We start from the raw sequence: 114,975 nt of genomic DNA, 5'->3' as shown, positions 1-114,975 counted from the left end.
GGCGCATCCGCCGCCAGCGACGGCGACAGGCTTCCGGTTGTCGCCAGCTTCTCCATCCTCGCCGATCTGGTCCGCCAGGTCGGCGGCGGGCGGGTGGAGGTCACCGCGCTGGTCGGTCCGGGCGGCGACGCGCATGTCTTCTCTCCGGCGCCGGCCGACGCGAAGCGCATCGCCGCCGCCCGGCTGATCGTCACCAACGGCCTCGCCCTCGAAGGCTGGCTGCCGCGCCTCATCAGCGCCTCGGGCGCGAAAGCTCCGGTCATCGTCGCCAGCAAGGGCGTCAACGCCGCCCACCTTGACGAAAACGCTCCTGGCCACGTCCATGACGCCGCGCCAGACCACAGCCATGGACACGGCCATGGCGGCCTCGATCCGCACGCCTGGCAGGATGTGACCAATGTCAAAACCTATGTGCGCAATATCCGCGATGGCCTGATCGCCGTCGATCCCGCCGGCCGCGAGGTCTATGAAAGCAACGCCGCCGCTTATCTCGCCCGGCTGGATGAGCTGGACGCGGACATCCGCCGCCGCATGGCGACGATCCCGGCCGACCGCCGGCGCATTATCACCACCCATGACGCCTTCGGCTATTTCGGCCGCGCCTATGGCCTTGGGCTGATCGCGCCGCAGGGCCTCTCCACCGACACCGAAGCCTCCGCCGCTGACGTCGCCCGGGTGGTGCGCCAGATCCGCGCCGAAAAAGCCCCGGCGGTGTTTCTGGAAAACATCGCCGATCCCCGCCTGATGGCGCGCATCGCCCGCGAAACCGGCGTCAGGGTCGGCGGCCAGCTTTACACCGACTCCCTGTCGCCCGCCGATGGCCCCGCCCCCAGCTACATCGCCATGATGCGCAGCAATGTCGCGACCCTGGAGAAAGCGCTGGCGCCCTGAGCGAGCAACAGAGCTGTCAAGGCAGGGCCTCATCGACAATGGCGGAAATGCCTTTCCGGGCTGCCCGGTCGGCGGCGCGGCCAGCTTTTGGCGCACTGCCAGGCAAGGGCCAGACAGCGTCCCGAAGCTTCTCATCACCCTCCAGAATCCCGGCGACATGAGGCGCGTCAGCCGGCGCCATGTAGAGCCTGACGATATCCTGACCCCGGACCGGCGCCTGGGTGAAACGAACTTCGCCAGCGGAAAAGACCACCTCCGGCGGCTGTTTTAAACCAACCCATATCGTCGGCGCGTCGCGCGTATCGAAATCGAAGCGCAGCGCCTGCGCCAGCCCGGAAGCGGCGTAGTCGTCGCAACTGACGACGAGTGGCAGTCTGGTCTTCAGGTTTCCAGACGCTGTCAGACTGTCGGGAGGCCGGACCGGCGGCCCGAGAAACTGGTAAACGCGCTCGCTGTCGGCCGGGTCGAGAAAGCCCCATCTGCGCAGGCCTTCGAGCATGGGCGCATCGATGGCCATGAGGTACGCGCTGCCATCTTCCCGGAACCCCGCTTCATCTGCCCGGAGTGTCCGCCATTCGTGCCGACGCGACGCCGATCCGGACGTCGCCTCCCCTGTGTAGCCCCTCATTGGCGCCTCCCTCGACGCCAGTGTTGGCGACGACGCCCGGCCGCGCCACCGAAAGCAAAGGTCGTGCGTCCGGAACCGGTCCGCCAGAGAGGAATGGCGTTACTCCCCCTCGATCTCCGCCCGCAGCATCTCCAGCTCCAGCCAGCGATCCTCGGCGGCGGCAAGCTGCTCCTGAAGCTGGCTGGCGGCGGCGGTGAACTTTTCGAACGCCGCCCGGTCTTTGGCATAGAGGTCCGGATCGGCCAGCTTCGCCTGCACCGCCTGCTGTTTCGCTTCCAGTTCGGCGATGGCTTTGGGCAGCGTCTCCAGGGCGTGCTTGTCCTTGAAGCTCATGCGCTTCGCAGCGGCCTTTTCAGCCGGCTTTTCCGCCGGCTTCACGACAGCCTTGTCGACGCCTGGCTTCGACGCCGTTTTGGCGCTGGCGATATCGACGCCGCGCTGGCGCAGCATGTCGCTGTAGCCGCCGGCGTATTCCTGCCAGCGGCCATCGCCTTCCGGAACCAGCACGGCGTCAACGATGCGATCGAGGAAGTCACGATCGTGGCTGATGAGGATCACCGTGCCGGAATAGGCGCCCAGCATCTCCTCCAGCACGTCCAGCGTCTCCAGATCGAGATCGTTGGTCGGCTCGTCCAGCACCAGCAGGTTCGAGGGCCGCGCCATGGCGAGGGCCAGCATCAGCCGCGCCCGCTCACCGCCAGAGAGCACCTTCACCGGCGTGCGCGCCATTTCCGGCGGAAACAGGAAGTCCGCCATGTAAGAGACGACATGCCGGGGCTGGCCGCCGACAAACACGTTGTCGCCGCGCCCCCCGGTCAGGGTTTCGGCCAGGGTCGCGTCGGGATCGAGCAGGGCCCGGCGCTGGTCCAGCGTCGCCAGCTCCAGATTGGCGCCAAGGCGGATCACGCCCGCGTCCGGCGCCAGCGCCCCGGTCAGCAGGTTGATCAGCGTGGTCTTGCCGGCGCCGTTGGGGCCGATAATTCCGAGCCGGTCGCCGCGCAGCAGCCGCAGCGACAGATCGCGCACGATCACCCGCTCGCCGAAGCTTTTGCTGACGCCTTTCGCCTCGATCACCTGCTTGCCGGAGAGTTCAGCCTCGGAGGCCGCCATGCTGACCTGGGCGGAGGCCTGGTTGACGGCGCTGCGGGCCTCGCGACGTTGCTGGCGCAACGCCGACAATTCACCCATGCGCCGCACATTGCGCTTGCGGCGCGCTGTGACGCCGTAGCGCACCCAGTGCTCCTCGGCGGCGATCTTGCGGTCGAGCTTCTGGGCGGCGACCTCTTCCTGCTCCAGCACCTCGTCGCGCCAGGCTTCAAAACGGTCGAAGCCGATATCGGCCCGGCGGGTCTGGCCGCGATCGAGCCAGACGATCGACTTGCCGAGCTTTTCCAGAAAACGCCGGTCGTGACTGATCAGCACCAGCGCCGTGCGCAGGCCCGCCAGCTCCTGCTCCAGCCATTCGATGCTCGGCAGATCGAGGTGGTTGGTCGGCTCATCAAGCAGCAGGATATCCGGCGCCGGCGCCAGCGTGCGGGCAAGCGCGGCGCGGCGGGCCTCGCCGCCGGAGAGGCTGGAGGGATGCTCCTCGCCGGTCAGGCCGAGTTTTTCCAGATACATGCTGGCGCGCCAGCTGTCGTCGCCCTCGGTCAGCCCCTCCATCACCCACGACATCACCGTGTCATGGCCCGAGAGGTCCGGCTCCTGCGGCAGGTAACGCAAGGTGGCGTCCGGCTGCAAAAACCGTTCGCCCGCGTCGGGCTCGATCAGGCCGGCGGCGACCTTGAGCATGGTCGACTTGCCGGAGCCGTTGCGGCCCACCAGCACCACCCGGTCGCCGCGCGCCACCGACAGCCCGGCGCCGTCGAGCAGTTGCTGCGTGCCCAGACGCAGCCGCACGCCGGCGAGGGAAAGCAGCGGAGGAAGGGCCATCGAAACTACCTTGCGTATCTGCGGGTCAACCGGCGACGCCGGCCTGATAATCCTTGACGTCGGAGACGCGGATGTCCGGCCAGCGCTCCTGCTCATAGCTGAGCGAGAAGGCGGTGGTGGCCATGAACACCGGCTCGCGGTCGAGATCGAGCGCGATCGACGAGGTGTGGGCGTTGACGAATTTGTCGAGCTCGCCTGCCCTGTCGCTGGAAATCCAGCGGCAGATGGAAAAGCGCGTCGGCTCGAAATCGATCGGCAGGCCATATTCCGCCTGCAGCCGCTCCTTCAGCACGTCGAGCTGCAGGGCCCCGACCACGCCGACGATGGCGCCGGAGCCGTCGACCGGCTGGAACACCTGCACCACGCCCTCCTCGGCCATCTGCTGCAGGGCTTCCTTCAGCTTCTTGGCCTTCATCGGATCGGTGAGCTTGATGCGCCGCATGATTTCCGGCGCGAAGCTCGGCACGCCGCGGAACACCAGGTCCTCACCCTCGGTCAGGGTGTCGCCGATGCGCAAGGTGCCGTGGTTGGGAATGCCGACCACATCGCCAGCAAAGGCTTCCTCGGCGATCGACCTGTCCTGGGCGAAGAAGAACTGCGGCGCCGACAGGGTCATCGGCTTGCCGGTGCGGGCCAGCCGCGCCTTCATGCCGCGTGTCAGCCGGCCCGAGCAGACGCGCATAAAGGCGATGCGGTCGCGGTGGTTGGGATCCATGTTGGCCTGGATCTTGAACACGAAGCCGGTCATGCGCTTCTCGGTCGGCTCGACCAGACGGGTCGCCGCCTGCTGGCCGCGCGGCGGCGGCGCGAAGGCGGCCATGGCGTCGATCAGGTCGCGCACGCCGAAATTGCGCAGGGCCGAGCCAAAGAACACCGGCGTCAGATGCCCCTGTCGGAAGGCGTCCAGATCGAACGGCTCCAGCGCCGCTTCCGCCAGCGACAGTTCCTCATGGAACGCATCGCGCTCGTGCTCCGGCAGCAGGCCGAGCAGCCTGGGATCGTCGGCGCCCGTGACGGTGAAGCCGGCGTCGTCCTTGTCCACCAGCCGCACCCGCCGGTTGCGCAGGTCATAGGTGCCGGCAAAGGAACGGCCGCTGCCGATCGGCCAGGTCACCGGCGAGGTGTCGAGGGCGAGGGTCTTCTCCACCTCGTCGAGCAGATCGAACGGATCGCGGGCCTCGCGGTCGAGCTTGTTGACGAAGGTGACAATCGGGATGTCGCGCAGGCGGCAGACCTCGAACAGCTTGCGCGTGCGCGCCTCGATGCCCTTGGCGGCGTCGATGACCATCACGGCGGCGTCCACCGCCGTCAGCGTGCGGTAGGTGTCTTCCGAGAAGTCCTCGTGGCCTGGCGTGTCGAGCAGGTTGAAGACGTGGTCGCCATATTCGAAGGTCATCACCGAGGTGACGACGGAAATGCCGCGCTCCTTCTCGATGCCCATCCAGTCCGAGCGCGTCGCGGCGCCGCCGCGCTTGGCCTTCACGGCGCCGGCAAGCTGGATGGCGCCGCCGAACAGCAGCAGCTTCTCGGTCAGCGTGGTCTTGCCCGCGTCCGGGTGGGAGATGATGGCGAAGGTCCGGCGGCGTTCGACCGCCTGCGCTTCCGGCGAGGTCTGGACGTTCATCGAAATGCGATCTGGCGGCGCGCGGCCGCCGGTTGGTTATCGGCTGGATATCTGGAGGGCGCTCTAGCAGGTTTCCGCGCCGGGGGCGAGCCGCCGCCATACGCGCGTCCCATCATACGCGCGCGCCATGCCGGACGGATCAGGGCTGGCGCCAGAGCCGGCATGGCGCTGGCGAACGCCCTATGGCTTGCGCCATTCCATCATCAGCAGCCACGGGGCGCGGCGATAGCGGGCGACGCGAGCGGCGTCCGGCCAGGCGGGGTCGGGCTCCGGCTCGTCAAAGCAGGCGAGCCTCAGCCCCTGCCCCAGCAGCGCCTGCATGTAGCGCGACAGCGGCCGATGCCAGTTGCGCACCCGGACGCCGGCCCAGGCCACCCATTCGGCCCGGCTGTCGAGATAACCGTCGATCGCATAGCGCTCGGCAGGGCCCTCGCCTTCCCAGCCGCCGGCCGTCGAGAATGAATTGAGATTGGCGATCAGCAGGGCGCCGCCGGGGCGCAGCACCCGCGCCATTTCAGCGACCGCCTGTTCCAGGCCTTCGATATCAATCAGGGTGAGGTAACTGACCGCCAGATCGAAACTGGCGTCTGGAAAATCAAGCTTTTCGGCCCGGCCGACGCGGTAATCGCCGCCGGGGTCGCGCGCCTGCGCCGTCTCCACCATCAGCGGGATCGGGTCAACGCCCACCGCGTTGACGCCGGCGGCGCGCATCATCCGGCAGAAACGCCCCTCGCCGCAGCCGACGTCGAGGGCATGGCCGTAGCCGCCCGCCCGGACGCGGGCCAGCATGGGCGCATCCAGCACCGCATGGCGCGAAAAATCACCGTCGATGCTGGCGATCCACGCCGGCGCCGATTCGCTCCATCCTTCGCTCATGCTGAAGTATTTTCCTCAAACCTCACCCGCCAAAAAAACGCGCGCCCTCTGCTTTTCCCGGAGAGGCGCTCGCCCCGCCTTCAGGCGACCTGCTCATCCACAGCGCGTGGCGACGGCGTTTCGTAGTCGAACACCTTCATATAATGGGCGATCGCCTCCGGCGTTCCCGTGGCCTTTTGCAGATTGTCCGACAGCTTCACCGCCGGGCGGCCATTGGCCGAGGACACCTTGCACACCAGCGAGGCCGGGCGCAGATCGAGATCCGGCCGGGTGGCGCAGCCCTCGAAATCATTGGTGAGGTTGGTGCCCCAGCCGAAGCTCATGCGCACGCGGCCATGGAAGTGGCGATAGGTCTTCTCGATGGAATCGACGTCGAGCGCGTCGGAGAACACCAGCAGCTTCCCGCGCGGATCGCGCCCCCTCAGCCGCCACCAGGCAATGATTTCCTCGCCGCCCTCGATCGGCGGCTTGGAATCCGGGCGGAAGCCCGTCCAGTCCGCCACCCAGTCCGGCGCGCGCCTGAGGAAGGCCGTGGTGCCGAAAGCGTCCGGCAGCACCACCAGCAGATTGCCGCCATAGTACTTTTTCCAGGACTCCAGCACCGTATAGGGCGCCATCAGCCGCGCTTCGTCGCTGTCAGCCAGCGCCGCCATCACCATGGGCAGCTCATGGGCGTTGGTGCCGATGGCCTCCAGGTCGGTTTCCATGGCGTGCAGCACATTGCTGGTGCCAAGCAGCGATTTGCCCAACCCCTCCTTCAGGGCCTCCACGCACCAGCGCTGCCACAGGAAGCCGTGGCGCCGGCGGGTGCCAAAATCGGAGATGCGCAGATCAGGCAGTTGCCGCAGGCGCTCCACCTTCTCCCACAGGCGCGCCTTGGCGCGGGCGTAGAGCACGTCGAGATCGAACCGGCCCATCTTGCGCATGGCGGCGCGGGAGCGCAGTTCGTTGACGATGGCCAGCGCCGGGATTTCCCACATGCTGGTGTGGGTCCACAGGCCGGTGAAATTGAGCACGAACTGCCCGTCCTCGCGGCGCAGGTCGTATTCGGGCAACTGGAAATCCGCCAGCCAGTCGAGAAAGTCCGGCTCGAAAATCTGCTTGCGGCCATAGAAGGTGTTGCCAGCGAGCCAGATCATCTCCTTCTTGGAGAAGCGCAGGGTGCGGGCGTGGTCGAGCTGGTCGCGCAGCTCCTGCTCGTCGATGTCGTCCGCCAGGCGGATGTCCTTCGAGCGGTTGATCAGGGTGAAATCGGCGCGCACGTCGCGGCGCAGCCCCCAGATCATCTGCAGCATCAGCAGCTTGTAGAAATCGGTGTCCAGCAGGCTGCGGACGATCGGGTCCAGCTTCCAGCTGTGGTCATACACGCGTCGGGCGATATCGATATGCGCCATGACGGGATCTCCGCGACAGGGCCCCCGGCCCTGCGCCAATGTGACCAAAGGTTCAAAAGCCGGACGCCCTGCTTCCTGCCTGGCCTTCTGAACCGGCCCGCCCAAACGCGCCGGTTTCGCCCTGCAACATCAGGGTCGCGCCCGCAATGTCAAGGCGCTGGCGCGCTTTTGGCGACGCGGATGGCCGCGCGCGGCTTGCGCGCGCGGCGCTTCGCCCTATAGTCCGCGCGCGTATGGCCTGGCCGGAATGCTTCCGGGCGGGCCGCTCCAGCTTCCCGGTTAACCCGCGGATTGCGCAGCCCAAACCCTGCCGGGGCGTCCCATCAGGGCCTCTCCCGCCAGGGCCCGCCCCTGTCAGGGTCGCGCATCCGGCATTTGCGATGGAAAGATCATGACGGCAAAGCGCGTCAACAAGGTTGTTCTGGCCTATTCGGGGGGGCTCGACACCTCGATCATCCTGAAGTGGCTGCAAACGACCTATGGCTGCGAGGTCGTGACCTTCACGGCGGACCTCGGCCAGGGCGAAGAGCTGGAGCCGGCGCGCGAGAAGGCGCTGCTGCTCGGCATCAAGCCCGAGAACATCTACATCGAAGACCTGCGCGAGGAATTCGTGCGCGACTACGTCTTCCCGATGTTCCGCGCCAACGCCCAGTATGAGGGCGTCTATCTGCTCGGCACCTCCATCGCCCGCCCGCTGATCGCAAAGAAGCAGATCGAAATCGCCGAGAAGGTCGGCGCCGACGCCGTCTGCCACGGCGCCACCGGCAAGGGCAACGACCAGGTGCGCTTCGAGCTGGGCTATTACGCCCTGAAGCCCGACGTCACCGTCATCGCCCCGTGGCGCGAGTGGGACCTGACCTCCCGCACCGCCCTGCTCGACTTCGCCGAGAAGCACCAGATTCCGATCGCCAGGGACAAGCGCGGCGAGGCGCCGTTCTCCGTCGACGCCAACCTGCTGCACTCGTCCTCCGAGGGCAAGGTGCTGGAAGACCCCAACGACGAGGTGCCGGATTACGTTTTCTCGCGCACCATCTCGCCGCTGCAGGCGCCTGACCAGCCGACCATCATCACCATCTCCTTCGAGAAGGGCGACGCCGTCGCCGTCGACGGCCAGAAGATGAGCCCGGCGACCCTGCTGGCCCATCTGAACAAAATCGGCCACGACAATGGCGTCGGCCGCCTCGATCTGGTCGAGAACCGCTTCGTCGGCATGAAGAGCCGCGGCATGTACGAAACCCCCGGCGGCACGATCCTGCTCGACGCGCACCGGGCCATCGAATCGATCACCCTCGACCGCGGCGCCGCTCACCTGAAGGATGAGCTGATGCCGAAATACGCCGAGCTGATCTACAATGGCTTCTGGTTCTCGCCCGAGCGCGAGATGCTGCAGGCGATGATCGACAGGAGCCAGGAGCTGGTCACCGGCGACGTGCGCCTGATGATCTACAAGGGCGGCGTCCACGTCATCGGCCGCCAGAGCCCCTATACGCTGTATGATCAGGAGTTGGTGACCTTCGAGGAAGGCGCCGTGGCCTATGACCACCGCGACGCCGCCGGCTTCATCAAGCTCAACGCCCTGCGCCTGCGCACCCTGGCCCAGCGCAGGAAGAAGCTCGGCCTCTGAGGCCGAAGGCTTCAGAAACGCTGACAGGAATGCGCCCGGAAGCGAAATCCGGGCGCTTCGCAACCCCATGCCGGCGGCCAGAGCCGGCTGGGGTCCGGGCGGCGTCCCGTCGGCGTCCCATCGCGCGATCCGGTGGGCGCGCCAGGGGCCGCGCCTCACCCGGAATGCGGGAGCATGTTGTTTTTACACGCAATAGGGTCCCGCCCCCGTGTAAAAACAGCAGGCGCCGGGGTTGCATCCTGGGCCGCCGGCTTGCATATGGGGGCATCAGCAAAATTGGCGCAGGTCCCACCGGGGACCCGGCGGTTGCCGTTGCATGGTCGCGTTCAGCCTGAATGAATCGGCCAGTCGAACAGGCGTTGTCCGTTCGCTCCCAGCCGAGATTGCGCTGAAACACAGTCAGGCGCCCATATATGTCACTTCGCAATATCGCGATCATCGCGCACGTCGACCATGGCAAGACCACTCTGGTCGACAAGATGCTGCAGCAGTCCGGCTCGTTCCGTGAGAACCAGCGCGTCGCCGAGCGCGTCATGGATTCCGGCGACATCGAAAAAGAACGCGGCATCACCATCCTGGCCAAGGCGACCTCGGTCGTCTGGAAGGACACCCGCATCAACATCGTCGACACCCCCGGCCACGCCGACTTCGGCGGCGAGGTGGAGCGCATCCTGTCGATGGTCGACGGCGTCATCGTGCTGGTCGACGCCGCCGAAGGCCCGATGCCGCAGACCAAGTTCGTGGTCGGCAAGGCCCTGAAGATCGGCCTGAAGCCCATCGTCGCCATCAACAAGATCGACCGTCCCGATGGCCGCGCCAACGAGGTCATCAACGAGGTGTTCGACCTGTTCGCGGCGCTGGACGCCACCGACGAGCAGCTCGACTTCCCGATCCTCTATGGTTCGGGCCGCGACGGCTGGATGGCCGAAGCGCCGGAAGGCCCGCAGGAAGACGGCCTTGCTCCGCTGTTCGACCTGGTGCTGAAGCACGTGCCGGAAGCGAAGGTCGAGCCCGGCCCGTTCCGCATGCTGGGCACGCTGCTGGAATCCAACCCGTTCCTCGGCCGCATCATCACCGGCCGCATCGCCGCCGGCACTGTGAAGCCGAACCAGACCATCAAGGTCATCGACCGCGACGGCAATCTGGTGGAAAACGGCCGCGTCTCCAAGATTCTCGCCTTCCGCGGCATCGAGCGCCAGCCGATCGAACTGGGCGAGGCGGGCGACATCGTTTCCATCGCCGGCCTGGTCAAGGGCTCGGTGGCCGACACCTTCTGTGATCCCTCCGTCACCGAAGCGATCCAGGCCCAGCCGATCGACCCGCCGACCGTGACCATGTCGTTCCTCGTCAACGACAGCCCGCTGGCCGGCACGGAAGGCGACAAGGTCACCAGCCGCATGATCCGCGACCGCCTGTTCAAGGAGGCCGAGGGCAACGTCACGCTGCGCATCGAGGAAGCCGACGACAAGGACAGCTTCTTCGTCTCCGGCCGTGGCGAGCTGCAGCTGTCGATCCTGATCGAGACGATGCGCCGCGAGGGCTTCGAGCTGGCCGTGTCGCGCCCGCGCGTGGTGTTCAAGCAGGACGATGACGGCAATACGCTGGAGCCGGTCGAGGAAGTCGTCATCGACGTCGATGAGGAATATTCCGGCACGGTCGTACAGAAGATGTCGGAGCGCAAGGCCGACATGATCGAGATGAAGCCGTCAGGCGGCAACCGCCTGCGCCTCGTCTTCCATGCGCCCACGCGCGGCCTCATTGGCTACCAGTCGGAGCTGCTGACCGACACGCGCGGCACGGCGATCATGAACCGCCTGTTCCACGGCTACGAGCCCTACAAGGGCGAGCTGGCCGGCCGCAACAATGGCGTGCTCATCTCCAACGACCAGGGCGAGTCGGTGGCTTACGCCCTGTGGAACCTGGAAGATCGCGGCCCGATGATCATCGACGCCGGCGTCAAGGTTTACCAGGGCATGCTGGTCGGCATTCATACCCGCGACAATGACCTTGAGGTCAATGTTCTGAAGGGCAAGAAGCTCACCAACATCCGCACCACGTCGAAGGACGAGGCGGTGAAGCTGACGCCGCCGGTGCGCATGACGCTGGAGCGCTCGCTGGCCTGGATCCAGGACGACGAGCTGGTGGAGGTGACGCCGAAGTCGATCCGGCTGCGCAAGCGCTATCTGGACCCGAACGAGCGCAAGCGCCTCAGCAAGGTCAAGGAAGCCTGAGCCAGGCCAGCGCCAGACATCGTCTGGCTGGCGAAGATTGCAACGGCGCCGGGATTCCCGGCGCCGTTTTTTGTGCGCGCGGCCAGGCAAGGCGCGCGCCTCGCGCCGTGGACCCGGGGCGCTTCTCGCGCCGTGAACCAGGGCCCCCTTGCAAGCGGAGAGGCAGCAACTCAAGGTCCTCCCGAGGTGAAGCGCCAGGGCGCCGCCTGTCCGCCGCCGCCACCTCAGGCTCCGCCATGCGCATCTCCTGCCCTCCGGCATCCGCCGGAAGACGCCTTTTCCTGAGTGTTGACTTGTGCATACACTTGCTGACGCGGGCGCGGCAAAGCATCGCGCCACGCTCTGGAGGGTAGACGCATGAGCAGGTTCAGGTTGCCGGCACTCGCCGCGCTCGCACTCGGCGTGACACTTGCGAGCCCCGCGCTCGCCCAGAAAAAATACGATCAGGGCGCCACAGACACGGAGATCAAGATCGGCCAGACGACGCCGCTCAGCGGGCCGGCGTCCGCCTATGGCGGCATCGGGCGGGTTCAGGCCGCCTATTTCCGCATGCTGAATGAGAAGGGCGGGATCAACGGTCGCAAGATCAATTTCATCCAGTACGACGACGCCTATAACCCGCCCAAGGCGGTGGAGCAGGTGCGCCGTCTGGTCGAGAACGACGGCGTGCTGACTACATTCCAGATCATCGGCACACCGTCCAACGCCGCCGTTCAGAAATACCTGAACGAGAAAAAGGTGCCGCAGTTGCTGGCCTCCACCGGCGCCACCCGGTTCACTGACCCGAAAAACTTCCCCTGGACCCTCGCCTACAACCCGAATTACCAGTCGGAAGCGCACATCTACGCCAAATACATTCTGGAAAATCATCCGAACGCCAAAATCGCCATCCTTTACCAGAACGACGACCTCGGGAAAGACTATGTGAAGGGCCTGAAGGATGGGCTGGGCGACAAGGCGAAATCGATGATCGTCGCCGAAGCGTCCTATGAGTTGAGCGACCCGACCATCGACGCGCAGATGGTCAAGCTGAAGTCATCCGGCGCCGACCTGTTCTATAACATGTCGACGCCGCGCTTCGGCGCCCAGGCCATCAAGAAGGCCGCCGAGCTGGGCTGGAAGCCGGTGCATATCCTCGACATCAACGCCACGCCGGTGAGCCAGACCCTGGTTCCCGCCGGGCTGGAGAACGCCAAAGGCATCATTTCGGTCAACTACGGCAAGGATCCGCTGGATCCGCAGTGGGCCGATGATCCCGGCATGAAGCGTTACAAGGAGTTCATGGCCAAGTACGCGCCCAGTGAGGATCGCGACAGCGGCGTCGCCACCTACGGTTATTCGACGGCCCAGTTCCTGGAGCAGATCCTGAAGCAGGCCGGCGACGACCTGACCCGCGCCAACCTCATGAAGCAGGCCACCAACATCAGGAACTTCAAGCCAGACCTGGCGCTGCCCGGCATGAACGTTGAGACGAAGGACGACTACAAGATCAACAAGCAGTTCCAGATGATGCGCTTCGACGGCAAGCGCTGGGTGCTGTTTGGACCCATCCTGACCGACGATTTCAAGGCGACCAACTGATCGGCCGCGGCAACCAGTAACGAAAAGGCGCGCCATCCACGATGGCGCGCCTTTTTGCTGTCTCGCCCGCCCTGGCTGGCGCGGCGCCAATCACGAAGGGCAACGCACAGCCCCAGGCGCCGGCCAGGGCCCGCCGGAAACGCCAGCGACGCCGGGACCGCCCCACAGGCGCGGCCGGACGAGCCGGCCAGCCGCGCAACCCGTCTCACAGCCCTTCGAACAGCGGCGTCGACAGGTAACGCTCGGCGAAGGAGGGGATGATGATGACGATGTTCTTGCCGGCCGCCTCCGGGCGCGCGCCGAGCTCCAGCGCGGCCGCCACGGCGGCGCCAGACGAGATGCCGGCCGGAATGCCTTCCACGCGGGCGAGCCGGCGGGCGGTGTCGAAGGCGGTCTGGTTGCCGACGGTGATCACCTCGTCGATCAGGCCGCGGTCCAGCACGTCCGGCACGAAGCCGGCGCCGATGCCCTGGATCTTGTGCGGTCCCGGCTGGCCGCCGGAGAGCACGGGGCTGTCTTCCGGCTCCACGGCCACCATTTTCACGCCAGGACGACGCTGCTTCAGCACCTGGCCAACGCCGGTGATGGTGCCGCCGGTGCCGACGCCGGAGACCACGTAGTCCACCTCACCGTTGGTGTCGTTCCAGATTTCCTCCGCCGTGGTGGCGCGATGGATCGCCGGATTGGCCGGGTTGGCGAACTGCTGCGGAATGATCGAGCCGGGGATCTGCGCGTGCAGCTCCTGGGCGCGGGCAATGGCGCCGCGCATGCCCTGGGCGCCAGACGTCAGTTCAAGCTGGGCGCCGAGCAGTTGCAGCATCTTGCGGCGCTCGATCGACATGGTCTCCGGCATCACCAGGATCAGGCGATAGCCGCGCGCTGCGGCGACGAAGGCGAGCGCGATGCCGGTGTTGCCGGACGTCGGCTCAATCAGGGTCGCGCCCGGCGCGATGCGCCCCTCGGCCTCCAGCGTGTCAACCATGCTGACGCCAATGCGGTCCTTGACGCTGGAGATGGGATTGAAGAATTCGAGCTTGGCCAACAGGTTGGCCTTCACGCCCTTTTCCGCCGCCAGGCGGGACAGGCGCACCAGCGGCGTATCGCCAATGGTGGCGGTAATGGAATCGTAAATGAGCCCGCGACCGGGCTTCTTGCCGCCTGCGCTGCTGGACGAATGATCCGCCATGACCTGCTCCCCTGTGGCATGTTCAGACGAAGACGACGCCTCGCATGAACAAAATGCAACCCTTTAGAAATCCGTTTGCCGGCGACGCCAGTTCGGGCCGGACTGTTCGCCCTGACCTGCCGGAAGAATCCGGCAGGGCCGGACCGCGCAGCCAGACGCTGGTCCGGTTGACGTTATAACCTGCAGGAAAATGTGCAAATGAATTTTTCACAAATCATATCGTGAAATCCATGGGCGCCGCCGTGTCGCCAAACACGCTGCGGGCTTCGGCGTCACGGCACAGATCCTCGACGGTGACGGAATCAAGCCGCTCAAGAAACGCCTCGCCCGCCTCCTTGACCGATGGTCCGATCACCAGCTCCACCAGTTTTGATTCCGGCAGGGGCGGCAGCCCCTCGTCTTCCTGCGCCGCCATCACCGCGCGCACGATCTGTCCGGCGCTGATCCGCCGCCGCTCCCGCGCCAGCTCGTAGCCGCCGCGCGGCCCGCGCACGCCCTTGAGAATGCCGGCGCGCACAAGGGTCTGGAGCACCGTTTCCAGATGGCGCGGCGGCAAACGGTGGCGCGCCGCCAGCAGTTTGGCCGCAACCGGCAGTGGACGTGCGTGAAGCGCGACGTCGACAACCGCTGCAATGGCAAGCACGCTCCGTCGCGACAACAGCATCATGGCCCGCTCTCCCCTACCCGCGCGCCCTTTGCAGTGGACCGCGCTTTCATCTGACGGGGCAGTTTTTAACAGCCTATGCCGTACGACAAAAGCTTTTCACTCCATAAAGTGTAAATTACGCACGTTCATCCACCCGCGCGCCCGCCGGGCGATCATCCAACACCCGTGGAGCCAAAGCCGCCGGCGCCGCGCGCGGTGTCGTCAAGCGCCGCGACTTCGCGGAGCCGCCATTGCGGCGCGGGCGCCGCCACCGCCTGGGCGATGCGGTCGCCACGGCGGATAATGAACGCCTCCTTCCCCAGATTGATCAGGCAGACGAACACCTCGCCACGATAGTCACTGTCGATGGTGCCAGGCGTGTTGAGCAGGGTCACCCCATGCTTCGCCGCCAGTCCCGACCGGGGACGGACCTGGATTTCCCAGCCCGCCGGCACGGCGAAGCAGAAGCCGGTCGGCGCCAGAACCCGCGTCCCTGGCGCCAGCGTGATCTCCCCGTCGATCGCGGCGCGCAGGTCGAAGCCGGCGGCGCCGGCCGTGGCGTAGGCCGGCGGCGGCAGGTCGGCCGCATGCGGCAGCCGGCGCAGCAGGATTTCCCCCACGCTCATGACGCCGCGCCGGATTGGCCGCCGCCCCCGCGCTTGCCCCCGGCCTTGACGCCGCCCCTGGCGAGCGCGTCGGCGATGCGGGCGACGAGGCGGCGCGCCACTTCGTCCTTGCCCATGGTCGGCCAGTCCTCGACGCCTTCCGCCGTCACCAGATGCACCGTGTTGCGGTCGCCGCCCATCACGCCGCTTTCCGGCGAAACGTCGTTGGCGACGATCCAGTCGCAGCCCTTGCGCGCCAGCTTGGCCTGCGCGTGCGCCAGCACCTTTTCCGTCTCGGCGGCGAAACCCACCACCAGTTGCGGTCGCCCCGCCTTCATCCGCGACACGCTTGCCAGGATATCCGGATTTTCCACCAGGTTGAGCGACGGCGCGCCGCCTCCGCCCTGCTTCTTGATCTTCTCCTCCGCCGCGCCGGCCACGCGCCAGTCTGCGACGGCGGCGGTGAACACCGCCGCGTCCGCCGGCAGCGCCACCTCCACCGCCGCCAGCATCTCGCGGGCGCTTTCCACATGCACCACATGCACGCCGGGGGGGGCTGGCAGGTTCACCGGCCCGCTGACCAGGGTGACGTGGGCGCCGGCCTGGGCGGCGGCCAGGGCGATGGCGTGCCCCTGGCGGCCGGAGGAGCGGTTGGCGATGTAACGCACCGGATCAATCGGCTCATGGGTGGGGCCGGAGGTGACGAGCACCCGCAAGCCGGTGAGCGGCCCCTGCGGCTGCAACCGGCCAAAACCCGGCGCCGGCGGCGCGGCGCCCTGGCCCTGGTAGATGACGTTCTGGTATCCCACCTGGGCCGCGGGAGCGGCGCCCGGCCCGGCCAGGGCTGACTCCACCGCCGCGACAATCTCCAGCGGCTCGGCCATGCGCCCCACGCCGGATTCGCCGCGCTCGGCCATGGTCCCGGAATTGGGGCCGACGAACAGCACCCCGTCGCCCGCCAGCGCCGCCGCGTTGCGGCGCGTCGCCGGATGCCCCCACATGCGCGGGTTCATCGCCGGCGCCATCAGCACCGGCTTGTCGGTGGCCAGCAGGATGTTGGTCGCCAGATCGTTGGCCAGCCCGTTGGCCGCTTTGGCCATCAGGTCGGCGGTGGCTGGCGCCACGACGATCAGGTCCGCCTCGCGCGACAGGCTGATGTGACCAATGTCCGCCTCATCGGTGAGGGAGAACAGGTCGGTGAACACCTTTTCCTGCGACAGGGCCGCGGCCGACAGGGGCGTCACGAACTGCTGCGCCCCATCGGTCATCACGCAGCGCACCACGGCGCCGCGCTCCTTGAGCCGCCGGATCAGATCCAGCGCCTTGTAAGCGGCGACGCCGCCGCCAATAATCAGAAGGACCCGGCGACCTGACAGCATGGACGTCTCCTTCGCATTTTATCACGGTGACAGGGACCACGCGCGGGCGCGCCCCCAAACCTGACTCCGCCATTATGCGCCCTTGCCTGACGCATGCGCGCGCCAATGGCAATATGCGGCGGCGGCCGGCCTCACATGCGCCAGACCAGCACGGCCAGCAGCACGGCGATCACCCACAGCGCCAGCGTCGCCATGCGTAGCCCCCGCCCCTCGGCGCGGCCGATGCGATCGGCGCTGTCGGCGTTGATGGCGAAACCCGTGCTGGTGGCCGCCTTCTCCAGCCGGGCCAGCACCCGCTCGCCCCGCTCCAGCGTCTCCGGCAGGCTGCCGATGCGCGCAACCAGCGCCGCCGCGCCGCGACCGATTTCCTCGATGCGCCCCGCCGGCCCAAGGTTGCGGGTGATCCACGCCCGCACCACCGGGTCAGCGGTTTTCCACATGTCGAGATGCGGATCGAGACTGCGCGCCACGCCCTCCACCACCACCATGGTCTTTTGCAGCATCACCAGCTCGGGCCGGGTCTGCATTTCGAACAGACCCGTCACCTCGAACAGCAGGGTGAGCAGCCGCCCCATGGAAATTTCGTCGGCGCGACGGTTATGGATCGGCTCGCCGATGGCGCGGATGGCCTGGGCAAAATCATCGACGCTGTGCGAAGCCGGCACATAGCCGGCTTCGAAGTGCACTTCCGCCACCCGCCGGTAGTCCCGCGAGATAAAGCCGTAGAGAATTTCCGCCAGGAAGCGGCGCTCCTTGCGCCCCAGCCGGCCCATGATGCCGAAATCGACGGCAACCAGTTCTCCCCTGGGGTCGATGAACAGATTGCCCGGATGCATGTCGGCGTGGAAGAAGCCGTCGCGCAGCGCGTGGCGCAGGAACGACTGGATAATGTTCGCCGCCAGCGCCTTGCGGTCAAACCCCGCCGCGTCCACCGCCGCCAGATCCGTGAGCTTGATGCCGTCGACCCATTCGCTGGTCATCACGTCGCGCTCGGTGAACGACCATTCCACGCGCGGCGTGCGGAAGCCGGGATCTCCGGCGGTGTTGGCGGCCATCTCAGACAGGGCCGCCGCCTCCAGCCGCAAATCCATCTCGATGGCGACCGAGCGCGACAGGGTCTCCACCACCTCCACCGGCCGCAATCGCCGCGCCGCCGGCGCGAGCTTTTCAGCCGCGCGCGCGGCGAAGCGCATGGCCCCGAGGTCACGCTGGAACCGGGCGCGCACGCCAGGGCGCAGCACCTTCACCGCCACCAGCGCCGTCTCCGCTCCCGGCATCTCGCCAGCGGCCTCGCCTGCCTGCCGCCGCGCGCCTGGCGCCAGGCGCGCCATATGCACCTGGGCGATCGACGCCGCGCCAACCGGCTCGCTGAACTCCGTGAACATCTGGTCGAACGGCCGGCCCAGCGACTGGGCGATGATGGCCCGCGCCTCCTCCGTGGGAAATGGCGGCATCCGGTCCTGCAGACGCTCCAGCTCACGGGCGATGCGCACGCCAACCACATCTGGCCGCGTCGCCATGAACTGGCCGAGCTTGACCCAGTTGGGCCCCAGCCGGGTCAGCGCCGCCGCCAGCCGGCCCTCGCCATGGCTCGCGTCGGCGCCGCGCCGCTCCACCAGCCGCGCCAGACGCAGGCCAAGGCGACCAGCGGGCGGCAGAACCGCAGGATCGACCAGCGCCAGCGCGCCTTCGCGCGCGAACACAAAGCCCACCCCGGCAAGCCGGACGCCATAAATCAGGGTGCTGAACACGGTCTCAGAGCTTCCATCCTGAATGGAGGGCCACGACGCCGCCGGTCATCGGCCGGGCCTTCACCCGGGCGAACCCCGCGTCCATGATCATCGCCGAGAACAGGGCGGCGTTGGGGAATTTGCGGATGGATTCCACCAGATAACGGTAGGGCTCGCCGTCGCCGGTCACCAGCTTTCCCATGGCCGGGATCAGGTGGAACGAATAGGCGTCATAGATCTTGTCCAGGCCCGGCATGTCCACATTGGAGAACTCCAGGCACAGGAAACGCCCGCCGCGCCGCAGCACGCGATACGCCTCCGCCAGCGCCAGCTCAAGGCGCGGCACGTTGCGGATGCCGAAGGCGATCGTATAGGCGTCGAAGGAATTATCCGGGAACGGCAGCGCCTCGGCGTTGCCCTGGACGAATTCGATGCGGTCGCCGAACCGGTCGCCGGCCCGCTCGCGGCCCACCGCCAGCATCTCGCGATTGATGTCGAGCACGGTGACTTCCGTGCTCTCGCCGCCGGCCTTCAGGGTGCGAAAAGCCACGTCGCCGGTGCCGCCAGCCACGTCCAGCACTTTCAGCGTCCGCGCCGGCGAGGGATTGAGCGCCGCCACCATGTCGGCCTTCCACGCCCGGTGCAGCCCGCCCGACATCAGGTCGTTCATGACGTCGTAGCGCTTCGCCACCTTGTGGAACACATCGTCGACAAGGCCCTGCTTGCTGTCGAGATCCACCGTGGAGAAGCCGAAGTGCGTGCGCGCGTTCGCCTCGCCGCCGGTCGCGTCATGGGTCGGGGCTGTCATGGGGCCATCCTTTCGCAGCCGGCAACATAGCGAAAGTTGGCCCGCGCCGCCATGTCCGCCGGCGCGGTTTCCGCTGGTGGTTTCCGGGGCGTCCGCCTTGCTGCGACTTTATGGCGGGCCATATAAGGGACGCGCCCAAGCCCCCCGGGGACAGGGAGCGCCCGAGGAGCCGCCATGCCCGAATTGCCCGAAGTCGAAACCGTCCGTCTCGGGCTTGCCCCCGTGCTCACCGGCGCCGTCATCGCCCGGGTCGAGGTCAACCGGCCAAACCTGCGTTTTCCGTTTCCTGAAGGGTTCGCCCGGCGGCTGACCGGCCAGACAATCATCTCCCTCGCCCGCCGGGCCAAATATCTGCTGGCCGATCTGTCGTCCGGCGAGGTTCTGGCCATGCACCTGGGCATGACCGGCCGCTTCACCATTCATGCGCCGGACAGCGGGCCGGCTCAGGCGTCAAGGATCGCCGCCTCCCCCGGCGCGTTCTATTATAACAAGGTGCTCTCCCCCCAGGGCGCCGCCGCGCCATCGCCGCACGATCACGTGCTGCTGCACCTGGCGAGCGGCGCCACCATTGTCTACAACGACGCCCGCCGCTTCGGCTTCATGGAGCTGGTGGACCGCGCGGGCCTCGATTCCCACCCGCTTTTCCGCAATATCGGCGTCGAGCCGCTGGGCAACGCCCTGGGCGGCGGCCTGCTGCGCCAGCTGTTCGCCGGCAAGGCCGCGCCGCTGAAGGCCGCGCTGCTCGACCAGCGCCTGATTGCCGGCCTCGGCAATATCTACGTCAGCGAGGCGCTGCACCGGGCCGGCCTGTCGCCCTGGCGTAAGGCGGGAACGCTCGACGAGGTCGAAGCGGAGCGCCTCGCCGGCGCCATCCGCGACGTGCTGACCGAGGCGGTGGCGGCTGGCGGCTCCACCCTGAAGGATTTTCACCACGCCGACGGCGCGCTCGGCTATTTCCAGCATGCTTTCCGGGTTTATGACCGGGCCGGCGCCCCCTGCCCCGCGCCCGGCTGCAACGGCGTCATCGCGCGGGCGGTCCAGTCCGGCCGCTCCACCTTCTGGTGTGAAAGCTGCCAGCGTTAGGGGCTCTATCGGCGCTCATGGACCGGAATGCGCCCGAACCCAGGGCATTCGCGCACATCCCGCGCCGCCAGACGCCCATGGACGCTGGCGGGCCGGCCAGGCTAGAGCATCATTGCGCGCCATCCGCCGTGAGCGGTAAGGCGCAGGATGACACACGCCGCGCGGGCCACGCCCGCCATCCGGCGTCAGGGCAGGGAGTTGCACATGAGCTATGAAACCATCATCGCCGAGACCCGCGGCAAGGTCGGCGTCATCACCCTGAACCGTCCCAAGGCGCTGAACGCCCTGAACGCCCAGCTCATGGACGAGCTGAATCTCGCCCTCGACGCCTTTGAGTCGGACGCCAACATCGGCTGCATCCTGCTCACCGGCTCCGAGCGCGCCTTCGCCGCCGGCGCCGACATCAAGGAAATGGAAGAGAAGACCTATCCGGCCACCTATCTGGAGGACTTCTTCATCACCGGCGACCGCATCGCCGCCCGCCGCAAGCCGATGGTCGCGGCGGTCGCCGGCTTCGCCCTCGGCGGCGGCTGTGAACTGGCGATGATCTGCGACATCATCATCGCCGCTGACAACGCCAAATTCGGCCAGCCGGAAATCAAGCTCGGCGTCATTCCGGGCATCGGCGGCACCCAGCGCCTGACCCGCGCCGTGGGCAAGGCCAAGGCCATGGACCTGTGCCTGACCGGCCGCATGATGGACGCCGAGGAAGCCGAGCGCTCCGGCCTCGTCGCCCGCGTCGTGCCGGCGGACAGGCTGCTCGAGGAAGCCTTCAGGGCGGCCGAGACCATCGCCTCGTTCTCGCTGCCGTCGGTGATGCTGGCCAAGGAAACCGTGAACCGCGCCTTCGAGACCACCCTGTCCGAGGGCGTGCGCTTCGAGCGCCGGGTGTTCCACGCCCTGTTCGCCACCGCCGACCAGAAGGAAGGCATGTCGGCCTTCGTCGCCAAGCGGCCGCCGAACTTCACCAACTCCTGACGCGCCGCCTCCGGTCGCCGGGCAGGCGAAGAGGCGCCATACATCAATGATGTATACCCGCATTCCGGCTCCGCCCGGCCGGATTGCGCCCTGCAGGAGCCACGCCCCGACGCGCGCCGCGCCGGGGCGTGGCCGTTTTTTGGTCCCCGCCGTGTTGGTCCATCGCCATGTCTGACCTTGTCGCCGCCGCCCACGCCCTGCTCGCCACGCCGCTGGACTGGGGCGGCGCCCTCGTCCCCGGCGCCAGTCTCAGCCTCGGCGCTGTTCTCCTGCTGGTCCTCGTCGCCTTCATCGCCGGTCTGATCGACGCCATCGCCGGCGGCGGCGGCCTGCTGGTGCTGCCGGCGTTGCTGGTCGCCGGGTTCCAGCCGGCCAGCGCCCTCGCCGTCAACAAATTGCAGGCGGCCTTTGGCTCGGGCTCCGCCACCTTCACCTTCACCCGGGCGCGGCTGATCGACTGGCGGGCCACGGCGCCGATGTTTGCCTGCGCCGGCGCCGGCGCGGTGGCCGGGGCCCTGCTGGTCAGCGCGCTGCCCACCGGCTTCCTGCGCCTGGTCATGCCGCCCATGCTGGTCGCCATCGCCCTGTACATGGGCTTTGCCGGGCGCCCTGGCGACGAGGATCGAGAGCGCCGCCTTTCGCCGGCGGTGTTCACCGGCGCCGTCGCGCCGCTCATCGGCTTTTATGACGGGGTGTTCGGCCCGGGCACGGGCTCGCTGCTGATGCTGGCCTTCGTCGGCCTGCTCGGCCTCGGCGTCACCCGCGCCACCGGCCGGGCCAAGGCGCTGAACTTCGCCAGCAACGCCGGCGCCCTGGCGATTCTCGCCCTCACCCAGCCCATCGCCTGGCCGCTGGGCCTGCTGATGGGGGTCTGCGCCTGGAGCGGCGCCAGAATCGGCGCCCATCTGGCCATCCGCAATGGCGCGAAACTGATCCGGCCGCTGCTGGTCATCGCCTGCTGCGCCATGGCGTTGCGCCTGTTTCTCGATCCGGCGGGACCCTGGCGAACCCTGCTGGCGGAAATCTGCCGATTTTCCGCCCTCGCGCGTTGACGCCAGACGCGCCTGATCCTATAAGCGCCCCCAACAGGACGGCCCGGCGCCGTCCGCTTTGTTTTCACTCCCGCAGCGTCATCCCGGCCCCAGGCAGGAGATGGCCCCGGCAAACACAAGGACGGCGCGATGGCCAACACATCGTCGGCCAAAAAGGCGACCCGAAAAATCCTCGCTCGCACGGCTGTGAACAAGAGCCGCAAGAGCCGCATGCGCACCTTCATCCGCAAGGTCGAAGAGGCGATCGCTGGCGGCGACCAGGCTACCGCCGCCGCCGCCCTGCGCGCCGCGCAGCCGGAGTTGATGCGCGCCGCCCAGAAGGGCGTGCTGCACAAGAACACCGCCTCGCGCAAGGTGTCGCGTCTGGCCAGCCGGGTGAAGGCGCTCGGCGCCTGACCTACTGACGTTCAGGTATTGAAAGGCGCAGCGCCCTGTCGTTGCGCCTTTTTTATTGCTTTCACGACATCGCGCCCGCGGCGTTTTCTTCCGTTGGGCGGATTGACTCGCAGCCGCTGATATTACAGCTCCGCGACAGGCGCGCCGCCTCACAAGCGATCATTAATATCTGTTTATTATCAGCATGTTACGCTGCAAAGCCTCCAAACCCAATCGAATCATCGGCCCGCTGGCCGTTTATGACAGACCCGTCGTATCGCAATCATATGAATGTCACGCCGTCGCCACACCCGCCCTTTTCGCCCGGAAACTGACGTTCTCACAATGGCTTGCAAAATGCGCCGGAAGAACCGTTTCCGCTGCCGGGCCGCCGCCGCCGGTCCGCCAGGCGAAAGTTTCCAACAAGCGAGTTGCGGGGGCCGCCCCCCGCATGTAAGGTCACTTCACTCGGGTCACCCCGGGTTTTCCTCAAGATGTTTTATGTAATTCCACCCTTGGACAAGGGGGAGGAAGCTTGTTTCTTCCGCCCTTCAGGAACACATGGCGACCGCAGGTCAAAGCTGTTGTGTTCTGCGTGAGTTTAAGCGTGGGAATACTTGTGAGCGTCAGTACGGCGCCCGGCGCCTGCTGAACGGGGTGGCGTTTTGCCTGGACCATGTTGTGTTCACACGGGACGGATATCCGGCCCCGTAACGAACCTGACATGCCCGCCCCAGCCAACTGGAACCGCGCGTGACCGCGACCGGAAACGGAACGGTCTTGCGCCAAAAACCGAAACGGAGTGCGTAGGTATGCTTAAGGGTGAGATCAGCGCCGCTGGGAATGGTCACGACCTCCGGGACGCCGCCGCCGCAGATCACGCCCTTGGCAGCCTCGGCGACATGTCGCCGGAGGAGCGCGCCGACGCCTGGAGCGCCGTGCGTCGCCGCCTGCGCGCCGAACTGGGCGAGGATGTGTTTTCGAGCTGGTTCGGCCGGCTGGAGCTGGACGCCATTGCGGGCGAGACCGCCCGCCTCACCGTCCCCACCCGCTTTCTCAAGAGCTGGATCGAGGCGAATTATCTCGATCGCGTCCTCAGCATTTTCCGCACAGGCTTTCCCGGCGTCGCCCGGTTGATCATTGGCGTGCGTTCGGCTGGCGGCGCGGTGATTTCGCAGCGCATGCCGGACGAGACGCCGCGCCCGGCCCCGCAGGTCCAGAACCAGGCCCAGAACCAGGGTCATGTCCTCGCCGCCCCGGCGGCGCGCAGCGCGACGCCCGCCAGCGCGCCGGCCCCAGCCGCGACGGCGCCGGCCACGCCAGCGCCTCTCGCCAGCGCTGACGCCGACATTGTCGGCAACTCGCTGGACGCGCGCCTGTGCTTCGAGAACTTCGTCGTCGGCCGGTCCAACGCCCTCGCCCACGCCGCCGCCGAGCGCATCGCCAGCCATGACGGCGGCGCCCCGCTCTACAGCCCGTTCTTCCTGCACGCCGGCGTCGGCCTTGGCAAAACCCACCTGCTGCAGGCTGTCTCCCAGGAGATGGAGCGGCGCGGCCGCCGGGTCATCTACCTGACCGCCGACCGCTTCATGTATGGCTTCGTCAACGCCCTGAAGTCGCAGACCGCCCTGGCTTTCAAGGAAAAGCTGCGCGCCATCGACCTCCTGGTGCTGGACGACGTGCAGTTCATCCAGGGCAAGTCGATCCAGCAGGAGTTCGGCCACACGGTGAACGCCCTCATCGACGCCGGCCGCCAGATCGTCGTCGCCGCCGACCGGCCGCCCGCCGAGCTTGAGACGCTCGACGAACGCGTCCGCTCGCGTCTCGCCGGCGGCCTTGTCGTCGAGATGGGGCCCCTCGACGACGCCCTGCGCATGCGCATCCTGGAGGCGCGCATCGCCGCCATGCAGGTCAAGCATCCGGCCTTCCAGGTCGGGCCGGAAGTGGTGACCTATGTGGCTTCGGTCATCACCACCAATGGCCGCGACCTCGACGGCGCCGTCAATCGCCTGCTGGCCCACACCACCCTGTCGGGCGGCGAGATCACGGTGGAGACCGCCGAGAACGCCATCCGCGACCTGGTGCGCACCCGCGAGCCGAAGCGCGTCAAGATCGAGGACATCCAGAAGCTGGTCGCCACGCGCTACAACGTCTCGCGCGCCGACATCCTGTCCGAGCGCCGCACCGCGGCGGTGGTCAAGCCGCGCCAGATCGCCATGTACCTGTCGAAGCAGCTGACCCTGCGCTCGCTGCCGGAAATCGGCCGTCGCTTTGGCGGCCGCGACCACACCACCGTGCTGCACGCGGTGCGCAAGATCGAGAAGCAGGTCGGCGAGGACCGCTCCCTGTCGGAAGAGGTGGAGCTGCTGAAGCGCATGCTGCTCGACTGAGCCGCAACGTTTCGCTGAACCGGATCAGCCTCCGCTGGCGACAGCGGAGGCTTTTTGCGTTCCGCACGCCGCCGGCCAGCGCGTCATCAGCCGCCTGTCCATGCGGCAGGGCGGCGCCCGCCATCAGGACGGGCGCCGAATACCAGAAGGCGGAAGCGGAGGCGCGCGCCTTTACTTGCGAAAGCGCGCCGTGACTTTTGATCTGTTATGAATAATGGCGCCGCAGCCTGCGCCCGGAAAGGCGCGCCGTCGCAAGGCGGCGCATCCCGCCCGCTGGTTATGCCGCCGTCGCCCGCTTTTCCGCGATGCGCGCCAGCAGGGCGGCGCCGACCGGCAGGATCTTGTCGTCGAACACGAACGCCGGGTTGTGCAGTGGCGCGGAAACGTCGCCGGTCAGCCACACATAGGCGCCGGGGGCCCGTTGCAACATGTCGGCGAAATCCTCGCTGCCCATTTTCGGCGTCTCGTCCAGATGCACCCGGTCGGCGCCCAGCAGTTCCGTCGCCGCTTCCGCCATCGCGTCGCACTGGTCGTCGTGGTTGTTCAGCACGTTGAAGATATTGCGGATATCCACCCGGGCGGTGGCGCCATAGGCGGCCGCGATGCCTTGGGCCAGGGTTTCGATGCGCGCGCGAATCTTCCGCAGAACCCGGTCGTCGAAGGCGCGGACAGTGCCCGCCAGCGTCGCCTTTTCCGGGATCACGTTATAGGCCGAGCCGGCGTGGATGCGGGTAACCGACACCACCGCCGGCTGGTGCGGATCGATATTGCGGCTGACGATGGTCTGCATGGCCTGGGCCAGCGCCGTGGCCACCATCACCGGGTCAACGCCGGCGTTGGGCATGGCCCCGTGCGAGCCCTTGCCGGTGATCTCGATATCAAAGAAGTCCGCCCCGGCCATGGCCGCGCCCCGGCAAATGCCCACATGCCCGCTGGGGCCGACCGGGGCGTTGTGCAGGGCGTAAATCTCGTCGCAGGGAAAACGCTCGAACAGGCCGTCCGCCAGCATGGCGCGGGCGCCGCCCAGCCCCTCCTCCGCCGGCTGGAAGATCAGGTTGACCACGCCGTCGAAATTGCGGGTTTCGGCCAGATAACGCGCCGCGCCCAACAGCATGGCGGTGTGGCCGTCATGGCCGCAGCCGTGGAAGCGGCCCGGGTTGCGCGAGGCGAACGGCAGGCCGGTCGCCTCATCCATCGGCAGGGCGTCCATGTCGGCGCGCAGGCCAACGCGCCGCAGGTTGCCGCCCGCGCCCGCCGCGTCGCGCGCCGCCCGGCCGCGCAGCACGCCAACGACGCCCGTGCGGCCGACGCCGCGATGCACCTCGTAACCCCAGCTTTCCAGCTTGTCCGCCACCAGCGCGGCGGTGCGCGTTTCCTCGAAGCCGATCTCCGGCCAGGCATGCAGGTCATGCCGCCAGGCGACCAGGTCGTCCTGGAAGGCTGTGATGCTGTCGAGCACGTTTTTCTGCACGCCCATCTGGCCGGTTCTCCACGTCTGCCGGGCTCCATCCACGCGCCCGGCGTCCATCAAAGGCGGCGCGAAGCAGCAACAGCCAGGCTTTCCGCCGCCGGATCGCCGCCATGATGCGGCGCGCAAGGCGCTGCTGTCGAGCCTGCCGGCGGCGGAAAGAGCCCCGGGCCTGGAAGCGGAAGCCGTGCGGCGGCTGTGGAAGGAGGCCGGCGGCTGTGGAAGGAGCCCGGCGGGGACCGGGCGACCGCTTCCGGGCTTGCGCCGGAGGCGGCAAGATTGCATTGTCTCCAGCCCTGCGCGGGTCCATACCGGATCCGCCGGGCGCTTCTTCTGGCGTCGGGCTCGCCGCCGCCACGGTCCCTCCACAACGTCAACGGGTCAGGCCATGAAAGTCACTGTCGAGAGAACTGCTCTGCTCCGGGCGCTCGGCCATGTCCATCGCGTTGTCGAGCGGCGCAACACCATTCCGATCCTGTCGAACCTGCTGCTGCGGGCGGCCGACGGCGCGCTGAACCTGAAGGCGACCGACCTCGATCTGGAGGTCACCGAAGCCGTCGCCGCCGAAACCGCCCAGGCGGGGGCCACCACCGTGCCGGCCTATGTGCTGTACGATATCGTCCGCAAATTGCCCGACGGTTCGCAGGTGTCGCTGGAGAGCGCCGGCGACGGCGCGCAGATGCTCATTCGCGCCGGTCGCTCGCGGTTTACCCTGCAGGCCCTGCCGGAAAGCGACTTCCCCGATATCGCCCCCGGCGATCTGCCGCACCGCTTCACCGCCCCGGCCGCCGACATCAAGCGCCTTATCGACAAGACGCAGTTCGCCATCTCCACCGAGGAGACGCGTTATTATCTGAACGGCATTTATCTGCACGCCGCCGCTGGCAATGGCGAAACCACCCTGCGCGCCGTGGCCACCGACGGTCACCGCCTCGCCCGGGTCGACGTGGCGGCGCCGGCAGGCTGCGAGGGCATGCCGGGGGTGATCGTGCCGCGCAAGGCGGTCGCCGAAATCCAGAAGCTGCTCGACGGCGTCGACGGCGAGGCGGTGATCGAGCTGTCCGCCAGCAAGATCCGCCTGTCCATTGGCCCGGTGGTGCTCACCTCCAAGCTGATCGACGGCGCCTTCCCCGATTACCAGCGCGTCATCCCGGCCGGCAACGACAAGGTCATGGTGGTGGAGTTGGCCGAGTTCACGCCGGCCGTGGACCGCGTCTCGACCATTTCGTCCGAGCGGGGTCGCGCCGTGAAACTGTCGCTGCAGGAAGGCAAGCTGACCCTGTCGGTGACCAACCCGGACTCCGGCTCGGCGGTGGAGGAAATCAGCGTCGACTATGAGGGTGAGCCCCTCGACGTCGGCTTCAACGCCCGCTACCTGCTCGACATCGCCGCCCAGCTCGACGGCGACACCGCCTTCTTCAAGCTGGCGGACGCCGGCTCGCCCACCATCGTCCAGGATCGTGAAGGCGCCCCCGCCCTCTATGTCCTGATGCCGATGCGCGTCTGATTTTCAGGAAAGCCGGGAGCCGGAAGCAGGGTCTGGCGGGGCGGACGCCGCCCGCCGCCAGGCCATGTGGTTGCCGGCCTCGCGGCGCCGGAACAGCGTCATGACCTTACGACCGCGCATCACGCGCCTGATGTTGCGCGACTTTCGCAGCTATCGCGCGCTCGATCTGCGCGCCGGCGCCGCCCTGGTCGCCCTGGTCGGCGACAACGGCGCCGGCAAGACCAATATCCTTGAAGCCATCTCGCTGTTCTCCCCTGGCCGCGGCCTGCGCCGGGCTGAACTGCGCGACATGCGTCACATGGCTCAGGGCGGGGCGCCAGCTGGCGAGGCCCTGGCTGACGAGGCGCCGGCTGACGCCGCGACCTTCGCCGTCTCCATTACCCTGGATGAGGAAAGCGGCGGCGCCCGGCTGGGCGCGGCGCTTGAGGAGCGGGCTGGCGCGCTCTCCCGGCGCAGCCGCATCGACGGCGAAGCCGTCTCCTCCCCCGCCGCCTTCGCCGAATATGTCCGCATCGTCTGGCTGACCCCGGCCCAGGACGGCCTCTTCGCCGGCCCGCCCGGCGACCGGCGCCGGTTCCTCGACCGGCTAGTGCTGGCGGTTGACGCCAGCCATGGCGCGCGCGTCAACGCCTTCGAGCGCGCCCTGCGCTCGCGCAACCGCCTGCTGGAAGACCCGCGCGCCGACGGCGCCTGGCTTGACGCGGTGGAGCGCGAGGTGGCGGAACTGGGCGTCGCCGTCGCCTCCGCCCGCCGCGAAACCGCCGACCGCCTGGCCGCCCTCGCCGCCACGCGCCGCGACGCGCCCTCCGCCTTCCCGTGGGCCGCCCTGCGCCTCGATGGGGCCATCGAGGACATGGTGGCCGGCGCCCCCGCCCTTGATGTGGAAGATCACTACCGCCGCCTGTTGCGCGACGGCCGCGCCCGCGACCGCGCCGCCGGGCGCACCCTCTCCGGCCCGCAAACCACCAACCTGGCCGTGCGCCATGGCCCGCGCGACATGCCGGCCGAACTGTGCTCCACCGGCGAGCAGAAGGCGTTGCTGATTGGCCTCGCCCTGGCCCACGCCCGGCTGGTCACCGCCATGAGCGGCATGGCCCCGCTGGTGCTGCTGGACGAGATCGCCGCCCACCTCGACCCGGGCCGGCGCCGGGCGCTGTATCTGGAGCTGACGGAGCTTGGCGCCCAGGTCTGGATGACCGGCGCCGATCCGGCCCTGTTCGGCGAATTGCCCGCCGGCGCGCAACTGCTGCGGGTCACGCCGGGGACGGCGGCGCCCTTCGTCGCGCCGCTTTGAAGCTGGACGGGCCAACGCCCTTCCGCCAACCCCTTGTCATGGCGAAATTTCCGGCCGCGCCGCCCCGGCGGCCCCGTTTACCCGGAGCGCCGCCGACCGGGGCAGCCGCGACTGGCGCGCTGGCCGGGAAAAGCCTATATAGGTGGGGTCGGGATTCGTAATGTACGCGCGCGCGCGCGTTCCCGGTAGCATGGGGGCCGGCGCCGCCGGTCCGGCGCGTCGCCCGCCAGCCGTCAGGCGCATGAAGCCCGTCAGCAATTCAGGGAAACAGATGTCAGAAGCAGCCCGTAACGCCGATGCCGAAAGCTATGGCGCCGATTCGATCCGTGTCCTGAAAGGTCTGGACGCGGTCCGCAAGCGTCCGGGCATGTATATCGGCGACACGGACGATGGCTCCGGCCTCCACCATATGGTGTACGAGGTTGTCGACAACGCCATCGACGAGGCCCTTGCCGGCCACGCCACCGAGGTCACCGTCACCCTCAACGCCGATGGCTCCTGCACCGTTACCGACAACGGCCGCGGCATTCCCACCGACCTGCACCCGGAAGAGGGCGTTTCGGCGGCCGAGGTCATCATGACCCAGCTGCACGCTGGCGGTAAGTTCGACCAGAACTCCTACAAGGTCTCCGGCGGCCTGCACGGCGTCGGCGTCTCGGTGGTCAACGCCCTCTCCACCTGGCTGCGCCTGACCATCTGGCGCAATGGCCAGGAGCACGCCATGGAGTTTCGCGGCGGCGACGCGGTGGAGGCCCTGGCGGTGACCGGCCCCTCCAACGGCAATCGCGGCACCAGGGTGTCGTTCCTGCCGTCGCCGGAAATTTTCAGCCAGATCACCTTCGATTACGCCACGCTGGAGCACCGCCTGCGCGAACTGGCGTTCCTGAACTCGGGCGTGCGCATCATTCTGACTGACGCCCGCGGCGCCGAGCACAAGCGCGAGGAACTGGTGTATGAGGGCGGCGTCGAAGCCTTCGTGCGCTATCTCGACCGCGCCAAGACGCCGCTGGTCAGCAAGCCGATCGTCGTGCGCGCCAGCCGCGACGGCATCGACGTCGAGGCCGCCCTGTGGTGGAACGACACCTATCACGAGAACGTGCTGGCCTTCACCAACAACATTCCCCAGCGTGACGGCGGCACCCATCTCGCCGGCTTCCGCGCCGCCCTGACGCGCCAGATCACCGGCTACGCCGAAGCCACCGGCCTCAGCAAGAAGGAGAAGGTCTCCCTCACCGGCGACGACTGCCGGGAGGGCCTGACCTGCGTGCTCTCGGTGAAGGCGCCGGACCCGAAATTCTCGTCCCAGACCAAGGACAAGCTGGTCTCGTCCGAGGTGCGCCCGGCCGTGGAAGGCGCGCTGAACGAGGCGCTCAGCCAGTGGCTTGAGGAAAACCCCGCCGAGGCGAAGGTGATCGTCGGCAAGGTGGTGGAAGCTTCCTCCGCCCGCGAGGCGGCGCGCCGCGCCCGTGAGCTGTCACGCCGCAAGGGGGCGCTCGACATCGCGTCGCTGCCCGGCAAGCTGGCGGACTGTCAGGAGCGCGATCCGGCCCTCTCCGAACTGTTCATCGTCGAGGGCGATTCGGCCGGCGGCTCCGCCAAGCAGGGTCGCGCCCGCGAGTATCAGGCGGTGCTGCCGCTGCGCGGCAAGATCCTCAACGTCGAGCGCGCCAGGTTCGACAAGATGCTGTCGTCGGAGACCATCGGCACGCTGATCCTGGCGCTGGGCACGGGCATTGGCCGCGAGGATTTCAACGCGGACAAGCTGCGTTACCACAAGATCATCATCATGACGGACGCCGACGTCGACGGCTCGCACATCCGCACGCTGCTGTTGACGTTCTTCTTCCGCCAGATGCGCGAGATCATTGATCGCGGCCACGTCTATATCGCCCAGCCGCCGCTCTACAAGGTCACCAAGGGCAAGTCCCAGCAATACCTGAAGGACGAGCGCGCCCTGGACGACTATCTGATCGACGCGGGCCTCGACGGCGCCACCCTGCGCCTCGCCAGCGGCGAGGAACGCGGCGGCCTCGACCTGCGCGCCCTGGTGGAGGAGGCCCGCGCCGTCCGCACGCTGCTGTCGTCCCTGCACACCCGCTACAACCGCACCGTGGTGGAGCAGGCGGCCATCGCCGGCGGCCTGCGCGCCGGCATCGTCGATAACGAGCCTGAGGCCGCAGCGCAGATCGCCACCGCCATCGCCGCCCGGCTCGACGTGATCTCGGAAGAAACCGAGCGCGGCTGGACGGGCGCGGTCGCCAACGGCGGCTACCATTTCACCCGCATGGTGCGCGGCGTGAAGCAGTCGGTCGAACTCGACGCCGGCCTGCTGGCCTCCGGGGAGGCGCTGCGCCTGTCGGAGCGTCAGGCCCAGCTGCACGACGTCTACGCCGCGCCCGCCACCCTGCTGCGCAGGGCCGACGTCACGCCAATCCATAGTCCCAACGAACTGTTCGAGGCGGTGACCGGAGCCGGCCGCAAGGGCCTGTCATTGCAGCGCTACAAGGGCCTCGGCGAGATGAACCCGGACCAGCTCTGGGAAACCACCCTGGATCGCGACAATCGCTCGCTGCTTCAGGTGAAGGTCAAGGACGTCCAGGACGCCGACGACCTGCTGGTGAAGCTGATGGGCGACGTGGTGGAGCCGCGCCGCGCCTTCATCCAGGACAACGCCCTCACCGTCTCCAATCTCGACGTGTGATGGCGCCGGCGGGGCCGCAAGGTCCCGCCCCGCTCCGGCGCGTCATGCCCGCGCGCGTTGCGGAGGCGCCGTCTGCGCCGCGCAGACCCTGGCGCGCCATGGTCACCTGGAGGCGCGCGGCGCGCAACCGATGACCGGAGCGGATCAGGTCATAACGATGGACATGGCCGTTCGGGGCCGCGCCTGAAGCGTTTCCAGCAAGGTCAACGCCAGCTGTCTTGCTCGAGGCCCGGGCTCGGAGCTCCTTCCCGCCCCGGCCCCATGCCTGCCTTCACGCCTGGCCCGCCAGGCCGCTCCTGCCAATGGGCGCCCGCCGCCGGACGGAAAATCGCGCGGCGCGCATGACGGGTGGCCGGCCGGCCCGTGAAAATTTCCGTTGTCCTGCTGAATTGTCGCCTGATTTCAGCGCCATGGCAGATGGCCATGACAAACCTCTCCCCGATCCGGGCGGCCTGCGCCGTCACTGCCCTTGCCGCCGCTCTCGCCGCCTGCGCCCTGCAGCCGGAAAAGCGCGTGCCCCGCGAGGAAATCTCCGTCTCGACCGCCGACGCCGCCCGCGCCGCCAGCCTCATCAGCGCATATCGCGTCTCAAAGGGCCTGTCGCCGGTGCGCGTTGATACGGCGCTGAACGCCCCGGCCACCGAGCAGGCCGTCGCCGTCGCCCAGTACGGCAAGCTCACCCACGGCAATTTCAGCGCGCGCATGGAACGTTATGGCGCCCCTGGCGCCGCCGCGGAAAACCTCAGCGCCGGCTCGTCCGATGTGGCGGACGTCATCAACCGCTGGAAGCGTTCCTCCGGCCACAACCGCAACATGCTGCTGCCGGACATGCGCCGCATCGGCCTGGCCAAAGCCACCTCGCCCGGCAAGGGTTATGGCTCCTACTGGGCCCTGGTGCTCGCCAACTGAGCGCCGCTCCGCACGCCTGCCGCATCCACCGGCTGACCGGGGCCGGCCGGGCAAAAAAATGCGCGGGAGCAGCCCCCGCGCATCGACACCTGACAGACTCAAGAATGCCTCAGATCGCGGCGGTGACGGCGATCTCGACCTTGTATTCCGGCGCGGCGAGGCCGGCCTCAACGGTGGCGCGGGCCGGGGTTTCACCAGGCACGACCCACTTTTCCCACTCCTGGTTCATCTCGCCGAACGTAGCGATGTCGGTGAGATAGATCGTGGCCGTGAGAATCTTCGTCTTGTCCGAGCCGGCGGCGGCCAGCAGCGCGTCGATCTGGCCGAGAATGGTCCGGGTCTGTTCAGCGACGGTGGCGCCGCCAGCAACCTGGCCAGCGAGATAGACGGTCTGGTTGTGAACCACGGCCTGGCTCATGCGCGGGCCGTTCTCGATGCGGCGAATGGTCATGCCCAACTCCCTGCAGCTCGTTTGCTGCGCTTGCAAAAACAGGCGGCGGCCGGTTGCGGGGCTGCCGGATATACGCGCCATGGGCCGGAATCGGCGTCCGGCGCGCTTCAGTGCGCAGATATACGCATACGGCGTCGCCGCAAACGGCCAATTTGTGATCCGCCGCCCGGTAACGGCCGCCGGTTTCACAACACCGCGACCTGAAGCGGCGGACATCTCCGCAATCCCGCGCACAAAAAACGCCCGACGCTTGAGCGTCGGGCGTGAAATGGTGGTGCCCCTGGCCGGGCTCGAACCAGCACTCCTTTCGGAACTCGATTTTGAGTCGAGCGCGTCTACCAATTCCACCACAGGGGCATTGGGCGCGGATCATAGCGACGCCATGCACCAGGTCAACGCCCCGAAGGGACCGTCCCGATGATCTGTCCACCGCCACGCGCATCATGCACGCGCATCATGGCGCGCGCTGGGCCCTGACAGGCGTCGGCGCGCCCCTGCGTCAGTTGCCGGCCTGAACCTCCTCTACGGCGACAGCCAGCAGCCGCTCCATGGTTTCGCGAATCTCCAGCTCGCCAACGGACACGCCGGCGGCGGCCAGGTCCCCGCTCACCTTGCGGAATACGTCCTCATCGCCGGCTTCCTCGAAGTCAGCCAGAATGACGGACTTGGCGTAATCCGTCGCGTCCTGGCCCGACTTGCCGAGTTTGCCGGCGACCCACTCGCCCAGCAGGCGGTTGCGGCGCGCCATCGCCTTGAAACGCAGCTCTTCATCCAGAACAAATTTGCGCTCGAAGGCTTCCTCGCGCTTGTTAAAGGACGTCATGTAGCGGCCCCGATTGGTGTTTCAAAAAGATCGAACCCTCAATGTAAGCGGCGGGCCCGGCGTTTGCCAGTGGCCGCCAGCAAAACACGTGGGCTGAAGCCGGATGGCGGCGGCGTCCGCCGCCCTTGACCGCCCGCCCCGGCGCCCCACATAAGGGATCACGAAAACTGTATATAATCCAGATATTTCCGGACAACGCCTTGAAATAGCCGGAAGTGTCTGCATTGAGCTCGTCAGCAGGACAATGCGCCCGGCCAGCGCGTTAACTCACTCATTGTGCTTCTGCCCCCGATCGGCTAGGTTGCCCCGGCGGGTCGGATACCCAGAAAGCCCGCTGGCCGCGGACTTCATCCCTTTTCAAGGAGCGACGGCGGTCCCCTATGGATTTTCTTAAAACACGGTATACGCCGATGAATCGTCGCCGTCGTATTTACGAAGGCAAGGCGAAGGTCCTCTATGAGGGTCCTGAACCTGGAACGCTGATCCAGCACTTCAAGGATGACGCCACCGCCTTCAACGCCAAAAAGCATGAGGTGATTGACGGCAAGGGCGTGCTGAACAATCGCATCTCGGAATATATATTCCAGAACCTCAACGACATCGGCGTGCCGACCCACTTCATCCGGCGGCTCAACATGCGTGAGCAGCTGATCCGTGAGGTCGAGATCATCCCGCTCGAGGTGGTGGTGCGGAACGTCGCGGCCGGCTCGCTGGCCAAGCGCCTCGGCCTTGAGGAAGGCACCCAGCTGCCGCGTTCGATCATCGAGTTCTATTACAAGAACGACGCGCTCGACGATCCGATGGTCTCCGAGGAGCACATCACCGCCTTTGGCTGGGCCAATCCGCAGGAAATCGATGACATCATGGCCTTGGCCATCCGCGTCAACGACTTCCTCTCCGGCCTGTTCCTCGGCGCCGGCATCCGCCTGGTCGACTTCAAGATGGAGACGGGGCGGATCTGGGAAGGCGACATGATGCGCATCGTCGTCGCCGACGAGATCTCACCGGACTCCTGCCGTCTGTGGGACGTCAAGTCCGCCGACAAGCTGGACAAGGACCGGTTCCGCCGCGACATGGGCGGCCTGGTCGAGGCTTACCAGGAAGTGGCGCGTCGTCTCGGCATTCTCGGCGAGGCCGAGAACGTCACGGCCGGCGGCCCGCGCCTGGTCCAGCCCTGAGGCGCTGGGCCTGAGGGCCCCGGCTTGGAGGCTTTTTTCGGCGAGGGGCGATTTCCGCCCCAATCCCGACAGAAATTCCGTTGAAACGGGCCCGGTTCGCCGGGCCCGTTTTTCGTTTTGGGGACCAGGTTCGTTTCGGGACCAGGGATCCGGCAGGCGGCCACAGGCCGGAGCGACGCCATCGCGCGATTGCTCACGCCACGGGCATTCATCATCCGGAAACCCTGCGCTGGCAAAGTGCCGCTGTCCGGAAGCCCGGAAATCCGGCGGCCATGCAAAAAACGCCGGGCCGCATATCGGCGGCCGCCATAAGGGCATTAGACCTCCGGTCCGCCGCTCAATAAGAAGGGCTCCATGTTCAAACGGCTCTATGACTGGACCCTGAGCCTGGCCAACCGGCCAGGGGCAACCTGGGCGCTGGCCCTCGTGGCTTTCGCAGAGAGCTCGTTCTTTCCCATTCCGCCAGACGTGATGCTGGCCCCCATGGCGCTGGCGCGCCCGCGCAAGGCTTGGTTTTACGCCTTCGTCTGCACGGTCGCCTCGGTGCTTGGCGCGCTCGTCGGCTACGCCATTGGCTACCTGCTGTTTGATTCCCTGGGCCAGTGGGTCATCAATTTCTACGGCATGCAGGACGGCGTGGCGAAGTTCCGCGAATCCTACGCCGAATATGGCCATTGGATCATCCTGCTGAAGGGGCTGACGCCAATCCCCTTCAAGCTGGTGACCATCATGTCCGGCTTCGCCGAATACAACCTGTTGTGGTTCGTGGCCCTGTGCATCGTCACCCGCGGCCTGCGCTTCGCGCTCGTCGCCGGCGCCATGCAGCTGTTCGCCGAGCCGATCCGCCGCCTGATGGATCGCCACGCCGGCGTCATTGGTTTCGCCATCGTCTTCTTCATCATCGCCGGCTTCGCCGCCGCCAAGTTCCTGGTCTGAGGAGGCCATCATGCTGGCCCGCATGTCCCTGTCCCGATGCGCGGCCCTCATCGTCATGGTGGTTGCCCTGGCGGTCATCGCCACTTTCCTCATTTTCGAGCACGTCTTCGGCTACCAGCCCTGCCCGCTCTGCCTGCAACAGCGCCTGCCGTGGTATTTCGGCGCGCCGCTCGCGGCGCTGATCGCCGCGACGCCCGAGCCGCAAAAACGTCTGCGCGGCGTCGGCCTGCTGCTGCTCGCCCTTGTCTTCCTCATCAGCGCCGGCCTTGGCGCCTACCATGCCGGCGTGGAGTGGAAATTCTGGCCAGGCCCCCCTGGCTGCAGCGGCCAGGGCGCGCCGGCTGACGCCGCCAGCCTGCTCGACCAGTTGCAGTCGATCCGCGTCGTCAGCTGCACCGACGCCGCCTGGCGGCTGTTCGGCCTGTCCATGGCCGGCTGGAACGTCCTGGTTTCGCTGGCCCTTGTCGTGGTCGCCGCCGCCGGCTCCCTGCGCGTCGCCCGAAGCCCTCGCGGCGATCGCGCCGCGCCGGAGGCCAGATCGTGAAGCTGCGCCTGCGGACGCCCGCCTCCGAGGACCCTGGGGCGCGCATGAGCGAGATGCGCACGGCGGTGATCGGCGCGCTCGTGGTCATGCTCGGCCCCATCAGCATGTCGCTGTACACGCCAGCCATGCCGGCGATGGTGCACGCCTTCGATACGACCCCAGCCGCCATCAAGCTGACCCTCACGGTCTATTTCATTGGCTTCGCCCTGGCCCAGCTGGTTTGTGGCCCGATGTCCGACGCCTATGGCCGCCGGCCGGTTGGCATCGGCTTTTTCACCATTTACCTCGCCGGCAGCGTCATTGCGGCGGCGGCGCCCTCCCTGTCCTGGCTGTTGGCCGGCCGCATTCTCCAGGGCATTGGCGCGGCGGCGGGCATTTCCATGTCGCGCGCCATGGTGCGCGACCAGTACAGCGGCCAGCAGGCCGCCCGTATTCTCAATCTGATTGGCGTGATGCTGGCCATCGGCCCGGCAGTGTCGCCGACCCTCGGCGGCGTCATCCTGTCGACCATCGGCTGGCAGGCGATCTTCTTCGTCATGGTGCTCTATGGTTCGGTCGCCATCTGGCTGATCGCGTTTGTCGCGCCCGAAACCAACCGCAACCGCGACCGGGCGCTGGCCAGACCCAGCGCCGTGCTCGCCAGCTATCGCACCCTGTTCGCCAACCGCACCTTTGTCGCCACCTCCTTGCTCATCGCCATGTCGCCGGGCGGCCTTTATACGCTGGCGGCGATCCTGCCGTTCGTCATGATCGAGAAGGTGGGCCTGACCCCAACCCAGTTCGGCATGGGCATGCTGGCCCAGACCGGCTCGTTCATGACCGGCGCCGCGCTGGCCGGCGTGCTGCTGCGCCGCACGGACGCCACCCGGCTCGTGCCCGTCGGCCTGGCGCTGGTGGCCCTTTCGGGGCTCGGCTTCTGCATCGGCCTGCGCATCTGGCCGCCGTCATTCATTTCGGTGATGGCGCCCACCGCGCTCTGGGCCTTCGGCAACGCCTTCATCATGCCAGGCGCCACCACGGCCGCCCTCGCGCCGTTTCCGCGCATCGCCGGCGCCGCCTCGGCCGTCACCGGCTTCATGCAGATCGGCGGCGGCCTCGCCGGCACCGCCGTGGCGGCGCTGCTGTTTCACGAACCGTTCAATTCACTGCGGGTGATCATGCCGGTGATGTCGGTGATCGCCATCGGCAGCTACGCCTGGCTGGTCTGGCGCGGCGGCGGCCTGGTCACCACCACGCCAACCGGCGAGCCGGCGCGCCGGCCGGACCCCGCGGGCGGCCGCGACGCCCTGCCGCCATCCGGGACGGCGGACGACGGGCATCATGACGACGCCCACGACGGTCACGCCCGCAAGACCCGGCGCTGAGCCCCGGCGTTGAGCCCCAGCGCTGGGACACCCGCCCCCGTAGTCCTGGAATGGCGACAAAAAAAGCGCGTTTCGGGCCGGAAGCGTCCCCTGCGGCGATCGGACGGCCCTCCGTCGGCCCCGAGTTGCCCCGGCGTGATTGCCTGGACGCGCAAGACGGGTTAAGCCCCCCTTGAGCCCGCCTGAAATTTGGCGGCCAGGAGCCGGTGAGGCGTTTTCGCCCTGTCAGGAAAAGATCACCGCCAGCCCGGATGCTGGCGGGACCTTCGCCGCCACGGGGCGTGACAGAACCGCCGGACCAGCCGCCCGATATGTCGGGGCGAGCTCCTGTCCAGGCAGACTCCTGAAATCCGACAGTGCGGAGCATCCATGAAGGCCCGAGTCACCGTAACCCTCAAGACCGGCGTGCTCGACCCGCAGGGGAAAGCAATCGAAGGCGCGCTTTCATCCCTCGGCGTTGAAGGCGTCACCGGCGTCCGCCAGGGCAAGGTCTTTGACATTGAACTCGCCCACACCCAACCTGAAGCGGCGCAAGCGGCCCTGAAGGATGCGTGCGAGCGTCTTCTCGCGAACACCGTCATCGAAAACTACAGGGTCGAGATTCTCTCCTGACGCTGGAGCAAGGCGATGCTGGACCCTGACGCCCGGACCGTCCTCGATCTCATGAAAGCCGCCGGACGGCCCGTGATGACGGCGCTGTCCCCCCTGGAGGCGCGCGAGGCCTACCGCAGTTCACGGCGGGCCCTGGGTCCTGACGCGCCGGACGTGGCGCTGGTCGAGAACTTTTCCGCGCCCGGCCCCGGCGGCCTGGTGCCGCTGCGCTACTATCGCCCCGCCGGCCCCGACGAGCTCGCCCCCCTGCCCTGCCTTGTCTATTTTCACGGCGGCGGCTGGGTCATCGGCGACCTGGAAACCCATGACTACGTCTGCCGCCGGCTGGCCAACGCCGCTGGCTGCGCCGTGGTCGCGGTGGATTACCGCCTGGCGCCCGAGCATGTCTTCCCCGCCGCGGTGGAGGATTGCGTCGCCGCCGTAAACTTCGTCATCGACAACGCCCGGCGCCTGCATGTCGACCCGGCGCGCGTCGCCGTGGGCGGCGACAGCGCCGGCGGCAATCTGGCGGCGGTGATGGCGTTGATGGCCCGCGATGGCGATCTGCCGCCGCTGCTCTACCAGCTGCTGATCTATCCGGCGGTGGACATGCGCGACGCCTGGCCATCGCACACGATGAACCTGGACGGCTTTCCGCTCACCGGCGAAACCATGCGCTGGTTCATCGATCATTACGGCGTATCGCGGCAGGACCGGGCCGACTGGCGCGCCTCGCCGCTGCACGCGCCCACGCACGCCGGCCTGGCGCCGGCCTTCGTCCTCACCGCCGGCCACGATCCGCTGGCGGATGAAGGCGCCGCCTATGCCCGCGCCCTTGAGAAAGCCGGCGTAAGGGCCACCTATCTGCATATGAGCGACCAGATGCATGGCTTCATCACCATGTCGAAGGTCGTGAGGGCGGCCGAAGCCGCTCTCGACATCATGGGCGGCGCGCTCAGCCGGGCCCTCGCCCCCCAACCGTCACGGGACGCATCATGAAAGCCGCCGTCGTCACCTTCCCTGGCTCCAACCGCGAGCGCGACATCGCCCGGGCGCTGAAGCACGCCTCCGGCGTCGCCCCCGCCATGGTCTGGCACGCTGACGCCGACCTGCCCGCTGGCACGGATCTGGTGGTCCTGCCCGGCGGCTTCAGCTACGGCGACTATCTGCGCTGCGGCGCCATCGCCGCCCGCTCCAACATCATGGCCGCGGTGCAGGCGCACGCGGCGCGCGGCGGCCTCGTGCTCGGCGTCTGCAACGGCTTCCAGATTCTGTGCGAAGCCCAGCTGCTGCCAGGCGTGCTGATGCGCAACGACCGCCTGCGCTTCATGTGCAAGCGCCAGCACCTGCGCGTCGAGCGCGCCGACACCGCCTTCACCCACCGTTACGCGCAGGGCCAGGTCATCGACGTCTGCATCGCCCATGGCGAAGGCAACTGGACGGCGGACGCGGACGCGGTGGCCCGCATCGAGGGCGAAGGCCTGGTGGCTTTCCGCTATTGCGACGCCAATGGCGTTGTCTCGCCGGAAACCAACTGCAACGGCTCGGTCAATTCGATTGCCGGCATCTATTCGGAAAAGCGCAATGTGCTCGGCATGATGCCGCATCCGGAAAACCTGATCGACGCGCTGGTGGGCGGAACCGACGGGCGCGGCCTGTTCGAGAGCCTCGCCACCCGCATGGCCGCCTGAACGCGCCCTCCGCCCGGCCCGCCCCCCTGACAGAGCACTGACCGACCGATGACCGCCACAGCCCCGAAGATTACCCTGGAACTCGTCGCCGAGCACGGCCTGAAGCCCGATGAATACGCGCGCTTCCTTGAGCTGATCGGCCGCGAGCCGACCATCACCGAGCTTGGCATCGTCTCGGCCATGTGGAACGAGCACTGCTCGTACAAATCCTCGCGCCTGCACCTGAAGGGGCTGCCGACCAGCGCGCCATGGGTGATCCAGGGCCCGGGCGAGAACGCCGGCGTCATCGATATTGGCGACGGCGACGCCATCGCCTTCAAGATGGAGAGCCACAACCACCCGTCCTACATCGAGCCCTACCAGGGCGCGACCACGGGCGTCGGCGGCATCCTGCGCGACGTGTTCACCATGGGCGCCCGGCCGATCGCGGCGCTCAACGCCCTGCGCTTCGGTTCGCCGGATCACCCGAAGACCCGCCATCTGGTTTCCGGCGTCGTCGCCGGCATCGGCGGCTACGGCAATTCGTTCGGCGTGCCCACGGTCGGCGGCTCGGTCGGCTTCCACACCCGCTATGACGGCAACATCCTCGTCAACGCCATGGCCGTTGGCCTGGCGAAGACCGATGGCATTTTCTATGCGGCCGCCGCCGGCGTCGGCAACCCGATCGTCTATCTCGGCTCAAAGACCGGCCGCGACGGCATCCACGGCGCCACCATGGCCTCGGCCGAGTTTGACGCCAATTCGGACGAGAAGCGCCCCACGGTGCAGGTCGGCGACCCCTTCGCCGAGAAGCTGTTGCTGGAAGCCTGCCTCGAGCTGATGCAGACCGATTCAGTCATCGCCATCCAGGACATGGGCGCCGCCGGCCTCACCTGCTCCGCCGTGGAAATGGGCGCCAAGGGCAACCTTGGCGTCGAGCTGATTCTCGACAACGTGCCGTGCCGCGAAGAGGGCATGAGCGCCTATGAGATGATGCTCTCGGAGAGCCAGGAGCGCATGCTCATGGTGTTGAAGCCCGAGAAGCGCGAAGAGGCCGAGGCGATCTTCCGCAAATGGGGGCTCGACTTCGCCGTCGTCGGCTACACCACCGACACCCTGCGCTTCGTGGTCAAGCACCATGGCGAGACTGTCGCCGACCTGCCGATCAAGGAGCTGGGCGACGAGGCGCCGCTGTACGACCGCCCCCACATCGCCAACACCTTCCAGCCGACCATCGATCCCGCCTCCGTGGCGGCGCCGGTGGACAACGCCACGGCGCTGGCCCGCCTGCTGGCGACGCCGGACCTGTGCTCGAAGCGCTGGGTCTGGGAGCAGTACGACCACCTGATTCTTGGCAACACGGTGCAGAAGCCCGGCGGCGACGCCGCCATCGTCCGCATCGAGGATGGCCCCAAGGGCGTCGCGCTCACGACAGACGTGACGCCGCGCTATTGCGAGGCCGATCCGGTGCAGGGCGGCCGCCAGGCCGTGGCCGAGGCGTGGCGCAACATCACCGCCGTTGGCGGCCTGCCGCTGGCCATCACTGACAACCTGAACTTCGGCAACCCGGAAAAGCCCGACGTCATGGGCCAGTTCGTCGGCTGCCTGAAGGGCATTGGCGAGGCCTGTGTGGCGCTGGATTTCCCCGTCGTCTCCGGCAACGTCTCGCTCTACAACGAAACCCAGGGCCGCTCGATCCTGCCGACCCCGACCATCGGCGGCGTTGGCCTGCTTGACGACGTCACCCTGCACGCCACCGTGGCGTTGCGCCAGGCCGGCGACGTGCTTGCGGTCATCGGCGACACCACGGGCTGGATCGGCCAGTCGGTCTATCTGCGCGACATCTGCGGCCGTGAGGAAGGCGCGCCGCCGCCGGTCGATCTGGCTGTCGAGCGTCGCAACGGCGACTTCGTGCGCGGCCTGATCCGTTCCGGCAGGGTGACGACCGTGCACGACTGCTCCGACGGCGGCCTCGCCGTGGCGGTAGCGGAGATGGCCATGGCCGGCGATATCGGCGTCTCGTTCGATACGCTGCCCGCAGATATCCCGGCCCACGCCTTCCTGTTCGGCGAGGACCAGGCCCGCTACGTCATCGCCGCCGACGCCGCGACCATCGAGGCCGTGGCGGCGGAAGCAAGGGCGGCCGGCATTCCGTTCCGCAAGCTCGGCGTGGCTGGCGGCGACGCCATCAACATCCCGGGCGAGACGCCAGCCAGGGTCGCCGACCTGCGCGACGGCCACGACAACTGGCTGCCAAACTACATGGCCGGCGAAATCGACCATCCCTGATCCTGGTTACTGGCGCGGTCCTGTCTGTATGCGGGCGAGATTGGGCCAGCGTTGCGCAAAGACGCCAGACGCTCCTGCAATTTGGGTTCCTGCGTTTTCCTGACGCGAAGCGGCGCCCCTTTTGCCGGAAACACCAGGGCATTTTGAGTTCACGCGTTTTCTGGACGCAAAGTGGAGGCCACTTTGCTGGAAACCGCTTCATGGAGACATGCGCCATGGCCATGCAGGCCCGTGAAATTGAAGAGATGATCCGCAAGGCGCTGCCGGACGCCGTCGTCCGCATCCAGGACCTGGCCGGCGACGGCGACCATTACGCCGCCACGGTGATTTCGGAGGCGTTTCGCGGCAAGAGCCGCGTCGCCCAGCACCAGATGGTCTACGCCGCCCTGCAGGGCAACATGGGCGGCGTGCTGCACGCTTTGGCGCTGACCACGGTGACGCCGACGCAGGACTGAGGCCAGAGCCAACAGCCCCACCCATTGCGTTCTGGCGCGAGCCTGCTGGCGCAAGGCATGCTCCCGCCAGGCGCCTCACGCGGACGCCGGGCGTTGCCGATGTCCCGGCATCTTCGCGATCCGGCGTGAGGCTGCCGGCGGCGCCGGCAAAACGCAGGGGCCCGGCTTGCCTTCGCAGCCCGCGCCCCACACATGAGAGGCAAAGCCTGCTGGCGATGTTCCGCCGGGGCGAAACGCCCTATAGTGCAGGCGAAACGGGTCATGACAGCGCAAGGCGCGCTGGCGCCGCCCGGCATGGATCACACGGACCAGGACGCGGCGGCAGGCAACCCGCCCGGCCAGGCCATAGCAGGAAACGCGAGATGACCGACATCAACGCCCAGATCGACAACGAAGTGAAGTCGAACGACGTCGTGCTGTTCATGAAAGGCACGCCGGACTTCCCGCAGTGCGGCTTCTCCGGCCAGGTCGCCCAGATCCTCGGCTACCTCGGCGTGACCTACAAGGGCGTCAACGTGCTGGCCGACGCCGCCGTGCGCGAAGGCATCAAGGCCTACAGCAACTGGCCGACCATCCCGCAGCTCTACGTCAAGGGCGAATTCATCGGCGGCTGCGACATCGTCCGCGAGATGTTCCAGGCCGGCGAGTTGCAGGAGCTGTTCAACGGCAAGGGCATCGCGGTGAAACAGGAGGCGTGAGGGCCGCCTGGCGCGAACAGGCGGACGGCCGCAAAACGGCCCCACCTGCGCCGACATGATGCAAACTGCATGCGACGCCCGCGCCCCAACGCGGGCGTTTTGCTTCCCCCGCCGCATCCGCCGGGCGCGACGTCTGCCTCAGAACCTGAAGACGTCGCCTGGCTCCGCCGCCACAAAGCGGTCAGCGTCGATGCCGCCGCCGCGCAGCGCCGCCTCCAGCGCCTCGCGCGGACGTTCGCGTCCCTCGTCGGTCAGCTGGAACGTGCCCCAGTGCATGCCCAGCGCCCGCCGCGCGCCGATATCCCGGAACACCTGCACCGCCTCATCCGGGTTCACATGCTGCGCCGCCATGAACCAGCGCGGCTCATAGGCGCCAATCGGGATCAGCGCCACGTCGGGCGCGCCGAACGCCGCGCGGATATCGCGAAAGACGCCGCCATCGCCATAGCCAGTATCGCCCGCAAACCAGATGCGCCCCGCCGGCGCATCGATCATGAAGCCGCTCCACAGCGCCATGCGCGTGTCGCGCAAGGCCCGCCGCGACCAGTGATTGGCGGGTGTGAAGCGGGTCGTCACACCCCGCGGCAACGCCACCGCATCGCCCCAGTCGCCAGTCAGCACCCGGGCGCCAGGCGCAACCTTCTGCAACAGGCGCTCATTGCCAACGGGCGTCACAAATGTTGGCTGGTGGCGCTCCTGCAGGCGACGCAGCGTCTGCGCGTCGAAATGATCATAATGATTATGACTGACGAGCACGGCGTCGATGCGCGGCAGATCATCAAAGCAAACCGCCGGAGCGGTGACGCGCCGTGGACCCAGCAGCGACAGCGGCCCGGCGCGCGCGCCCCAAACGGGGTCGGTGAGAATGTTGCAGCCGCCCGCCTGGATCAGCAGCGTGGCGTGGCCGACCATGGTGATGCAGACGCCATCCGCATCCGGCGCCGGCGCCACCTTGGTTACCGCCACCTGTCGCGGCCATTTCTCCCGCTGCCCGGACCGCCACCAGCGCCACAGATCGCCCAGTCTCTTGTCGGTCGGCGGATACCCGGGGTTGGAAAACCGCCGCCCGTCAAAGTGATCGGTCAGCGGGCCATCATGGTAGCGCCTTGGCATCAGCCTGTGTCCCTGCCCCCAAAGCAACGGGGACGACTGTTATGAATTTCGCTCCGGCGTCCGGCGCCTGAGCGCGCGCCCCGTGTCGGAACGTCAAACGGAACGCAAAACAACAAATATTGGCGAAGCGACCATAAAACTGGCGCGTCCGCCCTCACCCCCCAACCGCCCCCTTGATGAGCGCCTTCGCATCTTCCGAATGCCACTCCGCCGCGCCATCCAGGGCGCCGACCAGGCAGCCGTCGCGGTTGATCAGCAGCGTCACCGGCAGGCCGGAGGCGCGGCCGGCGCCGCGCAGGGCCTGGAAAATCTTGCCGGGCGTATCGGCGTAATAGGTCAGGTGATCGATCTTGTTGTCCTTCAGCCATTCGCGCGGCTTGCCGGCGTCGCGGCTGTCCATGTTGATGGCCAGCACCGCGAAATCCTTGCCGCCCATCGCCCCCTGCAGGGCGTTAAGCGCTGGCATTTCCAGCTTGCACGGCGCGCACCAGGTGGCCCACAAATTGAGCAGCGTCACCTTGCCTTTGAAGTCCGCCATGGATTTTGTCGCGCCAGCGCCGTCCACGAAGGTGAATGCCGGCAGCTTCTCCGGCCGGGGGAGAATGCGCATGCCGGCCATCTCGCCCTTCGCCAGCCCCGCCAGCGGCGCCATGTCCTGGGCCGGGCACTGTCCGCCTGGACCACCAGAAACGTTGCGATCTTGCGCAAGCCAATATACCCCTGCGCCCAGGAGCGCGACGGCGAGAACGGCGACAGCCGTGATACGCGGGGCGCGCGATTTGTTATCTGACACGTTCATGAATCCAGGATCGGGCGGACAATGAGCAACAAGATGTGGGGCGGCCGGTTCTCTTCCGCGCCAGCCGCTATCATGGAAGAGATCAACGCCTCGATCGAGTTCGACAAGAGGCTTGGCCCCCAGGACGTGCGCGGCTCGTTGGCGCATGTGGCCATGCTGGCCGAGGCCGGCATCGTTGAAAAGGCTGATGCGGCAAGGATCGCCGAGGGACTGCGCCAGATCGCCGGCGAGATCGAAAACGGCGAATTCCAGTTCTCCCGCGCGCTGGAAGACATCCACATGAACGTGGAGTCGCGCCTCGCCGACCTGATCGGCCCCACCGCCGGCCGCCTGCACACCGCCCGTTCGCGCAACGACCAGGTCGCCACCGACATGCGCCTGTGGGTGCGCGACGCGGTTGACGACCTTGATGGGCAGCTCGCCGCCCTGCAACACGCCCTGGCCACCCGGGCGCTGGAATTCGCCGGCGCGGTGATGCCCGGTTTCACCCATCTGCAATCGGCCCAGCCGGTCACCTTCGGCCACCATCTGCTGGCCTATGTGGAGATGTTCGGCCGCGACCGCAGCCGCTTCATCGACGCCCGCCGCCGCATGAACGAATGCCCGCTGGGCGCGGCGGCGCTGGCCGGCACCTCCTTCCCCATCGACCGCCACCAGACGGCGGCGGCGCTCGGCTTCGACCGGCCCACCGCCAATTCGCTGGATTCGGTGTCCGACCGCGATTTCGTGCTGGAAACCCTGTCGGCCGCCGCCATCTGCGCCGTGCACCTGTCGCGCTTCGCTGAGGAGATCGTGCTGTGGGCGACGCCGCAGTTCGGTTTCGTGCGCCTGTCGGACGCCTTCTCCACCGGCTCCTCGATCATGCCGCAGAAGCGCAACCCGGACGCGGCCGAGCTGGTGCGCGGCAAGGCCGGGCGCGTCATCGGCGCGCTCAACGGCCTGCTGATCGTCATGAAGGGCCTGCCACTGACCTATTCCAAGGACATGCAGGAGGACAAGGAAGGCGCCTTCGACGCCATCCAGACCCTGTCCCTGTGCCTCGCCGCCATGACCGGCATGGTGCAGGACCTGACGCCAAACCTGCCGGCCATGCGCAAGGCCGCCGGCAGCGGCTACGCCACCGCCACCGATCTGGCCGACTGGCTGGTGCGGGTGCTCGGCCTGCCGTTCCGCGAAGCGCACCATGTCACCGGCCGCATCGTCGGCCTCGCCTCGGAAAAGGGCGTGGGGCTGGAGAAGCTGTCGCTGGAGGCGATGCAGTCGGTGGAGCCGCGCATCACCCAGGAGATTTTCACCGTGCTGGGCGTGGAGAAATCCGTGCGCAGCCGCGTCAGTTTCGGCGGCACGGCGCCGGCCAACGTGCGCCGCGAGGCGCGCCGCTGGCTGCGCAAGCTGGAGCGCAACGACAGGGCCGGCGCCTGAGCGCGCCGGCGGCCCGAGGCGCGTTTCGGGTGAAATCCGGTTGGCCGGAAACCCCCGCCTTGCTGGACTGACGCACTTTCCGGGAGAAGCGCGGTCCGCCTTTCCTGAAACTGTTCCGGCGACGCCTGCCGTCAGGCGCCCTGGCGCCGCCGTTTTCGCAAACGCAGGATTTCGTGGCATAGAGCATTTTCCGGTACCTATGGACCGGACGCGCTCCTGTTTCCTTTGTTTTCGAGCGAAACCTGACCCATCAGGCGTTTCCGCCTGATGGGAAAGCGCTCTAGACTGAGCCGCCATCAGTCAACACCTGTGGGGACCCAGCCCTTGGCTCGCAATACGGCAATCCCTGGCCTGTCGGCCTCCGGCGCGACGCGCTCCGCTTTCATCGTCCTGGCGCTGGCGCTGGCGCTGGCCGGTTGCGGCCGCCGCGGCGCGCTCGAAGCGCCGCCGAACGCCGCCGCCCAGGCCCAGGCTGGCGAAAACCAGCGCACCGGCGCGGTGGTGGGCGGCGACGAGGAAGACGACAGCGCCGATTCGGTCGTCACCTCGCCAATCCCCGGCGGCCAGAAGAAGCGCGCCAAAGGCATCACCATTCCCCAGCGGCCGTTTGTGCTCGATCCGCTGCTCTGACGCCGGCCGCGGCATTTTCGGGAAGAAACACGCGGACCGCGTGCAAAATGCGTCAGATAAAAAGGGCGGCGCATTTCCGGTGAAACGGTTTTCACCGGAAATGCTATAGCGCCTGCGTCATTCTCCCTGGCCGGTCACCCGCGATCTTACGTCGCCCGGAACTGGCGTCGCCTGGAACCTGCCACCGCCTGGACCTGTCATGCGTCACTTTGAATACCGCGATGGCGTGCTGCACGCCGAGGACGTCGATCTCCGCCATGTGGCCCAGGAGGTCGGCACGCCGTTTTACTGCTACGCCTTCGCCACCATCGAACGGCACTACCGCGTCTTCGCCGAGGCGTTCAGCGACGGGCCGGCGCTGGTCTGCTACGCGGTCAAGGCCAATTCCAACCAGGCGGTGCTGAAGACGCTGGCCCGCCTCGGCGCCGGCGTCGATATCGTCTCCGGCGGCGAACTGCGGCGCGCCCTGGCGGCGGGCATTCCAGGCGAGCGCATTGTTTTTTCCGGCGTCGGCAAGACCCGGGCCGAAATGGCGATGGCGCTTGAAGCCGATATTCTCTGCTTCAACGTCGAGTCCGAACCCGAGCTCCAGACCCTGTCGGAGGTGGCGGTGAGCATGGGCCGCAAGGCCCCGGTGTCGATCCGCGTCAACCCGGATGTCGATGCAAGGACCCACGCCAAGATCTCCACCGGCAAGTTCGACAACAAGTTCGGCATTCCGATTTCGCTGGCGCGCGAGGTCTACGCCCGCGCCGCGCAGCTGCCCGGCGTGACGATCCGCGGCGTCGACATGCACATCGGCAGCCAGATCACCGATCTCACCCCCTTCGCCAACGCCGCCAGGCTGATCGCCGGCCTTGCCCGCGACCTGCTGGCCGATGGCCATCAGCTGCATCACGTCGACCTTGGCGGCGGCCTCGGCGTTCCTTACCGCACCGACAACGAACCGCCGCCCCTGCCCTCCGAATACGCCCGCATCATCCGTGAGGAAACGCGCGATCTCGGTCTGACCCTGGTGTTCGAGCCAGGCCGCCTCATCGTCGGCAACGCCGGCGTGCTGGTGACCGAGGTGCTGTATGTGAAGCACGGCGAGGGCAAGACCTTCGTCATCGTCGATGCGGCGATGAACGACCTGATCCGCCCAACCCTGTACGAGGCGTATCACGACATCGTCCCGGTGCTCGCCGCCCCAGCGGAGGCGCCGCACATGGTGGCCGATATCGTCGGCCCGGTGTGCGAGACCGGCGATTATCTCGCCCTCGCCCGCTCGTTGCCGCAACTGAAGGCCGGCGACCTGCTGGCGGTGATGACGGCTGGCGCCTATGGCGCGGTGCAGTCATCCACCTACAACACCCGGCCGCTGGTGCCCGAGGTGCTGGCGAAGGGCGACGCCTGGGCCGTGGTGCGGCCGCGCGTCACCGTCGACCAGATCATCGCCATGGACCGCCTGCCGGCCTGGCTGGAGTAATCTGGCGGATCAGGGGCGTTGCCACGATGGCTTTCGTCGCGGATTGTTGCGGCTCCGCCAGCGGTCATGGCCTCGCCCTGTTCATCGCCGACAGTGGGGGTCTGACCGGACCAGACAGAGCGCGACGCCCGACGTCGCGCGGAGGCATGGATGACAGCAACGCCGCCATCCGGGCAGCGCGCTGACGCGCCCGGCGCGACAGCCACGTCCAGACGCAGCGACCTGCGGCTGCGGCGCCTGACGCGCCTTGCCCAGGCGGCGCTGTTCTGGGAACGGCTGTGGCCGGCGTTATGGCCGCTCACCGGCGTGATCCTGCTCTACTTCGCCGCCAGCCTCGCCGGCCTGTGGGAGATGGCGCCGCCCGCCCTGACGCACGTCCTGCGCCCCGGTTTCCTGGTCGCCGCCGTCGCGGCGTTGTGGCCCCTGACCCGCCTGCGCTGGCCGGGTCGCGACGAGGCCCTGGCGCGGCTCGACAGGTCCGCCCCAGGTCTGGCCCGCGCCCGCATCGCCTCCGCTTACGCCGACGCCCAGGCGACCGGTCTTGCCGATCCAGCCTCCCGGGCGTTGTGGCGCCGTCACCAGGCCATGCTGGAGCGGCGGCTGGCCGCGCTGCGCCTGCGCGCCCCGGTGGTGCGCATGGCCGACCGGGACCGGCGGGCCCTGCGCGCCCTTCCGGTGCTCGCCCTGGTCACCGCCGCGTTTGTCGCCGGACCGGACTGGCGCAATCGCCTGTCATCCGGCTTCACCTGGAACTGGAGCCTCGATCTGGCGGTGCAGAACGCCAGCCGGCTCGACGGCTGGATCGATCCGCCGCGTTACACCCGCCGGCCGCCGGTCATGCTCGACCTGGCTTCCGGGGCCGCGCCAACCGGCCCCATGCGCGTTCCCGTCAACAGCATCCTCGTGGTGCAGGCGGCGGGCGACGACCTGACGGTCAGCGCCGGCTCGGGCCTCACGCCGGCGCCTGGCGAAGCGGGCGACGCGCCGCCCGCCGGGCTGCAACGCGCGCGCTACAGGATCACCGGCGACGGCGAGGTTTCCATCCGGGCCGGGGGCGGCGCGCATGTGGTCCAGTTCCGGGCCATACCCGACCAGCCGCCGAAAGTGACGTTGAAGGGCGCGCCCGCCGGCGGCGCCCGCGGCTCTCTCACCATCACCTATACGGCGACGGACGACTACGGCCTCGCCTCCGGCCGGGCCGAGATCAGGCGCATCGGCGGCGGCGCGGGTCGCAGCCTGGCCGGGCCGCCGGACATTAGCCTCAACCTGCCCGCCAATCCCGGCGACGGCGCGGAACTGCGCACGGTGGCCGAGCTGGCCTCGCATCCCTGGGCCGGCGCCAATGTATCGCTGACCCTGGTCGTGAAGGACGATGCTGGCCAGGAAGGCCGCAGCGAAACGGTGACGCTGACCTTGCCAGAGCGCACCTTCGCCGATCCGCTCGCCCGCGCGCTGGTGGAGCAGCGCCGCGACCTGATTCTCGCCCCCGACCTGCGAGAGCGGGTGCAGACGGCGCTGGACGCGCTGCTGATCGCGCCGGAGCTGTTCACGCCGCGATCAGGGACTTATCTCGGCCTGCGCCGGGTGGCGGAGCAGTTGCGCCGCGCCAACGGCGACCCGGCCCTGATCGACGTGGCGGAACAGTTGTGGCAGCTGGCGCTGGTGATCGAGGACGGTGACCTGTCGGACGCTGAAAAGCAGCTGCGCCAGGCCCAGCAGGCCTTGCGCGACGCCATCGAACGCGGCGCCGGCGAGGACGAGATTCGCCGCCTGTCGCAGGAACTGCGCCGGGCCATGGACCGCTATGTGGCTGAGATGGGCCGGCAGGCGCGCGGCCGGCCGCAGCAGCAGGGCGACGCCAATGCGCGGACGATCACCCAGGATGACCTGCAGAAGCTGCTCGACCGGATAGAGGAACTGACGCGCCAGGGGCAGCGGGAACAGGCCGCGCGCCTGCTCGACCGCCTGCGCCAGCTTATGGAAAACCTGCGCACCGCCAGCCCGTCGCAGGGCGGCGGCCAGGGCGGACAGCAGGGCGGCGATCAGGGCGCCCAGGGCGAAGCGGGACGCCGGCTCGGCAAGGCGCTCGGCGACCTGGACGAACTGATGCGGCGGCAGCAGGCGTTGCGCGACGAAACCTTCCGCCAGGGCCAGCAGGGGCAGGACGGCGAGAACGGCGACGGGCAGGACGGGAGCCCCCAGCAGGGCCGGCCCGGCGGACCCAATGAAGGGGCGCAGCGGGGTGAGCGGCCAGGGCAAGGTGAACGTCCGGGGCAGGGTGAACGTCCGGGCCCAGGCCAGCGCGATGGCGCCGGCGGGCAAGGCCAGCGCGGCCAGAAAGGCGGCGGCGCTGGCGGAAAGCCAGACCAGCCCGACGCCAGCCCCGGCGACCTGCGCCAGCGCCAGGAAGCCTTGCGCCGCCAGCTGGAGGAGTTGCAGCAGCAACTGAAGCGCGACGGCGCGGAAACCGGCAAGGGCTTTGGCGACGCCGACCGCGAGATGCGCGGCGCCGGCGAGGCGCTGGAGCGTGAGAGCCCTGGCGAGGCGGTCGATTCCCAGGGCCGCGCCCTCGACCAGATGCGTCGCGGCGCCCAGGACCTGGCCCGGCAAATGGCGGAAGCGGACGGCAAGGGCCGCGGCCAGAATCAGGATGGGGCCCAGGATATGGACGGCGAGCAGCCAGGGGCGCGCGGCGCCAATGGCGGCGGACCGCAAACCGATCCCCTGGGCCGTCCGCTACGCGGCCAGGATCGCGGCGCCGGGCGGATGGAGAGCGGCGAACCCGCGGAGGCGGCCGGGGCGCGGGCGCGGCGCATTCTTGACGAGCTGCGCCGCCGGCTTGGCGACAGCGAACGCTCCCGGGAAGAACTGGATTATCTGGAGAGACTGCTCGGTCCCCGGTAAGACGGCGAAGGGCGGCGGCGCCCGGCGGGCAGGATGATGCGCCGCCGCAGGCATTGACCAGCGGCGCATGCGACCCGTGGGGAAAACAGGCAGGTTCGAACATGTGGTAAAATTCTACGTTGCTGTGGGTTTTGCCTTGAGGTCAGGCGGGAGAAGAGGATGGACGCGTCAAACTGGATCGTCGGCGTCGCGGTGGCGGCGGTGGCGCTGGTGCTGGCCATGGGGCTCTACAACATGATGCGCGGCGGCAGCCCGGAGCGCTCCCAGAAGCTGATGCGCCTGCGCGTGCTGTTGCAGTTCGTCGCCATCATCATCGCCATGGGCGTGCTGTGGTGGCGGGCGTTCTGACCGGACCAGCCGGTTGCGGGCCATGGCGCCCAATTCACGCGGCCAGCTGCGGCCGCGCCTCATCCCCGATCAAACTGGACTGGACGATCATGGTCGCACTGAACCGCATCTACACCCGCACCGGCGACAAGGGCGCCACCGGCCTCGTCACCGGCGAGCGCCGCCCCAAACATGACCTGCGCATCGAGGCCTATGGCACGGTGGATGAAACCAACGCCACGGTTGGCGTGGCCCGCCTGTCGACAGCGGGGCTCGAGGGGCCGGTGGACGCCATGCTGGCCCGCATCCAGAACGACCTGTTCGATCTGGGCGCCGATCTGGCGACGCCGGAAACCGGCAAGCCGATGAAATACGAGCCGCTGCGCATCGCCGATTCCCAGGTGACCCGCCTGGAGAACGAGATCGATCAGCTCAACGCCGACCTGTCGCCCCTGCGCTCGTTCGTCCTGCCAGGCGGCTCGCCCGCCGCCGCCGCCCTGCACGTCTCGCGCACGGTCTGCCGCCGCGCCGAGCGGCTGGTCGTCGCCCTCGACGCCCGGGAAGGTGAAATCGTCACGCCGGCGGCGATCAAATATCTCAACCGCCTGTCAGACTTCTTCTTCGTCGCCGCCCGCTGGCTCAATGACAGGGGCGCGGCGGACGTGCTCTGGACGCCGGGCCAGAACCGCTGACGCGCGCCGTCCCCGGCAAGCCCCCGGCCCGGCTGCAAAAAAAGCGCCGCGCCGGGGCAGAAAAAACCCCTTTGCCGTTCGCCGGAATATTTCAGTCCGGCGACGCAACCGCCTGACCATCGCAGCCGGGCAAACCAGGCGGGGAACAGTCGCCGCGGCGGCGTAACAAACCCTGGAGTATTTCCAGACGCCGTCCCCAACCGCCCGTTCTGGCTGGCAATGCGGCGCGCAGCGTCGAAACGCCCGCGAAAAGGGCCACACGGATACGTTGACAACGGGCGACGGCGCCGCCAGGTTCCGCCCCCATCGGGAGACGACTGTCGGGCATGCGCGCACGCGCGGGGACTGGCCGATCTCCTGCCCCGTTCGTGCTTGAAGGGAAGCCGGTATGAAGATTCTCGTGCCCGTCAAGCGGGTCGTCGACTACAACGTCAAGATCCGCGTCAAACAGGACGGCTCAGGCGTTGAACTCGCCAACGTCAAGATGTCGATGAACCCCTTTGACGAGATTGCCGTTGAAGAGGCGATCCGCCTGAAGGAAAAGGGCGTCGCGACCGAGATCGTCGTCGTCTCCATCGGTCCCCAGCAGGCCAGCGAGACCATCCGCACCGCGCTCGCCATGGGCGCTGACCGCGGCGTGCTGGTCAAGACCGACGTCAATGTCGAGCCGCTCGGCGTCGCCAAGCTGCTGAAGAAGGTGATCGAGACCGAGAACCCGGGCCTTGTCATCCTCGGCAAGCAGGCCATCGACGACGACAGCAACCAGACCGGCCAGATGCTCGCCGCCCTGCTCGGCTGGGCCCAGGGCACCTTCGCCTCGAAGGTTGAGGTTTCCGGCGAGACGCTCGCGGTCACCCGCGAGATCGACGGCGGCCTCCAGACCATCGAGCTGAAGCTGCCGGCCATCGTGACGACCGACCTGCGTCTGAACGAGCCGCGTTACGCGTCGCTGCCGAACATCATGAAGGCGAAGAAGAAGCCGCTGGACGAGACCTCCCCGGAGACGCTCGGCGTCGACGTCGCTCCGCGCCTGAAGGTTCTTTCGACCGTCGAGCCGCCGAAGCGTTCGGCTGGCGTCAAGGTCGCCTCGGTCGAGGAACTCGTGTCGAAACTCAAGAACGAGGCTGGAGTTCTCTGATATGACCACCCTGCTTCTGGCTGAACACAACAACTCCGCCCTCAACGACGCCACCGCCAAGGCCGTGGCCGCCGCCAGGGGCCTTGGCGGCCCGGTGCACGTGCTGGTCGCCGGTTCGGGCACCCGCGCCGTGGCCGAACAGGCCGCGAAGCTCGCTGGCGTCGACAAGGTGCTGGTGGCCGACAACGCCGCTTACGCCAACGCCCTCGCCGAGCCGGTCGCCGCGCTGGTGGTGTCGCTGGCTGGCGCCTATGACGCGATCGTGGCTCCGGCCACCGCCAACGGCAAGAACATCCTGCCGCGCGTCGCCGCCCAGCTCGACGTCATGCAGATCTCGGAAGTGACCAAGGTTGTCTCCGCCGACACCTTCGAGCGTCCGATCTACGCCGGCAACGCCATCCAGACCGTGCAGTCGACCGATGGCAAGAAGGTCATCACCGTCCGCACCGCCGCTTTCCAGAGCGCTGGCGAAGGCAGTTCGGCCGCCATCGAGGACGTCGCCGCCGCCGCTGATCCGGCCGTGTCGTCGTTCAAGGGCGAAGAGCTGTCGAAGTCCGACCGTCCGGAGCTGGCTTCGGCCAAGATCATCATCTCTGGTGGTCGCGCGCTCGGTTCGGCCGAGAACTTCACCAAGTACATCGAGCCGGTCGCTGACGCGCTCGGCGCCGCCATGGGCGCCTCGCGCGCCGCTGTCGACGCCGGCTACGCGCCGAACGACCTGCAGGTCGGCCAGACCGGCAAGGTCGTCGCGCCGCAGCTTTACATCGCCGTCGGCATCTCGGGCGCCATCCAGCACCTCGCCGGCATGAAGGACAGCCGCGTGATCGTCGCCATCAACAAGGACGAAGAAGCCCCGATCTTCCAGGTGGCGGACTATGGCCTCGTCGGCGACCTGTTCACCGTGCTGCCGGAGCTGCAGGCAGCGCTCGGCAAGTAAGTCCCGCAAACCTGACCCGGCGGCGATCCCCGCCGCGGTCGCGCGGATGATGATGGGGGCGGCGCAGCGATGCGCCGCCTTTTTTCATGACAGCCTGCGTGGCGGGCACGCCTGGTGCGGCAGGTTGCGTCAACCCATTGCGACAATTTGCCTGGGGCATCCGGCCGCGCCGGACGCGGCGACGAATCCGCCGTCGTTGGCGATGTCTGGCGCGATCCGCGCCAGCGTGCTGAAATCACGCCGGTTTTCTGGTATGCGTTGAGGCGGCGTCCCGGCGCCGGGCCGCGTCGGGGTCCACTGACCGGGACGATGGTTAGACCTGTCCAAAGCGGGGCAACATCGTTAGAGTACGCGCCGGGTTCCGGGGACGGCTACGCGCCGGGCCGCCAGGGCAAAATCTGATCCGGATTCTTGCGCTGTCTTCCTGCATCGACCCGTTTTCCGGCGCATGAGGTCCATTTCGCCGCGAAACGCTCCAGGGCGCCTCCGTGGCCGCGCGCACAACTCACTCTCAGGTGGCAAAGACATGGCGATCGCAATCAGGAAAGTTGGCGTCATTGGCGCGGGTCAGATGGGCAACGGCATTGCCCACGTATGCGCCGCTTCCGGTTTCGACGTCCGGCTGAATGATCTGAGCGAGGAGCGGCTTAATTCAGCCCTCGCCACCATTAACGGCAACCTGGCCCGCCAGGTGGCGCGCGGCCAGCTTGACGAGGCGGACCGCCAGGCTTCCATCGCCCGCATCGTCCCGGCGCTCTCCTTTAACGATCTCTCCGAATGTGACCTGGTTATCGAGGCGGCGACCGAGCACGAGGAAACCAAACGCAAGATTTTCAGCGACGTTTGCCCGGTGTTGCGCCCGGACGCCCTGCTGGCCTCCAACACCTCCTCGATCTCCATCACCCGCCTCGCCGCCTCCACCGACCGGCCCGAGCGCTTCATCGGCATGCACTTCATGAACCCGGTGCCGATGATGCAGCTGGTCGAGCTGATCCGCGGCATCGCCACCGAAGACACGACGTTCGAGCAGGCCAAGGATTTCATCCGCGCCCTGAACAAGACCATCACCATCGCCGAGGACTTCCCGGCGTTCATCGTCAACCGCATCCTGCTGCCGATGGTGAACGAAGCGATCTATACCCTGTATGAGGGCGTCGGCTCGGTGGACTCCATCGACACCGCCATGCGCCTTGGCGCCAACCATCCCATGGGGCCGCTGCAACTCGCTGACTTCATCGGCCTCGACGTCTGCCTGTCGGTGATGCAGGTGCTGCACGAGGGGCTGGCTGATTCGAAGTATCGCCCCTGTCCGCTGCTGGTCAAATACGTCGAGGCCGGCTGGCTGGGCCGCAAGACGCAGCGCGGCTTCTATGATTACCGCGGCGAAAAGCCGCTGCCGACGCGTTGAGACGCACGCCAGAACAGTCGCGCTGCTTTCCGGCCCCCGCCCAGGCGGGGGCTTTTTGCTGGCGTCTGGTCATCGCGCTGAAAAGCTTCACAAACCGCCATTGTCGCGTGTAGGCTGCCCCCGGCCTTGCGGTTCGTCGCGCCGGCCAGCCCCGCGCTGGCTGCGCCCGGTTGCGGGCCGGCTGTTCCAGCTCCCGCGGCGGGTGCGCGCAACCTGTTGCGCCCCATCACGCGCCTGTCGTGGAACAGCGTCATCCTGCAGCGAAGGGTCGAGGGAATCACCCGCCGCTGGCCGCCGCCCCCGTTTCGGGCCAGCCAGGCGCGGACTCCCAGGCGCTCCACGACGGGCGGAGCGCGCGGCCGGTTGATGTGGCCCTCGGGCCGTTGACGCGTATCCCTGTTGACGGCTCCGCCTCCGCACGCCGGCCCTTGCGACGAGGCGCGATTTCCGTGGCGCATGCGACGGAGCGCGGCGCCCTGTCGCGATAACAGGCCTGTCTGGACCCAGAACGGCCGCCGGCCGGAGCCCCATGCCGACGGCGCCTGTTCTCCTGCCGGAGATCGCGCCAGTGTCATTTCACATGCGAGTTCGGACGCCGTTTCGCGCCAACCCAGGCCGCAGTCCGGAAAGCTGCCCGGCGCTGGTGCTGAACGCCGACTTCAAGCCGCTGAGCTATTATCCCCTGTCGCTCTGGTCATGGCAGGACGCCATACGGGCGGTGTTTCTTGACCGGGTCAACATCATCTCGACCTACGACGTGGTCGCCCGCAGTCCGGGTTTCGAGATGCAGCTTCCCTCGGTTGTCTCCCTGAAAACCTATGTGCGGCCCTGCCGCGAGCCGGCCTTCACCCGCTTCAACGTTTTCCTGCGCGACCGGTTCACCTGCCAGTATTGCGGCGCGCGCTCGGATCTGACCTTTGACCACCTGATCCCGCGCTCGCGCGGCGGCCAGACCACCTGGGACAACGTCGTCACCGCCTGCGCCCCCTGCAATCTGCGCAAGGCCGACCACATGCCGCGCGATATCGGCATGATCCCGGCCCGGGCGCCGAAGCGGCCCGGCGTCTTCGACCTGCACGAGGCTGGGCGCAATTTTCCGCCCAACTATCTGCACGAGAGCTGGCTCGATTATCTTTATTGGGACACGGAGCTGGAGCCATGACCGGGGAGGCGCAACGGCTTCAGGCGGCATGATTGCAATTTTGCAATCAGTTGCATGCGGGTCCGTATCTGGATTTGCGCCGCGCGACGCATCAGCTTGTGGTCAAGCCATCACCACAACCGGCCGCGCCGGAGAAAGAGGACGCCATGCAGCTCACTGGCATCCATCATGTCACCGCCATCACCGCGCAGGCGCGCGACAACCATCATTTCTACACCAGCACGCTGGGCATGCGCCTCGTCAAGCGCACGGTGAACCAGGACGATGTCAGCGCCTGGCACCTGTTCTACGCTGACGGCGAAGCCTCCCCTGGCTCCGATCTCACCTTTTTCGACTGGCCGGCCGCGCCAGAACAGCGCGGCGCCGACAGCGTCATCCGCACCGGCCTGCGCGTCGCAGGGGCTGAAACCCTGGCCTGGTGGAAGCAGCGGTTCACCGATCTTGGCGTCAGCCACGGCGAGATCGTCACCCGCGATGGCCGCCTGACCCTGGATTTCCAGGACGCGGAAGGGCAGCGCCTCGCGCTCATTGACGACGGCGGCGCTGGCGAGGCCCACGTCTGGGATCGCAGCCCCGTGCCGGCGGAGCGCCAGATTCGCGGCCTCGGCCCCGTCACCCTGGCGGTGCGCGACGTCGCCATGCTGGAGCTGGTGCTGGAGCGGGTGTTGACCATGCGCTTCGACCGCGACTACGCCGACCCCGTCCACGGAACCGTGCGGGTGTGGACCATGGGCCCGGGCGGCGCCGCCGCCGAGGTGCATGTGGTCGACGCCTCCGGTCAGCCCCGGGCGCGCCAGGGCGCCGGCGCGGTGCACCACGTCGCCTTCCGCACCCCGGACCCGGAGCAGTATCACGCCTGGGCGGCGCGCCTGAAAGACCTGCGCATTCCCAATAGCGGCGAAGTCGAGCGTTATTATTTCCAGAGCCTCTACTTCCGGGAACCCAATGGCATCCTGTTCGAGATCGCCACGGACGGCCCCGGTTTTGCGGTCGACGAGCCGCTGGAAACCCTGGGCGAGCGCGTCTCGCTGCCGCCATTTCTTGAGCCGCGCCGGGCGGAAATCGAGGCTGGGCTAAAGCCGGTGGACTGACGCGATCCGCAGGCGGTGAGCCCCGGTGTTTTGCCGGAAAGCCCGAACCTGCTATAGGTAGACCGCTCCAGAAAGCATTGCGCCGTCGGTTGAACACTGACGGCGCAATACTTATGTGGGCGCTGGAAAAACCATGCGCGACGCGGCGCGGCCCAAGCCGCGATCCGGGCGCGGCCGCCGGCGCGGGTCGCTGGCTTCCGCACCCAAAAAAGCGGCGCGCACAATGATTTGGAGCGCACGCCACCAGCCGGTGGCGCCACTTTTGTGGACATGCGCCCCCTTACGGGTTGCGCCGGATACTGTCAGACGCGATCCAGGCCGCCCGCCTCCCCGGGGGCGGCTTCACAGGTCAGGACGCCGGCGGCCCCGTGGCTTCCGGCGGACGTTTCCGGTGGACTTGTTCGCGACGCCCTGATTTACAGGGCGGCGCACGCCTGTCTGTGGCGGTCCGCCAGTCCGAAAGGTCTTCGATGTTCGGCGCACTCGCGAAGAAACTGTTTGGTTCGGTCAACGACCGTCGGGTCAAGGGTTATCAGGCCAGGGTCAAGCGCATCAACGCGCTCGAGCCCGAAATAGCGAAGCTGACGGACGAACAGCTGCGCCAGAAGACCGACGATTTCCGCGCCCGGCTGGCGGCTGGCGAGACCCTGGACGACCTGCTGGAAGAAGCCTTCGCCGTGGTGCGCGAGGCCGGCAAGCGCGTGCTGGGCCAGCGCCACTTCGACGTGCAGCTGATCGGCGGCATGGTGCTGCACGACGGGGCCATCGCCGAAATGAAGACCGGCGAGGGCAAAACCCTCGTGGCCACCCTCGCCACCTATCTCAACGCCCTGCCTGGCGACGGGGTGCACAACGTCACGGTCAACGACTATCTCGCCAGCCGCGACTCGGCCTGGATGGGCCGGCTTTACAACTTCCTCGGCCTCAGCGTCGGCGTCATCGTTCATGGCCTCGACGACGACGAGCGCCGCGCCGCCTACGCCTGCGACATCACCTACGGCACCAACAACGAATTCGGCTTCGATTACCTGCGCGACAACATGAAGTATGACATCGCGCAGATGACGCAGCGCGGTCATGCCTTCGCGGTGGTCGACGAGGTCGACTCCATCCTGATCGACGAGGCGCGCACGCCGCTGATCATCTCCGGTCCGCTGGAAGACCGCTCCGACCTGTACAACCAGATCGACCGGCTGATCCCGCACCTGACCAAAGAGCATTACGACCTCGACGAGAAACAGCGCTCCGTGTCGCTGACCGAGGAGGGCAACGAGCGCATCGAGGAGCTGCTGCGAGAAGCAGGCCTGATGGAGGAAGGCAGCCTCTATGACGCCGCCAACGCCACCCTGGTGCACCATGTGAACCAGGCCCTGCGCGCTCACACCCTGTTCACCCGCGACAAGGACTACATCGTCAAGGACGGCGAAGTCGTCATCATTGACGAGTTCACCGGCCGCATGATGCAGGGCCGCCGCTATTCGGAAGGCCTGCACCAGGCGCTGGAGGCCCGTGAGGGCGTGCAGGTGCAGCCTGAAAACCAGACGCTGGCCTCAATCACCTTCCAGAATTATTTCCGCCTGTACAGGAAGCTCTCGGGCATGACCGGCACCGCCGGCACCGAGGCTGACGAGTTCCTCGACATCTACAACCTGCAGGTCGTGGAGATTCCCACCAACCTGCCGGTGCAGCGCATTGACGAGGACGACGCGGTCTACCGCACCGAGCGCGAAAAATTCCAGGCCATCGCCGCCGAGATCGCCGAGGCGCAGGAGCGCGGCCAGCCGGTGCTGGTCGGCACCACCTCCATCGAGAAGTCCGAGCTGCTGGCCGCCTTCCTTGAGGAACAGGGCCTGCGCATGATGGATTTCAGCAATCCGCGCGTGCTTGATCCGCTGTTCGAGGGCGCCCGCACCGGCAAGCCGTCGAAGCAGTTCGCGGTGCTGAACGCCCGCTTCCACGAGCAGGAGGCGTTCATCGTCGCCCAGGCTGGCGTGCCGGGCGCCATCACCCTCGCCACCAACATGGCCGGCCGCGGCACCGACATCCAGCTCGGCGGCAACGCCGACATGCGCATCGCCTATGAGCTGGGCGACATGGAGGAAGGCCCGGAGCGGACTGCCCGCGAGGAAGAAATCCGCGCGGAAGTCGCCCGTCTGAAGCAGAAGACGCTGGAAGCTGGCGGCCTCTACGTGCTCGGCACCGAGCGCCACGAAAGCCGCCGCATCGACAACCAGCTACGCGGCCGTTCCGGCCGTCAGGGCGACCCGGGCCTGTCGCGCTTCTTCCTGTCGTTGCAGGACGAGCTGATGCGCATCTTCGGCTCCGACCGCATGGACGGCATGCTGCAGCGCCTTGGCCTGAAGGACGGCGAGGCCATCTTCCACCCCTGGATCAACAAGGCCATCGCCAAGGCCCAGGGCAAGGTGGAGGCGCGCAACTACGACACGCGCAAGAACATCCTCAAATACGACAACGTCATGAACGACCAGCGCAAGGTCGTGTTCGAGCAGCGCCGCGAGTTCATGGCCGCCGAAAGCGTGCGTGAAACCATCGACGAGATGCGCGAATCGACCGTGGAGGACATTGTCGCCAGCAACATCCCGCCGGACGCCTATCCCGAGCAGTGGAATGTCGCCGGCCTGAAGGAAGGCGTGGAGCGCTGGCTCAATCTCGACCTGCCGGTCGACGACTGGGCGAAGGAAGAAGGCATCGCCGACGAGGAGATCCGCGAGCGTCTGCACAAGGCGGCAGACGAGGCCTACGCGGCCCGGATCGAGAAAAACTCGCCCGAACTGATGACCTACATCGAGAAGCAGGTGCTGCTGCAATCGCTCGATCACCTGTGGCGCGAACACCTGGTGACCCTGGATCACCTGCGCCAGGTCATCGGCTGGCGCGGTCTCGCCCAGCGCGACCCGCTCAATGAATACAAGGCTGAAGCCTTCCAGCTGTTCGACCAGCTCATCGCCGGCCTGCGCGAGCAGGTCACCGCCCAGCTGATGCGCGTGGAAGTGATGTTCGAGGCGCCGCCGGAGCCGTCGCTGCCGCCGATGGAGGGGCATCACCTCGATCCGCTCACCGGCCAGGACGACTTCAACGTCAGCCAGGACTTCATCACCGCAGGTTATCTGCCGCAGTTGCCCCAGGGCGCCGAGGCGCCAGCCGGCGCCCGTGACCCCGGCGATCCCGCCACCTGGGGCCGCGTCGGCCGCAACGACCCCTGCCCCTGCGGCTCCGGCAAGAAGTACAAGCACTGCCACGGCCAGCTTTCCTGAAGCGACCCAAAGGCGACCTGATACGAGGCGGCCCCGCAAACGGGCCGCCTTTTCCGTGAGCGCGCGGCGGGCTGATCCGGCTCCAGCGCGACGCCTGAAAAATCATGAACAACAGGGAGACAGGAATGGTCACGTTTCATGTGGGCGCGCGCAAGCAAAGCTGGCTGACGCTGGACGCCGACGCCATCCGCGCGGGCGCCACGCTCGTGGGCGATTTCAATCCCCTGCACCATGACGAGGCTTACGCCGCCCGCACCCGCTTCGGCGGCCTGTTCGCCAGCGGCGCCCACACCTCCGCCCTGCTCGCCGGCGCGGTGAGCCAGGGCTGGCCGTCGGCGGAGCCGGATTCGGCGCGCGGCTATGTGGGCGTGGATTACGCGGTGCAGTTCAAGGCGCCCTGCCCGGCCAATCACCGGCTGCGTCTGGAATGGGAGGTAACGGCGATCGAGCCGAAAAGCCGGGGCCATCTGGTGCGGCTCGACGGCCAGATCGTCGATGAGGACACCGGCGTGGTGGTGCTGACCGGCCGCATGGCCATGCTCAGCTACGGCGACTGAGCCTGACCTGCCGGTCGGCGGAACCGTCTGGCCGGCCAGAGCTTCCTGGGGGCGCTGCTTCGCCGCCGCTCCCGGCCGTCTTTCTTGCTTCGTTGTCTTTCCTGCATCCCGGCAAGCCCCGCTCACCAGGATCTGGCCAGGCCCGCCAGTGGATGGAAACCCCGAAAGGAAATACCTCACGCGGGTCTGGGCCTGGCAAATCGCGCATTGATCCGCCGCTGCGGAAGCGCCAGCGGACGGCGCCCGTCAGAAGTTGTTCTTCCACTCACGCAGGGCGGCGAACACGGCGACCGGGTCCGAGCCGTCCAGATCAACCGCGGCGGCCAGCGCCGGCTGGTCGGCGCGCAGGAAGGGGTTGGTGGCCTTTTCGTCGCGCAACAGCGACGGCACGGTCAGCTGGCCATCGGCGCGCTGGCCTTCCACCACGGCGGCGCGCAGTTTCAGCGCCGCGTTGTCCGGGTCGGCGGCAAGGGCGAAACGGGCGTTCGACAGCGTGTATTCATGGCCGCAGAACACCTGGGTGTCATCGGGCAACGCCGCCAGCTTCTGCAGCGAGCGCCACATGTCCTCCGGCGAGCCTTCCAGCAGGCGGCCGCAGCCGAGGGCAAACAGGGTGTCGCCGGCGAACAGGGCCCGCGCGCCGGCGAAATAATAGGAAATATGCCCGGCCGTGTGCCCCGGCGTGAACAGCACCGTTCCCGACAGGGAGCCAACCATCACCGTGTCGCCCTGGTTCACGAACAGATCAGCCTCCGGCACGAATTCAGCCTCACGCACGGGGGCGACAACGCGGGCGCCGAAGCGCTCCTTCAGTTCGGCGACGCCGGCGACATGATCCGGGTGCTTGTGGGTGACGAGGATGTCGGTGAGCTTCCAGCCCGTCTGCTCCAGCGCCGCGAGGATCGGCTCCGCCTCCGGCGCATCAATGGAAGCGCAGGCGCCCGTCTCCTTGTCGCGCATCAGAACGCCGATATTATCGGACAGACAGGGAAAAACGTGGAATTCGGCTGGCATGCAGATCTCTCGCTTGTCAGTTGCGCCCTGCAACAGCAGGCAAACTTCCGGTATGGTTTGCCCTGCAACGGCAGGCAAACGCCCGGTATGGTTAACAGGTGACCGCGAAGGGGCGCGCCGTCAACGCCTGTGGCCTCATAATGGCGCGATATCACCACATGGGGATGTATGATTCCGCCCCCACGCCGGTGTGAACGGAGGCGACATGCCGATAGACGTGGTTGACCTGCGGGCCTTCTACGCCACCGCGACCGGTCGCGCCGCCAGCCAGATCATTGGCCGCGCGGCGGCTTCGTTGTGGCCGTCAGCGCGCGGCCTGCGCGTGCTTGGCCTTGGCTACGCCACCCCGTATCTGCCGCTGGTGAGCGACGGCGCGGAGCGGGTCGCCGCCTTCATGCCGGCGGCCCAGGGCGTGGTGAACTGGCCTGCCTCGGGGCTCAGCGCCTCCGCGCTGGTGGACGCCGCCATGCTGCCGCTGCCGGACGCCGCCTATGACCGGGTGCTGCTGGTCCACGCGCTGGAGCACGCCGATTCGCCAACCGAGGTGTTGTCGGAGGTCTGGCGGGCGCTCAGTCCCGGCGGCCGGCTGATGCTGGTGGCGCCGAACCGGCGCGGCGCCTGGGCGCGCAGCGACAGCACGCCCTTCGGCCATGGCCAGCCCTGGAGCCGGCCCCAGCTGCGCCATCTGCTGCGCCAGGCGCTGTTCTCGCCCGAGCACTGGCTGGACACGCTGTACATGCCGCCGTTCCGCGACCGCCTGATGCTGCGTTCGGCCGCCGGCTGGGAAAAGGTCTGCGGCGGCCTTGGCCTGCCCTTCGCCGGCGTGCATGTGGTGGAGGCCAGCAAGCAGCTGCACCGGCCAATCCAGGTGACCCGCCAGCGAAGGGTGGTGCGTTTCCAGCCGGTGCTGGCCCCGGGGGCCGGCGGCGCGCTGTCCCACGATGGTCCGCCGCATCCCCGCTGATCCGGCGCGGACGCGCCTCCGGTCCTCATGGCGCCCGTTACGGCGCCGTGGCCGCCGGCAGCGCGAAAGCCCGGCCGCCGGCATCGGCGGCGATCACCGTCAGGCGCGCCCCGGCCGGGCAGACGCTGGCCTGCGTCGCCAAGGTGAAGCCAAAACGCGTTTTCGCCAGCGACCGGGCGTCCGCGCCGGTTTCCGCCGCCAGCTGCGCCGCCTCGGCCCGGCGCAGGCGCGTGCGCTCCGCCCAGCCGATCTGGCGGCCATCGCAATAGACAGCGATCCAGGCGCGGACATCGGGCCTGGCCAGATCAATGGCCCAGCCCTGCACCGCGATTTTGTCGTCCGGCAGGCGCTGCGTCTGGTCGATGGCCCCGTGTGGCGTCGTGAAGTCCCTGTCCGCGGCGGCGAGCCGGGCGTTGAGCGCCTTCGGGGTCGCCGCGTCGTCCAGCGCGCCATTACTGGCGATCAGCCCCAGCGCCGCGGCGGCCCGATCCGACTGCCGCTGGTCGATGAGATGGGTCGCCGCGCCCCAGCTGGCGATGACGGCGAAGAACCCGGCGTAGACCCAGGCCAGGCGCAGCGCCCGCGTTTCGCCCAAAGCGTCGATGCGACGCTTCAGGCGCTGGTACATGCGCAGGTCAATGGCGCCGAAAAGCTGGCCGACGAGAACCGCCGCGATAAAGGCGACGCACCAGGCCGCCGGGAGCGGAACTGCCGCCGGCAACCAGCGGAACACGGCGACCAGCACCGGCACATGCACCAGATAAATGGCGTAGCTGGCGTCGCCGAGGCTGATGCCGATGCGGCCGGCGAGCCCGCCGCCTGAAGGCTGCGCGCCCAGGGCCGCGGCGATCATCAGCGCGCTCACCGCGCCGGCGATGGTCCGGTCCGCCGGTATCACCCCGCCGATGTCCAGCAGCAGCACGCCCAGCCCCGCCAGCATCCAGGCCGGATGCACGCGCAGGCGCCTGGTCACCGCCGGAACCAGCAGGCCACAGGCAAAGCCGATATTGGCCGATGACGCCGGCAACTGGTAGATCACCGGCATTTCCAGGGACGCCGGCTCGCCGAACGCCAGCCGCCAGCCGATGACCAGCGCGATCCAGCCGATGGCGACGCCCGGAATCGCCCGGACCTGGCCGCCCGCGATCAGCAGAAAAATGAAGACATAGAAGGTCAGCTCGTAGAGCAGCGTCCACTCGACGCCCAGGGTGTAGCCGGCGGGCCCGACGGGAACCAGCGTGCTGGGCAGAAAGCGCGGCGTGAACACATGGCCGACGATCACCGGCGACAGCGCGAAAAATACGGCGATGGCGACGAAATACACCGGATAGATGCGCGCCACCCGGTGCAGCAGAAAGCGGCCCGGCGGGGTCACCGGCGCCAGCCGCGCCATCAGATAGCCCGACAGGGCGAAAAACAGCGCCACGCCCCACATGCCCAGGGTGCTTTCCCAGAGGTGGATGGGGCCAGCCGGCTTGCGAAAATAGGCGAGATAGTGGGATGCGTGGTAACCGACAACCATCAGCGCCGCGATGGCGCGCAGATATTGCAGCGCCGCGATGCGGCCGGCGGATGGCCGGACCGGGCCGGCGTAGCCGGAAAGCCCGGCGACGCCAGAACCTGCGACGGCTTCAGGCGCAGGCACAGGCCACGCCGACGATGCGTGCGCAGGGACGATATCCGGTTTGTTCATTCCGAGGACTTCTGGGGCCTGTGTGCTGGCGCGAACGACGCGCGGGTCCACTCTCTATTCGCATGCGAATAATTTCTGGTTCGCAAACGTTTAGCCGCAGCGATCGCCCTCGGGAACAGAATTTCGCCCAAATTGGCGCATTTCCATGCGCGGGCGCGGTCCTGCCCCGGCGCCCAGTCCGCACATTCCCATGGGACGGGACCCGCAGTTCGTGCTATGTCGCCCCGTCCGCGCCCGTATTCCGGCCCTGGGGCCAGAGGGCGGGCCGCCTGCCCTCGCGCCGGCTGCGGGCCGGAGATTTTTCCACGCGCTCCGCGCGGCCTCACGCCGGCGCGGAAGCCAGATGAATGGATGCGGCTGTCTCAACCATGCGAAGCTATCTCGATTTTGAAAAACCCGTCGCCGAGATCGAGGCCAAGATCGATGAGCTCCGCGTCGTGGCCGATGGCGACGTAAACGTTGCGTTGGACGAGGAAATCAGCCGCCTGCAGGCGCGCGCCAGCAAGACGCTGTCTGATCTCTACGCGGCGCTGACGCCGTGGCAGAAGACCATGGTGGCGCGCCATCCCAACCGCCCGCATTTCCGCGATTATTGCGACGCCCTGATCACCGACATGACGCCGCTGGCCGGCGATCGCGCCTTTGGCGAGGACGAGGCGATCATCACTGGCTTCGGCCGGTTTCGCGGCGAGCCAGTCTGCATTCTCGGCCAGGAGAAAGGCTGGAACACCGAAACGCGCCTGCGCCACAACTTCGGCATGGCCCGCCCCGAGGGCTACCGCAAGGCCGTGCGCCTGATGGAAATGGCCGACCGCTTCGGTCTTCCGGTTATCTCGTTCGTGGATACGGCAGGCGCCTATCCCGGCATCGGCGCGGAAGAGCGCGGCCAGGCCGAGGCGATCGCCCGCTCCACCGAGGAGGCGCTGGGCCTTGGCGTCGCCAATGTGGCGCTGGTGGTGGGTGAAGGCGGCTCGGGCGGCGCGGTGGCGATCGCCGCCGCCAACCGCGTGCTGATGATGGAGCACGCCATCTACACCGTCGCCTCGCCGGAAGCCTCCGCCTCGATCCTGTGGCGCAACGCCGCCCGGGCCCAGGACGCGGCCACCAACATGAAGATCACCGCCCAGGACCTGCTGAAGTTCGGCATCATCGACGGCATCGTGCCGGAGCCGACCGGCGGCGCCCATCGCGATCCCGCCGCGGCGATCCGCTCGGCTGGCGCCGCCGTCGCGGCCGCCCTGCAGGAATTCGCCGGCATGACGCCGCAAGCCATCCGCAAGGCGCGCGAAGACAAATTCCTGGCGATTGGCCGCAAATAAAATTCGCCGGCAGGCTCACGGGCAGGCCGTCGCCTGCTGGCGGCGGCGCGCCGGCCTCGCGGAAAAAGTCATTGCCCACAGGCGCCTGATGGTGTCTCATCCTGCCGGCCGGGCGCGCAGGCCTGTTCCCGCCGCGGGGCCGCCTGTGGCGCCTGGCGCGCCCCGGACAGCCCGCAACGGCGCCGCGCGTAAGGTCCTGGTAAGGTCCTGGCGGTACAAGGTTGAATGGGGTCATGGACCGGAAAGGCCCATGGCGTGGGCATGGGTGACGACGGCGGCAGTGATGTCCAATCAGGCGGCGCCTCCGCAGGCTGATTGGACATCGCTTGAGAGTGGACCTGGGAAGATGTTGAAGCTTGTCATCCGCACCACCCTGTTCGCAGCCGCGGCGCTGGCGCTGGCGGCGTGCCAGGACGGCGGCCCGGGCAGCGCCCGGGCCCGGGCTCCCATTCCCCCCAAAACCGTCGCGCTGATGCAGGAAAAGGGCATGAGCCCGGCTGCGCCAATTCTCATCCGCTCCTACAAGAAGGAAGCGGAGCTGGAGATCTGGAAACGCGACGGCAAAGGCGAATACGCGCTGCTGAAGACCTATCCGATCTGCCGCTGGTCCGGCCAGCTCGGGCCGAAGATCCGCGAGGGCGACCGTCAGGCGCCGGAAGGGTTCTACACCATCACCCCGACGCAGATGAATCCGAACTCCAGTTTCTATCTGTCGTTCGACACCGGCTTTCCCAACGCCTACGACCGGGCGTACGGGCGCACCGGCCGCTATCTGATGGTGCACGGCGCCTGTTCGTCAGCGGGCTGCTTCTCGATGACCGACGCGCAGATCGCCGAGATCTACGCCATTGGCCGTGAGGCCTTCGCCGGCGGCCAGCGCGCCTTCCAGTTCCAGTCCTATCCGTTCCGGATGACGCCGCAGAACCTGGCCCGCTATCGCAACGATCCAAATATCGAGTTCTGGCGCAATCTGAAGGAAGGCTCGGACTATTTCGAGGTGACGAAGCAGATCCCGGTCGTTGGCGTCTGCAACAAGCGCTACGTCTTCGGCTCCCGGTCGGCGAGCTGCGGCGCGACGGAACAGCCAGCCATCGCCCAGGCTCTGGCCCAGAAGCGGGCAAGCGACGACCAGAAGGTCGCCGAGCTGGTCGCCACGGGCGCCAAGGCCGTGCGGCTGGTCTATCAGGATGGCGGCCAGCACCCCTCGTTCCGTGGCGAAGGCGGCTCGGTGCTGTCCTTCTCCCGCCCCACCCGCTTCTCGGGCGACATCAGCCGCCCGGAAGCCCTGGCCAGCGCCCCGCAGGAAATCGAAATGCCGGATAGCGCGCCGGCGCGCGCCGCCGTGGCGATGACCCCGCGTCCCGCCACGACCCCGGCCAACGCCGATCCGGTCGCCACCGGCTCGGTGACCGCCGCTTCGGCGGATGCGTCCGCCCAGCCGCTGAACGCCGCCGCGGAAGCGCCCTCGACCAGCGGCTTCAGCAAGGCCCTGTCGCTCGGCGGCATCCTGTCAGGCGGCAAGCCAGCGCAGGCTGACCCTGTGAAGGCGGCGGAAGGCCCCGCCCCTTCAGGCGGCTAACGCCCTTCCGGTCAGCCGGAACTGGCTGATCGGTCAGAATGTGCTCAAAACAGAAAAGCTGGAGCAGTTTGCGCGCCTGGTTGAACGGAAACGGATCCAGGCGCGGCCACGCCCATTTTAACAGCGCCGCCGCGCCCATATGAACAGACGCCACGGAAATAACCGGCACACGGGCTTTGGTCATGCACAGGTCGCCATCCGTAGCAGGGGCTGATCAGATTGCGACGCCTGCCGGGTGCAGGCGTCCGCCATGCCTGGGGCCGGACAACAACGGAAGCCGGCCGCCCGCTTCCGGCGCCGCGCGCCTGGCGGTCTGGAAATTGCCGCCCCCTGCCCTCACATGTCCAGGCATGCCTGTCATTGACCCGCATGTTGATCCGGGCCGCCGCAACGGTTCAGACCCGCATGATCCTGCCCCATGGCCGGCGGCGATGCGCCTGCTGGCCCGCTCAGCGCTTGTCCGTTCAGTTCTTGTCCGTTCAGTTCTTGCCGGTTCAGTTTTTGCCGGCCCAGTTTTTGCCACCGCCCTGATGGCGACGCCAGCCATGGCCACCCAGCAGGCGGCGGATGGCGACCCGGCGATCCAGGGCCCGCCGCTTCCCTCCCCGCCGCTTCCCTTCGCGGAACAGAAATCTGACGGGGCTGCTCCGGCCGCCGACGCCCCCCGCAAGAAGCCCCGGCCCGGGCGCGAGGCGCTGCGGCTCAAGGTCATGGACGCCGCCCGCGCCGCCGGCATGCCGCCGGAACTGGCGGACGCCGTTGCGACGGTTGAGAGCAATTACAACGTCAGCGCCATTGGCGGGGTCGGCGAGATCGGCCTGATGCAGGTGCTGCCGTCCACCGCCCGCATGCTTGGCTTTGATGGAAGCCTGGCCGAGCTGGCGGTTCCCGAAACCAACATCCGCTATGGCGTATCCTATCTTTCGCGCGCCTGGCGCATCTCGGGCGGCGATATCTGCACCACCGTCATGAAATACCGGGCCGGCCACGGCGAGAGCCGGTTCTCCTACCGCTCCGTCGACTATTGCGTCCGCGTCCGCGCCCATCTGGCGGCCCTCGGCTACAAGGTCACCGGCGAGGTGCCAAAAGCCACCTTTGGCGATCCCGCCGGCGTGCGCGTCGCCAGCAAGGGCGGCGTTCGCGTCGCCGGCGGCCGGCGCAGCCGCTACAACTGGCGCGCCGCCGACGCGCGGATGAAATCGATCGCCAGCAAGGTGTCGTTCAACACGCTGATCATTGCGCGGTAACGCCAGAGCGTTTCCCGAAAGACGTCGCCTCCGGCCAGCCGCCTGCCGGAATGAACATGGCGCGCCGCCCGGCGCATCTTGAGGCGGGCAGGCCCGCCGCATTCCTGCAGCGACATGCGGCCCCCAGGCCTTTGAGCGTCGCTCACGCTCCATCCCGCCAGTTACGCGATCACCGGCGCGCCGTCCCGCCATGGCCTGCCCGCGATCGCCGACGCCGCCCCGAGCCAGCCGCCAGGCCCCCGCGCGCCAGGCTCCAGCACGCCAGACTCCGGTACTTCGGGCTCCAGCACTTCGGAACGGTGTTTTTCAGACAATCCCCGCACAGGTCCCCCGCGCGCCGCCCTTCCGTGTCATCCCGGCCACGTTCGTTCGCATTTCATCGGCTCTGATTCAAAAATGACCGCGATCAGGCGCCATTTGCACAGTCGTAAGGCAGTCTGCATCAAGCTTGACGTTGCGCCAGAACCTGTTCGCCCCCGAAGCTGGCCATGAAGTTTTCGGGCACGCATTCAGGGGGATGCCACATCATGCGTCAGGTTTTCGTTCTTTCAGCCGCAGCGGCTCTCACCGTGGCCATGGCTGCGGCTCCGGCGCTGGCGGCTGATGTCCCCGCTCCGGCCGAGCCGGCCGCGCCCGCCGCCCCCACCCAGTTCGACATCGCCTTTGGCGTCAAGTACACGTCCAATTACGGTTTCCGCGGCATTTCCCAGTCCAACGGTTTTGGCGTCGCGCAGGGCTATGCGGAAGCGCAATTCTTCGACAATTTCTTTTACGTCAACGGCTTCGTCTCCAAGGTCGACCTGCCGACCCGGGCGACGGCCGAGACTGACGTTGGCGTTGGCATTCGTCCCAAGCTTGGCCCGCTGACCTTCGACCTTGGCTTCATCCAGTACGGCTACCCGGGCGAACGCCGCTTCATGGACCCGTACAATCCGGTCGAATACGTGACGCCGGCCGGGGCGTTTTACGGCCCCGCCATCCTGTCGCCAAGGAACTCCGAGTTCGGGGAAGTGCACGCGTCCGTCAGCGCCGCGTTCAATGGCCTGACAGTTGGCGCCGGCGTCTATCACTCCTGGGACTTCCTCGGTCTTGGCGCGCCGGCCACCTATTACAACGGCACGGTGAAGTATACGCTGCCGGCCGAATTTCTTAACGGCATGAAAGGCAACTTCTATGCCTCCGGCGAGCTGGGCTACTTCCAGCTTGGCACGACAGCCGCGCGCCTCGGCGCCGTCAAGCTGAAGAGCTACACGACCTGGAACATTGGCGCCGGCTACACCTACGAAAACCTCACCGTCGACCTGCGCTACGTCGACACCGACCTCAGCAAGAAGGACTGCTTCCTGAACAGCGGCGACCCCGCCGGCTTCCTGAACGGCGGCAAGTCCAACTGGTGCAGCGCGGCCTTCGTCGCCACCGTTTCGCTGGACTTCACCCTGTCAGGCCTGCAACAGGCCCTCGCCCGGTAATAGCCAGGGCGACCACGACGCCCGGCCGCCAGGCGGCGGGAGCGCGACAGCCCGCCGACAAAAAAGGCGGCCTCCCCCCGGAGGCCGCCCCAGCAATCCCGACTGGCGGAACGGCTCAGCCGTTGCCGATGTACTGGCCGCCGTTGACCGTGTGCACCGCGCCGGTGAAGAAGGCGGCCTTGTCGGAAGCGAGGAACGCCACCAGATCGCCCACCTCTTCCGCCTTGCCGAGGCGGCCGGTCGGGATGGTGGCGATGATCTTCTTCAGCGCCTCCTCCGGCACCGCCGCCACCATGTCGGTGTCGATGTAACCCGGGCAGATGCAGTTCACCGTGATGCCCTTGGCGGCGTTTTCCTGCGCCAGCGCCTTGGTGAAACCGATGACGCCGGCTTTCGCCGCCGAATAGTTGGCCTGGCCCATCTGGCCTTTCTGGCCGTTGATCGACGAGATATTGATGATGCGGCCGAAGCCGCGCTCGCGCATGCCCTCGATCAGCGGCCGGGTCATGGTGAACATCGAATCCAGGTTGGTGCGCATCACCTCGCGCCACTGGTCGAACGTCATGCGATGAAACATGCCGTCGCGGGTAATGCCGGCGTTGTTGACGAGAATGTCGACCGGACCGAGATCGGCCGCCACGCGCGCCAGCCCCTGGGCGCAGGCCTCGGCGTCGCCCACGTCCCATTTGTAGATGCTGACGCCGGTTTCGGCGCGGAATGCTTCCGCCGCCGCGTCGTTTCCTGCGTATACGGCGGCGACCTTGTAGCCTTCCGCTGCAAGGGCCTTCGATATGGCGGCGCCAATACCGCGCGTACCGCCAGTAACAACAGCAACCCGGGACATCAATTTTCTCCAGACCGGCCGGCGTCAGCCCGACGCTGGCCAGGGCGCCCACGCCATGACGGACGCGGTGACGCTGTTTCAAACATCGTGAGCGGGGTCGGCGCTCCCCGGAAGCCGCCATGCCGTTGCGCCCCGGAGGTCGCCGCCCCAGGCCCGTGATACGATGGCCGGCCCGAAGGGAGTACTGTCAGAAAGTCGAAGACTGCCGGGGAATACGTCTTAGGAAGAAAGTATTATTACGTCGCGCTCCTTCCCCCATGATGGCCACGCCGCGAACAATCCGCCCGAAAAACCCTCCAGGGGCCGGTGTTCTTCAATCTCTTCCTGACAGCGCCGCCAGGTCATGCCTCCGCCGCGCCTGGCGCGAGCCGGCCGACCTGACGCTGGCCCTTTCTCGCTCTTTCTCGCTCTTTCTGACGAAAGACGTAGGCCGTCGTCCGGACATACGGTGGAAGGCGCGGCGCCAGTCACCCTTTTAGGTAGGTGAAACTCAGCTCATTTGCCGAATTTGTGATTTTACCCGACCCGCTACACTTCAAAACAAGCCTGTTCCGGCAAGAAAAGCAGTATTTCCGGCGTCATTCAGGCGATTCACTGGAGCGGGGCCGGCTCATCCGGGGCGCATATGCGATCCGGCGTGAGCGGCGCATCCCGTCTCTGTCCAGTCGTTGGAGAGCGATTGACCCTGTGGAGCCGTCGCGCGGTCCCGCAGCGAAGGATCGCGCTCTGGCGCCCAGACGCAACTGCTTCGCATCGCCGGGCAATGTTGCGACGCCGCGCTGCAAACGCATCGCCCAGGTCGCAAGCCCGTCCTGCATGTGCGTCGGGGCCAAAAACCTGCTCCGCCCTGGCTCCGGCCCGGCGGCGCGGGTCGGGAGGGGGGCCCATGGCCAGGCTGAAAATTACGCTGACATCCACAACCGCAATGCGCCTGCTGTCTGGCGTGCTCGCCGCGCCAGCGATCCTCGCCGGCGCCAGTCAGGCGCGCGCTGACTGCACCACCGCCAACAGCGTCACAACGTGCACCACCGCCGCCGTCAATCCCTACCCGAACATGATTGGAACCGGCCCGGGCGACGACAACCACACCGTCATGATTGAAAGCGGCGCGTCGATCGCCACCTCCGAGAGCCCGGCCATTTCCCTGGGCGACGGCGCCATGATCACCATCCGCAGCGGCGGCCATGTGACCAACAACGCCACCAATTTTCAGGACGGTCCGTGGGGCACCGGCAACAACACCATTGAATTCGGCAGCAACGGCCGGTTGCTGATCGAGGCCGGCGCATCCGTCACCAAGACTGGCGGGCAGGACAACGCCGAGGCCATCAATGTGCACGGCGCCGGCAACGTCATCACCAATTACGGCCTGATCCAGACGGAGAACAGCCGACCGATCTGGTTCCAGGACGAGACAACAGGCGAGCGCAACGTCGTCGACAATTACGGCTCCATCATTCGCACCGACGGCAGCTATCTGTTCGGCTCCAGCACGGGCGGGGCCAACGCCGGCATCGTCCTGATCAACCGCACCGGCGCCCTGCTCCAGGGCGACGTCGTCTTTCTCGATGGCGACGATGACCTGCACATCCACGCCGGCTCAACCATCATCGGCGACGTCGATGGCGGCGGCGGCTTCAACAGCCTGTTCCTCGACGGCGCCGCCGGAACCCAGGACCAAATCGCCAGCCACGTCGCCAACTTCCAGGCCCTGATCAAGGACGGCGCCGGCCAGTGGACCGTGACCGGCAGCCTTGACGGCTACCAGACAACCACGGTGCGCGACGGCCTGCTGACGCTGACCGGCGACAATTCCGACTATCAGGGCGACGTGCTCGTGGGGAACGCCGGCGTGCTCGAAGCCCGCGCCCAGAGCATGCCGGTGCGCGTCGACCCCGCCGCCAACCTCAACAATATCCAGAACGACGGCGTGGTGCGCTTCACCCAGCCGGCCGGCGACGATGCAACCTATGTCGGCCAGATCACCGGCGCCGGCGTCGTCGAAAAAACCGGCGACGGCGTGCTGACGCTGGCCCCTGACGCGCCGGCGGGCAATGCCTACGCCGGCGGCACGATTATTCGCGGCGGCGTTGTCGCGGCGGCGGCGGACAGCGCCCTCGGCGCCGCCAGCGGCCCCCTGACGCTGGACGGCGGCGCCTTCCGCTTCACCAGCAGCTATGCGCTGTCGGCCCGCGCCGTCACCATCACCGCCAGCAATGGCGCCTTCGATGTGGTCGCCGGCGCCGCCGGCAGCGTCCTCCAGGCCATTACCGGCCCGGGCGCCCTCACCAAGTCCGGCGACGGAACCCTGATCCTCGCCGGCGACAACACGTGGGCTGGCGGCACGACCATCGCCGCCGGCGTGCTGCAACTGGGCAACGGCGGCGCCTCCGGCTCGCTGGTCGGCGACGTCGACAACCAGGCGCAGCTCGTGTTCAACCGCTCCGACGCCTGGACTTACGCCGGGGTGATTTCCGGCGCCGGCGCCGTGACGCAGGCCGGCCCCGGAACCACCATCCTCACCGGCGCCAACGCCTGGAGCGGCGGCACGACCATCACGGCCGGAACCCTGCAACTGGGCGACGGCGGCGCGACCGGCTCGCTGGTCGGCGATGTGCTCAACGACGGCCAGTTGGCCTTCAACCGGTCGAACACTTATGCGTTCGACGGCGTCATCTCCGGCTCCGGCGCCGTCACCCAGGCGGGCGCGGGCATGACGCTGCTCAGCAACGTCAATACCTGGACCGGTCCAACCCAGGTGCTGGCCGGAACCCTGGCGGTGGGCGGCCCCGACAGCATGGGCGCCGCCATCACCGGCGCCGGCGCCATCGGCGTGGCGGCGGGCGCGACGCTGGGCGGTTACGGCTCCGTGGCCGGCGACACGCGCAACGACGGCGTCATCGCCGTCGCCAATGCCCTGTCGGCCTTCTCTGGCGGCCCGACCGGCAACTTCACCATCGGCGGCCAGTTGACCAATGCCGGCCTGGTCCGGCTTGGCGGCGCCGGCGTCGGCAACACGCTGACGGTGGGCAGCTATACCGGCGTCGGCGGCGTCATCGCCCTCAACACGTACCTCGGCAGCGACGGCTCGCCGTCTGACCGGCTGATCATCAATGGCGGCGCGGGAACGGGCTCCACCACACTGGCCATCACCAATGTGGGCGGGCCGGGCGCGGCGACCCCCGGCAACGGCATTCTCGTGGTCAGCGCCATCAACGGCGCCGCCACGGCCGCCAATGCCTTCTCCGCCGGCAATCTGGTCGCCGGCCCCTACGAGTACACCCTGTATCGCGGCTCCCGCGACGCCTCCGATCCGGAATCCTGGTATCTGCGCTCGGAAGCGCAAAGCTCCGGCGGCAACAATGGCGGCCGCGGCGGCGATGGTGGCGGCGGTGGCGGTGGCGGCGGCCCGGTCATCCCCGACTTCCGGAAGGAAACTTCACTCTACGCCGCCCTGCCCTCCATGGCCCTGCTCTATGGCCAGACCATGCTCGGCACGTTGCATGAGCGCGTCGGCGAGCAGGAGTTGCAACGCGGCCTCAGCGCCGCCAACGGCTCCCCCCTGTCAAGGGCCGTCTGGGGCCGCGTGATCGGCAGCCACGGCAATAACGACGGTGATGGTCGCGGCGTTTACGGCTCAGGCCCGGCCTTCACCTGGGACTTCTACGCCTTCCAGATCGGCATGGACCTGTATCGCAAGGAACATGCGGACGGCAGCCGCGATCACGCCGGGATCTACATCGGCGCCGGTCATGCCGACGGCTCGGCCCGCCATTACACCGGCATCCGCGCTGGCGACATGCGCTTCGACGGCTACACCGTCGGCGCTTACTGGACCCACTATGGCGCAACCGGCTGGTATGTGGACGCCGTCGCCCAGGGAACCTGGTACAGCGACGTGAAGACGTCCTCAGGGCGCCTGACGCCCCTGTCGACCAGCGGCTTTGGCGTCGCCCTGTCGCTGGAAACCGGTTACCCGTTCGCCCTCGGCGATGGCTGGGTGCTGGAGCCGCAGGCGCAGATCGTGCTGCAGAAGATCAACTTCGACGGCGGTTATGACGGCGCCTCTTATGTGCGGTTCAGCGACGTGCAGTCCGTCGCCGCCCGCGTCGGCGCCCGCCTGTCGAAGACCTGGGTGATGGATACGGCCCATGGCCCGGTGCGCCTCAACGCCTGGCTGCGCGGCAATATCTGGAACGAGTTTGCTGGCGTCCCCAAGGCCAACTTCTCCAGCGAACTGGGCTATGTGCCGTTCCGCTCCGACATGAAGGGCGCCTGGGCCGACATCAGCGCTGGCGTCACCGCCCAGTTCAACGCCTCGGCCGCGCTCTACGCCGCCGTCAGCTATCAAACCAGCTTCGACGGCCGCCGCGACGGCTGGAGCGGCAAGGCGGGTCTGCGCTTCACCTGGTAAGCGCCAGGGCGCGACGCAGTGAAAACAGCTGCAAAACAAAAGCGCCGCGGCCAACCGCGACGCTTTTTATCGTCTGCCCTGGGAAAGCGCCCGTCAGCGCTCCACGGTCATGGCCACGCCCATGCCGCCGCCGATGCACAGGGTGGCGAGCCCCTTGCGGGCGTCGCGGCGCGCCATCTCATGCAGCAGCGTGGTCAGCACCCGGGCGCCCGAGGCGCCGATCGGGTGGCCGATGGCGATGGCGCCGCCATTGACGTTGACGATCGCCGGATCCCAGCCCATGTCGCGGTTGACGGCGATGGCCTGGGCGGCGAATGCCTCATTGGCCTCGACCAGGTCGAGATCCTGCACCTTCCACCCCGCCTTCTCCAGCGCCTTGCGCGAGGCGGGAATCGGGCCCGTGCCCATGATTTCCGGCGCGACGCCGGCGGTGGCCCACGAGGCGACGCGGGCCAGCGGCGTCAGGCCCCGGCGCTGCGCCTCGGCGGCGGTCATCAGCACGATGGCGGCGGCGCCGTCATTGATGCCCGAGGCGTTGCCGGCGGTGACGGTGCCGTCCTTGACGAACGCCGGGCGCAGCTTGGCCATGGCGTCGAGGGTCGCGCCCTCGCGGATGTACTCGTCGCTGTCCACCACCACGTCGCCCTTGCGGCCCTTCACGGTGACCGGCGCGATCTCGCCGGCGAAACGTCCCGCCTTCTTCGCCGCCTCGGCCTTGTTCTGCGAGGCGACGGCGAAAGCGTCCTGCTCATCGCGCGAGATTTGCCACTGGCGGGCGACATTCTCGGCGGTGTTGCCCATGTGGTAGCCATGGAAGGCGTCCCACAGCCCGTCGCGGATCATGGTGTCGATGAAGCTGGCGTCGCCCATTTTGGTGGCGGCGCGCAGGTGATGGGCGTGCGGCGACAGCGACATGGACTCCTGACCGCCGGCGACGATGACGCTGGCGTCGCCATTGGCGATCTGCTGCATGCCGAGCGCCACGGCGCGCAGGCCGGAGCCGCAGACCTGGTTGAGGCCCCAGGCGCTGGCCTCCACCGGCACGCCAGCCTTCATGGCCGCCTGGCGGGCCGGGTTTTGCCCCTGGGCGGCGGTCAGCACCTGGCCGAGAATCACCTCGTCCACGTCGGCGGCGGCGACGCCGGCGCGCGTGAGCGCCGCCTCAATGGCGGTCGCGCCCAGTTCGTGGGCGGGAACCGCCGCGAAGGAGCCGCTGAAGGAGCCGACCGGCGTGCGCGCGGCGCTGACAATGACGACGTCGTTTGCAGACATACCTCTGTATCCTCATGCCCCGCCCGGCGGCGGAAAAAACGGGGGAATTGACCGGCGCACCCTACGCCGGGAGCACGCGCCGTTGAAATTGGCCAAAAGGCCAGCATGGCCCGCCGCCAGACAGGCGGATCGCCCAACCGGCGGGGCGCCCCGGCCCTCACAGGCCCAGGCCGCGTATGCCCAACCAATCATTGACATTCCGCCGCCATGGGCATTAAGAAGACGGCTTCCGCGCGGGTTTCCCGCCTGCGGAGCAATTGTGTTTGCGCTGTCAACAAAAGGTGACAATCGCGACACAGCCATCCATCGCACCGGAAACGGGCTGTCAAAAAGCCGGTCTGCCAATGCCGGAAGGCATGGGCGGAGACCGGGATGAACACGGGAATGAACGATGTTCGCAGTCATTAAAGCCGGCGGCAAGCAGTATCGCGTCGCCGCTGAAGACACCATTTCGATCGCGCTCCAAGCTGGTGAGCCGGGCGACGCCCTGAAGTTTGACGTGCTGCTGGTCGGCGAAGGCGAGACCTTCAAGATCGGCGCCGACGCCGCCAAGGCGTCGGTCGACGGCGTCATCGTCAGCCACGGCCGCGGCGACAAGGTTATCGCTTTCAAGAAGCGCCGTCGCCAGAACTCGAAGCGCAAGCGCGGTCACCGCCAGGACTTCACCCTGGTTCGCATCACCGGCATCAACGGCTGAAGACCGGCCCCCGGCACATAACGGAGACATAAAATGGCTCATAAAAAAGCAGGCGGCTCGTCCCGTAACGGTCGCGATTCTGACGGTCGCCGCCTTGGCGTGAAGAAGTTCGGCGGCGAAGCCGTCGTCGCCGGCAACATTATCGTGCGTCAGCGCGGCACCCGGGTTCACCCTGGCGCCAACGTCGGCATGGGCAAGGACCACACCCTGTTCGCCCTTACCGAAGGCGCGGTGCGCTTTGGCGTCAAACTCGGCCGCTCGATCGTATCGGTCGTACCGGCGAACGACGCCGCTGCAGGCAAAGCGGCGGCTGAATAACGGCGCAAGCTGAAGACAAGCTTCCGCCGGCGTCCCTGACCCTGGCGGATCCAAGCTTGCAGTGTTTTTTGCAAGATTCCGCGAAGGGGAGATGGGGCGCCATCTCCCCTTCGTGTTTTTCCGGCATGGAAATTGCACGAGGGTTGAAACTGTCCCGGGGCTTCCGCGTTGTCATCTCGCAACGCTGTGAATCTCCCTCACCTTTTCATCACCGGCATTTGCGGGCTCACTGTCCAGCGACCCGCGGAAGCGATTCGTCAGTTCCACCGGAGCGGAACCATGTTTACGCGCGAGACCATCGATGACGGCTTCACCCTGACCACGGAACGGCTTGCCCTGCGCTGGCCGCGTCTGGCGGACGCGGCGGCAATCGAACGTCTGGCGGGCAGCAAAACCGTAGCCGAGACCACGGCGCTCATTCCCCACCCTTACCCGGAGGGCGCCGCCGGCCAGTTCATTTTCGCCTCCCGCCTCGCCAACGCGCGCGGCGACGGCCTGACCCTGGCGATCACCGAAAAGAAGCGCCCGCGCGAGCTGATCGGCGTCGTCGCCCTGCAACCCCCCGGCTTTTCCGGACGCAGCGACTGCACGCACCCGTTTATCGGCTACTGGCTGGGGACGGAGCACTGGGGACGCGGCTACGCCACGGAGGCGGTGGGCGCCATGTTGCGGCTTGGCTTTGCGGAAACCGGCGCGGCGATGATCAGCGCCGAGGTGCTGACACGCAATGTCGCCTCGCTGCGCGTGCTGGAAAAGCTGGGCTTCAACGCCGCCGGTTCGGGCATGGCGCCGTTCCCGGCGCGCGGCGGCATGCTGCCGGTGATCCGCATGGAGCGGCGGCGCGACGCTGCGGAAAACGCCGGGGCGCGCCAGGAGGCGCGGTTGGGCGACGCTTGGCCTACCGACTCCTGGCCGACCGACGCGCCTGTCGCCAGCCCGGCGCCGGCCGATGATGATCTCCTGCTTCCCGTAGCGGCTGAATGACCTGACCGTCGGGTCTGGACGCAAAGAAGGCGCCTCCATCGCCCAAGGAGGCGCCTTTCTTTTGATCCCGTTCTTTTGGCCCCGGCATGGGGCAATCCCAGCGCGGCGACGACAGGCGACCCAGCCGGCTGGTCACCGGCGGCCGATACCAGCGCGCGGAAGCGCGGGGCATCCCAAATGCTGCAACAGCCCTCCAGCGCACTGGGAGGGCGCCCCTTGCCCTTCCTCCGGGCGACGCGTCACTTTTACCCGCACCAGGCAGCAACGCCCGTGCAAGCCTTCCAGAGGCCCACCGGGGCGCGTCGCCACGCCGAAGCGTCCGCGGCGACACCGCGTCGCTTCCAACGTGTCTCATAACGGCGTCGTGCGCGGAGGCAGCCCAGCGGCCGGTTGCTGGCGCATGCCGGAGCCGTCCGTGAAAGAGTGGGCGTCAGACGGCAAGACGCGGGATGGCGATGCGGAGCGGCCGCTGATGTTGCCTTGCCCTGCCGGCATGCCGGCCCCCCGGGCATGGCCTGGCGCCCGGCGCGACAGACCAGAATGTCCGCGCTGTCAGAGCGGCCATGGCCACAGGCGTAGCCCCGCGCCGGCGCAAGCCATCGCGAACACCGGGGCGACGTCACATCTGTCAGTCAAACAGGAGACCCTTCGGGGCGCGTCAACGGCCAGCGCCAACCCGCGCCTTACGCGCGCATGCAAAAGCCCCGGTCAGAAGCCCTGCGAAACATCACATGTATTTTTGCGTGATATATGCGCCCGACATGGATGATTGTCACTTCAACGCCAGGTCATAAATCCGGCTGACATCAATTCATCCAGTCTCTGATGACCTTTATTCAGATCATCTTTCCCATCAAAGGGATGGTGCCCAGGAAAGGGTTCGATTACTCACAGTAACAATATTATTTTCAAATAAAATCAACGATTTGATGCGGAATTAAATGGCGGCGTAAGGCCATTTGTAGGGCGATGTAATGTTGTAGGCATCGATTAACCGCCTCCCACGCCACGCATGGGAGGCGGCGTCATGGTGATGGCCTATCACTTGAGGGCAAGCGGGACTGGCTTGTGGGAATCGCATTGCCGCCGCCGACGCGGGTGTAGCAATCGAGGATTGCCTGCGCCCGGGACACGGGATCGACCTTCAGGCCAATTGACGGAAGTAGTCTCGCTCAAATACCTCTAACGCCCATCTACCAGCGGCCGCTGCAGGGCACTCGCCTCGCCCAATGGCGCGCGCATCCATGTCCAGATCTCACCCGGTTCGGTCAGATCACCTGCATGGCCCTAGGATGGATCTGGCAGACAACAGCGTTTTACTCACAGGTGAAAAAAGCGAACAGGTCGGGCATCTTCCAGCCGCCATGATCTTGCGGACACCCTACCAGCCGGGCAAATAGATACGGCGGGATCACGCCTCTGATGAGCGGCGGACCAATAAAAACTATTAACGAGGCTTGCGACATCTAGGCTCAGGACCTATTAATTTTGCTTGATCGATGATTCACTGCCTTCGTTATGGAGGCATTGATGGGTGATCTGTTCCTGCTGAGTGAGCAGCAAATGGCTCGCATTCTGCCATATTTCCCGTTGTCGCATGGCGTTCCGCGGGTCGATGACCGGCGCGTCGTCAGCGGGATCGTCTATGTGATCCGCAACGGATTGCAATGGAAGGACGCGCCGGCCGGTTACGGTCCGCACAAGACGCTTGACAACCGTTTCATCCGCTGGAGCAGAATGGGCGTCTTCGACCGTATCTTTGCGGCGCTCGCGGGTCAGGGACCCAAACCGCAACGCATCATGATCGACGCCACACACCTCAAGGCGCACCGCACGGCGGCAAGTCTGCTCAAAAAGGGGCTCTTCCCCGTCGTATCGGGCGAACAAAAGGCGGCCTGAACTCCAAACTCCATACTGTCTGCGATGATCAGGGCCGGCCAATCGTCATGCTGCTGAGCGAAGGGCAGATGAGCGACCACAAGGGAGCCCGCCTGCTTCTCGACGCCCTGCCTCCGGCCAGCGCCCTGATCGCGGACCGTGGCTATGACAGCGCCTGGTTCCGCGCCGAACTCGCAGCGCGGGATATCGAACCATGCATCCCGTCAAGCCGAAGCCGCAAGACGCCCTATCCATATGACAGGGCGCTGTACCGTCAGCGCCACAAGATCGAGAACCTTTTCGCAAAACTCAAGGACTGGCGGCGTATCGCAACCCGATACGACCGCTGCGCTCATACTTTCTTCTCCGCCATATGCATCGCTGCAACCGTCATCTTCTGGCTCTGATCAATGTGGCCTGAGCCTAGGGGAAGAGAGAGCGCCCTTCTGCGATTTTGGCGTGAAGCTCAGATACCCAATCAGCATTTATGCCACGCGCAGCCATATACTCCGCTATAGTCTCAAGTTCCGTCAGGATAATTTTCGATCTCACATTGATGCCTTTTATCGAGTCAGATTGAAAATTATTATCAAAACATGGCGGATTTCTATCACCTACGGCAATAAAATTTAGACGGGTACGGATGCATTTTTCACATTCTCCGCAATTAGTATGCTGCTCTTTCCCCTCCCAGCAAACTTTCACTGTCTTCCGTGCAACAGGATGCCCAGAGATGAGCGCCACCTTTTCGGTTCGGGAGAAACCAGCGCCTTCGTGAACAATTTCAAGATCGTCACCGCTGAGCAGATAATCTGTAGAGGGAGTGGAACCGCGAGCATTAACCATGTGACTGTAGGGCTCAGAACTACCAAGCAAGCCGTAGTCATAGCGATGAGAAAATTGATGTAGAGCGCATGCAGCATGGGCGCCAAAAGTTTCTTCCCAGTTTTGAAGGTACCCCACTCGCGCGTTCGTGCGAATGATGTTTAACTCCAACCCCAACTCGCTTAACAGAGGAGCAGTGCGTTGCACTAACTTGTCGAATCCATCGTCGTTCTCGATCAACACATCGAAACCATGAACCATAAGCACAGCGTCCAGATTATGTGCTCCACTGCCCGTCGCACGGTGTGCATGCCGAAGAGCGGTAAAGGTGGCGTCAACTCCTCCAGAAAACGCCGAGATTGCCCGCCCCCTGCGGCGAAATGCAAAGCGCCATTCCGGCACGATTTTTTCGACCACAATATCAACTGGCCGGTATTTTTCTGGGAGCCATTTGTGCCAGGCTTCCTGATAAATGCGAGCGTTTCGCAAGGCCCGGGCGCTGACCGGTCCTTTAATGACGAATCGTTTTGCGCGCTCCATTGCGAATTGGAGGAAACAGAAAAGAAATCCATCAAGCACTAGTGGTTCAGGGACACGCACGGCGCCAACGATATCGAAATAGATCCCTTCTTTTGCGACCCAATCTGGAAGCCCGGGAAGAGAGAGCTTAACAAGGCGTCGAGTGTCATTTCCACGCCGACGCTGCTCAAAATTCAGAACGAGATCCACATTGCCTCCATTTTCCCAACATGGGCTCTGCTACGGCGCACGAACATCTGCAGTAACTGCACAGACTTTGCTCACGCCTGATTCAGCTCAGCGGTCATATTGTGTCGCTGCATTGCAGAACGCATCGCACCGACGAAGTGCAACGTGAAATGAGCCATCGCGCCCTGCCGTATGAAACGTGGCTGCCAATGTCAATCAATGCGTTAGGTCAGGGGGACATCAGTGTGCCGCTTCGATACCGCATCCGGTCGGCATCCCAATGACAACCCTACCGCCGACGGACATCCGTATGCCACCCCTACCGGACGATCCACGTGATCTCAGCCCGGCGCGACCCATGTTCCGATTCGTGTTCCGGCACCATCAGCACTACGCGCGCATCTCAGATGAAAGCTTGTTCGCCATCTTGCCCATCATGGCTCCACCTTCTCCGCAGCGGGGGCCGCGCTTCCGCGCAGATCCGGGACCGTTCACGATTTTCAAGGACATGGGTAAATCAGTTCTCCAATAGAATCCTGCTATCCATCTTTTTGACGCTATAGAGTTGCGCTCTCACCGTTGAGCGGTTATCGACGCCCAAACCAAGGTGAACGTTATCGGCTGGACGTGCCCCCAGGATGAGAAAATGTCGCATAACTTGAGTGCCGAACCCGATGTTAGCATCGTCCTGAATATGCATCGCGAAGCGTTATTTTTGCGGCCAACACTGAGATCTCTTGAGGCCTGCGCCAAAGTGGCCCGCGATGCAGGGATTGTGGTTGAGCTTGTCGCGGTGTTCGACCGCCCTGACGCGGATACCATCGACACGTTTCGCACGACGTCACTCGACGGTTTTGTCGCTATAAACGAAATCACCGTGGATGTCGGTTCCTTGGGGCTTGCCCGCAATGCAGGCATTGAAGCGGCCAGGGGCGAGTATGTCTGGACCTCGGATGGCGATGATCTGGTGTCGCAGAATTCACTGGTTGAGCTTGTTGCAACGGCGCGCCGGCACCCCGATCGCGACATTGTGGTGTTTCTAAGCTACCTTGTCGCATTTGGCGATCAATTTCATGTGGTGCGATATCGTGAGGGCACTCTGTTAACAATTGCCGACTTTTTATTTCAACATCCGTATGTATCACGGATATTTATCAGACGAAACGCCCTACTAAAACATAAATACCGAGATATAAAAGTATCACCAGCATTTGCATACGAAGATTGGGACCTGAATATCCGCTTATATGGGGCTGGTTTTAATTTTTTAATAGCTGAAAATACTATCCTATTCTACCGACAACGGCAAAATAGCCTTCTCAGGCAAACTGAAATCGCATCGGCCAGAATCATCCCTGCATCAGACCCGCTTTCCCCAAAGCGGTATCTGGCGAGTTTACGGTCCGCATGCGCGAATAACGATGACTGGAGGAGAGTTCTGGCGGAGCGGAAGCGTCATAGCGAATGCGATTTCGCACACGAACTTATGTCAAATCAGGATCTTGTTGCATATGTAACAGATGCCTGCGCTATTGAGCCTGAAATCAATCCAGCTGCTATTGAATTTTCCGGATCCTACTCATCACTGCCCGCTACAGATGATCATTGGGCATTTGAATTAGCATGCTTTTACGAGATGACCGGGGTGGCTGCTTTTGATGATATCGTCCTCTTACCTTGGCTTCGCCCAGGCGGGGCAGAGAAATTCATTCTCAATATATTATCAAGTCTGAATTCCCTTGCGACAGATCTACGAGTATTGATAATTGCTGGGGAGACCGCAGAATCTCACGAGTGGGTCTACTTGCTCCCAGAAAATTTTGTGTTTATCGATTTATACAATGCATTTCCATGTCTGGATTCAGATAGTCGTGATGCAATGTTAGCTCGAGCCATTGTTTCATTGTCTCGCCCGGGAACAAGATTGCATGCGAAAAGCAGTATATTTTCACACGCACTTATCAATAGGTACGGGGCTGTATTTTCAGAGTGTTGTAATATTGTGTATTATAGGTTCAGCGATGGGCGATATAGTTGGCGTGGATGCAATCTGAGCGCAGCGTCAACTGTGGAATTTCTCAGGCGACACTTACCAAATTTTGATGTGGTCATAACTGATTGTCATCGTATTTTTGAAGAAGATAAACTCAGATTTGGAGCCGCATCTAGAAAATATAACGTAATATATAATAAATGCGATGTTGTGCAGCGCAAATCTGGGTCAGAGAAGACGTTCAGGGTGCTTTGGGCTTCACGGGTGGCACCCGAGAAGAGGCCGGAGTTGATTAATCAGATTGTCGCTGCGGCACGGGAACATTTCCCCGATTTTTCAATGGATGTGTGGGGTTCAGTTGAAGAAAATTCCAACGAAATTTTAAAAAATTTTGGAATTGGGGTTAACTATTGCGGTGCCTATAATGTATTTTCGGAATTAGACGTAGATAAGTACGATGCATTAATTTACACGAGTAATTATGACGGACTTCCCAATATCGTCCTGGAAGCTCTTTCCTCTGGTTTAGTCGTAATTGCCCCTAATGTCGGGGGAATCGGTGAAGCCGTTGTTTCTGGTGAAACAGGTTTTCTTGTTTGCGATTTGCAGGATGACGAAAGTCTCATCCAGGCATATGTTGCAGCGATTAAGGCACTCTATGACGATTGGGCTGGTGCGCTCGACATGGGAGGCAAAGGACAGAACCTCATTCGGACCCGTCACTGTGACGATGCGTTTACTCAAAGTGTCGCGCGGGTGTTCTCGAACGTATCTGCTAGGGGGCAGGGCTGATGGATATTTGGTTTTATGCTTCAGAGGATGATCTTTCCATTTTGGAGGATGCATCGCAAAAACTTATTTTGTTCGGTGGCGATGGCGGATACGGTAACTTCGGCGATATCCTTCAGTTGAAAAATTCTATTCAACTTGCGCGCCTTGCAGGACGATTTTCCATCGTGATGGTGATGGTGGCAGGAGCGATCAGCGATGCGGGTTTTCCGGCATGGGCAAAAGAGCATTATGGTGCTGACGCGGTAATTTTCTCCTCTAGTGTTCGTTTGGTTTTTAGTGACGGACCAGCATTAAAGCCCGTTAGAGCTGTACGGAATCTGGCTTGTCTCCACCTTTATGGGGGCGGTTTTCTCAATCCCTTCTGGGGCAACTATCATCTTGGCACAGCCGAAGCCTTGCTTCGCAACGCCCCACAAGCCGCCTATTTGATTTCCGGTCAACAGATTACACCTCCGTTTCACGAAAGGGTCGCGAAGCATGTCCGGCGGTTTCGTCCACACTTGCTGGGCGTCAGGGATGAGATGTCGCTGGTATCGCTGTCTGATGCAGGGGTTGATGCGATATTCTCTTTTGACGACGCAACAGAAGCTCTACAGTCATTAACTACTCAACTCCCCCTGCAACACGAAACCGGCTTGCTGCTTCATCTCAATAGCTCTGATTATACCGGCACAGATACCGACTTGCTTAACCTCAGTGGTGACTTGTCTATTCTGGAGCGGAATCATAGCTCGTTAAGTGGCGTGACATTGTTGCAAGCGTTCCGTGACTCGCGTCACGAAGTGCTCGATAGTCGTGAGACACTCAAGACGCTGGACCGGCGGTTCCCCTTCGCCGATATGCGGTTGGTAGACCTTGCCGGACTTGCCCTCAATCCTGACCGACTTCCCAAACCCATTACCGGGGAAGTTGGTTATTCATGCTCCTACCACGTAGCCCTATGGCTGCAATTGGCGGGGGTCCCATGTTGGTTGCGTCATGGTAATGGGTTCTATGATCAAAAGGCTGGGGCGTTACAAATCACGCAAGGCCTTGAAGCTTTCTTGCGGGAGCCAACCCTAGCAGACCATAGCGCCAATTTAGAGCGTCGTTCGGCTTGGCTGCAGTTGTACAAAAAGACTATTGGCGATATCGGCGACGTGGATACTTCGGTCGAGTTGCTAAATGTCGACGCCCCCACTGGGCCGGTCTCATTGCAGTTTAAGGGGCGCCCGACCCAAACGGAAATTATAGCGTCTTTGCAAGAGCAAATATCTGAGTTTCGGGAACGAAACGAGGTGCAGCATCGCAATCTTGCAAGAGAGACGCGCCTCAAAGATGAACTTTATGGCCGTGTTCAAGGTTTAACGTCTCGTATTACTGAGATCGGCAATGCCTATCGAGAGAAAGAGGTGCGTCTTGCCGCTACCGATGAGCAGATACGGATCGCACGGAATGAGGTTGAGAGATTAACGGCGTTGCAAGCGTCTATCTACTCAAGCACGTCTTGGAGGGTGACACGCCCCCTGCGGGCGATCTCACGTTATGTCCGGCATAGACATTTCGACGAAAAGGGCGAAGTTGGCCTCTTCCGATTTGCACAACTAGTGGGCCGACGCCTGCCTTTACCCAAGGCGGTCAGACGGAGCATTGGGCACGCTCTTGGGAGCTTCCGCCGCTAGGCTGGGGGCTCAATCAGGTCCGCTCGCTTACGACAGCGACGAGAGCGATGGCTGACAGGCAGTTTTGCGCCAGCCGATCGTATCTTGTCGCGATCCGCCGCCAGTTTTTCAGCCTGTAGAAGGACGTTCGATGACGTTACGCCTTCTGTAAGCCTTGGCGTTGTTGCACCACGGACAGGATTGCGCTTTGACGCCGGCAACAGCGACCGGACGCATATAGAAAAGCGCCGGACAGAACCAGCCCGACATGACGAGCTGCGAAAGGAAGGTGGCCTGACAGTCAATCGGTATTCCGAAAACCCCTGGCACAAAATGGCCCTCAAGGCCGGCCCCTTTATGAGGATCCGGACGCGCGGATTTCCATCTTGGCAGCGGCCATCAGGCCGACATGCCGGATACGTTTGTGCAAACTGCTCATGTCGTCATCAAGCCAGCGTTTGCATCGGGGCGGGCCATACGCTGGCCCTGGGCGGAGCGGTGGGCCTTTACGTGGGTGCCGTCGATGGAAAGCTCCGGCGGAATGGGGCCAGGGCCGGCCATCAGCTCGAAAAGTTGCTGCCAGATGCGCCGTCGCGCCCACCGGTGATATCGGTTGTAGATCGTGGTCGGCGGACCATATTCCGCCGGCACATCCCGTCAGCGGCAACCCGCCTTCAGGACGTGTAGAATGATTGCTGGTGACCTCATCGTCTCCTGCCACCGCGCTCCCCTTCCTTGGGGCGCGAGGCGATGCCAACGGTACAGCAGATTTGAGCCACGCGTTTGTGGTGGGGCGACGACAGAAATGCTGTCGCGCCCGTTCAGCCCCTCTTCCACGATCCGAGGCTTGCCCCCTTGACGCGCAGTGGCGTCGGCGACCACCATTCGTCATGATCTCTAACTCGGTCATAAGCACGCGCCCAGGCAGCCTCCATGGCTATGCTTGGGTGTCCGGTCCAAATGGGGCTAGTTCAGCGCCCTTTCGGCGCAACAGAGCAGCCAAGCCTCCAATCGCCTTGGAGTGAAACTTCACTGGGGGTCAAACGATCTGAGTCTATGTGGAGCGTACGACGTCGTCTGCGGGGCTCGCCCCTCCACGAGATTTAAAGGAACTACGCTGGATTGGCGACCTAACAGCCCCCTCTACCCACTCACGGCATACCTTCTTTAGCTTGCCGCCATAGAAAGAGCCAAGGACAGGAACAGACAACCCAAGCAACAAATACACCGGCCAAAGAACATTTGCATTATAAAAAGCGCTTAATTTTACATCTCTAAAAGTCGAAACTCCGAAATACACCAAAATCAAATTGAAAAAAACTACAGGCATTAAATGATGTGTCATCACATCCTTACTTTTCTTACCCACAAAAACCACAACCTGCGAACATGATAGTCTACTTGCGAACCAAAATACAGCCGGAAATATAGCAATAGACTGAATCACTTGTGGCGCGATATTCCCACGGCGAACCAACCAAGAAATTATCATACCACCGTCGGTATATGTGGTGCCAAGCCACGTATAAATCAGCAATGACGTCGCAGCAACAACTCCATTTTCGAGAAAATTCACCGCACGTTCAGAAGAAAGCAACGCCGCGCCCAGCAGCATATACCCAAACGCGATAGCAATCTGGCCAACCAGCCGAACGACCCAAAAAGGGGCCGGGTCGCTGGATCCCAAAAGCCATCCTCCGCATACAGCCATCAACCCGGCAATTATTATCCCCCCGCCTCCAAATCGCCTCCAAGCCATAGAAGCCAGAATCAATGCAACACCAAATGGGATTAGAAACCACATTCCCAGCAATGGCCATATCGCATGAGAATTAGATTTCAATAATTGAACTGAAATTAACTCAATTACACTAAAGTCTTTCATTAAATTATTTTTTACATCGCTAGGCATCAACGAAATTGCGACCCAATACACGGCAGTCCACAATATCATATACCCATAAATACGCAACGAAACATATTTCAACGTTGCCTTTAGTGGCCGCACCACAAGAATTGACGCTCCGCCGAGGAGATACATAGTTTGAACACGCCAAGTATGCCCGCCGGTAAACCAAAAAAGTGAGGGAAACACGTGGGCTACCACAATTCCTACAGCGCAAATTGCACGGATAGCGTGCAACGTTTCCCGACTTGCAGTCATATCGAACTGGCTGCTCCTCTAGTAGACAGAATATGACGTCATTAGGGCACAGACATAGTCAAGGCAAGGCGATTGCGATGAGATTACAGCGACAGCCATGCATGTAACACATACCAACCGGTACCCGCTGAGCACCGGGGCCACACAGGCGGAGTTGGCGCCACTTACGCCCTCCGCTCACGCCAGAGATGAGATCCGCGGCTGACAAAAGGATGATTCAAGTCGCAAAATCGTCGTACTTAGCTCCCAGCCTCGGCTTCGAGAGTGACATCAACCCCAAACTGAAAGCCCCGCGGGTTCCTAGATTGCCACTTCCACGAGCTTTGGCACATGTCGTTGATACCAAGCTCAGCGCGCCAGTTCAGTGCTGTGATGGCGCGGGTGGGATCAGCCACCGAAGCCGCCACATCACCAGGACGGCGTGGGACAATATGGTATGGCAACGTCTTGCAGCAAGCACGCTCATAGGCTTGCAATATCTCACGCACGGTGGCGCCGTAACCGGTTCCTATATTGAACACATCAGAGCCCGGCGCGCATGTGCTAGCGTAGTTGAGAGCCGCCACATGCGCCCGCGCCAGATCAACCACATGAATGTAATCACGTAGGCCGGTGCCGTCACGAGTGTCGTAATCCCCCCCGAAGATCGCAAGCCTATCACGCAGCCCCACCGCCACTTGGGCGATGAACGGCATTAGGTTGTTAGGGGGGCCCTGGGGATCTTCGCCGATGTCGCCGCTGTCATGGGCTCCAACAGGGTTGAAATAACGCAGCATTACCGCCCTAGCGCCAGGCGTTGCTCTAGCCCAGTCACGCAGGACATCTTCAGCAATGAGTTTGGTGCGCCCGTAGACGCTGGCAGGGCGGGTTGGGTGTTGCTCATCAATTGGCAAATAGTCCGGGTCCCCATACACCGTGGCAGAGGATGAGAAGATGATTGCCGGGGGGCGCATGCCAGTCATAGCGCGCAGCAAGTTTAGCGTGCCGCCAACATTCACATCGTAGTATTCAAGTGGCAACGTCTCGCCTTCGCCGACGGCTTTGAGACCCGCGAAGTGGATCACTGCGTCGGGCTGAAAGGCGCGGAAGATCGCCGTCACCGCGCATGCATCTCTGATATCAGCCCGTTCAACGCGAAAATGTTGACTGGACAACCGCGCTACCCGCTTCAGAGACTCAGGCGAACTATTGACGAAGTTATCAACGACGCACACCTCATAACCCGCTATCAGCAGCTCGATGAGCGTATGGCTGCCGATATAGCCTGCTCCACCGGTTACGATAACCCTCGTATTGCTCATAGGCTAAGCCCCCCCCTGCAGCGAGCACTGACGGTGCGCCGCGCGGTTGGCACCTTATGGAAAAGGCACGGCTAAGCCAATGCATCCTGTGCAGCGTACAATGAGGCCTCCAATGCTCGTCATGACTTGTATGAAGTGCTTGGGCCTGCGTCATTATTCCTCTATTCCACAACATACCGCCCCCCTCACGGCATCCGGACATCCTTCCCGCTCTGCCGCACGATCCATGAAATGTTCGTTCCGATCTCGCGCAGGGACGCTTTCATGTCGCCGACGTCGCGGCTGAGCAGTTCCAGCTTCGCGTCGGCCTTCTCCCGCACCTCGCGCATCTCCGCCCGGATCATGGCGTCAGTCGCCTTGAGCTCATCGATCTGACGCGCCTGAGCGGCGGTCTGGCTCTGCATGCTTGACCAGCTGAACGCCATACCGGCGGCGACGACCGCCGCCGTCAGGAGGAAATTCATGTTGATCTCGGGCTTGAACCACGACGGCTTTTCCACATCGCCCTCCATCATCCGCACCATGCTTTCCGGCGGGCATTGCTGCCCTTCACATCCGCGATAGTGCCAGCCGTGTCATGCTGGCTCCATGTGATTGGCCGCCACTGGGCACAGGTCGCCTCAGTCCCGGCGCCAGCCGTCGTTCTGGCGCAGGCACTCAGGATCGGCAGCGCAGCGGCGAGCGTCAGCATCAGCGCGGTTCGCTTCATCGGTCAGCCCCCGTTCTGTCTGGATCTGATCGGCCACCACGGACGCCTTGCCGCGATCATAGGCCATGTCGTTGATGCGCCAGACGACCAGCGCCAGCGCCGCCACGACGCCAAGCGCCGCGACGATGCGCCAGTTCCCCGCCAGCCAGGTCATGCCGCCGCCGGCAGGCCAAGAGCCTGCGCCGCCTCCGCAGCCCTGCGCTTGCGCAGCGTCCGCCAGATAACGCCGCCGATGGCGACGGCCGCCCCGGCCACAACCAGCGCAGCGACAAGGCCGCTGATCCACTGCGATCCGCCGGCGAGCGGGGCCAGAGCATCCCGCGCACCCTCGATGGCGACGCCAACCGCGCCAAGGGCGGAGCCGCTGCCGATGGCCGCGTCAGCCGCGCCGCTGGATGGCAGGGGCTTTGCATCCTCGACATTGGCCTTGGCCGATCCATCCGGATCAACGGGGATGGCGGGACCGACAGAACCGCGCGCCCACGCCTGCCCGGTTGCCAGCACGCCATTGACGCGGTTGGTCCAGCCCTTGCCGAACGTGCCCCACGTTTTCAGGGCGCGGAGGAAGGACATGCGCCGGTTGCAGATGTCCGCGATCAGCCTGTCGTGGTCCTGAACGGCGTTGACGGCCGCCAGCGTCACAGCGCCGATAATGCCGTCATCACGGACCCCGACCGCGCGCTGCAACCATTTGGATGACTGCGCAACGCCGCTGTTCACCGCCCCATCGAACACCACGTAATCGACGCCCGGCGGCAGGTCATCGCCCTTGATCCGGTCCCAGTATTGCTGGCGGTAGATGATCTGCAGTTCGTCTTCGGTGATGTAGCGGACGGATCGCGGCGACTGGCCACGGCGTTTGCGATCGGCGTCATACACACGCTGGGTGACGCCCTTCATGGTCGCGCCGCCTGGGTCGGCCGGATGGTTCGCGTAGCCGCCTTCATGCCGCAGGACGGCGGTCAGCGACCGCTGGTAATTGGCTTCCGTCATGGTTCACCCATAAAAAATCCCGCCGGGGGCGGGTTCCGTTTGGTCAGATTGTGAGGATGCTTACGCGTAAGCGCGGAAACTTATCCCGTCGAGGTAGACAGTTGCCGTCGTCCCTCCGGGATAAATCGAGACACTGCCGTCCGCCCACACCCTCGCGCGTGACACTCCCGTTGGTCCAACGCGGATGGCGAACTCGCAATCCCTTCCCGGTCTGGCCCCGACAGGGAGCTGGAATACATTACCGTCCGAGGTCCGAGATACAGCCCCCTGCAGATGTACGACCCCAGAATCGTCGAGGAACCACCCGGCGCCACCGACATCAGTTGCCCCCGATGCCATCGTCGGAATGCTTCGAGGAAAGAAAAACCTGTTTGCCCCATAAATAAATGCGTTATTCGAGCACGAAACATTTTCGTTGTTTGTATTAACTGGCGTTACCGTTACTTGGCTCGCGAACACGTTATTCCGGATAGACCCGCCCTTGATGTTCACCCATTCCTGCGCGCCATCGTTGTAGCCAAGCCAGTTTCCCTCAAATAGCAGAGCCGCGCAGGCTCCACCAAAGAACACCGGATTTACGTCATATCCTTCAATATAGCATCCGGTGATGGTCAGATTGTCTATCGCTTCTGTGTGAATAGCGCTCGATCCGCCGACCTCAAAATCACAGTCTCTGATTGTTACATTATGGTTAGCCGACGATAGCCGTATGGATGCCGCATCAAGTGTATCATAAATTCCAGAACTAATCATGTGCAATTGCATGGAAGAAGTCGTTGAAATAATCGCATATTGCTTTGCGTACCTGAATACGCAATTATTAATTTCTAGATTATATGAATTTGATATGTTCACAATCTGATTAAATGATTGGACCATGACGCCTGATATTAGCATACTATTGACGCCATTGACCCGCAGAAAGCTGACCGTCGCATCATTGTACCTGCCGATGGCGGTTAAATTTCGAACTGCGATCCGGTATCCCCAAACGGACGGGTCATTGTCCGCAGTCACCATGAATCCGGTGAGCCCCGGAAGTGCGATCAGTTGAGCGTCATTTCCCTCTATGATCAGTTGTTTGTTGGAGAATGGCGCAATGTCGATAGGCGTCTCAATCCCATATCGCGCGCGCGGCGACAAATCGAGCCGCATACCAATATCAGGCATCTCCCGACAATACGCGATGGCGACGTTAATCGCCGGGCCATCGTCCGTGACGCCATCTCCCTTCGCCCCGAACATTTCCGGGGTAACCGATGGCGATGCGAGCTCCCACCACGCCCCATCCGCGGTCTGGAGCTTCCCCGAATGCGACGGCTCGCTGGTTACACGCCTGTATTCGGCAGCCCCCCCATCGCCAGACCCAGAATACCCGTCAGTCTGGATCATGGACACAGCTACTGGAACCGCCCGGCTCGAAGCCGCCACCAGAGTGCCAACATTGTAAGAAAACTCGGTCAGAGCACGGGCTGCCGCCGTCCCAAGGTCCGCAGCGTTCGCCTTCAGGTCAAGAGCCTCGGAAATCGCGCCGCTGGCAACCATCTGGGCTTCAGATTTGTTGGTAACGCTTCCAAGGCCGACAAAATCCTTGTCAATGGTCTCCCAAGTAGTGGCGTAATCCGTCGTAGCTGACTTAACAAGCGCCTGCCCTGGTGCGCCGCCTGATGCAACGCCAGCTCCGGAGTCTCCCTTGTCACCTTTGCCGAATGGTACGCCTGTCGACCATCCGGTAGGACGCAGCCGGAAATACAATAATCCCTGGTCGTCAGCGAGATACGCAAACCCGGGATCGCGATCATCATAGTTGCCACGATCTGCAAATGGCCCGGTTTCGTCGGGCTGGAAATTATCTCCAGTAGCCCCCTTCTCACCCCTCAGCGTCTGACCGACCGACCAATCGCCAGATTCATCCGACATCTTGCCGTACAATCTGAACGGGTCGTCCTGATCACCGGTCAGCTCCAGGAACGTGAACCCCGTCGGCTCGCCGTCAAACAGATCACGTTTGGCAATCGGTCCGCCAGCGTTGAACGGGAACGGAAATTTCCCATTGCGCCAGGCATTGGCCTCGACGATCGCCTTGTGCAACGCCACCGTCGACGACCAGTCCGGAGCCGTTGGCATCAGCACCCATGCGGCGCTGTCGATCACATCCGGCCCGGGCCAGCCATAGGCCAGCGTCAGTTCGGACGTAGAGACGACAGCGGCGACCGGGACCGACAGGCCTCCGGCGTTAAAGGTGTCGCCGGCGAACCCGACGAACTGCGTCAGATGGCCGAGCACCGCCGTTGACCCGGCCGTGACCGAGACCGTGTTTTCATCAGGCATCAATGTCTCCGGATGTTAGGCCTGCCGCGGCAAGACCTTGGGATGCTGCGCTTTCACGCGCTCGCAATGCTCCAGCCATTCGGCGGTTTTGGGCGGAAGCGAAAAGCCCTGCTCACGCAGGGCCCGGGCCATATCCGCAATGGCGTCCAGCTGGTCGCCAATCGGCATGTACGCCGCCTGGCGCAGGCGGCGCGGGTCGCCGGCAATACGCACGGCCTTCAAGGCGTAACCTCCATCTCAAATGCTCCATCTGTGTGGGGAATGCTGGCGACATGCACCCGGTATCGACCGGGATAATCGCATTGCAGCAGCAGCGCCGGCGCATCAGCCTCAATCACGGTAGAGGCCCCCGCCGGGTCGGTGACGGTGATGACGCATGGGACCGGAAGCCCGCTCAGGGTCTGGCCATCCAGACGGGCTGGACACGCCGAACGGACGCGCCGGCGCGGCGACGCGCCGGAGAGGTCGACGTAATGCAGATCCCGATCCGCCGACTGGCGCAGATAGCTCCAGCCACAATCCGCCTCCATCCGGGCGACGGCCGCCACGGACATGGCTCCCGTTTCAAGGATGCGACCTGTTTCAGGGCAATACCGCGCGAACGGCGTCAGCCGGTCCCAGTCGTTGTGCCGCCCGGTATGGCTGCGATCTCCAGCCGCGAACGCGGCCAGCCGACACTGCTTTGGCGATGTCATTTGGACGCCTCCATGACAACGATGTTGACGCCGCCGCCGTAACTGTCTTCAGCCTGATAGGTGACGTATCCAGCGCCCGGCGCATCGCGGACGATCAGCGTGGTTTGCAGGGTGTAGTACCCAAGATTTCCGCTGGAGCCCGCTGCGAAATAGTTGTTCTGCAGACTGTCGATCTGGACGCCGTTTCGGCGCACGACGAGCGCTCCCGGGGTGATGGCCCGAGGCGTTCCCGGCGTCCCGCGATAATACGCCTGGATGATCACGGCGCCGGTGCCGCGCAGGCTGATCCCCACCGAAGCAGACGTGTCGCCGCTTGACGATACAACCTGCGTGATCGCGCCGTTGCGAATGTGGATGTTGTCGACCGTCAGATTGCCGATCTGCGCCGACGCGGTGATGATGTTGTTCGCCGCCAGCTTGCTGCCGTAGATCGAACCATCGACAACCAGATTGCCGCGAATGCCGAGGTTGAACGACACTGTTCCGTCCAGGCGCTTCATGCCCGTAAGGACGTAACCGCCTGTCTGGCCGTCAATCTCGGCGACAACGCCGTACTGAACGGAAATACCGTCGATCGACGTCCCGTAGGTTGTCAACGTCGCCGCGTGGCCGCCGACCGTTGTTTGCAGGTTGCTGATCTGTGTCGCCTGCGCGCCCTGCTCACCGGCGATGGCGGTGATCTGGCTGGTGGCGGACGCTTCATTGTCATCGACCTTGGCGTCGAGCGTGGCGATCAGATCGGCGAGTGCAGAGTCCTCAGTCGCCCGTGCCGTCGCCTCGGTCGTGATCGCCGCCTGCACATCGCCCAGTTGCGCCAGAAACGTCGTGATCTGCTGGGCCAGCGCCTCGTCGTCGTCGGCCCGGGTGATCATTTCCTGATTGATCGCCGCGATGGTTTTGCCCACGCGCGCCGCCAGCGACACCCGCAGCTCATCTTCGGCGACATTCGCCGCCATGGCGTCCGCCGCCAGCTGCTCCACACGGTCATTCAGATCCATGAGCGCACGGCGGATCGTGTCTTCGCCCGTATCGCTGATCGACTTGATGTCCTTTCGCAGTTGCTCCTGCAAATTGGCCATCTCGATCAGGATGGAGGCGATCTCGCTGGAAATGATCGGCTTGAACGTGCGGAACGACGAGAACACCCGCGGGCCAACAACGCCGGTGGCGCTGATGGCGTAGGCGCGAATGTAAACGTCCTGATCCTCGACATGGCGGATCGGGAATGAGCCGGACACCGCCGGTCCGTCGGACACCAGATCGGCCGTGGCCCAGTCGTCATACGACACCTCGACCACATAGCGCGCCGCCGACCGTGCCTCGCCAACCGACCACTCCATATTGAGCGCGGTCGAGGTCTGGAACGCATAGGCCCGCACCCAGGGAACAACCGGCACCGTGGGACCAAGGATATCCTCGACGCCCGGAACCGGCGGCTGCGGCGGCGGGACCTCGCCCAGCGCCGTCCACACCTGCGGATTGTCAGCGATGGCCTCGACATTGACGCGGAAACGGCTCTGCGGCTCGACGGACCTGATCAGATATGGCTCCGCGATCTCGACCAGCGGGCCAATCAGCACCGAGGTCATTTCGTCGCCGTCCGCCTGCCACAGATCGCCCCACGCCACCGGCGGTTCGTAAAATGCGCCGACGCTCGCCACGTCGTCGGCATTGGCGACGATGATGTTGGGCGCCGGCCCCTGCGTCACCCGCACCGGGCCAAACTCGCGGCTGACGCGATCACGTACATACATGTAGCTGTCGGCCACCACCTCGACGTCAGTGTCGAGGGTCAGCACATACCCTGCCCTGTCCATGACGCCGGCGGCGCGCGCGCCGTCGCCCATGAACCATGCGTCGACCAGCGCCGGATCGCCCCGGCGCATCAGCCGGCCTTCCAGCTCCGTGGTGAATGAGCGCCGCTCCCGCCGGTAATAGGCGCTGGCGGCCAGCCAGGTCGCCAGCATCTGGGCGTGCTCATAACTGGAGACGCCGGCCATCTGATAGCGGCGCGGCGTGATGGTCGGCGTGCCGAAGAACTTGCGCACCTCGGCGCGCCGGGCCGGGTCGGCGTTGGGGCTGTATTCGACAACCACATCGGCCGCGCCATCGGTCAGCGACAGGTCAAACTCGCTGGCCGACGTGCCGCGCACGATCTGGCGACGGGTGATGGCGTGCTTTCGGGCAAGGCGCGGCTCATCGCGCGTCAGCGACCACGCATTGCCAAGGCGCGCCGGCTGGGCGCGGATGACGCCAAGCACGGTTTCGGCCGCCTCATAAACCGAAACCGGCCCCCGGATCACGCCGTCGAAGGTATCCAGCGTGGTCAGCGTGTTGCGGTAAAACAGGATGCGGCCCAGATCCAGATCGCTGTCCGCGCAGCCCGCGCCGTAGGTCCAGCCATTGACGGTTCCGCGCATGATGTCGCTGAAGGCGTCGATCGCCTTGCGCGTCTCCTGCATGAACCACTCGCCGCCGGTCCAGACCGGCAGGCGGGCGATCGCCTCGACCTTGATGGCGTTGAAGGCGGTGACGCCGAGCGCCTTGCCGCTGCGCACCCGGATCGCCAGTTCGGTGACGTGCGGGCGCACGATGGTTTCCGGCAGCCAGGCGCGCATGCCATCCCACAAAATGGCGTTGACCACATCGGTGACGCGCGGATTGCCGGGGACGCTGTCGGCCGCCGTATTGCGGGCGCGGATCAGATAGCGGCGGCTGGCGTCGACCGATACAAAGCGGGTGAAGCGCAGCGGCTTCGTCGATTCCTGATAGCCGCCGTCCGTGTACAGAACACTCCAGCCGCTGACCGGGTTATCATCTTCGTCGCATTCGGCGATCTGGAATTCGACGCCCCACTGCATGGGGCCGGTATTGCTGCCGGTCTTGTTGGTAAACGTCGAAAACACGCCCTGCGGCAGGGAATAGTCCAGCTGGACGCGACCGGAGTTGCGCCCCACCGGCGTCAGCGGAAATGGCCCAGTCCACGGCAACACGGCGTCCGGGCGCGGCAGCTCCTGGCTGGTGACGCTCTGTGAGGAAATCACGGCCGCCGGCACAAGGTCGGAGGTTTGCCCGGGCTCGATAAACTCCACCTGCGCGCCGGCGAAGGCTGGCTGCACGCCCCCGGCCCGCGTCCACATCACCGCATCGCCGACCTTGATGGTCTCGACCGAGCAATAACCCAGCGTCAGGGTCATGCGCTGGTACAAATCCTGATCTTCGCCGACGTTGACGATATATGGCGGCTGCGACAGGTCGGGCTCGATCCACGCCCGGCCGTACAGGCGCGGGATGCGCTCGCCGGGGCGCGGCAGGTTGCCGCCGCCAGAAACGCCATAGATCTTGTCGTCGCCATCCTTGTCTTTGGTTTTGGCGGCGCGGTTGAGCAGATAGGACGCGCCAACGGCGATGCCGGCCGTGAGCCCGGCGGCGATGAGCTTGCCGGTGAAGCTCAGGGAGCCAATGGTGCTGCCGGCGACGCCCAGCGCGCCAATGGCGTAGGGCATGGCGATGGCGAGGGCGAGCATGCCCACGGCCATGCCGATCTGCTTGCCCTGCTGACGGCCGCCAGCGCCGCCGCCCAGCGGCAGCGTGGTGATGGCGACAACATCATCCGGACCAACCAGCGTATCGCGCCACGTCGCGCGCAGGCGCACGGTGTCGTCGGTCGGCAGGCAACCGCCCTCGCCGCCCCGGCGATGCACCGAGACGATCAACGGCCGCGAGCGGTCGCCGTGGCGGGCGACAATGGTCGACAGCCGCCGCCTGCGGCGGTCAAGCGTCACCGGCGGCGCGAGCGAAAGCCCGCGCACGTTCTGGCGCAGAACAAGGGTCATGGAATACCCTAAAAACTCGAATCAAAGGGAGGGGTGAATGAACGAAACAGAAAGGCAGCTGTTCACAAACGGCGTTGAACTATTCGTATTCAGGTCAGCATATGTAGGTATGCTTGTCAGACATGCCAAATCACTAGGCGCGGAAGGGAAACGCTTCCTTGATGATCTTGAGAAAACGGTAGCCAACGGTACGAAAAACATTTCTCCGGAAACCGGCAACATTCCGGACGCCGTCCTTCAGGAGGCGGTTAGAAGAACACTCACCTCCATTCATGAAGCCTTCGACAAGGCGCGAGCCAATCTCGCTGGCTGACATGACCTTTACGCCATGGCGACCGATAATCGCGGCGGAAACCTGACCGTCGATTGCGCCAACAATGCAAACCATTTTCATGTGGCGGCCCTCACAAGCAACACCGGCGCAGCCCAGCAGCGGACGCGCGGCAGGTCGAACAGGCTGTCGAAGACAACCCCATGCGGGTCATCAACATGGAGCACGCCGCCGCCATCGAACGGCAGGTAAACCCCGGCGTGCTCGATGACATCGGACGGGCCGCCTCGCCGGTGCATCAGCGCCACAGCCCATGGCAGCGGCGGCTTTGCCTCGACCCAGCCGGCGCGGGCCGGATGGCTGGCGAACATGCCGGCCTTTGTGCGCCGCCCGGCCGGGGCTTCGACCACGACCGGCAGGTCGACGCCGAACAGATCGCCGACCACCTGGCGGACCAGCGCCCAGCAATGCAGGCCATCTGCCTGCCATGGCCGGCCGATCAGCGCCGCGACATAGGCGTGATGATCCATGGCGGGTCAGCCCTGCAAAGCCGGATAATATTGCTGGTCATAGGTCGCCAGCGGGAATGCCTGCAGCTCCAGCTCACGGAACTTCAGCGCGCCTTCCGCCGCCGTGGCGGTGAGCGACACCGACGCCAGCTCCATGCCGTCGATCACCTCGCCCGGCTGCATTTCGCCAAGGATATAGGCGCGAAACGTCACTTTGATCGGCTCGCCGGCCTGCACGGCGTCTTTCAGATAGCCGCGCAGGATCCCGGAGACATTATCGACACGGACCCGCGCCTGCGTCGGCCCATCTTCCGTATCGCCAGGCAAGGTGATGCTGACGCCACAGGCCTGGAACAGCACGTCGCCAGCGCCGGGGACGGTCAGGGTCATGTCTTCGGCGACATTGGTGACGATGCGCACCGGCTGCGCGAAGGCTGGGTGGTCCATCTCCAGCGTCTGGACGATCACCTGATCCGGACGGGCGGCCGCATAGGCCTCTTCCATGGCGGCGGATATGCTCATGACGGGAACACGCAAAGGGTAAAAGACACGGTGTGGCCGCCGCCGCCATTGGGCCGCGAGGTCCAGCGGCCGCCGTCGATATAGCAACGCCGGTCGACGCAGCCGACGCCTGGCAACATCACCTGCATGCGGAAATGCCCCGTGCCCTCGCCGAGGCTATCAGTGACGAACGCGTCGAACTGCGCCACCTCCGCCCGCGACCGGAGGCGGACCATATAAGGCAGCTTGCGGACGCCGGTGTAGGACTGCCGACGCTGGCGCGGCGGGCCATCCTCAAACTCGGTGACAATCGCCTCCGGATACGGCGAATCCACGCCGCCGCTATCGGCGACCGGGCGATGTTCAAGGCCGGACGGCCAGATGGGTAGCGGCATGGTCAGCCCTTCAAATTGGCCCGCGACGCCCGGGCGGTGATCGCTTTTGACGTCATTCCTCGCCCGCTAGCGATGCGCTCAGCCAGCGCACTATCGACCATCCGGCCAATATCGATCTGGGTGTCACCGTTGGCGTTTGTCCGGCTGGCGACCGGCGCGCCTTCGTAATTGTTGATGATGACGCTGGTTCCGCCCCCGCCGGGCAGGCGCGGCGCAATGCGGCCGCCGGTCGACGGAATGAACAATTCGGGCCGGCGCTCGCCGACAATATACGGCCGGCCGGCGCTGACGGGACCGCCGCTGGCCTTGCCGGGGGCCGAAACGCCGTTGAACAGCATGCCGATCAGGCCGCCGACGCCGCCACCCTTGCCGCCCGTGCCAAAGAGGTTGCCCAGCGGGCCATTACCCAGCAGGGCCGCCTGCAAGGCTGCGCTGGCCAGGGATTTGGCGACGTTTTTGATACTGTCCGCGAGATTCCCGGATCCGTCGATCAGATCGTCGAACACGTTCATGATCTGGTCGCCGGTGAAGTGGGCGACCTCCTGCAACCCCTTCTGGGATCGCCTGGCATCCTCTATAGCCTCCCGCAACTTTTCATTGGCGGCGACCTGCTTTTCGATCGCGGCAAGCTGGCCCTGATCCGTCACCTCGCCAATGCGGGCCAGTTCGATGGCCTTGGCGCGCTCCGCGTTGGATTTGCCAATGGTATCGAACTCTGCCTGCAGGATGCGGCCGGACCTCTCCAGTTGCTCAATATACCGCGCGACCTGATCGTAGCGGGTTTCCTCATCGCTCTTGCCGCCGCCGCCAGATTTGCCTTTTTTCTCCGCTCCGGGCACGGCGTAATCAGCGTTACGGATTGGCTTTACCGCCCTGGGCTGTTCCGGCCCGAACGGCTTGTCGGATATTACCCGCGAGCCGCTGGCCAAATTACCGCGCAGATATGAAATGCGCTTTTCGGCATCCCATACGCCCAGGGTATTCCCCTGCGCCTTCAGCTTCGCCATGTCGCCTTCGAGCCTGGCCAGCTCGTTGCGCATTGCCCCCTTGTCTGATTCCGATAGGTTCGACCCCGGCATTGGCGTAAGCCCGGCGCGGCGGATGCCCTCCGGGGAGTAATCAAGCCCGGCCAATTCGCCCAGCTTGCGCCAGAACGGATTGTTGCCAACCTGATTGAGCCACGCCTGCAGCTTCGACAGGCTGTTGGCGGCGGAATCCACATAGGCAGGGATCTGGCCGATGACCTGCGCCACGCCCGCCAGATTGGTGGCGGCGTTCTGGCTGGCCCCGACTGTCTCATCCAGTTTGCCGACAAGCACGGTGAACGCGTTCGTCACCTGATTGATCGACTGATCTACCGTGCCGGCCATCTTGCTGGACTGCTGCTCAAGCGTCGGCATCCCGGCCAGGGCGGCGCGGAAGAACGCCTCGCTGGAAACCTTGCCGTCCTTCACAAGCGCCGTCAGCTTCGAGACAGACCCGCCAGCCTCTTCCATGCCGGCGGCGACCGCCTGCAGAAGCGGCCGCGCCCCGTCGATCAGGCTGTTGTATTCCTCCGCCTGAATCTTGCCGCCGCCCATGGCCTGCGACAGCTGCAGCAGCGCGCCGGACGCTTCCTGCGTACTGGACCCGGACACCTTCAACGCAAGCGACACGGCTTCCGTGAATTGCATCATCTCCGCGCTGGATGCGTTCAGCTCCTTCTGCGCCGTCGACATGCGCCCGTAGAGGGTGACCAACGGCCCCATCTCCGTGCCGTTTTTCTGCGCGATCTGGAACAGACTGCTGAACGTGCCCTCCAGCGCCTTGCCCTCAAGCCCGGTGGACTTCAGGGCGTTTTGCATCGCGGTGTACTGCTGGGCGGCGGCGGCGATGGCCCGCGCGCCCTGTGATCCGGCAATGGCGGCGCCGACGCCAAGCATCGAGCGCCCGATGCCGGACAGGCTGGAGCCGAGGCTCGCCTCCATCCGGCTCGCCCGGTTCTCGATCTTCGACAATTGGGCGTTGGCGGTCCGGTTGGCCTTTTTCATCTGGTTTTCAAACGCCTTGACGCTGGCTTCGAGCGTCACCGTCAGGCGTTCAAGATCGGTCGCAGCCATGCAGCCTCGCAATCAGCAAGCGCCCGGGCGCGTCAGGCGTCCGGCAATTGGGCCAGCGCCCAAAGCTGTTCTGTTTCGATATCGCTAAGCCCGTCCTTCGACGGGTCGGAATTGGCGGCGACATAGCCATCAACCGCTTCCGTGAACTGCCACCAGGTCATGGCGCGGAATTCACTGACGGCTATTCCGGCTGCGCAGGCTGCTCCGTAGAACGCGCCGAAGGCGAGGCGTCCGTCCGGAAGTTCGACGCCCCGTTCATCTCCTCCGGCGCGTCGCCTTTTCCCGGCAGTTCCTCCGGGGCCCCGGCGAGCGCCGCCATCATGATGACCTTCGCCAGCGCCGTGTGGGAAATCCACCAGTTCTTCTCATCAACATAGCGCCGCACAAGCCGGAGCGCCGCCAGCGGCTCCATGCCGCCGCCGATGAGGCCAAGCCGCACCGTCTCGCGCACATCCCCGACGCGCCATTCGCCGGAGATAAACCGTTGCATCAGGACAAACGGCCCCACGCCCGTTTTTTCCTGCAGTTCCTCCAGCTCACCCATGGCCAGGCGGAAACGGTGCGGCCCGTCGCCGAAATCAGTCTCGACGACACCGTTACGGTTTTCATCAGTCACCATCATCCCCTTCGACCCATGTGACAGCGCCGTCGCTCTGCATGCTCACCTGAATGGTGGCGCGCTCGCCCTGCGTCGCCCCGATCTCAAGGCTTTCAAGATGGAAGGCTCCCAGCCAGTGGCCGATCATCACGCCGGCCCGCCAGACCTCGACACGGGCATTGCCGGAGGCGTCACTGGCGAAACGCTCCTGCCAGACGGCCAGCGCCGTGATGTCGAGAACGCCCTGCCCGCCGATTTCAGCGGACTTTGAGGTGACGTCCCGCTCCGTCCACGGCGCGGCGTCTTCGTCCGTGCAATCGGGAACATTGGTGCTGCCCAGTTCCTTGGAGAGGGTCAGCGACCGCTCCGTAAAGCCGCACGGGGCGGCGAACACTTCCGGTTCCTCGTCATCGCCCAACAGGACGCGCAGCCCCGAAAAGCGCACAGTCTTCGCCTGCGCCATGATCTGACTCCTTATATATATGTGCCTGTGAAGGAGGCCGGCGCGCCGGCCGGGCTACGTCGCGTCAGCAAGCGTGCTGAAGGTGATGACCGCGCGCGTCGTCTCGCCGTCATCCGGCGGCAGATAGCGCGTGGAATTGTGCTGGATCTGGAGCCCATCGTGACCGGCGATCACCGGCTCCAGGCCATCGAGCGCCGCGACGACGGCGGCGGCGATGCGGGCTGCCGGCATACGGCCGGGACCGCGCGCCACCGCCTGCACGTCGAAGAATACTTCCGCGCCGTCGAGGCAGTCGGCGCGATCGACCAGCACCTGCCAGCCGGTGAGCCACAGATATGGCGGCTTCGTCCCCTGCGGCACGCGATCGTAAATCTGGCCACTGACAAGCGGGGCGAGCGGCGCGGCCAGCGCCTGACGCACCGCCTCCTGAATTTCCGGCGACGGATCGCTCATTTTTTCGCGCCCGCGCGCACCGCCTTGCCCATCGCCCGGCTGATGCGGGTTTTGACCCGGCGACGGACGGCGCGGTAACCGGGATAGAAGAAAGGCTCGGCCTTTGCGCCGGGGTGTTTGGCCCCGCTGAACTTCCCGCCGGCCACATGCGGGGCCGCCCCGAACTCGACCAGATGGGCGTAGCGCACCAGATCGTTTCCGGCGGTGACGGTCGCCGTCAAATCCGGATCGCCGCGATCGCTGGCGGACGCTGATTTGAGGCTGGCGTAACGCGGCAGCGCGCCGCCATACGTCGCCGTTATCGAGGCGCGCAGATCTCCGGTGCGAACCGGGGCGAGGCGCTTTTGCATCGCCACGACCTCCTCCGCCCCCTGCCGGATGGCCGGCTTCACCGCGGCGCGGACATTATCCGGCATCGCCGCCAGCTTGCGCAGCAGTTCCTTGCGCCTGCTGATTTTCGCCATGTCCCGCATCCCTTCCCGGCCGCTGCGCCGGCGTGGCCCTGCCCGCCGCGCACGCTGCCCGGGCGCACGGCGTGGTGACCAGATGAGTGGAGCCAGCCCTGTAGGCGCGCAGCCAGCGCCCGTTCAGTTCCGGCGGCCGCCAGTCAAAATCCGCGATGAACGTGACCCACGGCATCACGAATCCCCCTCGACCAGCAGGAATTCGATTTCGCGGCCGTCGATCGTCGGCGTGACCGAATGGACGCCAAAGGTGCGCCCCCGGTACGGCCCGGCGACGAACACCACGCGATGGTCAGGCCGGATGGCCATGGTTGTGCTGAACGCCAGCACGGTGAGCACGCCCTGCGCCGTGCTTTCGAGCGCGCCGGCGACGATCTGCTCCCGCCCGAACTTTGGCCGCCAGCCAGCCCAGACGGTGACCACCGCAGTCCAGGCTTCCGGGATGACATTGCCGGAACCGTCATCGGGCTGGGGCTGCCGGACCTCAAACCGGACGCGGTGCCGGTAACGCACGCCAGCCGCCTGCATCACGACACCCGAAAACGCCGGAACGGCGCAACAAGGCGATCGACCGTGACCGACATGGGAACGGCGGACGCCACGCCCAGCGCCGCCGTCTCCGTGAAGCGGTACTGGTCACCAACCATCATCAGGATGGCGGCGCGCAGCGGGGCCGGCACGTCGGCGGGATCGCCATAGCCCGCCTCATAGGTGATGGTGACGGCGTCCGGCGCACGCTCCAGCGTCGGCAGATCGGCCGTCATGCTGATGAGCAACACCGGATCGCCCGCTTCGGCGAGAACCCGATAGGCCGTTTCCGGCAGGGTCACCTGATCCCCCGCCGCCGTGCGGCAGGTAACGGAAGCGACGGACAGGACCGGCGCAAGCGCCAGCGGGACGCAGCGCCCCGCCGGCCAGAACGCGACATGTTCGCGCCACGTCTGCCGCACCAGGGCGCGGCCAAGGATGCCGGCATAGCCATCCAGATGCGCCGTCGCCGCGTCGATGGCCAGGGTGATCCGGTCATCGTGCTCATCGTGGTCGACAGCCAGATGCTGTTTGGCGGCGGCCAGGGTGACGGGCGTCACGGCCGGAGCCGTGACGCGCCAGGGCGGCAGGCGCAGCATGGCGGATCAGTCGCCTTCAGTCCCGGACCCCTCATCGGGATCAGGATCAGTCCCGGAGGCGCTGAACGCACCGGAGACGAACGCCTCCGGCCGGTAAACCGCCAGCGCAATCCGCTCCTCCGCCAGGATGGTCACGAGGTTTTTCGTGAAGTCGTCATTCTCATAACCGACCTCAACACGGCCCGCCCAGCGGTCGAACAGCTGCGCGCCCATCTGGAACGCGCCGGTGAGGAACGTGCCAACGGTGATCGCCTGCGTCGACACAACCGGCAGCCCCCACAGCGACGGCTGCGCCGTGCCCTGCGGATTGCCGATGATGTAGCGGCCAAGCTCATCCTTGGTCAGCTCGATCCCGGTCCAGTCGATCGGGTTCATGACGTGGCCCGTCGCCGGATACTCGGCCAGCGCCGCCTGCAACATGGCGAGGCGGATCATGTCGATCCGGGTGGCGTCGGCGAGCGTGATGGCCGGCGCATATGTCGACGCCTGCGGGACGATGCCCATCAGGTTCTGACCGGTTCCGTCGCCATACAGGATCTGCTGTTCCTCTTTCATGGCCAGGCCATACAGCAGGCGCTGGTCAATGATGGACTGCAGCTGCGGCACGTCAGACAGGATCTGCCGCGACGCCTTCATCCAGTGGGCCACGACCCGGGCGCCGGTCGACACCAGCCCGAGCTGGATATCGGACGACGGCTTGGCCGCCCCCTCCGCCACCATGCCGGCGTTATTCGTGAAGCCGGTCTCCTGGACATATTCGATGGTCGATCCGCTCATCTGGCCAGGGGAAATCAGGCCCCGGATGGTCATCCGGCGCTGCGGCAGCGGCTGAATTCCAGGCAGGCGCGTCGGCGCGACCGCTGCGCCAATCGAACCGGGCGCGTCCGTCGTGGCCGACGTGAGCGTCGCCTTGATCTGGATATCCGCGCCGCCATGGGACTTGGCGAAGCTGGCGTCGGAGAACGCCTTGAAGCTTTCGCCGCTCACCAGCTGTTCGCCGATCGACCGCGGCGGATCGCCAGCGCCGGGCTGCGCGCCCTTCGCCACGATCTGCTCAAGATCGGCGAGCTGTTTGGCAAGGCCGTTCATTTTGGTCAGCGCCTCATCCGCCGTCGCCTTGGCGGCGGTGGACAGTTTTTCACCGCCGGCGACCTTGCCAAGCGCGTCTTCGGCGATGGCCTTCACGGCGTCGAAAGCCTTCTGATGGTCAGCCTTGATTTCGGCGGCCAGCTCAGCCGCCGTTTTGGTCTCGGTGCTCATGGGGAAACTCCGGGGAATTGGGGGATTGTCAGCTGCGCATGGCCTGCAGGAAGGCCAGCGCGTCATCCGCCTTTGCCTCGGGCTCCCCCCGAAGGTGCGGCGTCGCCTTGACGGCGATGGCCGCCGCAAGGCTTTTCGAGAACCCTGCCTCCCGCAGGAAGCCCTCAAATTCGCGGACGGTCGGCATGCGGCCGCCGTCGAGAATGGATTTGACGCTGGTCACCTTCGCCCGCGTGTTCATGGGCATGGTGACCAGGGAAATTTCGCGCTGGTCGACCTTTTTCAGCCGCCTGACGCCGGGGCGGCGCTCATCCATGGCCGCGCCGCCAGCCGGAATGACAAAGCCGATCGACAGGCCGCCAAGCGCCTTCGCCTTCAGCAGCCGGTGGGCGCGGCGGGCGAGCGGGTCATCCTCGACCAGCAACTGGCCGCGCACGAACAGGCCGCGCGCATCCTCGGCGATATCCTCCCAAACGCCGATCGGCTCGCGCTGGTCGTGCTGCCAGAGCATGGGGATGGCGCGGCCGGAGGCGCGCGCCTTCACCACGGATTCGACGAACGCGCCGGGCTCGACGACATCGCCGCCCTGGTCGACATCACCGAAGGTCGAGGCGTAACCCTCAAAAACGCCCGCCTCGCCGGCGGCCTTGACCTCCAGCGCAAAGCAATGGGTTGTCAGCATGGTCATTCCTCCAGCGGCGGCCCGCCGTCGTGGCCAATGCCGTTTGCCTGTGTGATCGGGATGTTCTGCGCCTGCATGCGGGGCACGTCGCCGCCGGCGACCGGCGGCAGGTTCTCCAGCGCCCGCACCTCATTGATGGTCATGACCCCGCATTGCAGCAGGGTCTGGTAGAATGTGGCCCGCGCCGCGCTGTCGCCGCGCAGCAGCCCTTCCAGATTGAATTCGATGACGATGCCGGCGGCGCGATCGGCCGGCGACAACAACTGCCGCGCCAGCGCCTGCTCGATGCGTTTCAGCCGGCGGCGCAGGGTGAACTTCTGGAAGCCCAGCGCCTGCTGTTCGATGCCGGTGCCCCAACTGGTCGACTTTTCGGTATGGCCGATCATGGACGGCGGCACGCCGAAGATGCGGGCGATTTCCTCCACCGAGAACGACCGCGACTCCAGCATCTGGGCGTCTTCGGGATCGATGGTCAGCTGTTCCCATTTCGTGCCGCCCTCCAGGATCATCGGGCGGCCGGCGTTCATGGCGCCGGTGAACTTGTCGAGCAGCAGCTTTTCGATCTCGACGCGCTGCTCCGCCGTCAGGAACTTTTCGAAGGTGATGACGCCGGAGGGGCGCAGGCCGTTCTGGAAGGTCTTGTGGGCGGCGGCGTTGACGGATGAGGCCAGCGCGAACGCCTTGCGGGCGTGCGACAGGGTGGAGATGCCGCCGCGCGCATCGCCGCCGAAACCACGGATATGCAGCACATCGCGGCTGGAGCCGACGCGAACCACGCCGTCCTCATCACGCCAGCTGTATTCCAGCCGCCGGCCCGGCTGCCGACGCACCGACATGGCGTCAGGATGGATCGGGTAAAGGCCGACGACACGATCGCCGATGCGCAGTTTTTCCGCATAGGCGTTGCCGCGCAGTTCCAGCGCCAGACAGGCCTGCTCCCAGAAATCCAGCGCCGTCTGCTCATCATTGGGGCTGTCATGCAGGATGGCGTACAGCGGATGGTCGCTGGCGACGTCGCGGCCGCCATCCTTCCGGTCGCGGTAAACCACCAGCGGCAGGGAGGCGATCGTGCCGGCCAGCAGGTTGAGACAGGCCCAGGCGGCGGACAGCGACAGCACCGACGTATCGGTCACCATGTCCGGCAGGTCGACGCCGCCACGCCATGCGTCCGCATCGGTGAGCGACAGCGGGCGCGGCGCAAACCAGCCGGCCATTTTGCGAAAGAGGTTCACGCAGCCCCCCTCAGCCCGGCGATGTAGTCGTCAATGCCAGTGTCATTGGCGGGCTCCGGGTTACGGCTCATCAGGTCGAAGGCGTTCAGCAGGGCGATCAGCGGGTCGATTTTCGCCGCGCCGGAAACCTGCTTGGTGATCAGCGTGGCGGAGCCGCGCAATTCGGTGCGGGCGTTGCTGACCGCCCAGGCCATCAGCGGCTGGCCGCAATGCTTCAGCGTGCCGTCTTTCAGCTTTCGCGCCGCGCCCTTGATGACGCCGGAAAGGCGATAGCCCTGCGGCACGGCGGCGATGCATTCGCCGGGAATTTCACGGGCGGCCAGCGCATCAAGGATCGCCGCGATGCCGACCGCGTCGACGCCGATCCCGGCCCGCTCCGGCAGGAGGCCGGCCTTGTGAAGGCGCAGCACGATGTCGGCGACCTCGGCGACGTCGTCGTTTTCGGCGGTCCCGTCCGGATCCTCGCCGGCGGCCGGCACCTTTTCGGCGATGTCGACAAACACGAAATCGCCGTTGCGCTCGAAATCGCGCAGCTGCGACACGATCCCCTCGCGCAGCCTGACGATGCCCCGGTCGGCCCACGCCCTGCCCCATGCAAGCCAGCGGCGGGTGCCCTTTTCGCGGCCGATGACGACAAGGCCCAGCAGGTCGTCGAGGCCGCCGCCGTCAATGCCGACCGTCACCACGTCGCAGCGGCGCATCAGGCCATCGAGCGTCAGCCCCGGAACCGCCGCGCGCTGCCAGTAATCGACGCCCTCCCAGCGGTTGTTGTGGAGGGCCATGCCGATCTGGATATTGAGGTGCTGCGACGCCCACAGGCGTTCAGCCTCATCGCCCTTGCCCTTCGCGGCGGCGTAATCCTGCCGCAGCACCACCATGGACACCGACTTGCCGAGGTTCGGGGTGACCAGCGGCCAGTTGGCCTCATCCCGCCAGGGCGCATCCTCCGCGACCTGCATGGCCTTGGGGAACTCATACAGAACCGGCAGAACCTCATCGCTGTCGACCGCTCCGTCGCGGATCGCCCGGGCGGCGTCCAGCTCCGCCTTGAAGGCCCCGGCCGGCGGCAGGTCAGACTGCGTCGTGATAATGACGCCGAAACTCTCCGTGATCGCCGAGCGTGCGCCGCGCAGCTGGGCCAGCACGCGATCGGTGTACGGCGCCCGGCCCAGCAGGTGCATTTCGTCCAGCAGCCAGCCAGAGAACTTGCCGCCGGTGGCGACCTTGGTGTCGAAGGTCGTGACCTTCAGGCGGGCGCCGGTGATCCGGTGCACCACGTCCTTTTTGTGCTCGCGCACATGCAGGAGCTTCGACAGTTCCGGGTCGATCGCCACCATGCCGGCGACCGCCTGGAAGGCGATGTCGGCGATTTCCTGCGTTGGCCCGAACAGGCCGAACAGCGCGCTGGGCCGCTGGTTGAGCAACAGCGCCGTGAGCATCAGGGCCGCGCCGTTCGTCGTCTTCGAGTTTTTCTTCGGCACCAGCACGAAGACGCCGCGCACGCGGCGAACGCCGGTGTCCGGATCGAGCGAACCGAAGATGGCGCGGACAATGTCGCGGAACCAGTCGCCGGCCGCATCGCGCAGCATCGGCAGGCCCGGCACGTCCGGCAGGCGCAGCATGTCGAAGATCGCCGCAGCGCGCGCGGCCGCCGCCACGTCCAGCGGCAGTGCGGGCACGAGGGAGCGCCCGGAGCGGAGCCTGTCGACCCAGTCCGGTTGCGCGAACGACCAGCCAGCCATCAGTTCGGCAGCGGGGTTCCGCCGGCGAGCAGACCGGCCCACCTGCTTTTCTCGATCACGCCGCGCGCGTCCTGATCAGCCTGCGCTTTCTTGCCAAGCGGTTCGGCGCGCTCCGCCTCCGGCGCGGCGGCGGCTGTCGCGCCCTGGCCGAGATTGCGGCTCAGTTCGCCAAGGTCGGCGCGGTCCATCATCTCGATCGCCAGCTTCTGGGCGGCCACGCTGCCCTTGAGCGCCGCGCGGAACAGGGCGTCGATCACCTCGGCCCGCTTGCGAGCGCCGCCAGTCGCCAGCTCATCGCGGAAGTGGCGGCGCAGCGTCGGGGCCGTGATGTCGAGGGCGCGGGCGATGTCGCCCACCGGCATGCCGGCGGCGACAAGGGCGGCGACGCGTTCGCGGTCGCGGGTCAGGGGCTGGTAGCGCTTGCGGCCGCCGGCGCCGGGGCGTTTGAGTGTGGGGGCACGGGGCGTCCCGGCAGGAGCCTGATCCCCGGCGGCCGCAAACAGGTTATCCGCGCCCATCCGGTCGCGCAATTCGTCGGCGCAATGCTTGCGCAGCGTCGGCACGCTGATGTCCAGCGCGGCGGCGATCGCCTCATGCACGTCACCGGCGGCGGCCATCTGGCGAACGAGCGCCCGCTGGTCGTCAGTCGGCGACCACGCCGCCCGGCCGGGGCCTGGCTGTTTGTTTTCTTTCGGCATACCGGAAAAACCCTGGCCACGAAAAAAAACTGCAGATGAGTTGGGGGCCGGTGCGGGGGAGCGGGCCGGTTCTGGACTTTCGACCGCCCCCCCTGCCTCTGGCCGCCTGGTCAGACGGGCCGCGCCAGCCGGCGGTCGCGGGCGACGGCGGTTTTGCGGTTGTGGCAGCCGAGGCAGAGCAGGCGGACGTTGAGCGGATCGAAGTCCGCGCCGCCGTCCTTCCGCTCCACCACGTGGTCGCCGATCAGGCTGCGCGGCGACGATGCGCAATCCATGCCGCAGCCTTCGCAGCGGTAGCCGCGCTGGCGCTTGATCTCACGGACGAAGGTCCGCCAGTTGGGCGAGGTGTAGAACGGATCGGGGACCTTGGCCGGCGGGCGAACGCGGGATGCGACGGTGCTGATGCGGGGCGGAAGCGCCCGGATACGCGCCATGATGACCACCGGAAACGACAACGCCCGGCGGCTGGTTATCAGCCCCGGGCGCAAATCTCACTGGTGACAGAAACATGCCTTCCGACGGCGCCGTTGTCAACCGCCTCAGCGCGGCCCCCGCTTTCCAAAGAGCGGCGTCAATTCATCCCACAGGGCATCTTCCAATGCCTGCAACACGTCATCTTCAGCATCAGGGTAAGCGGCTGCATGGATCTGCACCAAACCCTCAAGATCATAAGCCCATGTGCTCATATGCATCGCGTATGTCGCCTTCGGCCCGCCGATGATATGCTGCTTGATACGACCCAACAAATTACTCGATCTACCAACATACAGAGCTTTATTATCGCCAAATGCATTAAGTTTTGAATAAGCGATATCTGGCTTTTTATTTTTTAGAAAATCGTCTCTTACCGCCTGATATGATCCGCTCTTTAGGGTCATCCAGTAGAACCCCCGCGTTACCTCAGAAATTCCCTGCCTCAGCTTATAATCGAATTCCCCATCATGGGATTCGCCAATGCCAATTGGGAAATCCCGCCTCTCGTAGCGGGTTCCCCTAATGGCGCCCAAAGCCCGGGATTTTTCTGCGAATGAGCGTGAAGCATTCTTCGCGATCTCTTCGAGCGTATTTTCCCCAAATTCGAGCATACTTCCCCCCAAACTGGCACTTTCAGGTTACCCACTGCGCCCGCGCGCGCCCCAAACGTCAAGAGCCAAAAACTCCAAAGCCTCGCGAACGCGGAGCATCAGATAGTCACGCTTTATCCGCTCCGCATCCGTCCCCGGCCACCGCGCCGCCAGATCGGAAATCGTTTCGCCCTGCCCGGCCACCGCCTGCAGCACCCGGTATCCGATCATGCCCAGATCGCGCGAGAGGCGGCGCAAATCGTTGAGCGCCATGGCCACATCGTCGGTGAAGGCGTCGCCGGGCGCGCCGCCATCCACCCTGATGCGCGCCGGGTCGATGCCGCCGCCGCCGCCAATCATCGCCCGTTCGTAAATCGCCCGGAACCGCACGCCGGCCTCGTATTGCGCATCGTCGATCCGGCCGCGCGCCCGCATCAGCTCCAGCGGATGCTCGGCCAGATTGACCCGCGCCCGGACCTTCAGGCCCGGCTGGTACGGGTCATCCACCGTCCGCTCGCCCTCGACCACCTTGCTGCGCCATGCCGGGGCTTTCGCCGCCGCCCGCCGCTTCGCCTGCCTGTTCGCCTTCGCCGCGCCCGTCATGCCGCGCCCTCCGCCTGGCCGTCGTCGTTGAGCTTTTTCGAGGGCGGCCATTCCTGCGGCACCCGCAGCGCCACCGCGCCGCCCTCCGCCATCGATTGCGCGCTGATCACGCCGCCTGGCCCCTCGCGCAGCCGGCTCATCCACGCGCCGAACTGCTGGGTTCCGCGCTCCACCAGCACCCAGCGGTTCGTATCCGCGTCCAGCCCGCGCCCCACCACGGGCCACTCATCGCGGGTCCGCAGCATCCGCGCCCCGGCATGGCGCTCGATCAGGTGCTCCGGAATGCCGAGCATGCCCCGGCAGCGGTAGTAGACCAGCCAC

General features: G+C 65.8%; 100 protein-coding genes, 1 tRNA gene and 2 pseudogenes (2 of these 103 cut by a window edge). 49 read left to right on the top strand and 54 right to left on the bottom strand.

Annotation, left to right across the window (positions count from 1 at the left end; genetic code table 11):
- Positions 1-891 carry the 3' portion of a metal ABC transporter substrate-binding protein gene (locus EV666_RS01040; protein ID WP_376886108.1) on the top strand. 93 nt of this gene lie to the left of the window's left edge, so only the last 891 of its 984 coding nucleotides appear in the window; its start codon lies beyond the left edge, outside the window; its stop codon occupies positions 889-891.
- A 16-nt stretch (positions 892-907) separates the two neighbouring features.
- Here EV666_RS01040 and EV666_RS01035 read toward each other — a convergent pair whose 3' ends face one another.
- From EV666_RS01035 to pncB, 5 genes are all read right to left on the bottom strand, one after another.
- The gene (locus tag EV666_RS01035; protein ID WP_132001698.1) at positions 908-1,519 is read right to left on the bottom strand and encodes a hypothetical protein; all 612 of its coding nucleotides are present in this window, start codon (positions 1,517-1,519) and stop codon (positions 908-910) included.
- Between the two features lie 99 nt (positions 1,520-1,618).
- Positions 1,619-3,451, bottom strand: coding sequence for an ABC-F family ATP-binding cassette domain-containing protein (locus tag EV666_RS01030; protein WP_132001695.1), 1,833 nt, complete (start codon positions 3,449-3,451; stop codon positions 1,619-1,621).
- A 25-nt stretch (positions 3,452-3,476) separates the two neighbouring features.
- The gene (locus EV666_RS01025) at positions 3,477-5,075 is read right to left on the bottom strand and encodes a peptide chain release factor 3 (protein WP_132001692.1); all 1,599 of its coding nucleotides are present in this window, start codon (positions 5,073-5,075) and stop codon (positions 3,477-3,479) included.
- A 180-nt stretch (positions 5,076-5,255) separates the two neighbouring features.
- Positions 5,256-5,951: a class I SAM-dependent methyltransferase gene (locus EV666_RS01020; protein ID WP_132001689.1), complete on the bottom strand. Its 696-nt coding sequence runs from the start codon at positions 5,949-5,951 to the stop codon at positions 5,256-5,258.
- An 80-nt stretch (positions 5,952-6,031) separates the two neighbouring features.
- On the bottom strand, positions 6,032-7,345 hold the full coding sequence (gene pncB, locus EV666_RS01015; protein ID WP_132001686.1) for a nicotinate phosphoribosyltransferase: 1,314 nt from the start codon (positions 7,343-7,345) through the stop codon (positions 6,032-6,034).
- A 391-nt stretch (positions 7,346-7,736) separates the two neighbouring features.
- Between pncB and EV666_RS01010 the strand changes: the two genes are divergently transcribed.
- From EV666_RS01010 to EV666_RS01000, 3 genes are all read left to right on the top strand, one after another.
- Complete coding sequence (locus EV666_RS01010) at positions 7,737-8,969, top strand: argininosuccinate synthase (RefSeq protein WP_132001683.1); 1,233 nt, start codon at positions 7,737-7,739, stop codon at positions 8,967-8,969.
- 413 nt (positions 8,970-9,382) lie between these two features.
- Complete coding sequence (gene typA, locus EV666_RS01005; RefSeq protein WP_132001680.1) at positions 9,383-11,200, top strand: translational GTPase TypA; 1,818 nt, start codon at positions 9,383-9,385, stop codon at positions 11,198-11,200.
- 357 nt (positions 11,201-11,557) lie between these two features.
- Positions 11,558-12,781, top strand: a complete 1,224-nt coding sequence (locus tag EV666_RS01000; RefSeq protein WP_132001677.1) for an ABC transporter substrate-binding protein — start codon at positions 11,558-11,560, stop codon at positions 12,779-12,781.
- A 205-nt stretch (positions 12,782-12,986) separates the two neighbouring features.
- Here EV666_RS01000 and cysK read toward each other — a convergent pair whose 3' ends face one another.
- From cysK to ubiE, 6 genes are all read right to left on the bottom strand, one after another.
- Positions 12,987-13,967 (bottom strand): cysteine synthase A, encoded by a 981-nt coding sequence (cysK, locus tag EV666_RS00995; protein WP_132001674.1) that lies wholly within the window; start codon positions 13,965-13,967, stop codon positions 12,987-12,989.
- 214 nt (positions 13,968-14,181) lie between these two features.
- Positions 14,182-14,634 (bottom strand): RrF2 family transcriptional regulator, encoded by a 453-nt coding sequence (locus tag EV666_RS00990; protein WP_132001671.1) that lies wholly within the window; start codon positions 14,632-14,634, stop codon positions 14,182-14,184.
- 152 nt (positions 14,635-14,786) lie between these two features.
- Positions 14,787-15,239 carry a dUTP diphosphatase gene (gene dut / locus EV666_RS00985; protein WP_132001668.1) on the bottom strand — a complete coding sequence of 151 codons (453 nt, stop codon included), beginning with the start codon at positions 15,237-15,239 and terminating at the stop codon, positions 14,787-14,789.
- Entirely contained in the window at positions 15,236-16,597 is a 1,362-nt protein-coding gene (locus tag EV666_RS00980; protein ID WP_132001666.1) for a phosphopantothenoylcysteine decarboxylase domain-containing protein, read from the bottom strand. Before EV666_RS00980 ends, dut begins: the two co-directional genes overlap by 4 nt.
- A 131-nt stretch (positions 16,598-16,728) precedes the next feature.
- On the bottom strand, positions 16,729-18,348 hold the full coding sequence (gene ubiB, locus EV666_RS00975; protein WP_132001664.1) for a 2-polyprenylphenol 6-hydroxylase: 1,620 nt from the start codon (positions 18,346-18,348) through the stop codon (positions 16,729-16,731).
- Between the two features lie 4 nt (positions 18,349-18,352).
- Positions 18,353-19,135, bottom strand: coding sequence for a bifunctional demethylmenaquinone methyltransferase/2-methoxy-6-polyprenyl-1,4-benzoquinol methylase UbiE (ubiE, locus tag EV666_RS00970; RefSeq protein WP_132001661.1), 783 nt, complete (start codon positions 19,133-19,135; stop codon positions 18,353-18,355).
- A 174-nt stretch (positions 19,136-19,309) separates the two neighbouring features.
- Here ubiE and mutM point away from each other — a divergent pair, with 174 nt between their 5' ends.
- The 5 genes from mutM (at position 19,310) to dnaA (ending at position 25,013) form a co-directional block, all read left to right on the top strand.
- Positions 19,310-20,218 (top strand): bifunctional DNA-formamidopyrimidine glycosylase/DNA-(apurinic or apyrimidinic site) lyase, encoded by a 909-nt coding sequence (mutM, locus tag EV666_RS00965; protein ID WP_132001658.1) that lies wholly within the window; start codon positions 19,310-19,312, stop codon positions 20,216-20,218.
- 204 nt (positions 20,219-20,422) lie between these two features.
- On the top strand, positions 20,423-21,196 hold the full coding sequence (locus tag EV666_RS00960; RefSeq protein ID WP_132001655.1) for an enoyl-CoA hydratase: 774 nt from the start codon (positions 20,423-20,425) through the stop codon (positions 21,194-21,196).
- 167 nt (positions 21,197-21,363) lie between these two features.
- Positions 21,364-22,248, top strand: coding sequence for a TSUP family transporter (locus EV666_RS00955; RefSeq protein WP_132001555.1), 885 nt, complete (start codon positions 21,364-21,366; stop codon positions 22,246-22,248).
- Positions 22,249-22,377: 129 nt separating this feature from the next.
- The gene (gene rpsT, locus EV666_RS00950; protein ID WP_132001552.1) at positions 22,378-22,644 is read left to right on the top strand and encodes a 30S ribosomal protein S20; all 267 of its coding nucleotides are present in this window, start codon (positions 22,378-22,380) and stop codon (positions 22,642-22,644) included.
- Positions 22,645-23,525: 881 nt separating this feature from the next.
- Positions 23,526-25,013 (top strand): chromosomal replication initiator protein DnaA, encoded by a 1,488-nt coding sequence (gene dnaA, locus EV666_RS00945; RefSeq protein WP_245514170.1) that lies wholly within the window; start codon positions 23,526-23,528, stop codon positions 25,011-25,013.
- 277 nt (positions 25,014-25,290) lie between these two features.
- On the opposite strand, the gene EV666_RS00940 is transcribed toward dnaA, so the two are convergent.
- On the bottom strand, positions 25,291-26,490 hold the full coding sequence (locus EV666_RS00940) for a M20 aminoacylase family protein (protein ID WP_132001546.1): 1,200 nt from the start codon (positions 26,488-26,490) through the stop codon (positions 25,291-25,293).
- 379 nt (positions 26,491-26,869) lie between these two features.
- Between EV666_RS00940 and dnaN the strand changes: the two genes are divergently transcribed.
- The 4 genes from dnaN (at position 26,870) to EV666_RS00920 (ending at position 32,892) form a co-directional block, all read left to right on the top strand.
- Positions 26,870-27,988 carry a DNA polymerase III subunit beta gene (dnaN, locus tag EV666_RS00935; RefSeq protein WP_132001542.1) on the top strand — a complete coding sequence of 373 codons (1,119 nt, stop codon included), beginning with the start codon at positions 26,870-26,872 and terminating at the stop codon, positions 27,986-27,988.
- A 100-nt stretch (positions 27,989-28,088) separates the two neighbouring features.
- On the top strand, positions 28,089-29,282 hold the full coding sequence (recF, locus tag EV666_RS00930) for a DNA replication/repair protein RecF (RefSeq protein WP_132001539.1): 1,194 nt from the start codon (positions 28,089-28,091) through the stop codon (positions 29,280-29,282).
- Positions 29,283-29,553: 271 nt separating this feature from the next.
- The gene (gene gyrB, locus EV666_RS00925) at positions 29,554-31,983 is read left to right on the top strand and encodes a DNA topoisomerase (ATP-hydrolyzing) subunit B (protein ID WP_132001536.1); all 2,430 of its coding nucleotides are present in this window, start codon (positions 29,554-29,556) and stop codon (positions 31,981-31,983) included.
- 423 nt (positions 31,984-32,406) lie between these two features.
- Positions 32,407-32,892: a CAP domain-containing protein gene (locus tag EV666_RS00920; RefSeq protein ID WP_132001533.1), complete on the top strand. Its 486-nt coding sequence runs from the start codon at positions 32,407-32,409 to the stop codon at positions 32,890-32,892.
- Positions 32,893-33,001: 109 nt separating this feature from the next.
- On the opposite strand, the gene EV666_RS00915 is transcribed toward EV666_RS00920, so the two are convergent.
- From EV666_RS00915 to EV666_RS00905, 3 genes are all read right to left on the bottom strand, one after another.
- Positions 33,002-33,343 (bottom strand): RidA family protein, encoded by a 342-nt coding sequence (locus tag EV666_RS00915; RefSeq protein WP_132001530.1) that lies wholly within the window; start codon positions 33,341-33,343, stop codon positions 33,002-33,004.
- Between the two features lie 272 nt (positions 33,344-33,615).
- Positions 33,616-33,700, bottom strand: a tRNA-Leu gene (locus tag EV666_RS00910).
- A gap of 142 nt (positions 33,701-33,842) precedes the next feature.
- Positions 33,843-34,166, bottom strand: a complete 324-nt coding sequence (locus EV666_RS00905; protein ID WP_132001527.1) for a DUF1476 domain-containing protein — start codon at positions 34,164-34,166, stop codon at positions 33,843-33,845.
- Positions 34,167-34,546: 380 nt separating this feature from the next.
- Between EV666_RS00905 and purC the strand changes: the two genes are divergently transcribed.
- From purC to grxD, 10 genes are all read left to right on the top strand, one after another.
- Positions 34,547-35,344, top strand: a complete 798-nt coding sequence (purC, locus tag EV666_RS00900) for a phosphoribosylaminoimidazolesuccinocarboxamide synthase (protein ID WP_132001524.1) — start codon at positions 34,547-34,549, stop codon at positions 35,342-35,344.
- A gap of 354 nt (positions 35,345-35,698) precedes the next feature.
- Positions 35,699-36,280 carry a YqaA family protein gene (locus tag EV666_RS00895; RefSeq protein WP_132001522.1) on the top strand — a complete coding sequence of 194 codons (582 nt, stop codon included), beginning with the start codon at positions 35,699-35,701 and terminating at the stop codon, positions 36,278-36,280.
- Positions 36,281-36,290: 10 nt separating this feature from the next.
- Positions 36,291-36,824 (top strand): disulfide bond formation protein B, encoded by a 534-nt coding sequence (locus EV666_RS00890; protein WP_132001520.1) that lies wholly within the window; start codon positions 36,291-36,293, stop codon positions 36,822-36,824.
- Positions 36,821-38,188, top strand: coding sequence for a multidrug effflux MFS transporter (locus tag EV666_RS00885; protein ID WP_245514132.1), 1,368 nt, complete (start codon positions 36,821-36,823; stop codon positions 38,186-38,188). Before EV666_RS00890 ends, EV666_RS00885 begins: the two co-directional genes overlap by 4 nt.
- A gap of 369 nt (positions 38,189-38,557) precedes the next feature.
- Positions 38,558-38,800, top strand: coding sequence for a phosphoribosylformylglycinamidine synthase subunit PurS (purS, locus tag EV666_RS00880; protein WP_132001518.1), 243 nt, complete (start codon positions 38,558-38,560; stop codon positions 38,798-38,800).
- Positions 38,801-38,815: 15 nt separating this feature from the next.
- Positions 38,816-39,778, top strand: a complete 963-nt coding sequence (locus EV666_RS00875; protein WP_132001516.1) for an alpha/beta hydrolase — start codon at positions 38,816-38,818, stop codon at positions 39,776-39,778.
- Positions 39,775-40,470, top strand: coding sequence for a phosphoribosylformylglycinamidine synthase subunit PurQ (gene purQ / locus EV666_RS00870; RefSeq protein WP_132001513.1), 696 nt, complete (start codon positions 39,775-39,777; stop codon positions 40,468-40,470). Before EV666_RS00875 ends, purQ begins: the two co-directional genes overlap by 4 nt.
- A gap of 48 nt (positions 40,471-40,518) precedes the next feature.
- The gene (gene purL, locus EV666_RS00865; RefSeq protein ID WP_132001509.1) at positions 40,519-42,738 is read left to right on the top strand and encodes a phosphoribosylformylglycinamidine synthase subunit PurL; all 2,220 of its coding nucleotides are present in this window, start codon (positions 40,519-40,521) and stop codon (positions 42,736-42,738) included.
- A 215-nt stretch (positions 42,739-42,953) separates the two neighbouring features.
- Positions 42,954-43,193, top strand: a complete 240-nt coding sequence (locus EV666_RS00860; RefSeq protein WP_132001506.1) for a BolA family protein — start codon at positions 42,954-42,956, stop codon at positions 43,191-43,193.
- A gap of 362 nt (positions 43,194-43,555) precedes the next feature.
- A complete protein-coding gene (gene grxD, locus EV666_RS00855) occupies positions 43,556-43,891 on the top strand; it encodes a Grx4 family monothiol glutaredoxin (protein WP_132001503.1) in 336 nt (111 codons plus the stop codon).
- Between the two features lie 138 nt (positions 43,892-44,029).
- On the opposite strand, the gene EV666_RS00850 is transcribed toward grxD, so the two are convergent.
- Both EV666_RS00850 and EV666_RS00845 read right to left on the bottom strand, forming a co-directional pair.
- Positions 44,030-45,004: an MBL fold metallo-hydrolase gene (locus EV666_RS00850; RefSeq protein WP_132001500.1), complete on the bottom strand. Its 975-nt coding sequence runs from the start codon at positions 45,002-45,004 to the stop codon at positions 44,030-44,032.
- Between the two features lie 154 nt (positions 45,005-45,158).
- Entirely contained in the window at positions 45,159-45,656 is a 498-nt protein-coding gene (locus EV666_RS00845) for a TlpA disulfide reductase family protein (protein ID WP_165909852.1), read from the bottom strand.
- 168 nt (positions 45,657-45,824) lie between these two features.
- Here EV666_RS00845 and argH point away from each other — a divergent pair, with 168 nt between their 5' ends.
- From argH to EV666_RS00780, 13 genes are all read left to right on the top strand, one after another.
- Complete coding sequence (gene argH, locus EV666_RS00840; protein ID WP_132001494.1) at positions 45,825-47,225, top strand: argininosuccinate lyase; 1,401 nt, start codon at positions 45,825-45,827, stop codon at positions 47,223-47,225.
- Positions 47,226-47,549: 324 nt separating this feature from the next.
- Positions 47,550-47,855, top strand: coding sequence for an LPS translocon maturation chaperone LptM (lptM, locus tag EV666_RS00835; protein WP_245514131.1), 306 nt, complete (start codon positions 47,550-47,552; stop codon positions 47,853-47,855).
- Positions 47,856-48,054: 199 nt separating this feature from the next.
- Positions 48,055-49,323, top strand: coding sequence for a diaminopimelate decarboxylase (gene lysA, locus EV666_RS00830; RefSeq protein WP_132001488.1), 1,269 nt, complete (start codon positions 48,055-48,057; stop codon positions 49,321-49,323).
- A gap of 150 nt (positions 49,324-49,473) precedes the next feature.
- Positions 49,474-52,227 carry a TIGR02302 family protein gene (locus tag EV666_RS00825; protein WP_132001485.1) on the top strand — a complete coding sequence of 918 codons (2,754 nt, stop codon included), beginning with the start codon at positions 49,474-49,476 and terminating at the stop codon, positions 52,225-52,227.
- 159 nt (positions 52,228-52,386) lie between these two features.
- Complete coding sequence (locus EV666_RS00820; RefSeq protein ID WP_132001482.1) at positions 52,387-52,575, top strand: twin transmembrane helix small protein; 189 nt, start codon at positions 52,387-52,389, stop codon at positions 52,573-52,575.
- Positions 52,576-52,664: 89 nt separating this feature from the next.
- Positions 52,665-53,246: a cob(I)yrinic acid a,c-diamide adenosyltransferase gene (locus EV666_RS00815; RefSeq protein WP_132001479.1), complete on the top strand. Its 582-nt coding sequence runs from the start codon at positions 52,665-52,667 to the stop codon at positions 53,244-53,246.
- A gap of 388 nt (positions 53,247-53,634) precedes the next feature.
- Entirely contained in the window at positions 53,635-54,384 is a 750-nt protein-coding gene (locus tag EV666_RS00810) for an electron transfer flavoprotein subunit beta/FixA family protein (RefSeq protein WP_132001477.1), read from the top strand.
- A 1-nt stretch (position 54,385) separates the two neighbouring features.
- The gene (locus tag EV666_RS00805; RefSeq protein WP_132001474.1) at positions 54,386-55,321 is read left to right on the top strand and encodes an electron transfer flavoprotein subunit alpha/FixB family protein; all 936 of its coding nucleotides are present in this window, start codon (positions 54,386-54,388) and stop codon (positions 55,319-55,321) included.
- 526 nt (positions 55,322-55,847) lie between these two features.
- Positions 55,848-56,729: a 3-hydroxybutyryl-CoA dehydrogenase gene (locus EV666_RS00800; RefSeq protein ID WP_132001471.1), complete on the top strand. Its 882-nt coding sequence runs from the start codon at positions 55,848-55,850 to the stop codon at positions 56,727-56,729.
- Positions 56,730-57,309: 580 nt separating this feature from the next.
- Positions 57,310-57,891 carry an HNH endonuclease gene (locus EV666_RS00795; RefSeq protein ID WP_132001468.1) on the top strand — a complete coding sequence of 194 codons (582 nt, stop codon included), beginning with the start codon at positions 57,310-57,312 and terminating at the stop codon, positions 57,889-57,891.
- 146 nt (positions 57,892-58,037) lie between these two features.
- Positions 58,038-58,982, top strand: coding sequence for a ring-cleaving dioxygenase (locus EV666_RS00790; protein ID WP_132001465.1), 945 nt, complete (start codon positions 58,038-58,040; stop codon positions 58,980-58,982).
- Positions 58,983-59,452: 470 nt separating this feature from the next.
- Complete coding sequence (secA, locus tag EV666_RS00785; RefSeq protein WP_132001462.1) at positions 59,453-62,257, top strand: preprotein translocase subunit SecA; 2,805 nt, start codon at positions 59,453-59,455, stop codon at positions 62,255-62,257.
- Positions 62,258-62,382: 125 nt separating this feature from the next.
- Entirely contained in the window at positions 62,383-62,814 is a 432-nt protein-coding gene (locus tag EV666_RS00780) for a MaoC family dehydratase (protein ID WP_165909851.1), read from the top strand.
- Positions 62,815-63,060: 246 nt separating this feature from the next.
- Here EV666_RS00780 and gloB read toward each other — a convergent pair whose 3' ends face one another.
- Entirely contained in the window at positions 63,061-63,828 is a 768-nt protein-coding gene (gene gloB / locus EV666_RS00775) for a hydroxyacylglutathione hydrolase (RefSeq protein ID WP_132001456.1), read from the bottom strand.
- A 205-nt stretch (positions 63,829-64,033) separates the two neighbouring features.
- On the opposite strand from gloB, the gene EV666_RS00770 reads away from it, so the two are divergent.
- Positions 64,034-64,792, top strand: a complete 759-nt coding sequence (locus tag EV666_RS00770) for a class I SAM-dependent methyltransferase (protein WP_132001453.1) — start codon at positions 64,034-64,036, stop codon at positions 64,790-64,792.
- Positions 64,793-64,829: 37 nt separating this feature from the next.
- On the opposite strand, the gene EV666_RS00765 is transcribed toward EV666_RS00770, so the two are convergent.
- A complete protein-coding gene (locus tag EV666_RS00765; RefSeq protein ID WP_165909850.1) occupies positions 64,830-66,437 on the bottom strand; it encodes an acyltransferase family protein in 1,608 nt (535 codons plus the stop codon).
- A gap of 416 nt (positions 66,438-66,853) precedes the next feature.
- Between EV666_RS00765 and EV666_RS00760 the strand changes: the two genes are divergently transcribed.
- The 3 genes from EV666_RS00760 (at position 66,854) to EV666_RS00750 (ending at position 70,630) form a co-directional block, all read left to right on the top strand.
- Positions 66,854-67,804: an acetyl-CoA carboxylase carboxyltransferase subunit alpha gene (locus tag EV666_RS00760; RefSeq protein ID WP_132002710.1), complete on the top strand. Its 951-nt coding sequence runs from the start codon at positions 66,854-66,856 to the stop codon at positions 67,802-67,804.
- Between the two features lie 346 nt (positions 67,805-68,150).
- On the top strand, positions 68,151-69,383 hold the full coding sequence (locus EV666_RS00755; RefSeq protein WP_132001447.1) for a L,D-transpeptidase family protein: 1,233 nt from the start codon (positions 68,151-68,153) through the stop codon (positions 69,381-69,383).
- A gap of 545 nt (positions 69,384-69,928) precedes the next feature.
- On the top strand, positions 69,929-70,630 hold the full coding sequence (locus EV666_RS00750; RefSeq protein WP_132001444.1) for a lytic transglycosylase domain-containing protein: 702 nt from the start codon (positions 69,929-69,931) through the stop codon (positions 70,628-70,630).
- Between the two features lie 161 nt (positions 70,631-70,791).
- On the opposite strand, the gene EV666_RS18135 is transcribed toward EV666_RS00750, so the two are convergent.
- Positions 70,792-70,944: a hypothetical protein gene (locus EV666_RS18135; protein ID WP_165909848.1), complete on the bottom strand. Its 153-nt coding sequence runs from the start codon at positions 70,942-70,944 to the stop codon at positions 70,792-70,794.
- Positions 70,945-71,157: 213 nt separating this feature from the next.
- Between EV666_RS18135 and EV666_RS00745 the strand changes: the two genes are divergently transcribed.
- Positions 71,158-72,099: a TorF family putative porin gene (locus EV666_RS00745; RefSeq protein ID WP_165909847.1), complete on the top strand. Its 942-nt coding sequence runs from the start codon at positions 71,158-71,160 to the stop codon at positions 72,097-72,099.
- A gap of 115 nt (positions 72,100-72,214) precedes the next feature.
- Here EV666_RS00745 and phbB read toward each other — a convergent pair whose 3' ends face one another.
- Positions 72,215-72,943, bottom strand: coding sequence for an acetoacetyl-CoA reductase (phbB, locus tag EV666_RS00740; protein ID WP_132001438.1), 729 nt, complete (start codon positions 72,941-72,943; stop codon positions 72,215-72,217).
- Between the two features lie 886 nt (positions 72,944-73,829).
- Here phbB and EV666_RS18755 point away from each other — a divergent pair.
- A complete protein-coding gene (locus EV666_RS18755; RefSeq protein ID WP_165909846.1) occupies positions 73,830-77,357 on the top strand; it encodes an autotransporter outer membrane beta-barrel domain-containing protein in 3,528 nt (1,175 codons plus the stop codon).
- A 93-nt stretch (positions 77,358-77,450) separates the two neighbouring features.
- Here EV666_RS18755 and EV666_RS00730 read toward each other — a convergent pair whose 3' ends face one another.
- Positions 77,451-78,629, bottom strand: coding sequence for an acetyl-CoA C-acetyltransferase (locus EV666_RS00730; protein WP_132001432.1), 1,179 nt, complete (start codon positions 78,627-78,629; stop codon positions 77,451-77,453).
- A 391-nt stretch (positions 78,630-79,020) separates the two neighbouring features.
- Between EV666_RS00730 and rplU the strand changes: the two genes are divergently transcribed.
- The 4 genes from rplU to EV666_RS00710 all read left to right on the top strand — a co-directional run bounded on the left by rplU (position 79,021) and on the right by EV666_RS00710 (position 82,913).
- Positions 79,021-79,326: a 50S ribosomal protein L21 gene (rplU, locus tag EV666_RS00725; protein ID WP_132001429.1), complete on the top strand. Its 306-nt coding sequence runs from the start codon at positions 79,021-79,023 to the stop codon at positions 79,324-79,326.
- 33 nt (positions 79,327-79,359) lie between these two features.
- Positions 79,360-79,644: a 50S ribosomal protein L27 gene (gene rpmA, locus EV666_RS00720; protein WP_132001426.1), complete on the top strand. Its 285-nt coding sequence runs from the start codon at positions 79,360-79,362 to the stop codon at positions 79,642-79,644.
- A gap of 279 nt (positions 79,645-79,923) precedes the next feature.
- Positions 79,924-80,628, top strand: coding sequence for a GNAT family N-acetyltransferase (locus EV666_RS00715; RefSeq protein WP_132001423.1), 705 nt, complete (start codon positions 79,924-79,926; stop codon positions 80,626-80,628).
- Positions 80,629-82,158: 1,530 nt separating this feature from the next.
- Positions 82,159-82,913 (top strand): IS5 family transposase gene (locus EV666_RS00710; RefSeq protein WP_132001420.1). Its coding sequence is split into 2 segments (ribosomal slippage): positions 82,159-82,492 and positions 82,492-82,913, totalling 756 coding nucleotides; the frame shifts between segments, so codons are not numbered across the junction.
- A gap of 16 nt (positions 82,914-82,929) precedes the next feature.
- Here EV666_RS00710 and EV666_RS00705 read toward each other — a convergent pair.
- Complete coding sequence (locus EV666_RS00705; RefSeq protein ID WP_132001417.1) at positions 82,930-84,060, bottom strand: hypothetical protein; 1,131 nt, start codon at positions 84,058-84,060, stop codon at positions 82,930-82,932.
- 625 nt (positions 84,061-84,685) lie between these two features.
- On the opposite strand from EV666_RS00705, the gene EV666_RS00700 reads away from it, so the two are divergent.
- Positions 84,686-86,824 carry a glycosyltransferase gene (locus EV666_RS00700; RefSeq protein WP_132001414.1) on the top strand — a complete coding sequence of 713 codons (2,139 nt, stop codon included), beginning with the start codon at positions 84,686-84,688 and terminating at the stop codon, positions 86,822-86,824.
- Positions 86,824-88,485 (top strand): hypothetical protein, encoded by a 1,662-nt coding sequence (locus tag EV666_RS00695; protein ID WP_132001411.1) that lies wholly within the window; start codon positions 86,824-86,826, stop codon positions 88,483-88,485. The genes EV666_RS00700 and EV666_RS00695 overlap by 1 nt, the downstream gene beginning before the upstream one ends.
- 13 nt (positions 88,486-88,498) lie before the next feature.
- On the opposite strand, the pseudogene EV666_RS00690 reads toward EV666_RS00695, so the two are convergent.
- From EV666_RS00690 to EV666_RS00640, 11 genes and pseudogenes are all read right to left on the bottom strand, one after another.
- Positions 88,499-88,635: pseudogene (locus tag EV666_RS00690) on the bottom strand (transposase); the annotation flags it as partial.
- A 312-nt stretch (positions 88,636-88,947) separates the two neighbouring features.
- Positions 88,948-89,154: pseudogene (locus tag EV666_RS18505) on the bottom strand (transposase); the annotation flags it as partial.
- A gap of 364 nt (positions 89,155-89,518) precedes the next feature.
- A complete protein-coding gene (locus EV666_RS00680) occupies positions 89,519-90,628 on the bottom strand; it encodes a hypothetical protein (RefSeq protein WP_132001404.1) in 1,110 nt (369 codons plus the stop codon).
- A 239-nt stretch (positions 90,629-90,867) separates the two neighbouring features.
- Entirely contained in the window at positions 90,868-91,929 is a 1,062-nt protein-coding gene (gene galE, locus EV666_RS00675) for a UDP-glucose 4-epimerase GalE (RefSeq protein WP_132001401.1), read from the bottom strand.
- Between the two features lie 185 nt (positions 91,930-92,114).
- The gene (locus tag EV666_RS00670) at positions 92,115-92,453 is read right to left on the bottom strand and encodes a hypothetical protein (RefSeq protein WP_132001398.1); all 339 of its coding nucleotides are present in this window, start codon (positions 92,451-92,453) and stop codon (positions 92,115-92,117) included.
- A gap of 96 nt (positions 92,454-92,549) precedes the next feature.
- Positions 92,550-92,792 (bottom strand): hypothetical protein, encoded by a 243-nt coding sequence (locus EV666_RS00665; RefSeq protein ID WP_132001395.1) that lies wholly within the window; start codon positions 92,790-92,792, stop codon positions 92,550-92,552.
- Positions 92,789-93,631, bottom strand: coding sequence for a glycoside hydrolase family 108 protein (locus EV666_RS00660; protein ID WP_132001392.1), 843 nt, complete (start codon positions 93,629-93,631; stop codon positions 92,789-92,791). The genes EV666_RS00665 and EV666_RS00660 overlap by 4 nt, the downstream gene beginning before the upstream one ends.
- A gap of 60 nt (positions 93,632-93,691) precedes the next feature.
- A complete protein-coding gene (locus tag EV666_RS00655) occupies positions 93,692-95,962 on the bottom strand; it encodes a right-handed parallel beta-helix repeat-containing protein (protein WP_132001389.1) in 2,271 nt (756 codons plus the stop codon).
- A gap of 15 nt (positions 95,963-95,977) precedes the next feature.
- On the bottom strand, positions 95,978-96,184 hold the full coding sequence (locus EV666_RS00650) for a hypothetical protein (RefSeq protein ID WP_132001386.1): 207 nt from the start codon (positions 96,182-96,184) through the stop codon (positions 95,978-95,980).
- Positions 96,181-96,657 (bottom strand): hypothetical protein, encoded by a 477-nt coding sequence (locus tag EV666_RS00645; RefSeq protein ID WP_132001383.1) that lies wholly within the window; start codon positions 96,655-96,657, stop codon positions 96,181-96,183. Before EV666_RS00645 ends, EV666_RS00650 begins: the two co-directional genes overlap by 4 nt.
- On the bottom strand, positions 96,654-100,493 hold the full coding sequence (locus tag EV666_RS00640; RefSeq protein ID WP_132001380.1) for a host specificity factor TipJ family phage tail protein: 3,840 nt from the start codon (positions 100,491-100,493) through the stop codon (positions 96,654-96,656). Before EV666_RS00640 ends, EV666_RS00645 begins: the two co-directional genes overlap by 4 nt.
- A gap of 37 nt (positions 100,494-100,530) precedes the next feature.
- Here EV666_RS00640 and EV666_RS00635 point away from each other — a divergent pair, with 37 nt between their 5' ends.
- Complete coding sequence (locus EV666_RS00635; protein ID WP_132001377.1) at positions 100,531-100,806, top strand: hypothetical protein; 276 nt, start codon at positions 100,531-100,533, stop codon at positions 100,804-100,806.
- 77 nt (positions 100,807-100,883) lie between these two features.
- Here the strand turns inward: EV666_RS00635 and EV666_RS00630 are convergent, their stop codons facing one another.
- From EV666_RS00630 to EV666_RS00535, 20 genes are all read right to left on the bottom strand, one after another.
- On the bottom strand, positions 100,884-101,294 hold the full coding sequence (locus EV666_RS00630) for a hypothetical protein (protein ID WP_132001374.1): 411 nt from the start codon (positions 101,292-101,294) through the stop codon (positions 100,884-100,886).
- Positions 101,295-101,300: 6 nt separating this feature from the next.
- Positions 101,301-101,795, bottom strand: a complete 495-nt coding sequence (locus EV666_RS00625) for a DUF1833 family protein (protein ID WP_132001371.1) — start codon at positions 101,793-101,795, stop codon at positions 101,301-101,303.
- Complete coding sequence (locus EV666_RS00620; RefSeq protein WP_132001368.1) at positions 101,792-102,169, bottom strand: hypothetical protein; 378 nt, start codon at positions 102,167-102,169, stop codon at positions 101,792-101,794. Before EV666_RS00620 ends, EV666_RS00625 begins: the two co-directional genes overlap by 4 nt.
- Positions 102,170-102,171: 2 nt before the next feature.
- A complete protein-coding gene (locus EV666_RS00615) occupies positions 102,172-104,268 on the bottom strand; it encodes a tape measure protein (RefSeq protein ID WP_132001365.1) in 2,097 nt (698 codons plus the stop codon).
- 32 nt (positions 104,269-104,300) lie between these two features.
- Positions 104,301-104,429, bottom strand: a complete 129-nt coding sequence (locus EV666_RS18750; RefSeq protein ID WP_280990818.1) for a hypothetical protein — start codon at positions 104,427-104,429, stop codon at positions 104,301-104,303.
- A gap of 20 nt (positions 104,430-104,449) precedes the next feature.
- Entirely contained in the window at positions 104,450-104,890 is a 441-nt protein-coding gene (locus tag EV666_RS00610) for a gene transfer agent family protein (protein WP_132001362.1), read from the bottom strand.
- Positions 104,877-105,329 (bottom strand): phage tail tube protein, encoded by a 453-nt coding sequence (locus EV666_RS00605; protein ID WP_132001359.1) that lies wholly within the window; start codon positions 105,327-105,329, stop codon positions 104,877-104,879. The genes EV666_RS00610 and EV666_RS00605 overlap by 14 nt, the downstream gene beginning before the upstream one ends.
- 54 nt (positions 105,330-105,383) lie before the next feature.
- A complete protein-coding gene (locus tag EV666_RS00600; RefSeq protein ID WP_132001356.1) occupies positions 105,384-105,782 on the bottom strand; it encodes a DUF3168 domain-containing protein in 399 nt (132 codons plus the stop codon).
- Positions 105,779-106,246 (bottom strand): HK97-gp10 family putative phage morphogenesis protein, encoded by a 468-nt coding sequence (locus EV666_RS00595; protein ID WP_132001353.1) that lies wholly within the window; start codon positions 106,244-106,246, stop codon positions 105,779-105,781. The genes EV666_RS00600 and EV666_RS00595 overlap by 4 nt, the downstream gene beginning before the upstream one ends.
- A 174-nt stretch (positions 106,247-106,420) precedes the next feature.
- Positions 106,421-106,759, bottom strand: coding sequence for a head-tail adaptor protein (locus EV666_RS00585; RefSeq protein WP_165909845.1), 339 nt, complete (start codon positions 106,757-106,759; stop codon positions 106,421-106,423).
- 14 nt (positions 106,760-106,773) lie between these two features.
- On the bottom strand, positions 106,774-107,373 hold the full coding sequence (locus tag EV666_RS00580) for a head-tail connector protein (protein WP_132001344.1): 600 nt from the start codon (positions 107,371-107,373) through the stop codon (positions 106,774-106,776).
- Positions 107,374-107,379: 6 nt separating this feature from the next.
- Complete coding sequence (locus EV666_RS00575) at positions 107,380-108,633, bottom strand: phage major capsid protein (protein WP_132001341.1); 1,254 nt, start codon at positions 108,631-108,633, stop codon at positions 107,380-107,382.
- Between the two features lie 28 nt (positions 108,634-108,661).
- Positions 108,662-109,315: an HK97 family phage prohead protease gene (locus tag EV666_RS00570; RefSeq protein WP_165909844.1), complete on the bottom strand. Its 654-nt coding sequence runs from the start codon at positions 109,313-109,315 to the stop codon at positions 108,662-108,664.
- Between the two features lie 2 nt (positions 109,316-109,317).
- On the bottom strand, positions 109,318-110,547 hold the full coding sequence (locus EV666_RS00565; RefSeq protein WP_132001335.1) for a phage portal protein: 1,230 nt from the start codon (positions 110,545-110,547) through the stop codon (positions 109,318-109,320).
- On the bottom strand, positions 110,544-112,289 hold the full coding sequence (locus EV666_RS00560; protein WP_132001332.1) for a terminase large subunit domain-containing protein: 1,746 nt from the start codon (positions 112,287-112,289) through the stop codon (positions 110,544-110,546). Before EV666_RS00560 ends, EV666_RS00565 begins: the two co-directional genes overlap by 4 nt.
- Complete coding sequence (locus tag EV666_RS00555) at positions 112,289-112,987, bottom strand: helix-turn-helix transcriptional regulator (protein WP_132001329.1); 699 nt, start codon at positions 112,985-112,987, stop codon at positions 112,289-112,291. Before EV666_RS00555 ends, EV666_RS00560 begins: the two co-directional genes overlap by 1 nt.
- 110 nt (positions 112,988-113,097) lie before the next feature.
- Positions 113,098-113,421: an HNH endonuclease signature motif containing protein gene (locus EV666_RS00550; protein ID WP_132001326.1), complete on the bottom strand. Its 324-nt coding sequence runs from the start codon at positions 113,419-113,421 to the stop codon at positions 113,098-113,100.
- 105 nt (positions 113,422-113,526) lie between these two features.
- Positions 113,527-114,072, bottom strand: coding sequence for a hypothetical protein (locus tag EV666_RS00545; protein ID WP_132001323.1), 546 nt, complete (start codon positions 114,070-114,072; stop codon positions 113,527-113,529).
- A 27-nt stretch (positions 114,073-114,099) separates the two neighbouring features.
- Positions 114,100-114,654, bottom strand: coding sequence for a hypothetical protein (locus tag EV666_RS00540; RefSeq protein WP_132001320.1), 555 nt, complete (start codon positions 114,652-114,654; stop codon positions 114,100-114,102).
- Positions 114,651-114,975, bottom strand: partial view of a helix-turn-helix domain-containing protein gene (locus tag EV666_RS00535; RefSeq protein ID WP_165909843.1) — the final stretch only. 866 nt of this gene lie beyond the right edge of the window; the window shows 325 of its 1,191 coding nt (coding positions 867-1,191); its start codon lies off the right edge, out of view; the stop codon is at positions 114,651-114,653. The genes EV666_RS00540 and EV666_RS00535 overlap by 4 nt, the downstream gene beginning before the upstream one ends.

This window comes from Camelimonas lactis, assembly GCF_004342915.1.
Lineage (GTDB): Bacteria > Pseudomonadota > Alphaproteobacteria > Rhizobiales > Beijerinckiaceae > Camelimonas > Camelimonas lactis.
This window is presented reverse-complemented; position numbering and strand designations above follow the sequence as displayed.

What these genes read in the sequence shown, in the direction of transcription:
- EV666_RS01035 (WP_132001698.1), bottom strand. Translation starts at nt 1,519, where the DNA reads ATGAGGGGCTACACAGGGGAGGCGACGTCCGGATCGGCGTCGCGTCGG.
- EV666_RS01030 (WP_132001695.1), bottom strand. Translation starts at nt 3,451, where the DNA reads ATGGCCCTTCCTCCGCTGCTTTCCCTCGCCGGCGTGCGGCTGCGTCTG.
- EV666_RS01025 (WP_132001692.1), bottom strand. Translation starts at nt 5,075, where the DNA reads ATGAACGTCCAGACCTCGCCGGAAGCGCAGGCGGTCGAACGCCGCCGG.
- EV666_RS01020 (WP_132001689.1), bottom strand. Translation starts at nt 5,951, where the DNA reads ATGAGCGAAGGATGGAGCGAATCGGCGCCGGCGTGGATCGCCAGCATC.
- pncB (WP_132001686.1), bottom strand. Translation starts at nt 7,345, where the DNA reads ATGGCGCATATCGATATCGCCCGACGCGTGTATGACCACAGCTGGAAG.
- EV666_RS01010 (WP_132001683.1), top strand. Translation starts at nt 7,737, where the DNA reads ATGACGGCAAAGCGCGTCAACAAGGTTGTTCTGGCCTATTCGGGGGGG.
- typA (WP_132001680.1), top strand. Translation starts at nt 9,383, where the DNA reads ATGTCACTTCGCAATATCGCGATCATCGCGCACGTCGACCATGGCAAG.
- EV666_RS01000 (WP_132001677.1), top strand. Translation starts at nt 11,558, where the DNA reads ATGAGCAGGTTCAGGTTGCCGGCACTCGCCGCGCTCGCACTCGGCGTG.
- cysK (WP_132001674.1), bottom strand. Translation starts at nt 13,967, where the DNA reads ATGGCGGATCATTCGTCCAGCAGCGCAGGCGGCAAGAAGCCCGGTCGC.
- EV666_RS00990 (WP_132001671.1), bottom strand. Translation starts at nt 14,634, where the DNA reads ATGATGCTGTTGTCGCGACGGAGCGTGCTTGCCATTGCAGCGGTTGTC.
- dut (WP_132001668.1), bottom strand. Translation starts at nt 15,239, where the DNA reads ATGAGCGTGGGGGAAATCCTGCTGCGCCGGCTGCCGCATGCGGCCGAC.
- EV666_RS00980 (WP_132001666.1), bottom strand. Translation starts at nt 16,597, where the DNA reads ATGCTGTCAGGTCGCCGGGTCCTTCTGATTATTGGCGGCGGCGTCGCC.
- ubiE (WP_132001661.1), bottom strand. Translation starts at nt 19,135, where the DNA reads ATGACAGCCCCGACCCATGACGCGACCGGCGGCGAGGCGAACGCGCGC.
- mutM (WP_132001658.1), top strand. Translation starts at nt 19,310, where the DNA reads ATGCCCGAATTGCCCGAAGTCGAAACCGTCCGTCTCGGGCTTGCCCCC.
- EV666_RS00960 (WP_132001655.1), top strand. Translation starts at nt 20,423, where the DNA reads ATGAGCTATGAAACCATCATCGCCGAGACCCGCGGCAAGGTCGGCGTC.
- EV666_RS00955 (WP_132001555.1), top strand. Translation starts at nt 21,364, where the DNA reads ATGTCTGACCTTGTCGCCGCCGCCCACGCCCTGCTCGCCACGCCGCTG.
- rpsT (WP_132001552.1), top strand. Translation starts at nt 22,378, where the DNA reads ATGGCCAACACATCGTCGGCCAAAAAGGCGACCCGAAAAATCCTCGCT.
- dnaA (WP_245514170.1), top strand. Translation starts at nt 23,526, where the DNA reads ATGTCGCCGGAGGAGCGCGCCGACGCCTGGAGCGCCGTGCGTCGCCGC.
- EV666_RS00940 (WP_132001546.1), bottom strand. Translation starts at nt 26,490, where the DNA reads ATGGGCGTGCAGAAAAACGTGCTCGACAGCATCACAGCCTTCCAGGAC.
- dnaN (WP_132001542.1), top strand. Translation starts at nt 26,870, where the DNA reads ATGAAAGTCACTGTCGAGAGAACTGCTCTGCTCCGGGCGCTCGGCCAT.
- recF (WP_132001539.1), top strand. Translation starts at nt 28,089, where the DNA reads ATGACCTTACGACCGCGCATCACGCGCCTGATGTTGCGCGACTTTCGC.
- gyrB (WP_132001536.1), top strand. Translation starts at nt 29,554, where the DNA reads ATGTCAGAAGCAGCCCGTAACGCCGATGCCGAAAGCTATGGCGCCGAT.
- EV666_RS00920 (WP_132001533.1), top strand. Translation starts at nt 32,407, where the DNA reads ATGACAAACCTCTCCCCGATCCGGGCGGCCTGCGCCGTCACTGCCCTT.
- EV666_RS00915 (WP_132001530.1), bottom strand. Translation starts at nt 33,343, where the DNA reads ATGACCATTCGCCGCATCGAGAACGGCCCGCGCATGAGCCAGGCCGTG.
- EV666_RS00905 (WP_132001527.1), bottom strand. Translation starts at nt 34,166, where the DNA reads ATGACGTCCTTTAACAAGCGCGAGGAAGCCTTCGAGCGCAAATTTGTT.
- purC (WP_132001524.1), top strand. Translation starts at nt 34,547, where the DNA reads ATGGATTTTCTTAAAACACGGTATACGCCGATGAATCGTCGCCGTCGT.
- EV666_RS00895 (WP_132001522.1), top strand. Translation starts at nt 35,699, where the DNA reads ATGTTCAAACGGCTCTATGACTGGACCCTGAGCCTGGCCAACCGGCCA.
- EV666_RS00890 (WP_132001520.1), top strand. Translation starts at nt 36,291, where the DNA reads ATGCTGGCCCGCATGTCCCTGTCCCGATGCGCGGCCCTCATCGTCATG.
- purS (WP_132001518.1), top strand. Translation starts at nt 38,558, where the DNA reads ATGAAGGCCCGAGTCACCGTAACCCTCAAGACCGGCGTGCTCGACCCG.
- EV666_RS00875 (WP_132001516.1), top strand. Translation starts at nt 38,816, where the DNA reads ATGCTGGACCCTGACGCCCGGACCGTCCTCGATCTCATGAAAGCCGCC.
- purQ (WP_132001513.1), top strand. Translation starts at nt 39,775, where the DNA reads ATGAAAGCCGCCGTCGTCACCTTCCCTGGCTCCAACCGCGAGCGCGAC.
- purL (WP_132001509.1), top strand. Translation starts at nt 40,519, where the DNA reads ATGACCGCCACAGCCCCGAAGATTACCCTGGAACTCGTCGCCGAGCAC.
- EV666_RS00860 (WP_132001506.1), top strand. Translation starts at nt 42,954, where the DNA reads ATGGCCATGCAGGCCCGTGAAATTGAAGAGATGATCCGCAAGGCGCTG.
- grxD (WP_132001503.1), top strand. Translation starts at nt 43,556, where the DNA reads ATGACCGACATCAACGCCCAGATCGACAACGAAGTGAAGTCGAACGAC.
- EV666_RS00850 (WP_132001500.1), bottom strand. Translation starts at nt 45,004, where the DNA reads ATGCCAAGGCGCTACCATGATGGCCCGCTGACCGATCACTTTGACGGG.
- EV666_RS00845 (WP_165909852.1), bottom strand. Translation starts at nt 45,656, where the DNA reads ATGGCGCCGCTGGCGGGGCTGGCGAAGGGCGAGATGGCCGGCATGCGC.
- argH (WP_132001494.1), top strand. Translation starts at nt 45,825, where the DNA reads ATGAGCAACAAGATGTGGGGCGGCCGGTTCTCTTCCGCGCCAGCCGCT.
- lysA (WP_132001488.1), top strand. Translation starts at nt 48,055, where the DNA reads ATGCGTCACTTTGAATACCGCGATGGCGTGCTGCACGCCGAGGACGTC.
- EV666_RS00825 (WP_132001485.1), top strand. Translation starts at nt 49,474, where the DNA reads ATGACAGCAACGCCGCCATCCGGGCAGCGCGCTGACGCGCCCGGCGCG.
- EV666_RS00820 (WP_132001482.1), top strand. Translation starts at nt 52,387, where the DNA reads ATGGACGCGTCAAACTGGATCGTCGGCGTCGCGGTGGCGGCGGTGGCG.
- EV666_RS00815 (WP_132001479.1), top strand. Translation starts at nt 52,665, where the DNA reads ATGGTCGCACTGAACCGCATCTACACCCGCACCGGCGACAAGGGCGCC.
- EV666_RS00810 (WP_132001477.1), top strand. Translation starts at nt 53,635, where the DNA reads ATGAAGATTCTCGTGCCCGTCAAGCGGGTCGTCGACTACAACGTCAAG.
- EV666_RS00805 (WP_132001474.1), top strand. Translation starts at nt 54,386, where the DNA reads ATGACCACCCTGCTTCTGGCTGAACACAACAACTCCGCCCTCAACGAC.
- EV666_RS00800 (WP_132001471.1), top strand. Translation starts at nt 55,848, where the DNA reads ATGGCGATCGCAATCAGGAAAGTTGGCGTCATTGGCGCGGGTCAGATG.
- EV666_RS00795 (WP_132001468.1), top strand. Translation starts at nt 57,310, where the DNA reads ATGCGAGTTCGGACGCCGTTTCGCGCCAACCCAGGCCGCAGTCCGGAA.
- EV666_RS00790 (WP_132001465.1), top strand. Translation starts at nt 58,038, where the DNA reads ATGCAGCTCACTGGCATCCATCATGTCACCGCCATCACCGCGCAGGCG.
- secA (WP_132001462.1), top strand. Translation starts at nt 59,453, where the DNA reads ATGTTCGGCGCACTCGCGAAGAAACTGTTTGGTTCGGTCAACGACCGT.
- EV666_RS00780 (WP_165909851.1), top strand. Translation starts at nt 62,383, where the DNA reads ATGGTCACGTTTCATGTGGGCGCGCGCAAGCAAAGCTGGCTGACGCTG.
- gloB (WP_132001456.1), bottom strand. Translation starts at nt 63,828, where the DNA reads ATGCCAGCCGAATTCCACGTTTTTCCCTGTCTGTCCGATAATATCGGC.
- EV666_RS00770 (WP_132001453.1), top strand. Translation starts at nt 64,034, where the DNA reads ATGCCGATAGACGTGGTTGACCTGCGGGCCTTCTACGCCACCGCGACC.
- EV666_RS00760 (WP_132002710.1), top strand. Translation starts at nt 66,854, where the DNA reads ATGCGAAGCTATCTCGATTTTGAAAAACCCGTCGCCGAGATCGAGGCC.
- EV666_RS00755 (WP_132001447.1), top strand. Translation starts at nt 68,151, where the DNA reads ATGTTGAAGCTTGTCATCCGCACCACCCTGTTCGCAGCCGCGGCGCTG.
- EV666_RS00750 (WP_132001444.1), top strand. Translation starts at nt 69,929, where the DNA reads ATGGCCACCCAGCAGGCGGCGGATGGCGACCCGGCGATCCAGGGCCCG.
- EV666_RS00745 (WP_165909847.1), top strand. Translation starts at nt 71,158, where the DNA reads ATGCGTCAGGTTTTCGTTCTTTCAGCCGCAGCGGCTCTCACCGTGGCC.
- phbB (WP_132001438.1), bottom strand. Translation starts at nt 72,943, where the DNA reads ATGTCCCGGGTTGCTGTTGTTACTGGCGGTACGCGCGGTATTGGCGCC.
- EV666_RS18755 (WP_165909846.1), top strand. Translation starts at nt 73,830, where the DNA reads ATGGCCAGGCTGAAAATTACGCTGACATCCACAACCGCAATGCGCCTG.
- EV666_RS00730 (WP_132001432.1), bottom strand. Translation starts at nt 78,629, where the DNA reads ATGTCTGCAAACGACGTCGTCATTGTCAGCGCCGCGCGCACGCCGGTC.
- rplU (WP_132001429.1), top strand. Translation starts at nt 79,021, where the DNA reads ATGTTCGCAGTCATTAAAGCCGGCGGCAAGCAGTATCGCGTCGCCGCT.
- rpmA (WP_132001426.1), top strand. Translation starts at nt 79,360, where the DNA reads ATGGCTCATAAAAAAGCAGGCGGCTCGTCCCGTAACGGTCGCGATTCT.
- EV666_RS00715 (WP_132001423.1), top strand. Translation starts at nt 79,924, where the DNA reads ATGTTTACGCGCGAGACCATCGATGACGGCTTCACCCTGACCACGGAA.
- EV666_RS00700 (WP_132001414.1), top strand. Translation starts at nt 84,686, where the DNA reads ATGTCGCATAACTTGAGTGCCGAACCCGATGTTAGCATCGTCCTGAAT.
- EV666_RS00695 (WP_132001411.1), top strand. Translation starts at nt 86,824, where the DNA reads ATGGATATTTGGTTTTATGCTTCAGAGGATGATCTTTCCATTTTGGAG.
- EV666_RS00680 (WP_132001404.1), bottom strand. Translation starts at nt 90,628, where the DNA reads ATGACTGCAAGTCGGGAAACGTTGCACGCTATCCGTGCAATTTGCGCT.
- galE (WP_132001401.1), bottom strand. Translation starts at nt 91,929, where the DNA reads ATGAGCAATACGAGGGTTATCGTAACCGGTGGAGCAGGCTATATCGGC.
- EV666_RS00670 (WP_132001398.1), bottom strand. Translation starts at nt 92,453, where the DNA reads ATGGTGCGGATGATGGAGGGCGATGTGGAAAAGCCGTCGTGGTTCAAG.
- EV666_RS00665 (WP_132001395.1), bottom strand. Translation starts at nt 92,792, where the DNA reads ATGACCTGGCTGGCGGGGAACTGGCGCATCGTCGCGGCGCTTGGCGTC.
- EV666_RS00660 (WP_132001392.1), bottom strand. Translation starts at nt 93,631, where the DNA reads ATGACGGAAGCCAATTACCAGCGGTCGCTGACCGCCGTCCTGCGGCAT.
- EV666_RS00655 (WP_132001389.1), bottom strand. Translation starts at nt 95,962, where the DNA reads ATGCCTGATGAAAACACGGTCTCGGTCACGGCCGGGTCAACGGCGGTG.
- EV666_RS00645 (WP_132001383.1), bottom strand. Translation starts at nt 96,657, where the DNA reads ATGACATCGCCAAAGCAGTGTCGGCTGGCCGCGTTCGCGGCTGGAGAT.
- EV666_RS00640 (WP_132001380.1), bottom strand. Translation starts at nt 100,493, where the DNA reads ATGACCCTTGTTCTGCGCCAGAACGTGCGCGGGCTTTCGCTCGCGCCG.
- EV666_RS00635 (WP_132001377.1), top strand. Translation starts at nt 100,531, where the DNA reads ATGAACGAAACAGAAAGGCAGCTGTTCACAAACGGCGTTGAACTATTC.
- EV666_RS00630 (WP_132001374.1), bottom strand. Translation starts at nt 101,294, where the DNA reads ATGGATCATCACGCCTATGTCGCGGCGCTGATCGGCCGGCCATGGCAG.
- EV666_RS00625 (WP_132001371.1), bottom strand. Translation starts at nt 101,795, where the DNA reads ATGAGCATATCCGCCGCCATGGAAGAGGCCTATGCGGCCGCCCGTCCG.
- EV666_RS00620 (WP_132001368.1), bottom strand. Translation starts at nt 102,169, where the DNA reads ATGCCGCTACCCATCTGGCCGTCCGGCCTTGAACATCGCCCGGTCGCC.
- EV666_RS00615 (WP_132001365.1), bottom strand. Translation starts at nt 104,268, where the DNA reads ATGGCTGCGACCGATCTTGAACGCCTGACGGTGACGCTCGAAGCCAGC.
- EV666_RS18750 (WP_280990818.1), bottom strand. Translation starts at nt 104,429, where the DNA reads ATGACCTGGTGGCAGTTCACGGAAGCGGTTGATGGCTATGTCGCCGCC.
- EV666_RS00610 (WP_132001362.1), bottom strand. Translation starts at nt 104,890, where the DNA reads ATGATGGTGACTGATGAAAACCGTAACGGTGTCGTCGAGACTGATTTC.
- EV666_RS00605 (WP_132001359.1), bottom strand. Translation starts at nt 105,329, where the DNA reads ATGGCGCAGGCGAAGACTGTGCGCTTTTCGGGGCTGCGCGTCCTGTTG.
- EV666_RS00600 (WP_132001356.1), bottom strand. Translation starts at nt 105,782, where the DNA reads ATGAGCGATCCGTCGCCGGAAATTCAGGAGGCGGTGCGTCAGGCGCTG.
- EV666_RS00595 (WP_132001353.1), bottom strand. Translation starts at nt 106,246, where the DNA reads ATGGCGAAAATCAGCAGGCGCAAGGAACTGCTGCGCAAGCTGGCGGCG.
- EV666_RS00580 (WP_132001344.1), bottom strand. Translation starts at nt 107,373, where the DNA reads ATGCTGCGCCTGCCGCCCTGGCGCGTCACGGCTCCGGCCGTGACGCCC.
- EV666_RS00575 (WP_132001341.1), bottom strand. Translation starts at nt 108,633, where the DNA reads ATGAGCACCGAGACCAAAACGGCGGCTGAGCTGGCCGCCGAAATCAAG.
- EV666_RS00570 (WP_165909844.1), bottom strand. Translation starts at nt 109,315, where the DNA reads ATGCTGACAACCCATTGCTTTGCGCTGGAGGTCAAGGCCGCCGGCGAG.
- EV666_RS00560 (WP_132001332.1), bottom strand. Translation starts at nt 112,289, where the DNA reads ATGGCTGGCTGGTCGTTCGCGCAACCGGACTGGGTCGACAGGCTCCGC.
- EV666_RS00555 (WP_132001329.1), bottom strand. Translation starts at nt 112,987, where the DNA reads ATGCCGAAAGAAAACAAACAGCCAGGCCCCGGCCGGGCGGCGTGGTCG.
- EV666_RS00550 (WP_132001326.1), bottom strand. Translation starts at nt 113,421, where the DNA reads ATGGCGCGTATCCGGGCGCTTCCGCCCCGCATCAGCACCGTCGCATCC.
- EV666_RS00545 (WP_132001323.1), bottom strand. Translation starts at nt 114,072, where the DNA reads ATGCTCGAATTTGGGGAAAATACGCTCGAAGAGATCGCGAAGAATGCT.
- EV666_RS00540 (WP_132001320.1), bottom strand. Translation starts at nt 114,654, where the DNA reads ATGACGGGCGCGGCGAAGGCGAACAGGCAGGCGAAGCGGCGGGCGGCG.